This is a genomic window from Actinomadura violacea (assembly GCF_017573465.1).
In the GTDB taxonomy this organism is placed as follows: domain Bacteria; phylum Actinomycetota; class Actinomycetes; order Streptosporangiales; family Streptosporangiaceae; genus Spirillospora; species Spirillospora violacea.
In genome coordinates this window covers 167,671-277,739 of the sequence record NZ_JAGEPF010000015.1, presented here as the reverse complement: position 1 = coordinate 277,739, position 110,069 = coordinate 167,671, and the positions used below count along the sequence as shown (strand labels likewise).

At 75.1% G+C, this 110,069-nt stretch carries 114 protein-coding genes, 1 tRNA gene, 2 pseudogenes and 1 riboswitch (2 of these 118 only partly in view); of the genes and pseudogenes, 53 read left to right on the top strand and 64 right to left on the bottom strand.

Translation table 11 applies throughout. The features are described from left to right. Positions 1-412, top strand: the 3' portion of a protein-coding gene (locus J4709_RS25360; protein ID WP_208244282.1) for a hemerythrin domain-containing protein. It extends 305 nt beyond the left edge of the window; 412 of the gene's 717 nt are visible here — the last part of the coding sequence; its start codon lies off the left edge, out of view; it ends in the stop codon at positions 410-412. Between the two features lie 19 nt (positions 413-431). On the opposite strand, the gene J4709_RS25355 is transcribed toward J4709_RS25360, so the two are convergent. The 8 genes from J4709_RS25355 to J4709_RS25320 all read right to left on the bottom strand — a co-directional run bounded on the left by J4709_RS25355 (position 432) and on the right by J4709_RS25320 (position 6,272). Beyond that, on the bottom strand, positions 432-1,637 hold the full coding sequence (locus tag J4709_RS25355) for a glycoside hydrolase family 183 protein (RefSeq protein ID WP_208244281.1): 1,206 nt from the start codon (positions 1,635-1,637) through the stop codon (positions 432-434). Between the two features lie 117 nt (positions 1,638-1,754). Then, positions 1,755-3,572, bottom strand: a complete 1,818-nt coding sequence (locus J4709_RS25350) for a complex I subunit 5 family protein (protein ID WP_208244280.1) — start codon at positions 3,570-3,572, stop codon at positions 1,755-1,757. Further along, a complete protein-coding gene (locus tag J4709_RS25345; protein WP_208244279.1) occupies positions 3,569-3,916 on the bottom strand; it encodes a sodium:proton antiporter in 348 nt (115 codons plus the stop codon). The genes J4709_RS25350 and J4709_RS25345 overlap by 4 nt, the downstream gene beginning before the upstream one ends. Next, the gene (locus J4709_RS25340) at positions 3,913-4,605 is read right to left on the bottom strand and encodes an MnhB domain-containing protein (protein WP_208244278.1); all 693 of its coding nucleotides are present in this window, start codon (positions 4,603-4,605) and stop codon (positions 3,913-3,915) included. Before J4709_RS25340 ends, J4709_RS25345 begins: the two co-directional genes overlap by 4 nt. Next, on the bottom strand, positions 4,602-4,982 hold the full coding sequence (locus J4709_RS25335) for a Na(+)/H(+) antiporter subunit B (protein WP_307801535.1): 381 nt from the start codon (positions 4,980-4,982) through the stop codon (positions 4,602-4,604). Before J4709_RS25335 ends, J4709_RS25340 begins: the two co-directional genes overlap by 4 nt. After that, the gene (locus tag J4709_RS54895; RefSeq protein ID WP_208244277.1) at positions 4,979-5,323 is read right to left on the bottom strand and encodes a monovalent cation/H(+) antiporter subunit G; all 345 of its coding nucleotides are present in this window, start codon (positions 5,321-5,323) and stop codon (positions 4,979-4,981) included. Before J4709_RS54895 ends, J4709_RS25335 begins: the two co-directional genes overlap by 4 nt. Positions 5,324-5,355: 32 nt before the next feature. After that, positions 5,356-5,607, bottom strand: coding sequence for a monovalent cation/H+ antiporter complex subunit F (locus tag J4709_RS25325; RefSeq protein ID WP_173092737.1), 252 nt, complete (start codon positions 5,605-5,607; stop codon positions 5,356-5,358). Next, positions 5,604-6,272 carry a hypothetical protein gene (locus J4709_RS25320; RefSeq protein ID WP_208244276.1) on the bottom strand — a complete coding sequence of 223 codons (669 nt, stop codon included), beginning with the start codon at positions 6,270-6,272 and terminating at the stop codon, positions 5,604-5,606. The genes J4709_RS25325 and J4709_RS25320 overlap by 4 nt, the downstream gene beginning before the upstream one ends. Positions 6,273-6,469: 197 nt before the next feature. Between J4709_RS25320 and J4709_RS25315 the strand changes: the two genes are divergently transcribed. The 10 genes from J4709_RS25315 to J4709_RS55730 all read left to right on the top strand — a co-directional run bounded on the left by J4709_RS25315 (position 6,470) and on the right by J4709_RS55730 (position 11,829). Then, positions 6,470-7,426 (top strand): TIGR03557 family F420-dependent LLM class oxidoreductase, encoded by a 957-nt coding sequence (locus J4709_RS25315; RefSeq protein WP_208244275.1) that lies wholly within the window; start codon positions 6,470-6,472, stop codon positions 7,424-7,426. A gap of 44 nt (positions 7,427-7,470) precedes the next feature. Continuing rightward, on the top strand, positions 7,471-7,827 hold the full coding sequence (locus J4709_RS25310; RefSeq protein ID WP_208244274.1) for a hypothetical protein: 357 nt from the start codon (positions 7,471-7,473) through the stop codon (positions 7,825-7,827). A gap of 211 nt (positions 7,828-8,038) precedes the next feature. Then, positions 8,039-8,485: a gas vesicle protein GvpJ gene (gvpJ, locus tag J4709_RS25305; protein WP_173092731.1), complete on the top strand. Its 447-nt coding sequence runs from the start codon at positions 8,039-8,041 to the stop codon at positions 8,483-8,485. Further along, positions 8,482-9,258 carry a GvpL/GvpF family gas vesicle protein gene (locus J4709_RS25300; RefSeq protein WP_208244273.1) on the top strand — a complete coding sequence of 259 codons (777 nt, stop codon included), beginning with the start codon at positions 8,482-8,484 and terminating at the stop codon, positions 9,256-9,258. The genes gvpJ and J4709_RS25300 overlap by 4 nt, the downstream gene beginning before the upstream one ends. After that, complete coding sequence (locus tag J4709_RS25295; RefSeq protein ID WP_208244272.1) at positions 9,258-9,497, top strand: gas vesicle protein GvpG; 240 nt, start codon at positions 9,258-9,260, stop codon at positions 9,495-9,497. Before J4709_RS25300 ends, J4709_RS25295 begins: the two co-directional genes overlap by 1 nt. Before the next feature lie 28 nt (positions 9,498-9,525). Beyond that, entirely contained in the window at positions 9,526-9,786 is a 261-nt protein-coding gene (gvpO, locus tag J4709_RS25290; RefSeq protein WP_151543836.1) for a gas vesicle protein GvpO, read from the top strand. Positions 9,787-9,837: 51 nt separating this feature from the next. Further along, complete coding sequence (locus J4709_RS25285; protein WP_208244325.1) at positions 9,838-10,233, top strand: gas vesicle protein; 396 nt, start codon at positions 9,838-9,840, stop codon at positions 10,231-10,233. Continuing rightward, positions 10,230-11,090, top strand: coding sequence for a GvpL/GvpF family gas vesicle protein (locus J4709_RS25280; protein ID WP_208244271.1), 861 nt, complete (start codon positions 10,230-10,232; stop codon positions 11,088-11,090). Before J4709_RS25285 ends, J4709_RS25280 begins: the two co-directional genes overlap by 4 nt. Further along, positions 11,087-11,308 carry a gas vesicle protein gene (locus J4709_RS25275; protein ID WP_307801533.1) on the top strand — a complete coding sequence of 74 codons (222 nt, stop codon included), beginning with the start codon at positions 11,087-11,089 and terminating at the stop codon, positions 11,306-11,308. Before J4709_RS25280 ends, J4709_RS25275 begins: the two co-directional genes overlap by 4 nt. Continuing rightward, positions 11,305-11,829, top strand: a complete 525-nt coding sequence (locus J4709_RS55730) for a gas vesicle protein K (RefSeq protein ID WP_307801532.1) — start codon at positions 11,305-11,307, stop codon at positions 11,827-11,829. Before J4709_RS25275 ends, J4709_RS55730 begins: the two co-directional genes overlap by 4 nt. Before the next feature lie 24 nt (positions 11,830-11,853). Here J4709_RS55730 and J4709_RS25265 read toward each other — a convergent pair whose 3' ends face one another. After that, positions 11,854-12,729 (bottom strand): methyltransferase domain-containing protein, encoded by an 876-nt coding sequence (locus J4709_RS25265; protein WP_208244270.1) that lies wholly within the window; start codon positions 12,727-12,729, stop codon positions 11,854-11,856. A 28-nt stretch (positions 12,730-12,757) separates the two neighbouring features. Between J4709_RS25265 and pdxR the strand changes: the two genes are divergently transcribed. Further along, positions 12,758-14,308, top strand: a complete 1,551-nt coding sequence (pdxR, locus tag J4709_RS25260) for a MocR-like pyridoxine biosynthesis transcription factor PdxR (protein ID WP_208244269.1) — start codon at positions 12,758-12,760, stop codon at positions 14,306-14,308. 41 nt (positions 14,309-14,349) lie between these two features. Here pdxR and cydC read toward each other — a convergent pair whose 3' ends face one another. From cydC to J4709_RS25240, 4 genes are read right to left on the bottom strand one after another with little or no spacing between them, the layout of a single operon-like run. Then, positions 14,350-16,068: a thiol reductant ABC exporter subunit CydC gene (cydC, locus tag J4709_RS25255; RefSeq protein ID WP_208244323.1), complete on the bottom strand. Its 1,719-nt coding sequence runs from the start codon at positions 16,066-16,068 to the stop codon at positions 14,350-14,352. A gap of 5 nt (positions 16,069-16,073) precedes the next feature. Continuing rightward, a complete protein-coding gene (gene cydD / locus J4709_RS25250) occupies positions 16,074-17,714 on the bottom strand; it encodes a thiol reductant ABC exporter subunit CydD (protein ID WP_307801530.1) in 1,641 nt (546 codons plus the stop codon). Positions 17,715-17,718: 4 nt separating this feature from the next. Further along, positions 17,719-18,462 carry a cytochrome d ubiquinol oxidase subunit II gene (locus tag J4709_RS25245; RefSeq protein WP_232384004.1) on the bottom strand — a complete coding sequence of 248 codons (744 nt, stop codon included), beginning with the start codon at positions 18,460-18,462 and terminating at the stop codon, positions 17,719-17,721. Positions 18,463-18,499: 37 nt separating this feature from the next. Continuing rightward, positions 18,500-19,687 carry a cytochrome ubiquinol oxidase subunit I gene (locus tag J4709_RS25240; protein WP_372442148.1) on the bottom strand — a complete coding sequence of 396 codons (1,188 nt, stop codon included), beginning with the start codon at positions 19,685-19,687 and terminating at the stop codon, positions 18,500-18,502. Positions 19,688-20,008: 321 nt separating this feature from the next. Between J4709_RS25240 and J4709_RS25235 the strand changes: the two genes are divergently transcribed. Next, positions 20,009-20,563 carry a cysteine hydrolase family protein gene (locus tag J4709_RS25235; RefSeq protein ID WP_208244267.1) on the top strand — a complete coding sequence of 185 codons (555 nt, stop codon included), beginning with the start codon at positions 20,009-20,011 and terminating at the stop codon, positions 20,561-20,563. Positions 20,564-20,630: 67 nt separating this feature from the next. Here the strand turns inward: J4709_RS25235 and J4709_RS56195 are convergent. Both J4709_RS56195 and J4709_RS25225 read right to left on the bottom strand, forming a co-directional pair. Then, positions 20,631-20,936 (bottom strand): annotated as a pseudogene (locus tag J4709_RS56195) (FBP domain-containing protein); the annotation flags it as partial. 136 nt (positions 20,937-21,072) lie between these two features. Further along, on the bottom strand, positions 21,073-21,588 hold the full coding sequence (locus tag J4709_RS25225; protein WP_208244266.1) for a GNAT family N-acetyltransferase: 516 nt from the start codon (positions 21,586-21,588) through the stop codon (positions 21,073-21,075). Between the two features lie 259 nt (positions 21,589-21,847). On the opposite strand from J4709_RS25225, the gene J4709_RS25220 reads away from it, so the two are divergent. Continuing rightward, positions 21,848-22,180, top strand: coding sequence for a YnfA family protein (locus tag J4709_RS25220; protein WP_208244265.1), 333 nt, complete (start codon positions 21,848-21,850; stop codon positions 22,178-22,180). A gap of 17 nt (positions 22,181-22,197) precedes the next feature. Here J4709_RS25220 and J4709_RS25215 read toward each other — a convergent pair whose 3' ends face one another. After that, on the bottom strand, positions 22,198-22,905 hold the full coding sequence (locus J4709_RS25215; protein ID WP_307801528.1) for a DUF72 domain-containing protein: 708 nt from the start codon (positions 22,903-22,905) through the stop codon (positions 22,198-22,200). A 112-nt stretch (positions 22,906-23,017) separates the two neighbouring features. Between J4709_RS25215 and J4709_RS25210 the strand changes: the two genes are divergently transcribed. Continuing rightward, positions 23,018-24,046: a tyrosine-type recombinase/integrase gene (locus tag J4709_RS25210; RefSeq protein WP_307801526.1), complete on the top strand. Its 1,029-nt coding sequence runs from the start codon at positions 23,018-23,020 to the stop codon at positions 24,044-24,046. 24 nt (positions 24,047-24,070) lie between these two features. On the opposite strand, the gene J4709_RS25205 is transcribed toward J4709_RS25210, so the two are convergent. Next, complete coding sequence (locus tag J4709_RS25205; protein ID WP_208244263.1) at positions 24,071-24,706, bottom strand: HAD family hydrolase; 636 nt, start codon at positions 24,704-24,706, stop codon at positions 24,071-24,073. A 134-nt stretch (positions 24,707-24,840) separates the two neighbouring features. Here J4709_RS25205 and J4709_RS25200 point away from each other — a divergent pair, with 134 nt between their 5' ends. The 4 genes from J4709_RS25200 (at position 24,841) to J4709_RS25185 (ending at position 28,511) form a co-directional block, all read left to right on the top strand. Continuing rightward, positions 24,841-25,506: a DedA family protein gene (locus J4709_RS25200; RefSeq protein ID WP_208244262.1), complete on the top strand. Its 666-nt coding sequence runs from the start codon at positions 24,841-24,843 to the stop codon at positions 25,504-25,506. 176 nt (positions 25,507-25,682) lie between these two features. Then, positions 25,683-26,510: a phosphatase PAP2 family protein gene (locus J4709_RS25195; protein ID WP_208244261.1), complete on the top strand. Its 828-nt coding sequence runs from the start codon at positions 25,683-25,685 to the stop codon at positions 26,508-26,510. 199 nt (positions 26,511-26,709) lie between these two features. Continuing rightward, positions 26,710-27,687 carry an ABC transporter ATP-binding protein gene (locus J4709_RS25190; protein ID WP_208244260.1) on the top strand — a complete coding sequence of 326 codons (978 nt, stop codon included), beginning with the start codon at positions 26,710-26,712 and terminating at the stop codon, positions 27,685-27,687. Further along, positions 27,687-28,511: an ABC transporter permease gene (locus J4709_RS25185; protein WP_208244259.1), complete on the top strand. Its 825-nt coding sequence runs from the start codon at positions 27,687-27,689 to the stop codon at positions 28,509-28,511. The genes J4709_RS25190 and J4709_RS25185 overlap by 1 nt, the downstream gene beginning before the upstream one ends. 82 nt (positions 28,512-28,593) lie before the next feature. Here the strand turns inward: J4709_RS25185 and J4709_RS25180 are convergent, their stop codons facing one another. Together J4709_RS25180 and J4709_RS54890 are read right to left on the bottom strand one after the other, a co-directional pair. Then, entirely contained in the window at positions 28,594-29,256 is a 663-nt protein-coding gene (locus J4709_RS25180) for a response regulator (protein WP_208244258.1), read from the bottom strand. Continuing rightward, a complete protein-coding gene (locus J4709_RS54890; RefSeq protein WP_208244257.1) occupies positions 29,253-31,046 on the bottom strand; it encodes a histidine kinase in 1,794 nt (597 codons plus the stop codon). The genes J4709_RS25180 and J4709_RS54890 overlap by 4 nt, the downstream gene beginning before the upstream one ends. A 70-nt stretch (positions 31,047-31,116) precedes the next feature. On the opposite strand from J4709_RS54890, the gene J4709_RS54885 reads away from it, so the two are divergent. The 4 genes from J4709_RS54885 (at position 31,117) to J4709_RS25155 (ending at position 34,703) form a co-directional block, all read left to right on the top strand. Continuing rightward, positions 31,117-32,553: a sensor histidine kinase gene (locus tag J4709_RS54885; protein ID WP_307801525.1), complete on the top strand. Its 1,437-nt coding sequence runs from the start codon at positions 31,117-31,119 to the stop codon at positions 32,551-32,553. Then, positions 32,550-33,215, top strand: a complete 666-nt coding sequence (locus J4709_RS25165; protein WP_173092688.1) for a response regulator — start codon at positions 32,550-32,552, stop codon at positions 33,213-33,215. The genes J4709_RS54885 and J4709_RS25165 overlap by 4 nt, the downstream gene beginning before the upstream one ends. Positions 33,216-33,282: 67 nt before the next feature. Then, positions 33,283-33,930: an RNA polymerase sigma factor gene (locus J4709_RS25160; protein ID WP_307801524.1), complete on the top strand. Its 648-nt coding sequence runs from the start codon at positions 33,283-33,285 to the stop codon at positions 33,928-33,930. Beyond that, positions 33,927-34,703, top strand: a complete 777-nt coding sequence (locus tag J4709_RS25155) for a methylated-DNA--[protein]-cysteine S-methyltransferase (RefSeq protein ID WP_208244256.1) — start codon at positions 33,927-33,929, stop codon at positions 34,701-34,703. Before J4709_RS25160 ends, J4709_RS25155 begins: the two co-directional genes overlap by 4 nt. Before the next feature lie 62 nt (positions 34,704-34,765). Here J4709_RS25155 and J4709_RS25150 read toward each other — a convergent pair whose 3' ends face one another. Further along, positions 34,766-35,593: a DMT family transporter gene (locus J4709_RS25150; protein WP_208244255.1), complete on the bottom strand. Its 828-nt coding sequence runs from the start codon at positions 35,591-35,593 to the stop codon at positions 34,766-34,768. A gap of 241 nt (positions 35,594-35,834) precedes the next feature. Here J4709_RS25150 and J4709_RS25145 point away from each other — a divergent pair, with 241 nt between their 5' ends. The 3 genes from J4709_RS25145 (at position 35,835) to J4709_RS25135 (ending at position 37,883) form a co-directional block, all read left to right on the top strand. Further along, the gene (locus J4709_RS25145) at positions 35,835-36,428 is read left to right on the top strand and encodes a CGNR zinc finger domain-containing protein (protein ID WP_208244254.1); all 594 of its coding nucleotides are present in this window, start codon (positions 35,835-35,837) and stop codon (positions 36,426-36,428) included. A 76-nt stretch (positions 36,429-36,504) separates the two neighbouring features. After that, positions 36,505-37,563 carry an NAD-dependent epimerase/dehydratase family protein gene (locus J4709_RS54880; protein ID WP_208244253.1) on the top strand — a complete coding sequence of 353 codons (1,059 nt, stop codon included), beginning with the start codon at positions 36,505-36,507 and terminating at the stop codon, positions 37,561-37,563. A gap of 68 nt (positions 37,564-37,631) precedes the next feature. After that, positions 37,632-37,883, top strand: a complete 252-nt coding sequence (locus tag J4709_RS25135; protein WP_208244252.1) for a hypothetical protein — start codon at positions 37,632-37,634, stop codon at positions 37,881-37,883. Between the two features lie 73 nt (positions 37,884-37,956). On the opposite strand, the gene J4709_RS25130 is transcribed toward J4709_RS25135, so the two are convergent. Then, a complete protein-coding gene (locus J4709_RS25130; protein ID WP_307801522.1) occupies positions 37,957-38,730 on the bottom strand; it encodes a sulfite exporter TauE/SafE family protein in 774 nt (257 codons plus the stop codon). 72 nt (positions 38,731-38,802) lie between these two features. After that, positions 38,803-39,597, bottom strand: coding sequence for a GntR family transcriptional regulator (locus tag J4709_RS54875; RefSeq protein WP_208244251.1), 795 nt, complete (start codon positions 39,595-39,597; stop codon positions 38,803-38,805). Between the two features lie 295 nt (positions 39,598-39,892). On the opposite strand from J4709_RS54875, the gene J4709_RS25120 reads away from it, so the two are divergent. Then, positions 39,893-41,020, top strand: a complete 1,128-nt coding sequence (locus J4709_RS25120; RefSeq protein ID WP_208244250.1) for a helix-turn-helix transcriptional regulator — start codon at positions 39,893-39,895, stop codon at positions 41,018-41,020. Positions 41,021-41,032: 12 nt separating this feature from the next. Here J4709_RS25120 and J4709_RS25115 read toward each other — a convergent pair whose 3' ends face one another. The 4 genes from J4709_RS25115 to J4709_RS25100 all read right to left on the bottom strand — a co-directional run bounded on the left by J4709_RS25115 (position 41,033) and on the right by J4709_RS25100 (position 44,732). Next, positions 41,033-41,605: a CGNR zinc finger domain-containing protein gene (locus J4709_RS25115; protein ID WP_208244249.1), complete on the bottom strand. Its 573-nt coding sequence runs from the start codon at positions 41,603-41,605 to the stop codon at positions 41,033-41,035. Positions 41,606-41,715: 110 nt separating this feature from the next. Continuing rightward, positions 41,716-42,324 (bottom strand): ATP-binding protein, encoded by a 609-nt coding sequence (locus J4709_RS25110; protein ID WP_208244248.1) that lies wholly within the window; start codon positions 42,322-42,324, stop codon positions 41,716-41,718. Positions 42,325-42,861: 537 nt separating this feature from the next. Next, positions 42,862-43,065: a DUF3040 domain-containing protein gene (locus tag J4709_RS25105; RefSeq protein ID WP_208244247.1), complete on the bottom strand. Its 204-nt coding sequence runs from the start codon at positions 43,063-43,065 to the stop codon at positions 42,862-42,864. A gap of 56 nt (positions 43,066-43,121) precedes the next feature. Then, a complete protein-coding gene (locus J4709_RS25100; RefSeq protein WP_208244246.1) occupies positions 43,122-44,732 on the bottom strand; it encodes a glycoside hydrolase family 10-like protein in 1,611 nt (536 codons plus the stop codon). A gap of 178 nt (positions 44,733-44,910) precedes the next feature. Between J4709_RS25100 and J4709_RS25095 the strand changes: the two genes are divergently transcribed. Then, positions 44,911-45,954, top strand: a complete 1,044-nt coding sequence (locus J4709_RS25095) for an Rv2578c family radical SAM protein (protein ID WP_208244245.1) — start codon at positions 44,911-44,913, stop codon at positions 45,952-45,954. 21 nt (positions 45,955-45,975) lie between these two features. Here the strand turns inward: J4709_RS25095 and J4709_RS25090 are convergent, their stop codons facing one another. Both J4709_RS25090 and J4709_RS25085 read right to left on the bottom strand, forming a co-directional pair. Beyond that, entirely contained in the window at positions 45,976-46,566 is a 591-nt protein-coding gene (locus J4709_RS25090) for an HAD family hydrolase (protein ID WP_208244244.1), read from the bottom strand. Between the two features lie 25 nt (positions 46,567-46,591). Beyond that, the gene (locus J4709_RS25085) at positions 46,592-47,662 is read right to left on the bottom strand and encodes an ArsR/SmtB family transcription factor (protein WP_208244243.1); all 1,071 of its coding nucleotides are present in this window, start codon (positions 47,660-47,662) and stop codon (positions 46,592-46,594) included. 57 nt (positions 47,663-47,719) lie between these two features. Here J4709_RS25085 and J4709_RS25080 point away from each other — a divergent pair, with 57 nt between their 5' ends. After that, entirely contained in the window at positions 47,720-49,033 is a 1,314-nt protein-coding gene (locus J4709_RS25080; protein WP_208244242.1) for an MFS transporter, read from the top strand. A 24-nt stretch (positions 49,034-49,057) separates the two neighbouring features. Here the strand turns inward: J4709_RS25080 and J4709_RS25075 are convergent, their stop codons facing one another. Continuing rightward, the gene (locus tag J4709_RS25075; RefSeq protein ID WP_208244241.1) at positions 49,058-49,822 is read right to left on the bottom strand and encodes an NAD(P)H-dependent oxidoreductase; all 765 of its coding nucleotides are present in this window, start codon (positions 49,820-49,822) and stop codon (positions 49,058-49,060) included. A 110-nt stretch (positions 49,823-49,932) separates the two neighbouring features. Here J4709_RS25075 and J4709_RS25070 point away from each other — a divergent pair, with 110 nt between their 5' ends. Next, positions 49,933-50,961: a GlxA family transcriptional regulator gene (locus J4709_RS25070; protein ID WP_208244240.1), complete on the top strand. Its 1,029-nt coding sequence runs from the start codon at positions 49,933-49,935 to the stop codon at positions 50,959-50,961. Between the two features lie 40 nt (positions 50,962-51,001). Here the strand turns inward: J4709_RS25070 and J4709_RS25065 are convergent, their stop codons facing one another. The 3 genes from J4709_RS25065 to J4709_RS25055 all read right to left on the bottom strand — a co-directional run bounded on the left by J4709_RS25065 (position 51,002) and on the right by J4709_RS25055 (position 53,523). Further along, on the bottom strand, positions 51,002-51,985 hold the full coding sequence (locus J4709_RS25065; RefSeq protein WP_208244239.1) for a S1C family serine protease: 984 nt from the start codon (positions 51,983-51,985) through the stop codon (positions 51,002-51,004). Positions 51,986-52,084: 99 nt separating this feature from the next. Next, complete coding sequence (locus tag J4709_RS25060; RefSeq protein WP_208244238.1) at positions 52,085-52,615, bottom strand: GNAT family N-acetyltransferase; 531 nt, start codon at positions 52,613-52,615, stop codon at positions 52,085-52,087. 74 nt (positions 52,616-52,689) lie between these two features. Beyond that, a complete protein-coding gene (locus J4709_RS25055; protein WP_208244237.1) occupies positions 52,690-53,523 on the bottom strand; it encodes an SDR family NAD(P)-dependent oxidoreductase in 834 nt (277 codons plus the stop codon). Between the two features lie 88 nt (positions 53,524-53,611). Between J4709_RS25055 and J4709_RS25050 the strand changes: the two genes are divergently transcribed. The 4 genes from J4709_RS25050 to J4709_RS25035 all read left to right on the top strand — a co-directional run bounded on the left by J4709_RS25050 (position 53,612) and on the right by J4709_RS25035 (position 57,528). Next, positions 53,612-54,367: a spermidine synthase family protein gene (locus J4709_RS25050; RefSeq protein ID WP_208244236.1), complete on the top strand. Its 756-nt coding sequence runs from the start codon at positions 53,612-53,614 to the stop codon at positions 54,365-54,367. Between the two features lie 73 nt (positions 54,368-54,440). Further along, positions 54,441-55,040 carry a biotin transporter BioY gene (locus J4709_RS25045; RefSeq protein ID WP_208244235.1) on the top strand — a complete coding sequence of 200 codons (600 nt, stop codon included), beginning with the start codon at positions 54,441-54,443 and terminating at the stop codon, positions 55,038-55,040. 207 nt (positions 55,041-55,247) lie between these two features. Further along, positions 55,248-56,483, top strand: a complete 1,236-nt coding sequence (locus J4709_RS25040) for an isochorismate synthase (RefSeq protein ID WP_307801520.1) — start codon at positions 55,248-55,250, stop codon at positions 56,481-56,483. Positions 56,484-56,514: 31 nt separating this feature from the next. After that, positions 56,515-57,528, top strand: a complete 1,014-nt coding sequence (locus J4709_RS25035; protein ID WP_208244233.1) for a helix-turn-helix transcriptional regulator — start codon at positions 56,515-56,517, stop codon at positions 57,526-57,528. A gap of 15 nt (positions 57,529-57,543) precedes the next feature. On the opposite strand, the gene J4709_RS25030 is transcribed toward J4709_RS25035, so the two are convergent. After that, positions 57,544-58,359, bottom strand: coding sequence for an Fpg/Nei family DNA glycosylase (locus J4709_RS25030; RefSeq protein ID WP_208244232.1), 816 nt, complete (start codon positions 58,357-58,359; stop codon positions 57,544-57,546). 53 nt (positions 58,360-58,412) lie between these two features. Then, positions 58,413-59,435 (bottom strand): fatty acid desaturase family protein, encoded by a 1,023-nt coding sequence (locus tag J4709_RS25025; RefSeq protein ID WP_232384002.1) that lies wholly within the window; start codon positions 59,433-59,435, stop codon positions 58,413-58,415. Between the two features lie 241 nt (positions 59,436-59,676). Between J4709_RS25025 and J4709_RS25020 the strand changes: the two genes are divergently transcribed. After that, positions 59,677-60,483 (top strand): tyrosine-protein phosphatase, encoded by an 807-nt coding sequence (locus tag J4709_RS25020; RefSeq protein ID WP_208244230.1) that lies wholly within the window; start codon positions 59,677-59,679, stop codon positions 60,481-60,483. Between the two features lie 89 nt (positions 60,484-60,572). Further along, entirely contained in the window at positions 60,573-61,292 is a 720-nt protein-coding gene (locus tag J4709_RS25015) for a diguanylate cyclase (protein WP_208244229.1), read from the top strand. A 140-nt stretch (positions 61,293-61,432) separates the two neighbouring features. Here J4709_RS25015 and menD read toward each other — a convergent pair whose 3' ends face one another. The 3 genes from menD to J4709_RS25000 form a co-directional block, all read right to left on the bottom strand. After that, positions 61,433-63,100, bottom strand: a complete 1,668-nt coding sequence (gene menD, locus J4709_RS25010) for a 2-succinyl-5-enolpyruvyl-6-hydroxy-3-cyclohexene-1-carboxylic-acid synthase (protein WP_208244228.1) — start codon at positions 63,098-63,100, stop codon at positions 61,433-61,435. Beyond that, complete coding sequence (locus J4709_RS25005; protein WP_232384050.1) at positions 63,097-64,035, bottom strand: o-succinylbenzoate synthase; 939 nt, start codon at positions 64,033-64,035, stop codon at positions 63,097-63,099. The genes menD and J4709_RS25005 overlap by 4 nt, the downstream gene beginning before the upstream one ends. 79 nt (positions 64,036-64,114) lie before the next feature. Beyond that, a complete protein-coding gene (locus J4709_RS25000) occupies positions 64,115-65,014 on the bottom strand; it encodes a 1,4-dihydroxy-2-naphthoyl-CoA synthase (RefSeq protein ID WP_208244226.1) in 900 nt (299 codons plus the stop codon). Between the two features lie 101 nt (positions 65,015-65,115). Here J4709_RS25000 and J4709_RS24995 point away from each other — a divergent pair, with 101 nt between their 5' ends. From J4709_RS24995 to J4709_RS24985, 3 genes are all read left to right on the top strand, one after another. Next, positions 65,116-66,273, top strand: a complete 1,158-nt coding sequence (locus tag J4709_RS24995) for an AMP-binding protein (RefSeq protein ID WP_208244225.1) — start codon at positions 65,116-65,118, stop codon at positions 66,271-66,273. Positions 66,274-66,337: 64 nt separating this feature from the next. Then, on the top strand, positions 66,338-67,345 hold the full coding sequence (locus tag J4709_RS24990; RefSeq protein WP_208244224.1) for a cation diffusion facilitator family transporter: 1,008 nt from the start codon (positions 66,338-66,340) through the stop codon (positions 67,343-67,345). Positions 67,346-67,600: 255 nt separating this feature from the next. Continuing rightward, positions 67,601-68,956, top strand: coding sequence for an RNA polymerase sigma factor (locus J4709_RS24985; RefSeq protein WP_208244223.1), 1,356 nt, complete (start codon positions 67,601-67,603; stop codon positions 68,954-68,956). 81 nt (positions 68,957-69,037) lie between these two features. Here J4709_RS24985 and J4709_RS24980 read toward each other — a convergent pair whose 3' ends face one another. From J4709_RS24980 to J4709_RS24970, 3 genes are all read right to left on the bottom strand, one after another. Beyond that, positions 69,038-70,228, bottom strand: a complete 1,191-nt coding sequence (locus J4709_RS24980; RefSeq protein ID WP_307801518.1) for an esterase-like activity of phytase family protein — start codon at positions 70,226-70,228, stop codon at positions 69,038-69,040. A 114-nt stretch (positions 70,229-70,342) separates the two neighbouring features. Further along, entirely contained in the window at positions 70,343-71,245 is a 903-nt protein-coding gene (locus tag J4709_RS24975; protein ID WP_208244222.1) for an ABC transporter permease, read from the bottom strand. Position 71,246: 1 nt separating this feature from the next. Beyond that, positions 71,247-72,230, bottom strand: a complete 984-nt coding sequence (locus J4709_RS24970; protein WP_208244221.1) for an ATP-binding cassette domain-containing protein — start codon at positions 72,228-72,230, stop codon at positions 71,247-71,249. A 115-nt stretch (positions 72,231-72,345) separates the two neighbouring features. On the opposite strand from J4709_RS24970, the gene J4709_RS24965 reads away from it, so the two are divergent. Next, positions 72,346-72,936, top strand: coding sequence for a MarR family winged helix-turn-helix transcriptional regulator (locus J4709_RS24965; protein ID WP_307801517.1), 591 nt, complete (start codon positions 72,346-72,348; stop codon positions 72,934-72,936). On the opposite strand, the gene J4709_RS24960 is transcribed toward J4709_RS24965, so the two are convergent. From J4709_RS24960 to J4709_RS24945, 4 genes are all read right to left on the bottom strand, one after another. Continuing rightward, positions 72,888-73,640 carry a sirohydrochlorin chelatase gene (locus tag J4709_RS24960; RefSeq protein WP_208244220.1) on the bottom strand — a complete coding sequence of 251 codons (753 nt, stop codon included), beginning with the start codon at positions 73,638-73,640 and terminating at the stop codon, positions 72,888-72,890. The genes J4709_RS24965 and J4709_RS24960 overlap by 49 nt on opposite strands. Beyond that, positions 73,633-74,823, bottom strand: coding sequence for a uroporphyrinogen-III synthase (locus J4709_RS24955; protein ID WP_208244219.1), 1,191 nt, complete (start codon positions 74,821-74,823; stop codon positions 73,633-73,635). The genes J4709_RS24960 and J4709_RS24955 overlap by 8 nt, the downstream gene beginning before the upstream one ends. After that, positions 74,807-75,202 (bottom strand): nitrite reductase small subunit NirD, encoded by a 396-nt coding sequence (gene nirD / locus J4709_RS24950; RefSeq protein ID WP_208244218.1) that lies wholly within the window; start codon positions 75,200-75,202, stop codon positions 74,807-74,809. The genes J4709_RS24955 and nirD overlap by 17 nt, the downstream gene beginning before the upstream one ends. Positions 75,203-75,409: 207 nt before the next feature. After that, positions 75,410-77,503, bottom strand: coding sequence for a molybdopterin oxidoreductase family protein (locus J4709_RS24945; RefSeq protein ID WP_208244217.1), 2,094 nt, complete (start codon positions 77,501-77,503; stop codon positions 75,410-75,412). Positions 77,504-77,794: 291 nt separating this feature from the next. Here J4709_RS24945 and J4709_RS24940 point away from each other — a divergent pair, with 291 nt between their 5' ends. Then, the gene (locus J4709_RS24940) at positions 77,795-78,298 is read left to right on the top strand and encodes an NUDIX domain-containing protein (RefSeq protein ID WP_208244216.1); all 504 of its coding nucleotides are present in this window, start codon (positions 77,795-77,797) and stop codon (positions 78,296-78,298) included. Positions 78,299-78,412: 114 nt separating this feature from the next. Here J4709_RS24940 and J4709_RS24935 read toward each other — a convergent pair whose 3' ends face one another. Beyond that, entirely contained in the window at positions 78,413-78,661 is a 249-nt protein-coding gene (locus tag J4709_RS24935) for a metallothionein (protein ID WP_173092611.1), read from the bottom strand. 201 nt (positions 78,662-78,862) lie between these two features. Here J4709_RS24935 and J4709_RS24930 point away from each other — a divergent pair, with 201 nt between their 5' ends. After that, positions 78,863-80,236, top strand: a complete 1,374-nt coding sequence (locus J4709_RS24930; protein WP_232384001.1) for a nitrate/nitrite transporter — start codon at positions 78,863-78,865, stop codon at positions 80,234-80,236. Here the strand turns inward: J4709_RS24930 and J4709_RS24925 are convergent. Then, a complete protein-coding gene (locus J4709_RS24925) occupies positions 80,184-80,912 on the bottom strand; it encodes a maleylpyruvate isomerase N-terminal domain-containing protein (RefSeq protein WP_208244215.1) in 729 nt (242 codons plus the stop codon). The two genes, J4709_RS24930 and J4709_RS24925, sit on opposite strands and share 53 nt — an antisense overlap. 190 nt (positions 80,913-81,102) lie before the next feature. Next, a complete protein-coding gene (locus J4709_RS24920; RefSeq protein ID WP_208244214.1) occupies positions 81,103-81,519 on the bottom strand; it encodes a plectin in 417 nt (138 codons plus the stop codon). 215 nt (positions 81,520-81,734) lie between these two features. On the opposite strand from J4709_RS24920, the pseudogene J4709_RS56380 reads away from it, so the two are divergent. The 4 genes and pseudogenes from J4709_RS56380 to J4709_RS24905 form a co-directional block, all read left to right on the top strand. Next, positions 81,735-82,193 (top strand): annotated as a pseudogene (locus J4709_RS56380) (DUF7873 family protein); the annotation flags it as partial. 67 nt (positions 82,194-82,260) lie between these two features. After that, entirely contained in the window at positions 82,261-82,467 is a 207-nt protein-coding gene (locus tag J4709_RS56375) for a DUF7873 family protein (protein ID WP_443608529.1), read from the top strand. A 42-nt stretch (positions 82,468-82,509) separates the two neighbouring features. Continuing rightward, positions 82,510-82,606 (top strand) — tRNA-OTHER (locus J4709_RS24910). Positions 82,607-82,945: 339 nt separating this feature from the next. Continuing rightward, positions 82,946-83,518: a TetR/AcrR family transcriptional regulator gene (locus J4709_RS24905; protein WP_208244213.1), complete on the top strand. Its 573-nt coding sequence runs from the start codon at positions 82,946-82,948 to the stop codon at positions 83,516-83,518. A 6-nt stretch (positions 83,519-83,524) separates the two neighbouring features. Here the strand turns inward: J4709_RS24905 and J4709_RS24900 are convergent, their stop codons facing one another. Genes J4709_RS24900 through J4709_RS24890 form a run of 3 tightly spaced genes read right to left on the bottom strand, consistent with a single transcriptional unit; the run spans position 83,525 to position 86,288 of the window. Further along, positions 83,525-84,166, bottom strand: coding sequence for a LutC/YkgG family protein (locus J4709_RS24900; RefSeq protein ID WP_208244212.1), 642 nt, complete (start codon positions 84,164-84,166; stop codon positions 83,525-83,527). Then, positions 84,163-85,563, bottom strand: coding sequence for a lactate utilization protein B (locus J4709_RS24895; protein WP_208244211.1), 1,401 nt, complete (start codon positions 85,561-85,563; stop codon positions 84,163-84,165). The genes J4709_RS24900 and J4709_RS24895 overlap by 4 nt, the downstream gene beginning before the upstream one ends. After that, the gene (locus tag J4709_RS24890) at positions 85,560-86,288 is read right to left on the bottom strand and encodes a (Fe-S)-binding protein (protein ID WP_208244210.1); all 729 of its coding nucleotides are present in this window, start codon (positions 86,286-86,288) and stop codon (positions 85,560-85,562) included. The genes J4709_RS24895 and J4709_RS24890 overlap by 4 nt, the downstream gene beginning before the upstream one ends. Positions 86,289-86,653: 365 nt before the next feature. Here J4709_RS24890 and J4709_RS24885 point away from each other — a divergent pair, with 365 nt between their 5' ends. Further along, positions 86,654-86,857 (top strand): DUF5999 family protein, encoded by a 204-nt coding sequence (locus J4709_RS24885; RefSeq protein ID WP_208244209.1) that lies wholly within the window; start codon positions 86,654-86,656, stop codon positions 86,855-86,857. 116 nt (positions 86,858-86,973) lie between these two features. Here J4709_RS24885 and J4709_RS24880 read toward each other — a convergent pair whose 3' ends face one another. After that, complete coding sequence (locus J4709_RS24880; RefSeq protein ID WP_208244208.1) at positions 86,974-87,588, bottom strand: alpha/beta hydrolase family protein; 615 nt, start codon at positions 87,586-87,588, stop codon at positions 86,974-86,976. Positions 87,589-87,643: 55 nt separating this feature from the next. Between J4709_RS24880 and J4709_RS24875 the strand changes: the two genes are divergently transcribed. Next, the gene (locus J4709_RS24875) at positions 87,644-88,069 is read left to right on the top strand and encodes a PPOX class F420-dependent oxidoreductase (RefSeq protein ID WP_208244207.1); all 426 of its coding nucleotides are present in this window, start codon (positions 87,644-87,646) and stop codon (positions 88,067-88,069) included. A 2-nt stretch (positions 88,070-88,071) separates the two neighbouring features. Here the strand turns inward: J4709_RS24875 and J4709_RS24870 are convergent, their stop codons facing one another. Together J4709_RS24870 and gcvP are read right to left on the bottom strand one after the other, a co-directional pair. Beyond that, positions 88,072-89,190, bottom strand: coding sequence for a tetratricopeptide repeat protein (locus tag J4709_RS24870; RefSeq protein ID WP_208244206.1), 1,119 nt, complete (start codon positions 89,188-89,190; stop codon positions 88,072-88,074). Between the two features lie 337 nt (positions 89,191-89,527). Beyond that, the gene (gene gcvP / locus J4709_RS24865; protein ID WP_208244205.1) at positions 89,528-92,404 is read right to left on the bottom strand and encodes an aminomethyl-transferring glycine dehydrogenase; all 2,877 of its coding nucleotides are present in this window, start codon (positions 92,402-92,404) and stop codon (positions 89,528-89,530) included. Positions 92,405-92,576: 172 nt separating this feature from the next. After that, positions 92,577-92,671: riboswitch (glycine riboswitch) on the bottom strand. 295 nt (positions 92,672-92,966) lie between these two features. Here gcvP and J4709_RS55725 point away from each other — a divergent pair. Next, positions 92,967-95,432, top strand: coding sequence for a lysylphosphatidylglycerol synthase domain-containing protein (locus J4709_RS55725; RefSeq protein WP_307801514.1), 2,466 nt, complete (start codon positions 92,967-92,969; stop codon positions 95,430-95,432). Positions 95,433-95,474: 42 nt separating this feature from the next. Here J4709_RS55725 and J4709_RS24855 read toward each other — a convergent pair whose 3' ends face one another. The 8 genes from J4709_RS24855 to J4709_RS24820 form a co-directional block, all read right to left on the bottom strand. Beyond that, the gene (locus tag J4709_RS24855) at positions 95,475-96,080 is read right to left on the bottom strand and encodes a MerR family transcriptional regulator (protein WP_173092582.1); all 606 of its coding nucleotides are present in this window, start codon (positions 96,078-96,080) and stop codon (positions 95,475-95,477) included. Positions 96,081-96,489: 409 nt separating this feature from the next. Further along, positions 96,490-96,960: a bifunctional nuclease family protein gene (locus J4709_RS24850; RefSeq protein WP_151546279.1), complete on the bottom strand. Its 471-nt coding sequence runs from the start codon at positions 96,958-96,960 to the stop codon at positions 96,490-96,492. Between the two features lie 140 nt (positions 96,961-97,100). Next, positions 97,101-97,820, bottom strand: a complete 720-nt coding sequence (gene ftsR, locus J4709_RS24845) for a transcriptional regulator FtsR (protein WP_208244204.1) — start codon at positions 97,818-97,820, stop codon at positions 97,101-97,103. A gap of 53 nt (positions 97,821-97,873) precedes the next feature. After that, complete coding sequence (locus tag J4709_RS24840; RefSeq protein ID WP_208244203.1) at positions 97,874-98,407, bottom strand: FHA domain-containing protein; 534 nt, start codon at positions 98,405-98,407, stop codon at positions 97,874-97,876. 305 nt (positions 98,408-98,712) lie between these two features. Continuing rightward, on the bottom strand, positions 98,713-99,480 hold the full coding sequence (locus J4709_RS24835; RefSeq protein ID WP_208244202.1) for a DUF881 domain-containing protein: 768 nt from the start codon (positions 99,478-99,480) through the stop codon (positions 98,713-98,715). Beyond that, entirely contained in the window at positions 99,477-99,809 is a 333-nt protein-coding gene (locus tag J4709_RS24830) for a small basic family protein (RefSeq protein ID WP_173092574.1), read from the bottom strand. Before J4709_RS24830 ends, J4709_RS24835 begins: the two co-directional genes overlap by 4 nt. A gap of 60 nt (positions 99,810-99,869) precedes the next feature. After that, positions 99,870-100,766: a DUF881 domain-containing protein gene (locus J4709_RS24825; RefSeq protein WP_208244201.1), complete on the bottom strand. Its 897-nt coding sequence runs from the start codon at positions 100,764-100,766 to the stop codon at positions 99,870-99,872. Positions 100,767-100,823: 57 nt separating this feature from the next. Then, complete coding sequence (locus J4709_RS24820) at positions 100,824-101,468, bottom strand: LysE family translocator (protein WP_208244200.1); 645 nt, start codon at positions 101,466-101,468, stop codon at positions 100,824-100,826. A 75-nt stretch (positions 101,469-101,543) separates the two neighbouring features. Here J4709_RS24820 and J4709_RS24815 point away from each other — a divergent pair, with 75 nt between their 5' ends. The 3 genes from J4709_RS24815 to J4709_RS24805 all read left to right on the top strand — a co-directional run bounded on the left by J4709_RS24815 (position 101,544) and on the right by J4709_RS24805 (position 106,174). After that, a complete protein-coding gene (locus J4709_RS24815; RefSeq protein ID WP_208244199.1) occupies positions 101,544-102,884 on the top strand; it encodes an aminotransferase-like domain-containing protein in 1,341 nt (446 codons plus the stop codon). Positions 102,885-102,986: 102 nt separating this feature from the next. Then, a complete protein-coding gene (locus J4709_RS24810) occupies positions 102,987-104,648 on the top strand; it encodes an ABC transporter ATP-binding protein/permease (RefSeq protein WP_208244198.1) in 1,662 nt (553 codons plus the stop codon). A gap of 83 nt (positions 104,649-104,731) precedes the next feature. Then, the gene (locus J4709_RS24805) at positions 104,732-106,174 is read left to right on the top strand and encodes an aminotransferase class V-fold PLP-dependent enzyme (RefSeq protein WP_232383999.1); all 1,443 of its coding nucleotides are present in this window, start codon (positions 104,732-104,734) and stop codon (positions 106,172-106,174) included. A 17-nt stretch (positions 106,175-106,191) separates the two neighbouring features. Here J4709_RS24805 and J4709_RS24800 read toward each other — a convergent pair whose 3' ends face one another. Together J4709_RS24800 and clsA are read right to left on the bottom strand one after the other, a co-directional pair. Then, complete coding sequence (locus J4709_RS24800; RefSeq protein ID WP_208244196.1) at positions 106,192-108,690, bottom strand: mannose-1-phosphate guanyltransferase; 2,499 nt, start codon at positions 108,688-108,690, stop codon at positions 106,192-106,194. Beyond that, complete coding sequence (clsA, locus tag J4709_RS24795; protein WP_307801512.1) at positions 108,687-109,358, bottom strand: cardiolipin synthase ClsA; 672 nt, start codon at positions 109,356-109,358, stop codon at positions 108,687-108,689. Before clsA ends, J4709_RS24800 begins: the two co-directional genes overlap by 4 nt. Before the next feature lie 135 nt (positions 109,359-109,493). Here clsA and J4709_RS24790 point away from each other — a divergent pair, with 135 nt between their 5' ends. Continuing rightward, entirely contained in the window at positions 109,494-110,027 is a 534-nt protein-coding gene (locus J4709_RS24790) for an NUDIX hydrolase (protein WP_208244194.1), read from the top strand. Here J4709_RS24790 and J4709_RS24785 read toward each other — a convergent pair. Beyond that, a protein-coding gene (locus tag J4709_RS24785) for a sensor histidine kinase (protein ID WP_232384039.1) crosses the window boundary here: on the bottom strand, positions 110,014-110,069 show its 3' portion. 1,165 nt of this gene lie beyond the right edge of the window; only the last 56 of its 1,221 coding nucleotides appear in the window; its start codon lies off the right edge, out of view; the stop codon is at positions 110,014-110,016. The two genes, J4709_RS24790 and J4709_RS24785, sit on opposite strands and share 14 nt — an antisense overlap.

The window sequence follows — 110,069 nt, the reverse complement described above, 5'->3', positions numbered from 1 at the left end:
GGAGCTGGGGGTGGTGGCGGAGCTGCGTGCGGAGTACGTCGGGGTGGGGCCGCTGGTGGCGGTGCTGGACGCGGTGCTGGAGGACGGCGTCCGCGAGGAGGTCGTGTCGGCGGTGCGGGGGCTGCGGGCGGCGCTGGAGGTGCATCTGCGGCATGAGGAGGCGGGCGTGCTGGCGCTGGCGCGGCGGGTGCTGGGCCCGGCGGACTGGGCGGGGTTCGCGGGCGACGCGGTGGCGGCGTGCACGGCCGCCGGCGGCGGCAGGTGCGGTGAGGGGACGGTGCCGTGGATGGTGGACGGGATCGCGCCGCTGGAGCGCAGCCGGTTCCTGACGGCGCTGCCGCGCGAGGTGCGGGAGCTGAACCGGCTGCGGTGGGAGCCGCGCTACCGCAGGCGCCGCCTGTGGAGCGTCTGACGGCCTCCAGGGGACGGGGTCACCAGGGGACGGCGGCGACGCTGACGTGCCGGTCGGCGGGGTTGTAGTACGACATCAGCAGCGCGTCCGGGGTGCTGAGCTCGGGGTGGCCGATGAAGGCGCGGCATTGGTCGTTGCCGGTGCCGCCCGAGCAGGGGACGCTGCCGCCGCCGGCGGGTCGCCAGGGTCCTTGCGGGGCGGGGGCGCGCCACAGCCGGAACCCGCCGTGCAGGCCGAGCTGCTCGATGAGGACGAGACCTTTGCCGGCGGCGGTGTAGTCGGCGACATGGACGGCGGCGGGCGCGGCGCCGGGGGCGACGGTCTGGGCGCGGGACGCGTCGGGCGTCCACCCGCCGGGCGACCAGTACCGGTAGGCGGACGGGTCGCGCCAGGCGGCGGGGTCGGCGGGGACGCGGGCGAGGGTGACGCGGCCGGCGGCGCAGGCGCCGATGGTCCAGGTGTCGCACGTCGACCCGTACAGGTAGAGGTGACCGTCGCGCAGGACGGGGGAGCCGAGGGTCAGCTGGAACGGCAGGCCGCCGGGGACGGTGAACACGCGGGTCTGGCCCTGCGGGGTGCGGCTCGCGGGCCGGTAGGCGGCGATGCCGTAGCCCTGCGCGGCGATGGTGAGGCCGTGGACGCACACGTCGGTGTAGGTGAGCAGGACGGTCCCGTCGCGGTGGAGGGGGACGGCGCCGGAGATCCAGGAGGCGCTGTAGGCGGTGCCGGGGATGTGGCAGGGGGCGCCGCCGGGCAGTTGGAGGCCGGGCGGGGTGGCCAGCAGCGCCTGCGGCGGCCGGTCGGCGGGCGTGCCGGCCTGCGGGGTGCCGGGGGTGGGGAGTTCGGTGAGGTCGGTGGGGACGCGTGCGGGGGCGGCGGTGCCGGTGGCGGCGGTCGCGCCGAGCCACAGGCCGGGGTGGGCGCCCTTCCAGGTGGAGTCGCAGAACAGCCAGAGGCTGCGGTGGCCGGGCAGCGGGGCGCTGTAGCCGCAGTCGCGGTCGATGGTGTTGCCGGGCGCGGCGGTCTCGTAGCGCGACAGGACGCGGGCGGGTGGTGCGGCGCCGGGCGGGTGCGCGGGGCGCTGGTGCAGCAGGACGGCGACGATCGCGGCGGTGGTCAGCAGCGCCGCGGCGAGGAGCGCGGCGGGTGGCGCCAGGGCGCCGCGTCCGCGTCCGGGCTGTGCGGGCGGGGCCGCTGGTGCGGGGCGGGCCGTGCGGTGGTCCATGCGGCGGCGGCTCCTCTCCCCGTGCGGCGGTTTGCGGGTGTCAGGGTCGCGCGCCGGTGCGCGCGGCGGCAACCCGGCGGCTACTCGGCAGTGACTCGGTGTGGACGCGGGGCCGGGTCAGAAGCGGGCGGTGAGCAGGGCGAGGACGGCGACGCCGGCGGTGAGCCAGGCGGCGTAGTCGCCGATGTGGCCGGAGTGCAGGGCGTGCAGGCGCCCGGCGGCCGCCGCTGCGGCGCGCGCGAGGACCCCCTCGCCGCCGGTGCGTTCGGAGGCGCGGCGCCGCACCGCGTACACGGCGATCAGCGCGGCCAGCAGCACGGTGACCAGGAACCCGGCGACGCCGGAGGCGGTCCAGGGGTCGGCGGGGGTGGAGTGGGGGTGGGGGACGCGGCCGTCCAGCACGAGGCCGGCGTAGCCGTCGCGGTCGGTGAACATCGCGGCGGCGGCGCCGACGGGCCCGCCGGGGATCAGCCCGGCCAGCAGCGCGGCGATGAGCAGGGCGAGGCCGGGGGTGACCATCGTCCAGGGCAGTGTGCGCAGGGTGGGGCGGGTCTCGGGGTCCTCGTGGCCGCCCTCGCGGTGGTCCTGCCCGCCGTGGTCGCGTCCGTCGCGGGCGGGGTCCTCCTCGGCGGGGGTGCCGCGGAACACCCCGAGCCAGACGCGCAGGACGGCGCCGGCGGTGAGCGCGGACGCGACGACGGCCAGCGGGGTGAACCACCACCAGCCGAGTTCCTCGGCGGCGTGCTCGGTGACGGCGTGCCCGGCGAACAGCCCGGACGGCGGCAGCCCGGCCAGGCCGAGCGCGCCGAGCAGGAAGGTGGCGCCGGTGACGGGCATGCCGCGGCCGCGGCCGCGCAGTTCGTGCTCGTCGACGGTCTCGTGCCGGTTGAGCAGGGCGCCGGCGGCCAGGAACAGGGCGCCTTTCACGCCGGCGTGCCCGGCGAGGTAGTAGGCGGTGCCGGCGAGGGCGCCCGGTCCGTGGGCGGCGACGCCGACCAGCAGCAGCCCGACGTGGCTGATGGTGGAGTAGGCCAGCAGCCGTTTGATGTGGTGCTGCAGGACGCACATGACGGCGCCGAGCAGCGCGGCGGCGGCGCCGAGGACGGCGATGGCGCGCAGCGGGACGAGCCCGGCGAACGTCGCCCAGTAGGTGCGGGCGATGCCGTAGACGCCGAGCGGCACCATGATGCCGGAGAACAGCACGCAGACGGGGGTGGGGGCGACGGCGTGGGCGTCGGCGAGCCAGAAGTGGAAGGGGACGGCGGACGCCTTCACCAGGTAGCCGGTGCAGATCAGCACGAACGCGGCGGTGACCAGGGCGTCGCCGTGCCCGCCGCCGGTGCCGGCGAGGGCGCGTCCGGCGGTGGCGAGGCCGAGCTGCCCGGTGCGCGCGTACACCAGGGCGATGCCGGCGAGGGTGAGGTAGGCGCCGATCGACTGGATGATGCCGAAGTTGAGGGCGCCGTGGACGGTGGAGGGCTCCTCGGAGCGGTAGCCGGTGAGCGCGAACGCCACGACGCTCATCAGCTCGAAGAACACGAACGCGTCGAACAGGTCGCCGGTGTAGACGTAGGCGACCATCGCCGCCAGGAACAGCAGCATGAGGGTGTGGAAGATCGCCTGGATCTCGGTGAAGAACCGCCAGGAGAACAGCAGCGCGGCGAGGGTGAGCAGGGCGGTGATGAGGGCGAGGCCGGCGGCGAAGGGGTCGGCGACCAGGGGGATGCCGACGTCGGTGGCCGGTCCCCAGCCGCCGAGCCAGCTGACCTGCGCGTGGTGGGGGGCGCGGGTGAGGGTGAGGGCGGCCAGCGCGGCGACGGCGGCGACGGCCAGGACGGCGGCGACGTCGACGGCCAGGCGGGGCAGCCACCGTCCGGCGGTGGCCAGCAGCGCGGCGACCAGGACGGGGACGGCGACGGTGAGCTGCAGGATCACGATTCCAGCGACCTCAGCTCGTCGGGGTCGATGGTGCCGCGGCGTTTGGCGACCTGGACGGCCAGGGCGAGCAGCAGGGCGGTGACGGTGGCGCCGACGACGATGTCGGTGAGGGTCATGGCCTGCACGACGGGGTCGGTGACGGGGCGTCCGTGGGGCGGACGGTCGGAGAAGACGGGGGCGGTGGCGCCGTAGCGGTAGCCGATCGCCAGCAGCAGCACGTAGGTGCCGGACTGGGTGACCGACAGGCACACCACGGCGTGGATGAGGTCGCGGCTGGTGACGACGCCGTACAGGCCGGCGATGACGATCCAGCCGGCGGCCAGGTAGGGCAGGTGGCTCACGAGGTTCCCCCGGGTGGTTCGCGTACGAGCAGCGCCTGTTCGAAGAACTTGCCGATGAGCAGGACCAGCGCGCAGCCGACCTCGACGCCGACGGCGCCGTTGAGGGCGGGGACGGCGCCGGCGGCGGCCAGCGCCATCGCGACGAACACGCCGGCGGCGAGCGCCTCGGTGGACTCGAACACCGGGATGGGCCGCAGCCGCTGCAGGGCGGGGTAGTCGCCGGCGAGGTAGAGCAGGTGGACGGCGGTGCCGAGGATGACGCCGCCCTGGAATCCGCCGCCGGGCGACTGGGCGCCGTGCGCGATGATGTAGACGCCGATCAGCAGGGTGACGGGCAGCAGCAGGTACCCGACGATGCGCAGCGCGTCCGACACCTCGGCGGGGCCGTGCCGGTGCGCGGCGCCCTGGTCCTCGGCCTCCTTGCCGACGACGCGCAGCAGCACCACGGCGCCGATCGCCGACGCCATCAGGATCAGTTCCTCGCCGATGGTGTCGAAGGCGCGCTGGTCGAAGTTGACCGAGGAGATGGTGTTGGTGGTGGACTCGCGCAGGGCCTGGTGGACGGCGCGGTCGCCGTAGGGGTGCACGGCTCCGCCGAAGTGCGGCAGGTCCAGGGCGCCGGCGGTGAACAGGGCGGCGGCGCCGGCCGCGCCGGCGGCGAACAGCAGGGTGCGGGCGCGGGCCCTCATGAGGCGTCCTGCCCGGTCGCGCCCTGCCCCGCCCGGCCGCCCTTGCTGTCGCCGTCGGTGGTGTCGGTGGTGTCGTCGTCGGGGCGGTGGTCGTCCTCGCCGGTGTCGCCGCCCTTGCGGTAGCGGCGGGTGGCGTGCAGGGCCAGGACGACGATGAGCGGGACGACGACGGTGCCGACGCCGATCTGCGACATGGCGACGTCGGGGGCCTGCAGCACCAGGAACAGCACGCCGAGGACCATCCCGTAGCCGGACAGGACGATGGCCTGGCGGGCGGGGTTGCGGGTCAGCACGACCGCGGTCGCCATCAGGACGGTGAGGGCGAGCGCGGTGAGGACGAGCGCGTCGGCGAGGGCGCCGGAGAACGGGTCGCTCACGGCGCCTCCGTTTCGGGCGGGCCGCCCTCCCGGCCGCCAGGGTTGTCCGCTGCGTCTGCTTTGTCGGGGGTGGTGCGGGCGACGGCCTGCCCGGCGGTGACGACGGTGGCGGGGCCGGTCGCGGCGAGCAGCACCCCGATCACGGCGATCTTGACGACGTCGTGCCAGGACGACCAGGGCCGCAGCGCCAGGCCGGCCAGCAGCAGCGGCGCGCCGAGCGCGGTGACGGGCGCGACGGCGTGCAGGCGGCCGGCGGCGCCGGAGGTGGCGGCCAGCCGCAGCCCGGCCAGGACGCAGACGGCGGTGCCGGCCCAGGTGAGGGTGTCGGCGAGCAGGCTCATCGCGGTGGGGTCCCCTTCACGGCTTCTCCTGTTCACAGGGTCCGGCTGAAGAACCGGGCGAACACCAGCGCGCCGGCGAACGACAGCAGGGCCAGGACGAGGGCGACGTCGAGGTAGGCGGGCCGCCCGTAGGCGGAGGTGAGCAGCACCAGCACGAGGGTGACCAGCGGGCCGGTGACGATGAGGCCGGCGAGCCGGTCGACGGGGCGGCCGCGCAGGGTGGTCAGCAGCGCGGGCAGCACGGCGGCGGCCAGCAGCACCAGGGCGGGGACGGCCAGGCTCATCGCGCCTCCCGGACCAGGCCGGTGTCGCGCAGCCGCCGCTCGAACGCCGACGGGGCGCGGCCGAGGCGGTGGACGTGCAGCAGGCCGCGCTCGGGGTCGACGCCGCCGACGAAGGTGGCGGGGGAGGTCGACACCAGCAGGGTCGCGGTGCCGCGGTTGGCGGCGCCGGGCGCGACGGCCAGCGGCGTCCAGGTCCCGCCGGAGGCGCCGAGGACGGCGACGCGGGCGCTGTCGGCGACGATCTGGGCGGGCAGCCGCGCCAGCGGCGGCAGCAGCCGGGCGGGCGGGACGGGCCGCGCGCCGGGGGCGAGGTCGGCGGCGGGGCGGCGGGTCCCGGCGGGGTCGTGGGCGGTGCCGGTGGTGAACAGGGCGCGGCGCCCGGCGGTCGCGGCGGCGGCGCCGAACGCGGCGACGACGGCGCCGACGGTGATCTCGATGATGTCGATCGTGGAGATCAGCGCCAGGTAAAGCGCGAACAGGGCGGCCCACCAGGCGAGCGGCTCGGCGGCGCGGCGGGCGGGCCCGCTGCGCATCAGCGGGACGGTGCGCGCGGCGTGCGGTCCGGCCGGCGGCAGCCCGAGCGGCCCGTCGGGCGGTCCGGCCGGTGGTTCGGCCGGTGGTTCGCCGGCCGGTTCCTCGGGCGGCTCGGGGGCGGGTGGCGTCATGCGTTCCGCATACCCGAGCGCACGGTTCCAACCGTGATCGTCGGCACCGGCGCACCGCGCCCGGGCTCCCGCGCCGCCCGGCCCGCGGCCGTCCGGGACCGGGCGGGGCGCGCGCCTGGGGATGTTTGCGTGCGCCCGGCGGGGTAGGCCGCGCTACGGACCGTCCGGCACGCGGCACCTGCGAGGGAGGGACGGAGATGACCAGGTTCGGGTACTTCCTGTCCAGCGAGGAGCACCTCCCCGGCGAGCTGGTGCGGCAGGCGCGGCTGGCCGAGCAGGCCGGGTTCGAGGCGCTGTGGATCTCCGACCACTTCCACCCGTGGCTGGACGTGCAGGGCCAGGCGTCGTTCGTGTGGTCGGTGGTCGGCGCGATCTCGCAGGTCACATCGCTGCCGATCGGGACCGCGGTGACGTGCCCGCTGGTGCGCACCCACCCGGCGATCGTCGCGCAGGCCGCGGCGACGTCCGCGCTGCTGACCGGCGGCCGGTTCACCCTCGGCGTCGGCACCGGCGAGTTCCTCAACGAGCACATCATCGACTCGCGGTGGCCGCCGGCGGCCGAGCGGCTGGACATGCTGGAGGAGGCCGTCGCGCTGATGCGGCGGCTGTTCACCGGCAAGCTCGTCACCCACCGCGGCGAGCACTACCGGCTCGACACCGCCCGGCTCTACTCCGTCCCCGACGAGCCCCCGCCCATCTACATGTCGGGGTTCGGGACCAAGGCGACGACGCTGGCGGGCCGGATCGCCGACGGGTTCATCTGCATGATGCCCGACGCGGACCTGGTGAAGGTGTTCCGCGACTCCGGCGGCGAGGGCAAGCGGGTACAGGGCGGGCTGAAGGCGTGCTGGGCGCCGGACGAGGCGCAGGCGCGGGCGACGGCGCTGCGGCTGTGGGCCAGCGACTACCTGCCGGGGGAGGCGAACCAGCTGCTGCCGCAGCCGCGGCAGTTCCGGCAGCTGGCGGAGCTGGTGACCGAGGACATGGTCGCCGAGCGGGTGCCGTGCGGCCCCGACCCCGAGGTGCACGCCCGGGCGCTGCGCGCCTACGCCGACGCCGGGTACCAGGACGTGTTCGTCACGCAGATCGGGCCCGAGCAGGACGGCTTCTTCGACTTCTACTCCCGCGAGGTGCTGCCGCGCGTGCGCGGCTGACGCCTTTCGCGGCCCCCGAGATCCCCCTGATGGAAGGAATGAGGATGAACACCCCCTCGGTGCCCGGCAAGGGCTCTGGACAGATGAGCAAGAACGCCGTGCGGGCCGGCACCGCCGCGACCGGCAAGGCGACCGACAAGGCGTCGGGTGCCGCGTCGGGTGCGGTGTCGGGCACGGCGTCCGGCGCGAAGTCGGCCGCCGGGACCGGCGCGGGCACGGCCCGCGCCGTCGGCGAAGGCGCCGGCCAGGTGGCCGGGCAGGTCGGCGGCCAGGTGGCGGCGCTGCCGGGCCGGGTCGCCGGGCTGGCGAAGCTGCTGACGCTGCGGCGGCTGCTGCGGGCGGCGCCGGTGGTCGCGGCCGCGGGCGCCGGCATCGTGATCGGCCGCCGCACCAAGCACTGACCCCGAGCACCGCGACCCCGAGCACCGGCCCGAGCGCCGACACCGTGCGCCCGGCCCTGCTCGCAGACGCCCCCGGGACCGTCCACCGCGACGGGCCCGGGGGCGTCGCATGCCGCTTGACCGGCGCCTGACCGAAACCGGAATGCCCGTTTAGACAGGTCGAGGCGGGTAGAGGGGTGCATGAACGTTTTCCCCCGGACAAGGAGATGACATGACTGGGCCGATCGCCCAGCAGACCTCGGGCACCAGCACCGTCCAACGCGGCGGTTCCGGCAGCAGCAGCCTCGCCGACGTCGTGGACCTGATCCTGGAGAAGGGTCTGGTCATCGACATCTACGCGCGGGTGTCGCTGGTCGGCATCGAGATCCTCACGGTGGACGTGCGGATCGTGGTGGCCAGCGTGGACACCTACCTGCGGTTCGCCAAGGCGGTGAACCGGCTCGACATCGCCCACGACGGCACCTCGCAGGGCCTGCCGCAGTTCGTGGAGGGCATGCAGGAGTCGGGCGCGAAGAAGAAGACCAGGGGCGCCCTTGAGGGCGCCGGCGAGCGGCTGAAGGAGACCTTCGGCGGCGGCTCGGACGACGACGAGGAAGAGGACGGGGACAAGCAGCCCGCGCGGCGCCGGTCGTCCCGCAAGAAGGAGGACGACGAATGACCTCCCCGAACGAACCCGGCGAGGACAGGACCCCCCAGTACGTGTACGGGGTCACGCGCACCGGCGCGTCCCTGCCCGACGGCGTCGCCGGCCTGGACGACCGGCCGGTGACGCTGGTCGAGGACGGCGGCCGCTGCGCCGCCGTCGTCAGCGACCTGCCCGCCGGGCGGCCGCTGGGCGAGCGCGCCGACCTGGTCGCGCACCAGCGGGTGCTGAACGCGATGCTGGACGCGGGCCTGGTGGTGCTGCCGTTCCGGTTCGGCGCCGCGCTGTCGGACCGCGCCGCCGTCCGCAAGGAGCTGCTGGAGGGCAACTCCGACCGGCTCGGCCAGGTCATCGACCAGCTCGAGGGCCGGGTGGAGCTGCGGCTGAAGGCCACCTACGTGCAGGAGACGATCCTGCGGGAGATCATGCGGGACGAGCCGGAGGTCGCCGAGCTGTCGCGGCGGCTGCGCGACGTCCCCGCCGACGTCGCCGACGCCGTCTACTACGACCAGGTCCGCCTCGGCGAGCTGATCGCGCAGGCGATGGACCGGCGCCGCGACCACGACGGCCAGGCGCTCCTGGACGCCGCCGCCCCCGCGGCCGAGGCGTTCGTGCGCAAGACCCCGGCCCGCGAGGAGGACGTCCTGGACGCCTCGTTCCTCGTGCGCGCCGAGCACCGCGAGGAGTTCGAGAACGCCGTCGAGCGGCTCGGCAAGGCGCACACCGACCGGGTCCGGCTGCGGCTGATCGGGCCGCTGCCGCCCTACGACTTCGTCCCGGAGGCGTGATGGGCCTGTTCACCGGCCTGGTGACGCTGCCGCTGGCGCCCGTGCGCGGCGTGGTGTGGCTGGCGGAGGTGCTCACCGAGCAGGCCGAGCAGGAGCTGTACGACCCGGGGCGGATCGCCGCGGAGATGCAGGAGATCGCCGACCAGGTCGCCGCGGGCGAGATCGGCGAGGACGAGGCCGCCGCCCGCGAGGAGGAACTGATCGCCCGCCTGCACGAGGGCCGCGCCCGCGGCCTGTAGCGGCGCGGCGCGTGAAGGGAGGCCAGTGATGATGTCGGCGTCGGAGGCCGCGAAACGGGCGGCCGAGCACGTGACCGCGATGACCGGGCGCGCCGCCGAGAGCGTCGTCGGGCTCGAGCGGGCCGGCGAGGACGGCTGGCGCGTGTGCGTGGAGGTGGTGGAGACCCACCGCATCCCCGACTCCGCCGACATCCTCGCCATCTACGACACCGAGGTCGACGCGGACGGCGAGCTGGTGTCCTACCGGCGCGTCCGCCGCTACCCGCGCGGCCGAGTGGAGAGGGACTGAGGACCATTGAGCGAGATCTCCTGGACCGGCTCGCGGGGGCCCGCCAAGTCGATGGCGGGGGAGCGGCAGTCGGCGAACCTGGCCGACCTGCTGGAGCGGATCCTGGACAAGGGCATCGTGATCGTCGGTGACGTCCGGGTGAACCTGCTGGACATCGAGCTGCTGACGATCAAACTGCGGCTGCTGGTGGCCTCGGTCGACCGCGCCCGGGAGATGGGCATCGACTGGTGGGAGCACGACCCGTCGCTGTCGTCCAAGGCCCGCACCGAGCAGTCCGGCCGCGACGGCGACGGGCGCGTGGAGGGCGGCGCCGACCGGGAGCTGCTGGAGGAGAACCGGCGGCTGCGCGAGCGGCTCGCCGCCCTGGAGGCCGGCGACACGTCCGGCGCGCCGGGGGCCGGTGACGGCGCGGGCGGCCGCGCCGAGCAGAAGGAGGGGGGATCATGACCGACCACCGCACCGCCGGCGACGCGCTCGCCGTGTACCTGTACGGGGTGGCGCGGGGCCTGGACCCCACCGCGCTGGACGGCGCCGCCGGCGTCGGCGGCGCACCCGTCCGCACCGTCCCGGCCGGAGAGCTGACCGCGCTGGTCAGCACCGTCCGGCTGGCGGAGTACGGCGAGGCGGCGCTGCGCGAGAACCTGGAGGACCTGGCGTGGCTGGAGGCGACCGCCCGCGCCCACCACGAGGTGGTGGACCGGGCGGCGCACGCCGCGCCGACCGCGCCGGTGCGGATCGCCACGATCTACCGCGACGACGCGCGGATCGCGCAGGTCCTCGCCGAGCAGGGCGACCGGTTCGCCCAGGCGCTGGACCGGGTGGCCGGCCGCGCCGAGTGGGGCGTCAAGGCCTACGCGCACCGCGAGGCCCTCGAACCCGCCGAGCCCGCCGAGCCGGCCGGGCCGGGGTCCGGGTCGGCGGGGGCGGGCACGGCGTACCTGCGGCGCCGCCAGGACGAGCGGCGCCGCCGCGCCGACGCGGGCCGCCGGGTGAGCGAGCGGGCCGGGGAGATCCACGACCGCCTCGCGGGCCTGGCGGTCGCCTCCCGCCACCATCCGCCGCAGGACCCGAAGCTGTCGGGCCGCGACGGGGTGCAGATCCTCAACGTCGCCTACCTGCTGGAGGACGGCGACGCGCCGGCGTTCGCCGACGCCGCGCGGGCGGCGGGGGAGCGGTACGCGGGCATCGAGGTGGAGGTGACGGGGCCGTGGCCGCCCTACTCCTTCATCGACACCGCCGACGTCGGCACCGCCGAGCCCGAGTCGGCACCGGCCGCGGCCGGTGCGGAGGGGGCGGTGCGGTGACGGCCGTCCTGGACAGCGGCCGCGACGCCCCGATGGAGCGGATCGCGCTGGTCGACCTGCTGGACCGGCTGCTGGCCGGCGGCGTGATGATCACCGGTGACCTGGTCATCTCCATCGCGGAGGTGGACCTGGTGCGGGTGTCGCTGCGCGCGCTGGTCACCTCGGTCGGCAACGAACTGCTGCGCGGCGACGAGCTGCTGCGCGAGGAGGAACTGTGAACCCCACGCCCCGCGACCCCTACACCGGCCCCGGCCCCGGCCCCCGTCCCGGCCCCGGTTACGGATACGGGCGCGGCGGGGAGCGCGCGCCGGTGTCGGGCGAGGTGTCGGTGCGCGATCCGGCGGCGGGCGACCCGCTCACCGACGACATCCTCGCCGGACGCACCGGCGGCGCATCCGCGGACGCCCCGGTCCGCGCCACCCGCGCGTCCGCGCACGCCGAGGCGCTGCGGGAGCGGTCGTCGCGCACGATGCAGCGGCTGCGCACCGACCCCGAGACCGTCGAGCGGGACCTGGTGAAACTGGTGCTGACGCTGGTGGAGCTGGTCCGGCAGCTGATGGAGCGGCAGGCGCTGCGCCGCGCGGAGGGCGGCGACCTCACCGACGAGCAGATCGAGCGGCTCGGGCTGGCGCTGATGCGGCTGGACGAGGCGATGACCCGGCTGAAGGACCACTTCGACCTGGAGGACGGCGACCTCAACCTCGACCTCGGGCCGCTGGGCCCCCTGCTGCCCGAGTGACCGCGCCGCCCTCGCCCACCGCCCTCACCCGCCGGGGTTGACGGCGGTGCCCTTGAAGAAGGTGTAGTGGAACGTGCCATCCTCGCCGGAGGTGCGGCGCAGGCCGGCGATGCCGCGGTCGAACTCCTCGCCGGTGGTGAGGCCGGCGGCGACCGCGTCGTCGCGGACGGCCTCGACCATCGCGGTGAAGGTGTTGCGGGTGAACCCCTCCACCAGCGCCGGGCGGGTCCGGTCGGCGTACACGGTGCGGGGCCGCACCGTGACCCGCCTGTACCCGGCGGCGGTCAGCAGGGGGTGCAGGCGCCGTCCGATGAGCGCGTCGCCGCCCGCCGCGGCCTGCAGCCGCACCTGGTGGCCGATCGCGGCGCGGGCGGCGGCGCTGTCGGGGTGGAAGAACGCCGATCCGTGGTCGCCCTCGATGACGGTGAGGGTCCCGCCGGGCCGCAGGACCCGCCGCAGCCCGGCGAGCGCGCCGGCCGGGTCGGCGAGGTGCTCCAGGACGAAGCAGACGAACACGTGGTCGAACGCGGCGTCGGGGAACGGCAGGTCGTGCAGGTCGGCACGCAGCCACCGGACCCGCGCGCGGGGGAACCGCGCCGCGACCCGCTCGCGCGCCTGCGCCAGCGACGCGGCGGACACGTCGACGGCGGTCAGCCGCACGCCGGGGGAGGAGCCCAGCAGGTGGACGGTCTGGGCGCCGACCCCGCAGCCCACCTCCAGCACGCGGGCGCCCGGCGGGTAGGCGGTGCCGCCCTGTCCCTCGGCGCCGCCTGGCCCGTCGGCGGGGCCGTGCAGCAGCGCGGCGAGGGTGTCGGCCTGATCACCGAGCCGCCGCGTCTCGTGCGGGGAGTATCCGTGGACGTAGCCGGGCGCCTGCCCGGGTGAGGTCGCTGTTTCCATACGCCCACCGTGGCGCCACAATGGCCCGATGCACAGGTCCAATGACGGCGAGCCCGACCAGTCCATAACCGGGCGGGGACCGGAAGCGGCCGGCCGGGCGGCGGGCGGGGCGGCGGGCGGGGCGGACTTCCTGCAGCTCGACGCCGCCGACGCGCCGCCCGGCGGCATGGCCGGCTGGCTCGCGCGGCGGCTGCGCGAGGCGATCGGCGACGGCCGTCTGCCCGTCGGCAGCCGGCTGCCCGCCACCCGCGTCCTGGCCGCGGACCTGCGGGTGTCGCGCGGCGTGGTCACCGACGCCTACCAGCGGCTCATCGACGACGGCCACGTCGCCGGCCGCGGCCGCGCCGGCACCATCGTCGTCGCCACACCCCTCACCGCCCCACCGCACCCGCCGGCCGGAACACCCGCCCCCGCATCAGCCGAGGGCAAGCCGGTGTTCCCCGAGCGGCCGGGCGCCGAGGTGTTCGACGCGCTGCGCGCCGCACCCGCCCGCATCGACCTGACACCCGGCGTCCCCGACCTGGCCGCGTTCCCGCGCACGGCGTGGCTGCGCGCCGAACGCCGCGTCCTGTCCGAACTCGCCGCACCGTCCTTCGGCTACGGCGACCCGCGCGGCACTCCCGCGCTGCGCACCGCCGTCGCCGGCTGGCTCGCCCGCAACCGCGGCATCCGCGCCGACCCCGCCGGCATCGTCATCGTCGCCGGCACCGCCCAGGCCCTCGGCCTGCTGTCGGAGGTGCTGCGCGGCGCCGATCCGGGCATCGACGCCGTCGCCGTCGAGGACCCCGGCTCCCTGGGCACCCGCCAGCACCTGAACCACCGGGGGATGCGCACCCCGCCCGTGCCCGTCGACGACCACGGCGTCCGCGTCGACGCGCTGCGCCGCACCGGCGCCCCCGCCGTCCTGCTCACCCCCGCCCACCAGTTCCCCGCCGGCACCGTCCTGCACGGCACCCGCCGCCGCGAGCTCATGGACTGGGCCGGCGACGGCGGCCTGGTCATCGAGGACGACTACGACGCCGAGCACCGCTACGACCGGCCGCCCGTCCCCGCGCTGCACGCCATGCTGCCCGACCGCGTCTTCTACGCCGGCAGCGTCTCCAAGCTGCTGGCGCCCGCGCTGCGGACCGGCTGGGTCATCGCCCCGCCCCGCCACCGCGACGCGCTCGTGGACGCCAAACGCTTCGCCGACCTCGGCAACGCCGCGCTGCCCCAGCTGGTGCTGGCCGACCTGATGGACTCGGGGGAGATGGAACGGCAGCTGCGGACGCTGCGCCGCCGCCACCGCGCCCGCCGCGACGCGATGATCGCCGCGATCCGGGCGCGGCTGCCCGGCGCGGTCGTGCACGGCGCCGCCGCCGGGCTGCACCTGCTCGTCACCTTCCCGGCGCGTCCCGGGCTGCGGGACGGCGACCTTGCGGCCGCCGCCCTCGAGCGCGGCGTGAAGACCCAGCCGCTGTCCTGGCATGCGCAGCGGCCCGCGCCGCCCGGCCTGGTCCTCGGCTACGCCGCCACCGCCCCCTCCGTCATCGACGACGGGATCACCGCGATCGCCGCCGCCCTGCGCGACCTCACCTGACCCCGCCCCCGGGCCGCGCCAGCCGTGCGGACGGTCGGGGGTCAGGCGGCGGCGAGGAGTTCGGCGTCCCACAGGTCCCGGTACGGGCCCGGCGCCGCCACCAGCTCCTCGTGCCGGCCGCGCTGCACCACCCGGCCGCGGTCCATCACCACCACCTCCTCCGCCGCGCCCAACGCCGCCAACCGATGCGTGACCAGCAGCAGCGTCCCGCCGCCCGGCGCCTCCAGCAGGTCCCGCACGACCGCGTCGGCCATCACCGGGTCCAGCGCCTCGGCCGGTTCGTCCAGCAGCAGCACCGGCGGGTCGGCCAGCAGCGCCCGCGCCAGCAGCAGCCGCTGCCGCTGCCCGCCCGACAACCCGTGCCCGCCGGTCCCGACCGCGGTGTCCCACCCGTCCGGCAGCGCCCGCACCACCTCCAGGAACCGCGCCCGCCGCGCCGCCGCCTCCAGCTCGCCGTCGCTCGCGTCCGGACGCGCCAGCAGCAGGTTCGCGCGCACCGACCCCGCGAACACGTGCGCGTCCTGCATCAGACCCCGCACCGCGCCCGGCACGTCCTCGGTGCCGTAGCGGGACGCGTCGCGCCCGCCGAGCAGAACCGCGCCCGCCGACGGCGCCACCTCACCCGCCACCGCCGCCAGCAGCGTGCTCTTGCCCGCGCCGCTGGCGCCCACCACCGCCACGCGCCGGCCCCGCTCCACCCGCAGATCCACACCGTCCAGCGCCGCCGGGCCGCGATCCGCCGAACCGCGGCCCGCTGCGGGGTAGGAGACGTGCACGCCCAGCAGCTCGACCGCCAGCGGCCCCGGCGGCACCGCCACCGGACGCGACGGGCGCGGCGCCGGGGGAGCGGCCAGCACCTCCTCCACGCGCCGCACCGCCGGCCGCACCTCCCGGAACCGCTGCGCAGCCCCCGCCAGCGGCAGCACCGACTCCACCGCCACCAGCGCCGACAACCCCGCCACCGCCGCACCCACCTGCCCCGCGCCGCCTCCCAGAGCCGCCCACGCGACCGCCGCCACCGTGCACCCCTGCACCGCCACACCCGCGCCCGCCACCAGCGCCGACACCCGCGCCGCCGCACTCTCGGCCCGCCGCAGCCCCGCCGCGGCCGTCCCGGCGGCCGCAGCGAACCGGCCGTCCGCACCGAACACCGCCAGATCCGCCGCGCCCTCCAGAACGTCCAACGCCCGCACCGCCAACTCCTCACGCCCCGCAGCGACCCGCGCCGCCGCACGGCCGGACGACCGCGCCGCCACCGCCGCCAGCACCGGCCCCGCCACCACCAGACCGGCCGCCAGCACCACCGCCGCCGCCGGTGCCACCAGCGCGCACACCACCACACCCACGACCCCGCACACCACCGCGGCGACCCCCGGCAGCACGCACCGCAGCAGCAGGTCCTGCACCGCCTCCACGTCCGACACCATCCGGGTCAACACCCCGCCGTCCCGCAGCCCGGCATCCGCCCGCCGCCGCGCCGCCAGCGCGTCGAACACCCGCCCCCGCAGCTCCGCCAGCGCCCGCAACGTCGCGTCATGCCCCGCCAGCCGTTCCACGTACCGCAGCGACCCCTTCGCCAGCGCCAGACCCCGCACCGCCACGATCGCCACCGACAGCACCGCCAGCTCCGGACGCTGCGACGCCCGCGCGATCAGCCACGCCGCCGTCGCCACCAGCCCCAGCCCGCACACCTCCGCCGCCACGCCCGCCAGCGCCGCCGCCACCAGCCGCGCCGCATGCGGACGCACCGCGCCCCACATCCCCTTCACGCCGCCCTCCCTTCCGCGCCGACACCCACCGGGGCGGGCTCGAGCAGCCGGCCGCCCTCCACCCGCACCACCCGGTCCGCCAGCGACAGCAACGCCGGACGATGCGCCACCACCAGCGCCGTCCGCCCCTCCAGCAGCCGCGCCGCACCCTGCACCAGCGCCTGCTCACTGGCCACGTCCAGCCGCGCCGTCGGCTCGTCCAGCAGCATCACCGGACCACCCGCCAGATACGCCCGCGCCACCGCCAGCCGCTGACGCTGCCCCGCCGACACCCCCGCACCGCCCTCGCCCAGCACCGTCGCATACCCCCGCGGCATCTCCGCGACGAACCCTTCGGCGACCGCCGCCCGCGCCGCCTCCACCACCCGCTCCATCCCCGCGCCCGGAACACCGAGCCGGATGTTGTCGGCGACCGACGCCGCGAACAGATGCGGACGCTGCGGCACCCACCCCAGACACCGCCGCCACGCCATCGGATCCAGCTCCGCCAAATCGACGCCGTCCACCAGCACCCGCCCCGACACCGGCACGACCAGACCCGCCACCACCAGCAGCAACGTCGACTTCCCCGCACCCGACGGCCCCGTCACCGCAACCCGCTCACCCGCCCCGACCCGCAACGACACCTCCTCCAGCGCCGCCCGCTCCGCACCCGGATACCGCACCGTCACCCGATCCAGCACGATCTCCGGCACACCCCCGCCCACCACGGCCCGGCCCCCGGACGGCGCCGCCGGCGCGTCCAGCACCGCGAACGCCTCCTCGGCCGCCGCGACCCCCTCCGCACTGGCATGGAACCGCGCCCCCAACGCCCGCAACGGCAGATACGCCTCCGGCGTCAGCACCAGCACCAGCAGCCCCGTCGACAACGCCATCCCACCCTCCAGCAGCCGCAACCCCACCGGCACCGCCACCACGGCCACCGACAACGCGCACACCAGCTCCAGCACCAGCGACGACAGGAACGCCACCCGCAGCGCCCCCGTCGTCGCCCGCCGATGCTCCTCCGCCAGCGCCCGCACCACCCCCGACTGATGCCCCGTCCGCCCGAACCCCCGCAACGTCGAAAGCCCCGCCACCACATCCCGGAAATGCCCGCCGAGCCGATGCAGCGACGCCCACTGCCGCCCCGTCAACGCCGCCGTCCGCAACCCCACCAGCGCACCGAACACCGGCACCAGCGGCAACGTCACCAGCACCACCACCGCCGACGCCCAGTCCGCCACCGCCAACCGCGCCACCACCAGCACCGGGACCACGCACGCCGCCAGCAACTGCGGCACATAACCGGTGAAGAACGGATCCACCGCGTCCAGCCCCCGCGTCAGCAACGTCACCCGCGCCCCCGCATCGGCCGCACCGCCTTCCAGCAGCGCCTCCCGCAGCCCCCGCTTCACCTCGGCCGCCGCACGCCCCGCCACCAGCGACGACACCCACGCCAGCACCGCCCGGCCCGCCACCGCCGCCACCAGCCACGGCAGCAACCCCGCGTCCAGGCCCGCCACCGCCCGCGCCAGCAGACCCGCCGCCACCACCAGCAGCACACCCTGCCCCGCCGCCAGCACACCCAGCCCCACCAGCACCGGACGGGGGACCAGCCGCAGCAGACGCCGCTCCACACCCTTCACCGCGACCACCGCCTCACAGATACGAGGGGGAGTCCACACGCCCCCAGAACGTCCGCCACACCAGCGCCTGCGATGCCGCCAGCAACGGCAGCAGCACCACCGCCGCCACCGCCGTCAACGACAACCCGCCGCCCTCCGCGACCACCTCCGACCACGGCAACCGCGACCCCGCCACCACCAACGCCACGACCAGCACCAACGCCGACACCCCGTACCGGCCACGGCCCCGCTCCGTCCGCGCCGCCAGCTCACCGGCCAGCCGCAGCCGCGCGAACCCCGCACCATGCCACGCGAACAGCACCACCAGCGGCAACCCCAGCACGCTTCCCGCGTTCAAACCCCCGCCGCCCAGCACCGACCCCAGCAGCGACGCCCACGCCAACCCCAGCGCCCAACTCCCCGCCACGACCGCGCCGTCGCACACCGACCGCCAGCCCGCCGCGTCCACCCGCCCCCGCAGCCACAGCCCCATGTCCCGCACGACCCACCCGACCAGCAGCACCACCGCCACCGGATACAGCTCCTCCAGCAGCCGGTGCTCCAACCCCGGGAACGCCCCCGCCACCAGACCCGCCGACGCCACCAGCCACACCTCGTTCCCGAGGAAGAACGGCGCGAACGAGGCGATCACCACCCGCCGCTCCCGCTGGTCCCGCCCCAGCCACGGCAGCAGCATCCCCACCCCGATATCGGCACCCGCCAGCACCAGATACCCGCCGGCGAACACCGCCAGCAGCACGACCGCCAGAGACTCCATCACACGCACTCCCTCACACCGTCACCGGAACCGAGAATCAGAACGACGCCGACACCGCCGGCGCGGACGGAGCCACCGGGGGAGCGGCCCCCAGCGCCGCCCCGTCCGGCCCCCGCCGCGCGAACCGCGCCAGCAGCCACGCGTTCACCGCCACCAGCACCGCGAACAGCGCCGTGAACACCCCGAACGACACCGCGATCGTCCCCGACCCCACCCCGGGCGACAGCGCGTCCCGCGTCTTCAGCACCCCGTACACCATCCACGGCTGCCGCCCCACCTCGCGGAACACCCAGCCCGCCAGCATCGCCACATAGGGGAGCGGCACCGCGCAGACCATCACCACGTGGAACACCCGGCCCCGCACCAGCCACCGGCCCCACCACACCTTCACCAGCGCCACCACCGCCAGCAGCAGCATCAGCGACCACAGCCCCTCCATGACCGCCTCACCGACACCCGCCATCCCCGGCGGCATGTAGTCGTCCGGCCCGAACCGCGCCGTGAACCGCGCCACCGCCGCCGCCGCGTCCCCGCCACCGGTCTTCGTCGGCTGCAGGTACTGGTACTGCATCCCCCCGACGATCACCACCGGCATCACCGACGCGATCACCGTCACCAGCCCGATCCGCATCGACCGCCGGAAGAACTCCACCTCCGCCGTTCGGCGCAGCAGGTGATAACCGCTCACCCCCGCCATGAAGAACCCCGCCGTCAAAAGCCCCCCGAACAGCACATGACCGAACGCCAGCACCGCCGTCGGATTCCCCAGCAGCGCCCCCGCATCCGTCAGCCGCGCCGCACCGTCCCGCATCTCGTAACCCACCGGACGCTGCAACCAGCCATTGGCCACCAGCACGAAATACGCCGACAGGTAAGCCGTCAGCGTCACCACCCAGATCAGCGCCAGATGCACCCACCGGTTCAGCCGATCCCACCCGAAGATCCACAACCCCAGGAACGTCGACTCGACGAAGAACGCCCCGATCGTCTCCAGCGCGAGCGGCGCCCCGAACACCCCTCCCGTCATCCGCGACATCCCCGCCCAGTTCAACCCGAACTGGAACTCCATCACCAGCCCCGTGACGATCCCCACCGCGTAATTCACCACGTACAACTGACCCCAGAAACGCGTCATCCGCGCATGCACCGCACTGCCCGACAACGTCGCCCGCGTCTGCATCAACGCCACCAGCGTCGCCAACCCGAGCGTCAACGCGACGAACAGGAAATGCGAACCGGCCGTCAACGCGAACTGCATCCGCGCCAGCACCAACGGGTCCATCAGCACAACCCCCACGAAGGATCGACGGAAACCACGACACGATCCTCGGCCCCCGCACCCCCGCCGCGAATCCTGCGCAAGCCCGGAACCGCACTGCGCCTTTCGCGTACCGGCCCCCCGCCCCCTACACCCCGGGATGTACAACACCGCCCCGCCTACTCCCACCGGAGAAGACCACCCCGCCCCATCGCCGCGGCGAGCGTCCTACTGTCGGCACCGCCCGATACCGTTCACGCCGAACACCCGCACCAGGGGAGCGCCACCATGACCACGCTGCCGGACCGCCCCAACACCGCCCTGCTCGTCATCGACATCCAGAACGGCGTCATGGCCGACGCCCACCAGCGCGACACCGTCATCGCCAACATCGCCGCCCTCGTCGACAAAGCCCGCACCCAAGACGCCCCCGTCATTTGGGTCCAGCACTCCGACGAACACCTCACCAAAGGCAGCGACGCCTGGCAGTACGTACCGGAACTGGCGCGCCACGAAACCGAACCGCTCCTGCACAAGACCTACGGCGACGCCTTCGAGGACACCGACCTGGAAGGCGTCCTCGCCGCGGCCGCGATCGGGCGACTCATCGTCACCGGCGCCGAGACCGACGCGTGCATCCGCTCCACGATCCACAGCGCGTTCACCCGCGGCTACGACGTGACCCTCGTCGGTGACGCCCACACCACCCAGGACCAGAGCGCGTGGGGCGCGCCGCCTCCCGAGCAGGTCATCGCCCACACCAACCTCTACTGGAGCGACCACCGGGCGCCCGGCCGCACCGCCGCCGTCACCGACGCCGAGAGCATCGCCTTCACAAGCTGAACCCAGGCCGATCCAGGGGGAGTGGCGGCTCGGCCTCCGCACCACGGTGACCGGACGCAGGTGATGGTCAACCCGGGGGAGCGGGACGTGGGCAGGGCCCCTCAGGTGGTGTTGCCTGCTTGCCGGCCTCGCCGCCGCGTCGCGCGCTCATCAACGCGACATCGCCGCCGGTGTGCACGGTCTGGCAGAACGAGCACAGGCTGGCCGAGTTGAACTCGCGCGCCTTGCCGGGCGCGGACGCGAATCGCAGCGCGATCCCGGTGAGCCGTTCGCCCGTCTCGGCGACCAGGTACGCGCAGTCGGGCGCGTTGGGGTCTCGCCAGTCGAGGAAGTCGAGCTCGTCCCAGGGCGACTGCGGGAACTCCTTGGGGAGGGCCGCGGCACGGGCAACGGGTTATCGGGCCCGCGAGGGCGGTCGATGACCCCTACTTAACATAATGCTCATTATCGACCATCTGCAGGAGCTGGGACGAAAGGGGCGTCGGACGGCAGAACGGCGTGTGCGTGGGTCACTGCGGGCGCACCGCGATCCAGAAACGGTCCCCGCCGCGGCGCCGACCGTCCGGCACGCCGCCGTTGGCCTGGATGACGCGGCGCGACGGCTCGTTGCCGGCCGCGCACGTCAGCAGGACGCGCTCCAGGCCGAGCCGCCGGCATTCGGCGATCCCTTCGGCGAGCATCGCCGTCGCATGGCCCTGGCGGCGCCACGGCGTGACGACGTGGTAGCCGATGTGCCCGCCGGCTTCGGCGAGTTCGGGTGTCAGCCGATGCCGGATGATCAAGGTGCCGACATAGTGCTCGCCGGACACGTACCAGAACGTGCTGCACGGCACGCCCCATCGGCGCCTGACTGCTCCGACGCGTGCGACGAAGGCGTCGAAGTCCCTGGCGGCGTCGTCGAGCGTCCGCGACCAGTCGTCGGTCGCGCCCTCGGCGAGACGGTCGGCTCGCTCGCCCGCGAGGAACGAGGCGCGCACCACCACCGTCGGCCGGACGAGTCGAGGCGGTCGGTCGAGTTCGGGCATATGCCGTCATCCTCCTCCCCGACTCGAGCCCGTGGAAGGCGCCCCGCTCCCCGGCCATGGCTGTGCAGGAAGACACCAGATGATCAAGGTCGCAGCCCGCGCTCGCCGTCGGTGGACGGGGCCTGCCGTGGGGCTTGCAGTGAGATGTCCCTTTCAGATCTCAAACCAGACAGAATCCAGCTTCTGTCTGGTTTGCGTTATTTATCCCTTTATAGGCGATTCGATGGCGGCCGTGTGCGTGGTCTCTAAGGTGATCGGCATGACCGTGCTGCGCTCGATCGCTCTGTTCCTGCTGGCCGCGCTCGCCGAGATCGGCGGCGCGTGGCTGGTGTGGCAGGGCTGGCGGGAGCATCGCGGGCCGCTCTGGATCGCGGCGGGCGTGGCCGCCCTCGGAGCGTACGGGTTCGTGGCGACGTTGCAGCCCTCCCCCGACTTCGGCCGGATCCTGGCCGCGTACGGCGGTGTGTTCGTCGCGGGATCGCTGGCGTGGGGCGTGGTCGTCGACGGGTTCCGGCCGGACCGGTGGGACCTCGCCGGCGCGCTGGTCTGCCTGGCCGGCGTCGCGTTGATCATGTATGCGCCGCGCTCGTGACGTGGCGTGACGTGGTGTCAGGCGGCGATGAGGTCGGTGAAGCGCAGGGCGTTGCGGACGGCCGCTCCCCCGGGGTCGTTGTTGAAGTAGACGTAGGCGTCGTCGGCGCCGTCCAGGCGGTCGGCCCAGGCGTGCAGCGTGTCGTCGTCGTAGTGGGGCCAGGGATTGGCGGGGCCTTCGTGGAAGCGCAGGTAGAGCCAGCCGGTGGTGCGCCATAGGGGTGTGAGGGCCTGGCCGAGGCGGTCGGCCCAGCAGAGGGCGGCGCCGTGGTGTTCCAGGACGCGGCGGACGTCGGCGGTCCACCAGGTGGGGTGGCGTGGTTCGACGGCGACGCGGACGCCGTCGGGGAATCGGCGCAGGCAGGCGTCGAGGCGGTCGGGTGCGGCCTGCAGGGTGGGCGGGAGCTGCAGTAGGACGGGGCCGAGTTTGCCGCCGAGGCCGGCGGCGGCGTTCATGAGGCGGGCGACGGGTTCTGCGGGGTCGTTGAGGCGTTTCATGTGGGTGAGGTAGCGGCTGGCTTTGACGGCCATGACGAAGCCGGGCGGGGTGTTGTCTCGCCAGGCTTCGAAGGTGCCGCGTTTGGGGAGCCGGTAGAAGGCGTTGTTGTTCTCGACCGTGGTGAAGACTTCGCTGTAGCGCTGCAGCCAGGCGCGTTGCGGGAGGCCGGTCGGGTAGAGGACGTCGCGCCAGTCGGTGTACTGCCAGCCGGATGTGCCGATGAGCACGGGCCGCTCCTCTCCCCCGGGTGTCGGGTGCGGTGGTCCTACCCGGCTGGGGGCGGTTTTGTCGGTGGCGGGTTGTAGCGTGCGGCGGGTGCGTCCTGCCGATCTTGAGCGTGTGACCGTGGCCGAGGCCGTGGACCGTTATGCGGAGATGGTCCGGGCGAAGTGTTCGACGGGTGCGTTGGCGCCGGCGTCGGCGGAGTTGTACGCGCGGGACGTGGTGACGTTCGCGGAGCTGGCGGGTGCGGATCGGGTGCTGGACGATCTGACGGGCGGGGACGTCGATGAGGTGCTGCTGGCGTTCGCTCGCAAGCCGGACGGGCGGCGTCGTGCGGGGCCGGGGCCGGGGGCGGGGCCGGGTGGTGGGGCGTTGCAGAGCGCGTCGTCGCAGGCGCGGTTCCGGCGGTCGCTGTCGGCGTTCTTCAAGTACGCGGTGGTGGCGGGGTGGGTGCAGCTGGATCCGATGGTGGCGGTGACGGTGCGGCCGAAGCATCGGGGCGGGTTGCGGGCGGAGCGGCGGGCTTTGACGGTGGAGCAGGCGGAGGGGTTGCTGGGGGCGGCGCGGGAGATGGCGGACGCGGGTCCGGCGCCGCGGCGGCGGGTGGATCAGCGGACGGAGTTGCGGGACGGGTTGATCGTGTTGCTGCTGGCGGCGGTGGGGCCGCGGGTGTCGGAGTTGACGCGGGCGAATGCGGAGGACTTCTTCGTCAACGGGGGGATGCGGTATTGGCGGATTTTCGGGAAGGGCGGGCGGACGCGGGATGTGCCGCTTCCTCGTCCGGTGGTGGAGGTGCTGGACGCGTATGTGGCGGAGGGGCGGGTGCTGCTGGATCGGGGGGTGGAGTCGCGGGCGTTGCTGTTGTCGTGGCGGGGGCGGCGGTTGGCGCGGGGTGATGTGCAGGCGGTGATCGATCGGGTGCTGGAGGGGGTGGAGCCGGGGCGGCGGCGGAGTGTGACGCCGCATGGGCTGCGGCATACGACGGCGACGCATCTGCTGGCGGCGGCGACGGACATGGATGCGGTGCGGCGGGTGCTGGGGCATTCGGATCTGTCGACGTTGGGGCGGTACCGGGATGAGCTGCCGGGTGAGTTGGAGGCGGCGATGCGGGTGCATCCGCTGTTGGGGCCGGTGGAGCGGGGGTGATCGGCCTCTCCCCCGGCCCGGTGGTCATAGGAGGGTGCGGGCGAGGGTGTAGGCGGCGGTGAGGTCGGTGCCGCGGTAGTCGAGGGCGGCGATGCCGGCGAGGTGGTGGTCGGCGTTGACGGCGATGGTGTTGGTGAGGTGGCGGAAGAGGGGTGCGTCGGACATGGAGTCGCCGTAGGCCAGGCATTGGTCGGTGGTGAGGTCGTGGTGGGTGCGGAGTTCTTCGGCGATGCGGACTTTGTCGTCGGGGGTGAGGATGCCGGTGGTGTCGAGGGGTGCGGTGGTGAACGGGAGTGGGGGGAACCGGGAGGCGATGACGTGGTCGAAGCCGAGGTCGAGGAGGTGGCGGGCGAAGAAGTCGGGCGACATGGTGATGACGGCGGAGTGTTCGCCGCGTGCGCGGATGTCGGCGCAGACGTCGGGGATGCCGGTGAGCCAGGGGCTCGCGGTGTAGGCGGCGGTGACGTGGTCGGGGGTGAGGTGGTGCCAGAGGCGGTGGATCTCGGTGGAGAAGGCGCGGGTGTCGAGGGTGCCGGCGGCGAAACGGGCTTCGAGGGCGTGGAGTTCGGTGAGGGTGCCGAGGTGGCGTGCGAGTTGGAGGTTGGCGGTGGTGCCGGTGAGGAGGGTGCCGTCCATGTCGAAGATGTGCAGGTGTGTCACGTGATGTGAGTTTGCTGGAGGACGGGGGTGGTGCGCGAACCGGTTTCGTTGCGGCGGTGGGTGCCGAAGGGCGGGGTCGGTGGGTGTCTTTCGGGGGGTTCGCCGGCGGTGCGGGTTTCCTAGCGTCGGGTGGCATGGATGCGATCTTGGATTTCCTGGGCTCGGCGGTGTCGTCGCCGTGGTTCTGCCTGGCGCTGTTCGCGGTGGCGCTGCTGGACGGGTTCTTCCCGGTGGTGCCGAGCGAGAGCATGGTGATCACGGGCGGGGTGTACGCGGCGTCGGGTTCGCCGGATCTGGCGCTGGTGGTGGTGTCGGCGGCGGCGGGCGCGTTCGCCGGTGATCATGTGGCGTATCTGCTGGGGCGGGGGCCGGGCGGGCGGTTGCTGCGGCGGGCGCGGCCGGGGACGCGCCGGCATGGGGCGCTGGTGCGGGCGGCGGGCGCGCTGGCGGAGCGCGGCGGGCTGGTGCTGGTGGTGGCGCGGTACGTGCCGGGCGGGCGGACGGCGGTGACGGTGACGATGGGCGCCGTGGGTTTCCCGTTGCGGCGGTTCTCGCTGTTCGCGGGGGTGGCGGCGGTGTCGTGGGGGCTGTACGGCGGGCTGCTGGGTTATGTGGGCGGTGCGGCGTTCGAGGAGGACCCGGTGAAGGGCGTGGCGGTGGGCCTGGGGCTGGCGTTGTCGGTGACGGGTGCGGTGGAGGGGGTGCGCTGGGTGCGGGGCCGCCGGCGGGGGCGCGGGGGCGCCGCGGTGGAGGCGGGCGGGGTGGAGGCGGGCGGGGTCGTCCGTGCGGAGGGGCGGTAGGGCTGTCTTTGGTAGGGGGTGCGGGGCCGACTTCCGGGTGATGCGCGGTGTTTGTGGCGCGGGCGATCGTGTGGACGTGCCAAGCTCTACGGGATGGTGAACGTGGGGTGAACTTCGGCGGTCGGTCCGGTGCCGGTTCGGGGTGCCGGGCGGTCGTCTGGATGGTGAGGGAGAGCATGCAGGCGCCAGATTTCAGCGTCCAGCTGTACCGGGATGTGACCGAGTGGGCGTGGGGTACGCCGTCGTGGGTGCATTCGGTGGCGGACGTGGGGACCAACGCGGGGCTGCTGTTGTTCGCGGTGCTGTTCGTCGCGGGCTGGTGGCGGGCGCGGGGCCTGGACGCGCGGGCGATGGGGCTGGCGTTGTCGGCGCCGTTCGCGATGGTGGCGGCGTATCTGGTGAGCGAGGTGTCGAAGGACTTCCTGCAGGAGGAGCGGCCGTGCCGGGCGGTGTCGGGGGCGGTGCACATCGCGTCGTGTCCGCCGCCCGGGGACTGGTCGTTCCCGAGCAACCACGCGACGATCGCCGCGGCGTCGGCGGCGGCGCTGGTGGTGGTGTGGCGGGCCCTGGCTCCGCTGGTGCTGCCGCTGGCGGCGCTGATGGCGTTCTCGCGGGTGTTCGTGGGCGTGCATTACCCGCATGACGTGGCGGCGGGGTTCTGCGTGGGCGTGCTGGTCGCTCCGGTGGTGGCGCTGGTGCTGGTGCGGGCGGCCGAGCCGCTGGTGGATTTCATGCGGGGTTTCTCGGTGGGGTCGGTGCTGCTCGGGGTGCGTCCGGTGCCTGCGGTGGCGGGTGCGGGGCACGGTGGCAGGCACGGCGGCGGGCTTGGTGTCGGCGGGCGTGGTGGCCGGCCGGTGCCGGCGGCCGCGGCGGGTGCGACGCGGGTGGACGATGCGGCGGTGACGATGCCGGACGTGATGGGCGGTGTGCGGGGTGTCGGCGGTCCCGGCGGTCCCGGCGGTCCGGGTGGTGCGGTGGGGCGGCATCACAGGCCGGGTTCGTAGCGTCTGCGGGTGTGGGCGGGCCGTTCCGGTGGTGGCACCGGGGCGGCCCGTTGCGTTGTCCGGGCGGTGCTGGCGAAGGCGGTGCCGGTTCCCTGCCGAAAGTAGGGGTCGCGGGGTGGCGTTCGGGCACTGTGGGGCCGCTCCCCCGCCGCCTAGGTTCTGGCTTTGTCGGGATGCCGGAGCCGGAAGGGGCGATGTGGTGATCACTTTGCGCGGGTTGACGAAGCGATACGGGGACAGGACGGCGGTGGACGGCCTGTCGCTGGAGGTGGCGGCCGGGAAGGTGACGGGCTTCCTGGGGCCGAACGGGGCGGGCAAGTCCACGACGATGCGGATGGTGGTGGGGCTGGACCGTCCGAGCGCGGGGGCGGCGCTGGTGGGCGGCCGCCGGTATGCCGAGTTCCGGCATCCGCTACGTGAGGTGGGGGCGCTGCTGGACGCGAAGGCGGTGCATCCGGGGCGGTCGGCGCGGCGGCATCTGCTGGCGATGGCGCGCAGCAACGGGATCGCGGCGGGCCGGGTGGAGGAGGTGCTCGGGCTGGTGGGTCTGGAGGAGGTGGCCGGGAAGCGGGCGGGGTCGTTCTCGCTGGGGATGGGGCAGCGGCTGGGGATCGCGGGTGCGCTGCTCGGGGATCCGGGGGTGCTGCTGTTCGACGAGCCGGTGAACGGGCTGGATCCGGACGGGGTGCTGTGGGTGCGGGGGCTGATGCGGTCGCTGGCGGCGGAGGGCCGGACGGTGTTCGTGTCGTCGCATCTGATGAGCGAGATGCAGCTGACGGCGGACCGGCTGGTGGTGATCGGCAAGGGCCGGTTGATCGCGGACGCGCCGGTGGCGGAGGTGATCGCGTCGAGTTCGCGGAACGCGGTGCGGGTGCGCAGCCCGCGGGCCGCGGAGCTGGCGGCGCGCCTGGAGGCGGCTCACGGTGCGGTGGTCCACGGCGGGCCGGCCGATGGCGGGCCGGCTGATGGTGCGGCGGGGCGCGGGGGCGTCGAGGCGGTGCGGGTGTCGGCGGAGGAGCTGGTGGTGACGGGCCTGCCGGTGGATCGGGTCGGGTGGGCGGCGTTCGAGGCGCGGGTTCCGTTGCTGGAGCTGCGCGAGGAGAGGGCATCGCTGGAGGAGGCGTACATGGAGCTGACGGGGACGAGCGTGGAGTACGGCGCGGGGGTGCGGGCGTGATGGCGGCGACGGTGCGGGCGCGGTCGGGCCGGGACGGCCGGGACGGCGGGGCCGAGCGGACGGGCGGCGGGATGCCGGGGGCGGTCGCGGCGGAGTGGACGAAGCTGTGGTCGCTGCGGTCGACGTGGTGGGGCCTTGCGTCGGCGGTCGTGCTGATGGGGCTGATGTGCCTGGTCCTGGCGTCGTCGACGGTGTCGAACAACACCAATGAGGTGGCGTCGGACGATCAGGGGGTGGTGTCGGTGAGCGGGGTCGCGATCTCGGCGCTGGACATGGTCCAGTTCGTGGTGGTGGCGGTCGCGATCCTGGTGATCACCGGTGAGTACGCGACGGGCGGGATCCGGTCGACGTTGCAGTGGGTGCCGCGGCGCGGGCGGATGCTGATGGCCAAGGCGGTGGTGCTGGCCGCGGTGACGCTGCCCGCGGGGGTGGTGCTGGGTGTGGTCGGGACGGCGGTGGCCGGTCCGGTGCTGGGTGAGTGGGGCCGGTTCCGGGCGGTGGTGTTCGTCGACGACGCGCTGCAGGCCGGGGTGTACCTGGCGCTGGTGTCGGTGCTGGTGCTGGGGCTCGGGGCGATGCTGCGGAGCACGGCGGGGACGCTGACGACGGCGTTCCTGTTCCTGCTGGTGGTGCCGATGCTGCTGGTGAACGCCGGTTCGAGCGTGGGGCGCCGGGCGGCGGACGTGCTGCCGAGCGGTGCGGGGCGGCATTTCATGAGCGGGGACGGCCCGTATCCGGCGGGTGTCGGTGCGGTGATCCTGGCGGCGTGGGCGGTGGCGGCGTTGTGGGGCGGTGTGCTGGTGCTGCGCCGCCGGGACGCCTGACCCGTCCTGGTATGCGGCCAGGGGGCCGTCGCACCGAAGTCGGGTGCGGCGGCCCCCTGGCCGTGCCGGGTGCAGGGGTGTGTCAGGGGGTGGTGTCGTGGACGAGTCCGGCTTCGTGGGCGAGGACGGCGGCCTGGACGCGGTTGCGGACGTCCAGGCGGGTGAGGATGGCGCTGACGTAGGCCTTGACGGTGCCCTCGACGACGTGGAGGCGGTCGGCGATCTCGGCGTTGGACAGGCCGGCGCCGAGCAGGGCGAGGACCTGCCGTTCGCGGGGGGTGAGTCCTTCGGTGCGGCGGCGGGCGGCGGCGCCGGCGGCCATGCGGCCTCCGGACAGCTCGGTGATGACGCGGTGGGCGACCTTGGGCGACAGGAACGCGGCGCCGGCGGCGACGGCGCGGACGCCGGCGATGAGCTCGTGGGGGTCGCCGGACTTGAGCAGGAAACCGCTGGCGCCGCCGGTGAGGGCGCGGGCGATGTACTCGTCCTCGCCGAAGGTGGTGAGCATCGCGACGGCGGTGGCGGGGGCGGCGCGGCGCAGCTCGTCGGCGGCGGTGAGGCCGTCCATGCGGGGCATGCGGATGTCCAGGAGGGCGACGTCGGGGTGGTGGGCGAGGGCGAGGTCGACGGCCTCGCGGCCGTCGCCGGCCTCGGCGACGACGTCGATGCCGGGGTCGGCGGACAGGATGGCGCGGACTCCCGCGCGGATCATGGCCTCGTCGTCGGCGAGCAGGACGCGGATCACTCGGTGCCTTTCGTGGCGGGGTCGGCGGTGCTGTAGGTGTTCTTGGCGGTGAGGCGGCCGTCGGTGAAGCACAGCCGGTACAGGTGGCCGGTGCCGAGCAGGTCGGCGGTGGGGCGGTAGTAGCGGCAGTGGGCGCCGGGCGGTTCGGGGACGCGGGCGCGGACGGTGCCGGCCTCGGTGGCCTGGACGGGCGGCAGGAGGGGTTCGACGTGCTCGCGGGTGTCGCCGACGCGCAGGGCGGCGTAGTCGGCGGCGGGCAGGACGGAGTTGAGGGTGGCGTAGGTGTAGTAGCCGAGGATGACGGCGACGAGGGCGGCGATGAGCGCGGCGGGGACGGCGATGGCGGTGATGAGGCCGCGGCGGACCTGGCGGCGTTCGCGTTCCAGGTGCCGGGCGGACTCGGAGGGGCCGTCGGGGGCGTCCAGGGGGCGGGGGCCGGGCGGCGGGGTCTCGGGCAGGACGGCGCGGACGGTGAAGCCGCCGCCGGGGGCGGGTGCGGCGTGCAGGGTGCCGCCGGCGAGGCGGGCGCGTTCGGTGAGTCCGGTGAGTCCGTGGCCGCCGCCGGGCGGCAGGAGGGCGGGGCCTGCGGGCGGGGCGTCGTTGGCGACGGTGACGACGACCGCGGGCGCCGCGCCGGGCTCGGGGCCGGGGCCGGGGCCGGTGTCGTGGCGGGTGAGGGTAACGGTGATGGGGGCGCCGGGGGCGTGCTTGGCGGCGTTGGTGATGGCCTCCTGCACGATGCGGTGCGCGGCGAGCGCGATCATCGGCGGGAGGGCGCCGGGGGCGGGGCCGGCGGTGGTGTCCAGGTGGACGGGGACGCCGGAGGCGCGGGCGCGTTCGACGAGGTCGTGGACGCTCTCGTGGACGGGCCGGGCGGCGGTGTCGGGCCCGGCGGGGGGCGGGGTCTCCCCCGCGGCGGCGCGGCGGGCGGTGTCGTCGCGCAGGATCCCGATGATCTCGCGGAGCTGCTCGGTGGCGTCGGCGGCGCCGGCGCGCAGGTCGGCGGCGGCGGCGCGGTGCCGGTCCTGCAGGCCGGGGGCGACCTGCAGGGCGCCGGCGCGCACGGCGATGAGGGCCAGGGCGTGGCCGAGGGAGTCGTGCATGTCCTGGGCGATGCGGGCGCGTTCGCGCAGGCGTTCGCGTTCGGCGGTGATGCGCTGCTCGCGTTCGAGGCGTTCGGCGCGTTCCCAGCCGGCGTGCAGGAGTTCGCGGTGCTGCTTCCAGTAGCGGCCGACGAGCCAGGGCAGCACGCCGAGCAGCACCAGCCAGATCGTCAGGGGGAACCAGGTGGTGACGTCGATGCCGCGGGCGATGTTGAGCAGGGTGCCGGCGGCGAACACGGCGGTGAAGACCCACAGTACGGGGCGGGCGCGGCGCGTCCGCATGCCGGTCAGGTAGGACATGACGGGCATCGCGAAGGCGAAGTTGCCGTGCACCGCGATGAGGGCGATGGCGGTGAGCAGCGCGGCGGTCGGGCGGGTCCGCGACAGCGCGACGGCGGCGGCCAGGACGCCGAGCGCGGCGATCCGCAGCCACCAGGACGGGGCGGCGGGCGCGACCGGGGAGGCCAGGTCGAACGCGGCGGGCGCCGCCAGGACCGCCCACAGCGCGGTGTCCTTGGCCAGCAGGGACCGGGGCCGGTGCAGCACGGCGCGGGCGTCGGCGCGGACGGCTCGGGTCACCGTGCGTGCCGCGGCATGGACGGCGGGCGTGCGGGTGCCGGGGCGGGCGTGCGGCGCCGTGTCCCGCTCCCCCGGTCGCTGCGGGACGGTGGTGGCCGGGTCGTTCACCCGGCCCACGGTACAAGCCGGTGATCTGCGGTGATACTGCCGAAAGTCAGGGGCCGCTACGGTGGGGCGGGTGAGCGTGCCTTCGCCGCGTCGCGGGCGTCCCGCCCCGCCGAGCCCGCCGCCGAGCCCGCCGCCGAGCCCGTGGTCGCGGCCGTGGTCGGCGCGGTCCCGGGAGGAGTGGGGCCGCCGGTGGGGGCGCGGCCGGGCCGGCGAGGTGGTACCGGCGGTGGCGGCGCTGGTGGTCACGGTGGTGATGAGCGCGGTCGCGGTCAAGCCCGGGGACCGTTCGCTGTGGCCGGGCGGGCTGGCGCTGATCGCGGTGACGACGCTGGCGCTGGTGTGGCGGCGCCGGCATCCGGTGGCGCTGCTGGTGGTGGCGACCGTGGTGCCGCCGCTGTACTACCCGCTGGGGTATCCGGACGGGCCGATCGCGTTCGTGTTCCTGGTGGCGCTGTTCAACGCCGCGGTGGAGTGCCGGCTCGCGGTGTCGCTGGGCGCGGTGATCGTGGTGAACGCGGGGTTCCTGACCACCTCGGCGGTGCGGGGCGGGGACGGCGGCGATCCGGACGCGGTGGCGGATCCGCGGGGTGTGGCGTCGCTGTCGCTGGCGCTGCTGGTGACGATCGGGATCGGGCAGTACGTGCGGGGGCGGCGGATCCGGCTCGAGGAGGCCGAGCGGCGCGCCGCCGAGGCCGAGCGGGGCCGGGAGGAGGAGGCGCTGCGGCGGGAGGCGCAGGAGCGGCTGCGGATCGCGCGGGAGCTGCACGACGTGCTGGCGCACCAGATCTCGCTGATCAACGTGCAGGCGGGTGCGGCGCTGCACCGGCGCGACGATCCGGCGCGGGCGTACTCGGCGCTGGAGGCGATCAAGGCGGCGAGCCGGCAGACGCTGCGGGAGCTGCGCGGGGTGCTGGGGGTGCTGCGGCAGGTCGACGGGCCGGGCGGGGCGGGGCCGGTGGAGCCGGTTCCGTCGCTGGCGCGGGTCGGTGAGCTGCTGGAGCGGACGCGGGCCGCGGGGCTGCGGGTGCGGCGCGCCGGCGACCTCGCCGACACCGGCGGCGGTGAGGGTGAGGGCGGTGAGGGTGAGGGCGGTGAGGGTGAGGGCGGCGGGGTGCTGGCGGCGGTGCCGGCGCCGGTGGGGCTGGCGGGGTACCGGATCGTGCAGGAGGCGCTGACCAACGTCGTCCGGCATGCGGGGGCGGGGTCGGTGACGGTGGAGGTGCGGTGCACGGCGGACGCGGTGATCGTTCAGATCGACGATGATGGTGCGGGCCCGCCGCGGGACCCGGACGGGCCCGGCGGGCGGTCGCGGGGTAACGGGCTGCGCGGCATGCGGGAGCGGGCGGCGGCGGTCGGCGGGGAGCTGGCCGCGGGCCCGCGGCCGGGCGGCGGGTTCCGGGTGCGGGCGCGGCTGCCGCTGGACGCCTCGTCCGGTGGCGGGCGGGAACGCGACGAGGGAGCGGGAGAACAGGTGGCGGACGGCGAGCCGATGCGGGAGGACACGTGATCCGGGTGGCGCTGGCCGACGACCAGACCCTCGTGCGGGCGGGGTTCCGGTCGATTCTGGAGGGCGAGGACGACATCGAGATCGTCGCCGAGGCCGGGGACGGTGAGCGGGCGGTGCGGGTCGCGCGGGAGCTGCGTCCCGACGTGGTGCTGATGGACGTGCGGATGCCGGTGCTGGACGGGCTGGAGGCGACCCGGCGGATCGTCACCGATCCGGCGCTGGACGGCGTCAAGGTGGTGATCTTGACGACGTTCGACCTGGACGACTACGTGTACGGGGCGATCAAGGCGGGGGCGAGCGGGTTCCTGGTGAAGGACACCGAGCCGCCGGAGCTGATCCACGGGGTGCGGGTGGTGGCGCGGGGTGACGCGCTGCTGGCGCCGGCGGTGACGCGGCGGCTGATCGCCGAGTTCGCCTCCCGGATCACCGCGCCGCCGCCCGCGGTGGAGCTGGACGCGCTGACGGCGCGGGAGCGGGAGGTGCTGGAGCTGGTCGCGCAGGGGCTGTCGAACGAGGAGATCGCGGGGCGGCTGGTGCTGTCGCCGGCGACCGCGAAGACGCACGTCAGCCGTATCCTGGCCAAGCTCGGGGCGCGGGACCGGGCGCAGCTGGTGGTGCTGGCCTACGAGTCGGGGATGATCCGTCCCGGCTGGCTCGGCTGACCCCGCCGCCCCCGGGGGCCCGGGCCGGGGGTGCAACGGGAGGGGCGGCGGCGGTGTTGAAGGGGATGTGACGGTTACCGACGAGGTTACGACCCGGCCCGGCGCTCCGCCGCCCGCCGCCGGGGACGGCGGGCAGGCCGGTGGGGGCGATGCGGCGGCCGTGCGGGTCGTCGCGGCGCTGTCCGGCGACCTGGACGGCGGGTTCGCCGTGCTGTACGAGGCGTACCGGGGGCCGGTGTTCTCCACCGCGCTGCGGTTGTGCGGGCGGTGGGCGGAGGCCGAGGACCTGTCCGCCGAGGCGTTCCTGCGCGCCTACCGGGCGCTGTGCGGGTACGGGCCGGAGCGGATCGCCGAGTTGCGGCCGCGGGCGTGGCTGCTGACGATCCTGGCGAACGTGTGGCGCAACGGGCTGCGGACGGCGGCGCGCAAGCCGCCGCCGGGGCCGCTGGAGGACGCGCCGGACCCGCCCGACCCGGCGGAGGGCGTGGAGGACGCGGCGGCGCGGCACGAGACCGGCCGAGAGCTGGCGGGGCTGCTGGCGGCGCTGCCGGACGCGCAGCGCGCCGCGGTGGTGCTGCGGCACGTCACCGACCTGCCGGTGGCGGAGATCGCGGAGGTGCTGGGGGTGCCGGAGGGCACGGTGAAGTCGCACGTCTCGCGCGGGCTGGCGCGGTTGCGCCGCCTGCATGACCAGGGAGAGGGAGGCATCCGATGAGCAGCACCGATCCTGCGGCCGACGCGCTGCTTGCGGGGCTGGCCGGGCTCGGCGCCGACGCGCCGCCCGCGCTGCTGGACCGGATCGCCGCGCGGCGCGTCGAGGTGGAGGGGCCGCTGGAGCATCTGCGGGTGGCGTTCACCGACCGCGGTGTGGCGTTCGTGCGGGCCGGGCTGGACGAGGCGGAGTTCGCGTCCGCGTTCCGGGAGCGGTTCGCGCGGCCGCTGCTGCCGGCGGCGCGTCCGCCGGCCGGGCTGGTGCCGGCGCTGCGGACCGGGCGGCTCGGTGATCTGCCGCTGGACCTGCGGGGTCTCAGCGGGTTCGAGGCGGCGGTGCTGCGGGCCGCGGCGACGATCCCGCGCGGGCAGGTCCGCCCGTACGCGTGGGTGGCGCGGCGGGCGGGGCGTCCGAAGGCGGTGCGGGCGGTCGGGTCGGCGCTGGGCCGCAACCCGGTGCCGCTGCTGATCCCGTGCCATCGGGTGACGCGGTCGGACGGGTCGCTGGGCGAGTACGTGTTCGGGGCGGCGGCCAAGGAGCGGCTGCTGCGCGCCGAGGACGTCGACGTGGACGAGGTCACCGACATGGCGCGGCGGGGGGTGCGGCTGGTCGGCAGCGACACCACGGGGATCGTGTGCTTCCCGACCTGCGCGGACGCCCGCCGGATCGCGCCTTCGCACCGGCGCGGGTTCCGGGATCTGGCCGCCGCGGCCGCCGCCGGGTACCGGCCGTGCCTGCACTGCCGCCCGGACGGCCCCGGCCCGTCCGCCGCCTGACCGCCTGACCGTCCGTGCGTCCGGCCGGGCGGGCTGGGTGCCCGGCCGCGGGGGCGGGGGGTTCAGCGGCGGCCGGCGAGCAGGACGCCGGCGCCGCCGAGGACCAGCCCGGCGGCGGCGAGCGGGTCGAGGGCCTGCCCGATCGTCGCCCATGCCAGCACCGCGGTGACCGACGGGGTGAGGAAGAACAGCGCAGCGACGGTGGAGGCCGGGGAGCGGCGCAGCATGGTGTTCAGCAGCAGGAACACCCCGATGGAGTTCACCAGCACCATCCAGGTGAGCGAGGCGCCGAATGCGCCCCAGTGCGCGACGTGGGGCGTTTCGGTGAGCAGTGACAGGGCGCCCAGCGGCGGCGCGGCGACCAGGAACTGCACGGCGGTGCCGGTCCGCACGTCCATGTCGGGGATGTGGCGCTTCTGGTAGAGGGTGCCGAGGCTGAGGCCGAGGAGCCCGACCAGGGCCAGCAGCACGCCGAGGGGCGAGAACGCGATGCGGTCGGCGACGGCGAGCACGACGCCGGCGGCGCCGAGCCCGAATCCGGCCCACTGGCGCCGGGTGACGCGCTCCCCCAGGACCCGTGCCGCCAGCAGCGCGATCACCACGGGGTTCAGGCCCTGGACGAGGGCGACGACGCCCGCGGGCAGGCCCATCGCCAGCGCGCTGTAGAGGGCGCCGAACTGGACGGCCTGGATCAGCAGTCCCGACACCGCCAGGTGCGCCAGGGTGCGGCCGCGGGGCCAGGGCGCGCGGACGGCGATGGCGTAGCCGGCCAGCAGCAGCCCGGCGGCGCCGAACCGCGCGAAGATCAGCAGGAGCGGCGGGGCGGCGTCCACGCCGATCGCGCCGGCGATGAACGCGCTGCTCCACAGCAGGACGAACACCGCCGGCATCGCCGCTCCCCCGAGCCCGCCACCGGCACCGGTCCTGGCGGCGGGCCGCTCCCCCGGTGCGTCCGGCTTCGCGGCGGTCCCTGATGCCCTCGCCTGGGACGCCGCCTGGGCCGGCGCCTGGGCCGGCGGTGTGGCCGGGGTGTGCTGGGCGACCATGAGACACCTCCACAAGTAACCGGTTATGACGGTTACTCATCCTGAGCCGCCTCCCGTAACCTGTCAAGCCGGTTATTGTGGGGGGATGGAGTTCACCTTCGTCTCCGGCGACCTGGCCCTCGACCTCGCCGGCACCGTCCAGCACCGCCGCGACGACCGCCGCGACCTGCTCACCTCCCCCGGCGACCTGGCCCGCTGGAGCGCCGCCGCCGGGCTGCTCACCGACCCGCCCGAGATGAGCGCCGGCGACCTCGCCGCCGCCGTCGCCCTGCGCGAGGCGATCTACCGCTGCGCCACCGCCGTCCTGCACGGCGCGCCCCTCGCCGCCGCCGACCGCGGCCTGATCAACCTGCGCGCCGCCGCCGCGCCGCCCGTCCCCCGCCTCACCGCCGGCGGCGCCGTGCACCGCGACGGCGACGCCGCCGCCGTGCTCGCCGCCGCCGCCCGCGCCGCCGTCGACCTGCTCGCCGCCGCGGCCGCACCCGGCGGCGACGACACCGACGGCGCCGACGGCACAGGGCGCGGCGTCCTCAAGCAGTGCCAGGCCGACCCCTGCACCCGCCTCTACCTGGACACCTCCCGCCGCCGCACCCGCCGCTGGTGCGACATGCGCCAATGCGGCAACCGCGCCAAGGCCGCCGCGTTCCGCGCCCGCCGCACCCCCGGCCGCGACGGCTGACCCGCGGCGCGCGTGTAGAGCGGCGCATGGCGGGAATGGGGCCGTCCACCTGCAGGGACGACTGAGGGGGAACACCATGCGGGTCGTGGTCACCGGCGCCACCGGCAACATCGGCACCAGCACCGTCGAGGCGCTCACCGCCGATCCCCGCGCCACCTCCGTCCTCGGCCTGTCGCGCCGCGGCCCCGGCGGCCGCGCCGAACGCGACGACGGCACCGAATGGGCCGAGGCCGACGTCACCGACACCGACCTGGTCCCGCTGCTGCATGGCGCCGACGCCGTGATCCACCTGGCGTGGCTGTTCCAGCCCACCCACCGGCCCGCCGTCACCTGGGACGCCAACGTCGTCGGCACCACCCGCGTCCTGGACGCCGTCGCCGAAGCCGGCGTGCCCGCCCTGGTCGTGGCGTCCTCCGTCGGCGCCTACTCCCCCGGCCCCAAGGACCGCGCCGTCGAGGAGTCCTGGCCCACCCACGGCTGGCCCGGCGCCGCCTACAGCCGCGAGAAGGCCTACGTCGAACGGCTCCTGGACGTCTTCGAGGCCCGCAACACCGGCACCCGCGTCGTGCGGATCCGCCCCGGGTTCGTGTTCGAACGCCAGAGCGCCGCCCAGCAGCGCCGCCTGTTCGCCGGGCCGCTGGTGCCGGGACGGCTGATCCGGCCCGGCCGCGTCCCCGTCGTCCCCGACCTGCCCGGCCTGCGCTTCCAGGCGCTGCACTCCGCCGACGCCGGGCGGGCGTTCGCGCTCGCCGCGCTCGGCGACGCCCGCGGCGCCTTCAACATCGCCGCCGACCCCGTCATCGACCCCGACGTGCTCGCGGACCTGCTCGGCGCCCGCACCGTCCGGCTGCCCGCCCGCGGCGTGCGCGCCGCGCTCGCCGCCGCGTGGAACCTGCACCTGGTCCCCGCCTCGCCCGGCCTGTTCGATCTGGCGCTGCAAGTGCCGATCATGGACACCGCGCGGGCCCGCGCCGAACTCGGCTGGACGCCCCGCCGCACCGCCCGCGAGGCGATGGCCGACTTCCTGGAGGGGCTGCGCACCGGCGCCGGACGCGACACCCCGCCGCTGGCGCCCGGCGCCGGCGGCCCCGCCCGCGCCCGCGAGTTCGCCACCGGCGCCGGCCACAAGCCCTGACCCGCCCGCCCCGCGCCCCGCCCCCGCCCGTCCCGCGTCCGCCGAACACCCACAGGAGGTCACACCCGATGCCGACGATCACACCGGACCACCTGCACGAACTGCTGGCCTCCGCCGACCGCGACGCCGCGCTCGTCGTCGTCGGCGGGCACGCCGCCGTCGTCCCGTCCACGCCCGCCGGACGCGGCGAACCCGAGGACGCCATGGTGATCACCACCCGGGACGCCGTCATCGCCGAACTCGACACCGGCGCCAACGACGAGCAGCTCGAACGCCTCGCCCAGCGCCTGGACACCGCCCTGGACAGCCTCGGCGGCTGACACCCGCCCCCGTCCGGCGCCGTGACCGGATCGTCCCGGGCCGCGGCGCGACCCCGGCCTGCCCGGCGGCGCGTCAGCCGTGCAGCGCCAGATACGGCGCCAGGGCGAACAGGCTGACGACCAGCGAGCCCGTCAGGGCGCCCGCCGGCACCGCCCGCGCGATCACCCAGCCCAGCAGCACCCCCGCCAGCTCGGGCACCCCGGTCAGCGCCGCCAGCGGCCAGTCCACCGCCCCCGCCGCCACGTACCCCAGCGTCCCCACGGTCGCGATCACCACCGACTGCGCCTGCGCCGCCGCCAGCGCCGACAGCACCGGCACCCCGAGCACGACCAGCAGCGGCACGCTCAGCATCGGCCCGCCGATCCCGAACACCCCGCTCGCCACCGCGACCGCGAACCCGACCGCCGCCACCACCGGCGTCCCCGGCAACCGCCCGCCGCCCGGTTCCGCCGCCGCGGGACGGGCCGCGCGGCGCCACACCAGCGCCCCGACCAGCGCCACGAACACCCCCAGCAGGATCCCGAACACCCGTCCCGACACCACGCTGTTGACCAGCACGCCCAGCGGCGTGCCCGCGACCGCCGCGGCCGCCAGCGCCCCCGCGATCCGCCGCGTGCCGCGCTCGCGCAGCTGCCCCGACCGGGTGTAGGCGGCGGTCGCCAGCGCCCCGGTCGCGACGTGCGTGACGATCGCCGTGCCCGCCACCTGCGCCGGCGACATGCCCGTCAGCGCGAACAGCCCGACCGTCACCAGCACCCCGCCCGGCCCGACCGCCGTGATCCCCACCCCGGCGACCAGCCCGAACAGCACCAGACCCGCCAGCACCGGCATCCCGAGACCGCCCACGGCCCCTCCTCTCTCCACGCACCCGGCAACGACGACCACCGCGGCGGCCCGCCCGCGGGCGGGCCGCCGCGGTCAGGCGCCCGGCGGCGCCGGCGAGCGCCACAGGGTGGCGCGCAGCGTCAGCCGGTCCGCGCGGATGTGCACCGCCTCGCTGTCGACCGGCCGCCCGTCGGCCAGATGCGCCAGCCGGTCGATCGCGAAGATCGCCGAACCCGCCGGGACGCCGAGCGGCGCCGCCGTCGCCGGCGCGGCCGCCACCGCGTGCACCTGCACCTCCGCCCGGCCGAGCGGCTGCCCGGCGACCTCCTCGATCAGCCCGAACAGGTCCCGCTCGGCCAGCTCCCGGCCGAGGCCCGGGCGGCGCAGCAGGCCCTCGCCGATGTCGCCCGGCAGGTAGGTGGTGTCCAGTGACAGCGGCTCGTCCTCCAGCCGCCGCAGCCGCTCCACCCGGACCGCGCCGGCGCCCGGCGCCAGCCCGAGCCGTGCCGCCACCGCCGGCGGCGGCACCGGGACCCGGCCGATCTCGCGGACCTCGTTGGTGACCGTGCCGTGCCCGGTCAGCGCCTCCGCCAGCCCCGCCAGCCGGTCCAGCCCGTGCCCGTGCTTGGCCGCCACCACCGTGGTGCCGACCCCGCGCCGCCGCGTGATCAGGCCCTCCGCGCGCAGCAGCGCCAGCGCCTCCCGGACGGCGTTGCGGGACGCGCCGAGCCGCTCGCCGAGCTCCCGCTCGTCGGGGAGCGTCCCGCCGGGGAACGCGCCGCCGGTGATCTGCTGGCGCAGCACGTCGGCGGCCTGCCGGGCCCGCTCGGCCCGCGGCCGCGACGACACCCACCCGCTGCTCTGCTCCCGCGGCGACGTCCCGCCCATGCCCCTCCCTCGCGCTCGTGCGCGCCGCCCGCGCGGCGGCCCACCCCTCGTCCAGGATGCCGGACGAAGATTACGCCACTGTTACGCCACCCTGTTTGACCTGCATTAACGCCTCACCTGCGGGCGCACGACGGGCCCCGGGGTGTTCCGCCGGCCCAGGCCCCCGAACCGGCCGTGAACAACGTCGGCCCCCCATGGCCCGCGGCCGGGCGGGGCGGCGGGATCGGCTGTGTCGTGGGGGTTACAGGCGGGTTCGCGGCCGCATATTGTCGGCGGCCGGGGTGACGATGGGCGTGTGGAGCATGTCGATCGGGTGGACCGGCTGCTGGCGCTGGTCGCGGAGCTGCGCGCCGCCGCACCGGTGCCGCTGGAGCCGCGGGAGCTGGCCGCGCGGCTGGAGGTCGGCGAGCGGACGGTCCGCCGCGACCTGGAGCTGCTGACGCACGGCGGGCTGCAGGTCCGGCAGCCGGGCCGCCGCGGGTACGTGCTGGAGGAGCCGGCGGAGCCGGAGCCGTTGAGCGAGGTCGCGTCGCTGATGGGCCCGGTCCGCGACACCCTCGCCGAGGCGGTGCGGCGGCGCCGGGTCGTCCGGCTCGCCTACACCGATCAGGCGGGGGCGCGCAGTTTCCGGGACGTGGAGGCGCACGGGCTGGTCACCGCCCCCTACGGGGAGTACCTGGTGGGGTGGTGCCTGATGCGGGACGGGCCGCGGATGTTCCGGCTGGACCGGGTGGGCGCGGCGGTGCTGTCGGGGCGCGGCGCGGACGTGCGGGACCTGGACGGGCTGCTGGCGGCGCTGCGGGTGCCGATGCCGCGTCCGGCGCCCGGCGCGCGGCGGCGGAGCCCGGTGGGGGCGGCGCGGGCGCGGGCGTGGACGCTGGACCGGCTGGAGTTCGTGCGGGGGCGGCTGCGGGACGCGGCCGCCGAGGTCCGCGGCGGTGGTGAGGGCGCGGCGGCGCTGCGGGGCGTGCTGGGGCATCTGGCGGAGTGGACGCGCTGGCAGCTGGCGGCGGTCCGGGCGGCGGCGACGGGCGAGGACCCGGTGCTGGAGGGGCGGCGTCCGGCGTTCCCGCCGGTGTTCGACCGGGAGCTGCCCTACGACGCGCGGGAGCGGATGATCCAGGACGCGATGGCGCTGCGCTCGCTGGGGGATCTGGCGCGGGATCTGAACCAGGTGCTGGAGGCGGCGGCGCACTGGGCGGCCGACTGCGACGACGCCCTGTGGGAGGGGGAGCTGCCCGATCCGCGCCCGTACGGGGGGCCGGGCCCGCCGCGCCCGTTGGCGGATCTGCTGGCGGGGTGGCGGGGGCCGCTGGCGCACATCGAGTGGCATCTGGACCGGCTGGCCGACGAGCCGCCGCGGCCGCCGGACGGCGCTGAGGAGGAGGTGCGGGTGGTGGACCGCTGCCCGCTGCAGGCGTGACCTTCGGCCGGGTCAGTGGCGGGCGTGCGGGGCGTCCTTCTTGGCGCGGTTGCCGCAGGCGCTCATCGAGCACCAGCGGCGCGTCCCGGGGCGGGAGGTGTCCAGGAACAGGGCGCCGCATCCGTCGCCGGCGCATGCGCGGACGCGCGCCAGGGCGGTGGAGGCGACCAGGTCGAGGGCGTCGCGGGCCAGGACGGCGAGGGCCGCGGCGACGGGTTCGGCGGCGTGGTGGCGCAGCCGTCCGGCGGCGTCGAGGGCGGGGACGGGCACGGGGCGGGCGGCGGCGGAGTTCACCCGGTCGCGGGACGCGGCGTCGCAGGCGGCGGGGCCGCCGCCGTCGCGGGCGGCGGTGACGAGCCGGTGGATCGCCTCGCGCAGGACGCGCGCGGCCAGCAGGTCGGCGGCGTCGGCGCGTCCGGCGTCCTCGGCGCGGTCGTAGGGGCCGCACCGGTGGATCCAGGCGTCGAGGGCGGCGGGGTCGGTGAGCTCCTCGACGGCCCGGGCGGCGCCGCGGTGCCGCAGGGTCCCGGTGAAGTCCAGGCAGGGCCGCCCGGCGCCCCGGCGGACGGGGGCGGAGGGGGTCATGGTCGCCGAGGATAGCCGCGAACCGGTTCGGCCGGTACGCGCCTGCGAACCGCCGCCGGTCCCGGCCCGCCGCCGGTCCCGGCCCGCCACCGCCCTGGCGGGGGCCGGGTTCAGTTGCGGGCCGGGGCGGCGCCGGCGGTGACGGGCGTGTTCGCGGTGGGGCGGTGGCCGCCGGGTTGGTGCAGGTCGCGGGTGAACCAGACGGTCTTGCCGGCGGGGTGGGGGCGGGCGCCGAATCCGGTGGCGAGCGCGGTGACCAGCAGCAGGCCTCGGCCGGCCTCGGCCCAGTCCAGGACGGGCGGCGCGGGCCGCGCGGGGCCGGGCGCGGCGGGGTCGGTGTCGCCGACCTCGCCGGTGAGGCGGCCGCCGTCCAGGCGCAGCCCGAGGCGGACGGGTCCGGTGCCGTGCACGACCGCGTTGGTGACCAGTTCGTCCACGATCAGCACGATGTCGGCGACGTCGCCGGGGTCGGTGACGTGCCAGGCGTCGAGGGTCCGCGCGGTGAGGGCGCGTGCGCGGGCGGCGCTGCGCGGTTCGGCGGGCAGTTCCCAGGACGCGGCGGGGCGCGCGCCGCGCGGGTCCTCGGGCGCGCGGTGCCGCTCCCCCGCCGCGGCGGCCTCCCCTCGCCCGTGTTCGGTGGCCGGTGCGGCGGTGGGCCCGCCGGCGGCCGGATCGATGACGTCGGTGCCTGTCTCGGTGCCGTGCCCCTCGGGTGCCACTTTCCCCGTCTCCTCGCCGTGGGCGGTGTGCGCGGGCCGGTGGCGCCGCCGGGTGTTCCCCGTCCCGGTGGCTGGTTCCGGTGGTGCCCGCGTCGGTCCATCTTCAGGGACGCATCGGGCGCGGGGGCGGTGCACGGGCGCAGGGAACCCTCACCCGCGGGTGAGGTGATGGTGGACACGCGGACGGCCCCGGTGGAATGAGCAGGGTCCGGTTGCCGTTATGGTGGGTGGCGTCGGTGTGGCATGTGTCCCCCGGGCTCTACACAACGCCTTCGGGGAATACCGCCGGTCCGTACGGTCCGGGCTGGAACCTCGTTGTGCCTTTCGCCGTGAGGCGACCACCACACCGGCCTAAGCGCCGAGGCCCCGGCGAGATCTATTCTCGCCGGGGCCTCGGCGTTCGCCGTCTCAGGGGCCCGGTGCGGGGCCCGCGGTCGGTGCGGTCGTGTTCAAGCCCGCGTTGTGCTCAAGGGTGTGCGTTCGGTGGTGGTGCGCGGCGGTGGGGTGGAGGGCGGCCGGGGCGGGTGGTGGGGCGGGTCACTGCAGCAGGGCGGCGGCGATCGCGGCTCCGATGGCCGCCAGCACGACGACGGCGGCGATCGCGGTCGCGGTGATCAGGCGGGCGCGGCGGCCGCGGGGGGTGCCGAGCCGTGCGAGGCGGCCGGCCAGCCGCGGGTCGTCCTCGCTCAGGCGGACCTCGATCTGGGTGAGGATCCGCTGTTCCTCCATCGACAGCGCCATGCTCAATACCTCCGGGGGGCGGGCAGTGCTGTGTTCTTCCCCACGGAGCATGATCATTATCCTTCGGCGGCGGTAACCGTTGAGCCGCGTGCGGGAGCGCTCTCGTGGTGGAGGCGGTCCAGGGCGGTGACGTAGTAGGTGTAGGCGCGGCCGGGCTTGGCGGAGGGGTCGATGACGCCGCCGCCGCGGACGTCGCCGATCAGCCGGGCGCCGCCCAGGGGCGCGCACGCGGCGGTCTTGCCGTCGGCCCGGTACACCGCGTAGGAGGCGGCGCCCTGGGAGGGGCGCCACTGCACCTTGATGCCCTTGCCGTCGGGGGCGGCCTTGGTGTCCTGGACGGGCGGCGGGGCGTGCCCGCCGCGGCCGGCGACGGCGGGCGGGATCGCGGGGCGGGAGTAGTGGTCGTCGCGGATGCGGGCGGCGAACCCGCGGCGGTTGCCGGCGATGTCGGCGGCGCTGAAGAACACGTCGCCGCGGACCTGCGGGTACTTGCGGTTGAGGGTGAGGTGCCGCGACAGCTCGGCGGGCTTCTTCCAGGGGCCGGGTTCGCCGACGCGGTAGCCGGCCTGCCCGATGGTCAGCTGCACGCCGGTGCCCTTGACCTGGTCGGCCCACCAGGCGACGAGCTTGGCGTAGTCGGCGCGGGCGTCGCCGATCGGCCAGTACAGCTGGGGGGTGACGTAGTCCAGCCAGCCCTTCTTGATCCAGCCGCGGGTGTCGGCGTAGATGTCGTCGTAGCTCTGCAGGGCGCTGGTGGGCGACCCGTTCGGGTCGCTGCTCTTGTTGCGCCACACCCCGAACGGGCTGATGCCGAACCGGACCCAGGGTTTGGCCTGGTGGATCTGCTGGGAGAGGGTCTGGACGAGGGTGTCGACGTTGCGGCGCCGCCAGTTCGCCTTGGACAGGCCCTTGCCGTAGGCCTTGTAGGCGGCGGAGTCGGGGAAGTCGCCGTCCTCGGGGTAGGGGTAGAAGTAATCGTCGAAGTGGACGGCGTCGATGTCGTACTTGTGGACGACGTCCAGGACGGCCTTGGTCGCCAGGTCGCGGACCTGCGGCAGGCCCGGGTCGTACCACAGGCCGCCGCCGTACTTGCGGACCCAGTCGGGGTGGCGGCGGGCGGGGCTGCTCGCGGCGAGTTTCTTCAGGTCGTCCTGGCGGCTGACGCGGTAGGGGTTGAACCAGGCGTGGAACTCCAGGTTCCGCGCGTGCGCCTGCTCGACCATGAAGTTCAGGACGTCGTAGCCGGGGTTCTTGCCCTGGGTGCCGGTGAGCCACTGCGACCACGGCTCGTACGGGGAGGGGTAGAACGCGTCGGAGTCGGGGCGGATCTGCACGAACACCGCGTTCATGTTCATCGCCTTGGCGGTGTCGAGCAGCCGGGTGAACTGCTTCTTCTGCTTGGCGGCGGACTCGCCGGGCTCGGCGGGCCAGTCGGTGTTGCCGACGGTGGCGATCCACATGCCGCGGACCTGCCGGGCGGGGCCGTCGCCGTCGGGCGCGGCGACCTTGGGGCATTCGGGTCTGGCGCCGGCGGTGACGGGCCCGGCGCGGTCGCCGTCGTCGCCGCCGCCGAAGGCGGGCACGCCGCAGCCCGCCGTGCCCGTCATCGCACCGGCCGCCAGCACCGCCGCCGTCGCCCGGATCCGCGTCCCCGTTCGCCATGCCATAGCGAGCCATTGTTACGCATCCGTTGCGGTGGTACGGACGTAACGATGATGTCCGTGTGATGCCTCACCCTCCCGCCCCGTCCCGTTTCGCCGCCCGCCCGCACCCGTTGCGATCTTCGAACACGCGTTCCATACTGGCGGCGCAGCAGATCGTTCACATGTTCGAAAGGGGGCGGGTGTGCGCTGGGATCACCTGCGGCTTTCCGAAGACGACGGCGGCGGCGACGGGACCGGCGGCGCGGCCGTGCCGCTGATCGAGCGGGGGGTTGCGCGCACGTTCGACACGCCGGAGTTCCGCGGGATGACCTTCTACGAGGTGCGCGCCCGATCGGTGGTCAACGCGGTGCCGAAGGCGTCGCGGATGCCGTTCCGCTGGACGATCAACCCCTACCGTGGCTGCACCCACGCCTGCGTGTACTGCTTCGCCCGCAAGACCCACGAGTACCTGGAGATGGACGCGGGCGCGGACTTCGACTCGCGGATCGTGGTGAAGGTGAACGCCGCCGAGCGGGTCCGGGCGGAGCTGGCGGCGCCGCGGTGGCGCGGCGAGCACATCGCGATGGGCACCAACGTCGACTGCTACCAGCGCGCCGAGGGCCGCTACCGGCTGATGCCGGGGATCCTCGCGGCGCTGCGCGACGCGGCGAACCCGTTCTCGATCCTGACCAAGGGGTCGCTGATCCTGCGGGACCTGCCGCTGCTGCAGGAGGCGGCCGAGCGCACCCGGGTGAGCGCGGCGGTGTCGGTCGGGTCGGTGGACGCGGGGCTGTGGCGGCTGGTGGAGCCGGGCACCCCGTCGCCGCGCAAGCGGCTGGAGGTGTGCGCGCGGCTGAACGAGGCGGGGATCGGCTGCTCGGTGCTGATGGGCCCGGTGATCCCCTACCTGTCGGACTCGCCGGCGCAGCTGGAGGCGGCGGTGCGGCAGGCCGCCGAGGCGGGCGCGACGTCGGTGTCGGCGATCACGCTGCATCTGCGGCCCGGCGCCCGCGAATGGTTCATGGCCTGGCTGCGCGAGCACCATCCGCGGCTGGTCGTCCCGTACGCGCGGCTGTACGGGTCCGGCGCGTACGCGCCGCAGGAGTACCAGCGGCGGATCTCGGCGCGGGTGCGGGACCTCGCGGACCGGTACGGGGTGGGCGCGGGGCGCCGCGGCCCGTCGGCGCACCGCCGCCTCCCCGCTCCCCCGGCGGCGCCGGCCGCGGAGCAGCTGTCGCTGCTGTGACGCCGCCGGGCCGCGGTGCGGTCAGAGGGCGAGGTCGGCGCGGAGGCGGTCGGCGCCGGTGAACAGGAACGCGCGCAGGCCGGCGGCGCGGGCGGCCTCGACGTTGGCGGGGCGGTCGTCGACGAAGGTGAGGTCGCCGGGCGCGGCGCCGAGGTGGCCGGCGACGTGCGCGTAGATGGCGGGGTCGGGTTTGGCCAGGCGCAGGTCGGCGGAGAAGAACCGGTGGCGGAACAGCCCGGCGAACGGCGCGGCCTCGATATGGCGGGCCATCTCCAGCGGCGCGTTGGACAGCAGCGCCAGGGGGACGCGGCGCGCGTCCAGGTCCCGCAGGATCTGCAGGGTGCCCTCGTCCAGGTGGGACCACATCTCCAGGTCGAGGCGGACCAGGACCTCCAGCAGGGCGGGGGTGGCGGCGCGGCCGAGGCGCCCGCACAGCTCGCCCCAGTATCCGGCGGCGTCGACGGTGCCGAGGTCGTAGGCGGCGCGGCCGTCCCAGTAGGCGTCCCAGAACGCGGCGGGGTCGCCGCCGACGGTGCCGGCGATGCGGGCGACGGCGTCCTCGGGCGGTGCGTGGCACACGACCTCGCCGTAGTCGACGACGACCCATTCCATTGACGCCCCCTGACTCCTTGTGCGATCAACCATGTTTCCAACGTACATCACGTTCGTTCGAACACGAAGACGGTTCGTCGTCGTGGGGGTGGGGGCCGGTGAGGCGGTCGCCGAGGGGGCTGCGCCGGTACAGCATGTGGCGGCCGTCGCGGGCGCGGGCGACGAGCCCGGCGGCGTGCAGGATCTTCAGGTGCTGGGACACGGCGCTGGGGGTGACGGCCAGCCGGCGGGCGATCTCCACGGTCGGCAGCGGTTCGCCGAGCATGCCCAGCAGCCGGGCGCGCGGCGCGCCGAGCAGCGCCGCCAGCGCTCCCCCGCCACCGCCACCGTCACCGCCGCCGTCGTCCGCCGCGGCGGGTGCGGGGCGCCACAGGGTGGCGACGCCGCGGCTCGGATACACCAGCAGCGGGGCTTCGTCGGCGCTGACGGGCGGGGCGGGTTTGTGCGCGAACACCGAGGGGACCAGCAGCAGCCCGCGGCCGGCGGCGTGCACGGTGTGCCGGCCGATCATCTGGTCGATGTGCAGGACGCCGCCGTCCCAGCGCAGGTTGGGGTGCATGCCGGCGAACAGCGCGCGGGCGCCGCCGGTGGCCAGGCGGCGGGCGCGGTAGGTCATGTCGGCTTCCAGCACGAGGCGGATCTGCGGCCAGTGCGGGCGGACGGCGGTCCGCCAGTAGCGGCGCAGCTCGTCGCAGATCGCGTCGTTGAGGCGGGCGACGCGGGCGTCGTCGCCGTCGGCGGGGTCGGCGAGCGCGGCGGGCGGGGGGCCGGGGGCGTGGACGGCGAGCAGGTCGCGGCGGACCCGGGCGGGCGGTGCGGCGCGGGCGGCGGCGAGCTCGTCGTCGAAGCCGGGCGCGAACACCTCGGGCCGGGGGGTGAGGTGGTCGGGGATGGCGTGCCGGTCGCCGACCAGCGCCATCAGCAGCGCGGTGTCGACGCCGGCGAGGCGCGACAGTGCGTCGCGCCGCCACGGCAGCTGCAGCGCGTAGCGGCCGGGGTCGCGCAGGACGCGCAGGCTCTCCATCGTCTCGCCGAGGGGCGACAGCGCGAAGCGGGTGTCGGCGAGGTCCTCGACGCCGAGCACGAACCGGATCATTAAGCGCCACGCTACATCGTTTCCGGTGGGGCGGGGCGCCGCGGTCGACTCGTCGCCATGACGACGAGCACGGCGGACGGGACGGCGACGAGCACGACGGCGCCCACGGCATCGGCGGGTGCGGCGGGGCGCGGGGTGATCGCGCTGCTGGCGGTGGCGTGCGGGGTCGCGGTCGGGAACGTGTACTTCCCGCAGGCGGCGGCTCCGGCGGTCGCGGCGGGCCTGGGCGTGGGCGCGGGGACGGCGGCCGGGGTGGTGTCGGCCGCGCAGTTCGGTTACGCGGCGGGGATCTTCCTGCTGGTGCCGCTGGGCGACCGGGTGCCGCACCGGCGGCTGATCGTGGCGCTGCTGGCGGTGACGGCGGCGGCGCTGGCGGTGGCGGGCGCGGCGCCGGACGCGGGGGTGCTGCTGGCCGCGAGCGCCGCGGCGGGCGCGGCGACGGTGGTCGCGCCGGTGATCGGCCCGATGGCGGCGGGCCTGGTGCCCGCGGACCGGCGGGGCCTGGTCAGCGGGGTGATGCTGAGCGGGTCGCTCGGCGGGATGCTGCTGTCGCGGTCGCTGGGCGGCCCGCTCGCGCAGTGGCTGGGGTGGCGGTCGCCGTACCTGGTCGCGGCGGCGCTGGCGCTGGTGCTGGCGGTGGTGCTGTGGCGGGCGCTGCCGGTGACCGCGCCGCCGTCCGGCCACCCCTACCGGCGGCTGCTGCTGGAGCCGCTGGCGTTGCTGCGGCAGGAGCCGCTGCTGCGGCGGTCCTGCTTCTACCAGGCGGCGGTGTTCGGGGCGTTCTCGGCGGTGTGGACGGGGGTGGCGCTGCTGCTCAGCGGCCCCCGCTACGAGCTGGGCGCGCCGGCGGTGGGGGCGCTGGCGCTGGTGAACGCCGCGACGATGCTGTGCACGCCGGTCGCGGGGCGGGCGGCGGACCGGCGGGGCCCGGACGCGGTGAACCTGTGGGCGATGATCGGGGTGCTGGTGTCGGCGGGGGTGCTGGCGGTGGGGTGCGCGGGCGGCGCGCCGGGCCTGGTGGCGCTCGCGGCGGGGTCGCTGCTGCTGGACGTGGCGATGCAGTCGGGGATGGTCGCCAACCAGGTCCGCAACTACGCGCTGCGCGCGGACGCCCGCAGCCGGGTGAACACCGCCTACATGACGTGCGGGTATCTCGGCGGTGCGGCGGGGTCCTGGCTGGCGGCGCGGGTGTACGGGGGCCTGGGGTGGGCGGGGGTGTGCGCGCTGGCGGGGACGCTCGCGGCGTCGGCGCTGGCGCGGCACATGGCGGCGATGCGCCGCCACCGCCGCCGCGGCGGACCCGCCCGGCCCGCCGCCGATGCCACCGACGCCGCCGATGTCACGGTGGACGCGGCGGGCGCCGGGGCGTGAAGCGTGCGGCGGGGGCGGGCGGGGTCAGGTGCGGTGGACGGCGAGGTCAGTGCGTCCGGGGGCCAGGTCGGCGCGCAGCACCAGGTCGTCGTCGTAGCCGCCGCCGTGTTCGGGCCGGTACGGGATGGGGGCGGCGGCGGGCAGGGCGGTGAGGCGGTCGTCGAGGCGGGCGGCGGCGTCGGCGCGCTCGGCGGGCCCGGCGCGGTCGGCGCCGGTGATCACCAGGGGCGGCAGGACGTCCATGCCGCTGTAGAACAGGGTGCCGTGCAGCAGGGGGAACAGGACGTCCTCGGCGTCGCCGTGGACGCCGCGGGGGCCGAGGCCGGTGGCGCGGGCGCCGGCGGTGGTGACCACGAGGGCGCGGTGCCCGGCCAGGCCGCCGTCGCCGTAGCGGCGGGCGCGGCCCTGCTGGTCGTGGACGCCGAAGGCGTAGCCCTGGACGAACACGCGGTCGAACCAGCCTTTGAGGATGGCGGGCATCCCGTGCCACCACAGCGGGAACTGCAGGATCAGCGTGTCGGCCCAGTCGAGCTTGGCGTGCTCGGCGCGGATGTCGGGGGCGAGCGCGCCGGTGGCGCGGGCGTGCTCGGTCGCGGGCCCGAGGCGCAGGGGTTCGCCGGGGTCGTGGGCGACGTCGCCGGGCCCGGCGACGGGGTTCCAGCGCATCGCGTACAGGTCGGAGTGGCGGACGCGGTGGCCGTGGCGCCGCAGGGTGGCGGTGCCGTGGTCGCGCAGGGCGCCGTTGAGGGAGCGCGGTTCGGGGTGGGCGAACACCCACAGCACGTTCATCGCGGATGCTTCCTTTCGTGTGGTCGGTGCCGGTTTCCGGTGTTCGATGCTGCCGGGGGTGCGGGCCGCCGGCGAGTGGCCGGTGAGCCATCATGTGCAAGGATCGGGCCATGAGCGTGAGTGCGGGCGGACGGCACCGGGTGGCGGTGCTGGTGCGCGACGGTGTGCTGCCGATGGAGCTGGGGCTGGTGCACCAGCTGTTCGGGCGGGCCCGGTCGGCCGCGGGCACCCCCCTGTACGAGGTGGTGTCGTGCGGGGTCGCGGCGGGTAAGGTGCGCACCGACGCCGATTTCGAGGTGCACGTCCCCGCGGGGCTGGCGGCGCTGCGGGACGCGGCGACGGTGGTGGTGCCGGCGTCGCACGAACTGGACGAGCGGTGCCCGGGCGCGGGCCCGGTGCCGGCGGCGCTGGTCGCAGCGCACCGGCGGGGCGCGCGGGTCGCCTCGATCTGCACGGGCGCGTTCGTGCTGGCCGCGGCGGGCCTGCTGGAGGGGCGGCGGGCGACGACGCACTGGCTGTCGGCGGACCGGTTCACCGCGATGTTCCCCTCGGTCGCCCTGGACCCGGCGGTGCTGTACGCCGACGAGGGCGACGTGCTGACCTCGGCGGGCGAGGCGGCCGGCATCGACCTGTGCCTGCACATGATCCGCCGCGACCACGGCGCGGCGGTCGCGGGGGACGTGGCGCGCCGCACCGTGGTGCCGCCGCACCGCGAGGGCGGGCAGGCGCAGTTCATCGCGCGTCCGGTGGCGGCGCCGCGGGAGGCGACGACGGGCCCGGCGCGGGCGTGGGCGCTGGAGCGGCTGCACGAGCCGCTGACGCTGGCGGAGCTGGCGGCGCGGGCGTCGATGAGCGTGCGGACGTTCACGCGCCGGTTCCGGCAGGAGGCGGGGGTGTCGCCGGCGGTGTGGCTGGCGCGGCAGCGGGTGGAGCGGGCGCGGCAGCTGCTGGAGGAGACCGACCTGCCGGTGGAGCGGGTGGCGGAGCGGTCGGGGTTCGGGACGGCGGCGTCGCTGCGGGCGCATCTGCAGGCGGCGGTGGGGGTGTCGCCGTCGGCGTACCGGGCGACGTTCCGCGGCCCGCAGGACGGCCCGCAGGACGGCCCGCAGGAGGGCGTGCGGGCGGGCGCGGCCCGCTGACCCGGCCGCCCCCGCCCGCACCCGCCCGCGCCGGGGCCGGTCAGGCGGGTTCGGTGTCGGTGAGCTCGGCGGGTTCGGCGATGACGTCGACCATCGCGCCGTTGCGCAGGACGGTGATCGGCAGCGGCCGGCCGATGGCGCCCTCGAACATCAGCCGCTGCAGCGACTGGGCGTGCGACACCGGCTGCCCGCCGGCGGTGAGGACCAGGTCGCCGCGGCGCAGCCCGGCGCGGTCGGCGGGCCCGCCGGGGACGACCTCGGCGACGCGCAGCGCCTCGTCCTGCCCGGTGCGGGCGCGCAGCGCGGGCGGGACGGGGACGGGCGCGGCGACCAGGCCGAGGTAGGCGCGGCGGACGCGGCCGTCGCGCATCAGCGCGGCGATGATGCGGCGGGTGGTGGCGTTGATGGGGACGGCGAGGCCGAGCCCGGCGCCCGCGACGGCGGTGTTGATCCCGACGACGCGGCCGCGGGAGTCGGCGAGGGCGCCGCCGGAGTTGCCGGGGTTGAGGGCGGCGTCGGTCTGGATGACGTCCTCGATGACGCGGGCGGCGCCGCCGCTGCGGGCGGGCAGGGACCGGCCGAGCGCCGACACCACCCCGGCGGTGACCGACCCGGCCAGGCCGAGGGGGTTGCCGACGGCGACGACGAGCTGCCCGACGACCAGGCGGTCACTGTCGCCGAGCGTCACCGGGCCGGGGGCGGCACCGTCGGCGCGGACGACGGCGAGGTCGGACAGCGGGTCGGTGCCGACGACGGTGAACTCGGCGGTGGACCCGTCGGCGAACGCGGCCTGCCCGCCGGCGGCGGCGCCGACGACGTGGGCGTTGGTGAGCAGGAACCCGTCGCCGGTGAACGCGACGGCGGATCCGGCGCCCTCGCCGCGCCGGTGCCGGACGCGCAGCGCGGCGACGCGGGGGGTGAGGTCGCGGGCGACGGCGGACACGGTGGCGGAGTAGGCGTCCAGGGCGTCGGATTCGGCGTCGGCGGGCCGCTCGGCGGGGCGGGGGTCGGGGGACGGGGACATCGCGTCACCTCCAGATGATTACAACATTACCGCGCAACATCCGAAAGCGGCGATGTGTTCCCCCGCCCGGCCCCGCGGGCGGTGCGGTCTCCGGGCCCGTCAGGGGGCGTCGTCGCCGAGGAGATCGGACCGCAGGACGCTGTACAGCACCTCGTCGCGGTACCGGCCGTCGCGGAACCCGAAGCCGCGCATCACGCCCTCGCGGGTGAAGCCCGCCTTCTCCAGGGCGCGCTGCTCGGCGAGGTTGCCGACCTCGGTCTCGGCCTGGATCCGGTGGGCGGTGGTGTGCGCGAACAGGTAGTCCACCAGCAGCCGCTGCGCCCGCGACCCGGCGCCGCGGCCCCGCGCCTCGGGCAGCAGCGCGATCCCGATGCTCCAGCACCACAGCGACCCGGCGGTGGGGACGCGGCGGTACGACACGATCCCGAGCAGGCCGTCGCCGTGCGCGATGGCGAGGGTGCCGGTGTCCTCCCCCAGCATCCCGTCCTGCTCGAAGCGGCGCCGGAACCGCCGCGGGTCGCTCCACCCCGCCCACAGGAACCGCCCGCACAGCCCGGGGTCGGTGCGCAGCCGCTCGATGACCGGCAGGTCCGCCTCGGCGACCGGCCGCAACTCCACATGATCGTCCACGGTCGCCACCGTAGGACGCGCCGCACCCGCCCCGCGACCCCCTTTCGAGGCGCCCGGCCGGCGCGGGGCGGGGGTCAGCGCAGGGTGGACAGGCCGCCGTCGACGTGCACGACCTGCCCGGTGACGTAGGCGGCGCGGTGCGACAGCAGGAACACCACCACGTCGGCGACCTCCCACGCGGTGCCCTGGCGGTGCATCGGGATCAGCGCGGCGGCCCGGTCGCGGGAGGTGTTCCCGCCGGAGGCGTCGCGGCCCATCACCGTGTCGATGAGGCCCGGCGCGACCACGTTGGCGCGCACGCCGCGCCCGGCGCCCTCGGCGGCGATGTGCCGGACCAGGCCCGCCTTGGACGCGTCGTAGGACGGCGACCGCGACCCCGGCTTGGTCCCGGCCAGCGACCCGATGAACACCATCGCGGCGCCGGCGTCCAGCGCGGGCAGCGCCGCCTTCCCGACCAGGAACGGCGCGCGCAGGTTCACCTGCATGACGCGGTCCCAGTCGGCCAGGCCGGTGCCGGCCAGCCCGTAGCCGATGCCGATGCCGGGGTTGAACACCACTCCGTCCAGGCCGCCGAGCTTCTCGGCCGCGCGCATGACGACGCGGTCGCAGGACTCGGGGTCGGTGACGTCGGCGATGACGACGTGCGCCCGGCCGCCCTCGGCGGCGATCATGCCGGCGGTCGCGCCGGCGGCGGCCTCGTCGACGTCGGCGCAGGCGACCTGCGCGCCCTCGCGGGCGGCGGTGACGGCGATCGCGCGGCCGTTGCCGACGGGCGCGGCGGGGTCGTCGCTGGGCCGGGTGCCGGCGCCGACGACCAGGATGCGGCGGCCGGGCAGCAGCGGGCCGCCGGCGGACGCGGGCGGCGCGGAGGGGTGCGGCGCGGGGGGACGCGGTGAGGGGTCGGGCATGCCCGGCACCGTAGCCGACCGGCCCCTGCCCCGCCCAGCCCCTCGCGCGGGCCCGGGCGCCCGGTGCGGGTGGCTAGGGTCGGGGGCCATGGACGTGATCGGGGAGGGCCGGGCGGAGCCGGTCGTGGTGGAGCGCGCCGAGGGCGTCGGCGGGGAGCTGGTGCTGCGCCGCGCGGGCGCCGACTACGAGATCATCAGCAACGGGGTGTTCCTGATGGACACCCGCAACGGCGAGTCCGAGCGGCTGCTGGTCCGCGCCGCCGTCGACGCCGTCCTGCGCGGCGACGGCGCCGGCGGTGCGCCGGTGCGGGTGCTGATCGGGGGGCTCGGCGTCGGGTTCTCCCTGGCCGAGGCGCTGGCCCACCCCGCCGTCGGGCACGTGACGGTGGTGGAGCGGGAACCGGCGGTGGTCGGCTGGCACGCCGGGCCGCTGCGCCCGTGGTCGCGCGGCGGCCTGGACGACCCGCGCGTCGCCCTCGTCCGCGCCGACCTGCTCGACGTCATCGCCGCACCGGGGCCCGGAGCGGCGGACGCGGCTGACGCGGCGGGATTCGACGCGGTGTGCCTGGACATCGACAACGGACCGCACTGGACCGTCACCCCCGGCAACGCCCGCCTGTACGGCCCGGACGGGCTGGATCTGCTCGCCGGGCGCCTCACCCCGCGCGGCGTGCTGGCGGTGTGGAGCGCGGGCGACGCGCCCGGCTTCCAGGAGCTGCTGGCGTCCCGGTTCGCGCAGGTGGAGGAGCTGCCGGTGCCGGTGCCGCGCGGTGAACCCGACGTGGTGTACCTGGCCCGCCGCCCGCGCCCGGCGGCCGCCGGCCGGCCGGGTCGGGGCGCTTGAACGGACCGCGCGCACTGTTCCGGATGACCCGTTCGCTAGGTTTCGGCTGACAACACCTTTAATGGGAGGTTCAGTGGCCACTGCTCACGCCGCCCGGCGGGGCCCCGCCGTCCTCGGCGACCTGCTGCCCGGTTCCCTCGCCCGCGACGCCGCGCTCGTCGCCGGCGCGGCCGCGTTCGTCGGCGTCGCGGCCCAGATCGCGGTGCCGCTGCCCGGCACCCCCGTGCCGGTCACCGGCCAGACCTTCGCCGTGCTGCTCGCCGGCGCCGCCCTCGGCTTCGGACGCGCCGGCCTCGGCATGATCGTCTACCTGCTGGCGGGCATGGCGGGCGTCCCCTGGTTCACCGACGGCGCCTCCGGCGCCGGCTTCCCGACGTTCGGCTACGTGCTCGGCTTCGTCGCCGCCGCGGCCGCCGTCGGCCGCCTCGCCGAGCGCGGCGGCGACCGCACCCCGCTGCGGACCGTCGCGACGATGCTGACCGGCACCGCCATCATGTACGCGGCGGGCGTCCCGTACCTGATGGCGTCCCTGCACGTCGGCCTCGGCAAGGCGCTGCACCTCGGCGTGACGCCGTTCCTGGCCGGCGACGCGCTGAAGGTCGCGCTCGCCGCGGCGCTGCTCCCGGCGGCATGGAAGCTGACGGGCCGCCTCACCGGCCGCCGCACCCCCTGACACCGCAGCCCGCCCCCTGCGTCCCCGCCCCCGTGCCACCGCCGCACGGGGGCGGGCGCATAGCAGCCCGCCCAGGCCCGGGACGCATGGGAGCGGACGGAGCGGGCATGTGCCGTCGAAGACCGCGCCGCGATGTGGCGCACACCTCACCGGACGCCGCCGCCCCGCCTGTTTGAACAGGTTCAATTCTGCCGTACAGTGGCTTGCGTGAAGCTCGCCGTGACAGCACCGGACCGCCTCGTCGTCCGCACCGCCGAGGTCGCCGACCCCGGCGACCTCGTCTCGAGACTTCCGCACCCCGCCGCCCTGGCCTGGATCCGCCACGGCGAAGGCATCGTCGGCTGGGGCGAAGCCGCCCGCATCACCCTGCCCGGCGGCGACGACCGCTTCAGCACCGCCACCGCGCTCCTGCGCGAACTGTTCGGCGCCGCCGACATCGACGACCCCGTCGCCCTCCCCGGCACCGGCCCCGTCGCCTTCGGCGGATTCGCCTTCGACCCCACCTCCCCCGACTCCGTCCTCATCGTCCCCCGCCGCGTCCTCGGCCGCCGCAACGGACGCGCCTGGCTCACCACCATCGGCGACGACGCCGACCCCCTCTCCCTCGTCCACCGCCCCCAGCCCCCCACCGGCCTCACCTGGGGCGACGGCGCCCTCACCGCACACGCCTGGGGCCAGGCCGTCGCCGCCGCCGTCCAGCGCATCCGCGGCGGCGCCCTCGGCAAGGTCGTCCTCGCCCGCGACCTCACCGCCACCGCCGACGGCCCCATCGACGCCCGCGTCCTGCTGCGCCGCCTCGCCGACCGCTTCCCCGGCTGCTACACCTTCTCCTGCGCCGGCCTCGTCGGCGCCACCCCCGAACTGCTCATCCGCCGCACCGGCGGCGACATCGAATCCCTCGTCCTCGCCGGCACCACCGCCCGCGGCGACACCCCCGCCGCCGACCACGACCGCGCCACCCGCCTGTTCGCCTCCGCCAAGGACCGCGAAGAGCACCGCTACGCCGCCGACATGGTCCGCGACGCCCTCGCCCCCCTCTGCAACGACCTGCACGTCCCCGCCGAACCCGAACTGCTCACCCTCCCCAACCTGCACCACCTCGCCTCCCCCCTGCGCGGCCGCCTCACCGCCGACCGCTCCGTCCTCGACGTCGTCGCCGCCCTGCACCCCACCCCCGCCGTCTGCGGCACCCCCACCGCCACCGCCATGGACCTCATCCGCGAACTCGAAGGCATGGACCGCGGCCGCTACGCCGGCCCCGTCGGCTGGATCGACGCCCGCGGCGACGGCGAATGGGGCATCGCCCTGCGCTGCGCCCAGCTCGACGGCACCCGCGCCCGCCTCTTCGCCGGCTGCGGCATCGTCGCCGACTCCGACCCCGCCGCCGAACTCGCCGAAGCCGCCACCAAGTTCCGCGCCATGCAGTACGCCCTGCAGGGCTGAACCACCCTCCCCGCCACGCCACACTGGTCCCGTGCGCGCGTCCCGCCTGCTGTCCCTCCTCCTGCTGCTGCAGACCCGCGGCCGCATGACCGCCCGCGACCTCGCCGACGAACTCGAAGTCTCCGTCCGCACCGTCTACCGCGACGTCGAATCACTGTCGGCCGCAGGCGTCCCCGTCTACGCCGACCGCGGCCCCGACGGCGGATACCGCCTCCTGGAGGGCTACCGCACCCGCCTCACCGGACTCACCACCGGCGAAGCCGAATCCCTCTTCCTGTCCGGCATGCCCGGCCCCGCCTCCCAGCTCGGCCTCGGCGACGTCGCCGCCGCCGCCGAACTCAAACTCATGGCCGCCCTCCCACCCGACCTGCGCACCCGCGCCGCACGCATCCGCGAACGCTTCCACCTCGACGCCCCCGGCTGGTTCCGCGCCCCCGACGACGTCCCCCACCTGCAGGCCGTCGCCGACGCCGTCTGGAACCAGCAGCGCATCCGCGTCCTGTACAGCCGCTGGGCACGACCCCAGCAGGTCGAACGCGTCCTGGAACCCATCGGCGTCGTCCTCAAGGCCGGCACCTGGTACCTCATCGCCCACCACCCCGACCCCGGCGCACCGGCAGAGACCGCACCCGCACCGGACGCGGCGCCCCGCACCTACCGCGTCTCCAAGATCCTCACCCTGCAGCCGCTCCCCCAGCGGTTCGAACGCCCACCCGGCTTCGACCTCGCCGCCTACTGGGACGCCTACGCCGCCCGCTTCGAAGCCGACTCCTACCGCGACCAAGCCACCGTCCGCCTCTCCCCCGCCGGCCTCGAACGCGCCCCCATACTCCTGCCGCCCGTCATGGCACGCGCCCTCCACGACAACGCCGAACCACCCGACCCCACCGGCTGGACCCCCGTCACCCTCCCCGTCGAATCACTCCGCCACGCCCACGTCGAATTCCTCAAACTCGGCGCCGACGTCGAAGTCCTCGCCCCACCCCGGCTGCGCGACATGATGACCGGCACCGCACGCGCCCTCGCCGCCCACTACCTGCACTGACACACCCGCGCCCGCTCACACCTCCCGCGGCTGGCACCCCGGACACCAGAACAGATTCCGCGCCGCCAGCTCCGCCGCCGCCACCGCCGTCCCGCACACCAGGCACGCCGACCCCGCACGCCGGTACACGTACACCTCACCACCATGATCGTCCACCCGCGGCGGACGCCCCATCGCCTCCGGCGTGTGCTCCGGACGCACCGTGTCGATCCGCCCCGACCGCACCCCCTCCGCCATCAGCACCACCAGATCCGCCCACACCGCCGACCACCGCTCCCGCGACAGCGCCCGCCCCGGCAGCATCGGATCGATCCCCTGCCGGAACAGCACCTCCGCCCGGTAGATGTTCCCCGGCCCCGCGATCACCGACTGGTCCATCAGCAGCGCCGCGATACTCGTCCGGCTCCGCGAGATCCGCGCCCACGCCCGTTCCGGGTCCGCGTCCGCCCGCAACGGATCCGGCCCCAGCCGGTCCCGCAGCAGCTTCACCCCGCCCGGCTCCAGCAGCTCGCACGCGTTCGGGCCCCGCAGATCCGCGTACCCGCCCGCACCCGCCAGCCGCAACCGCACCGCCCCCTGCGGCTCGGGCACCGGCAGCCCACCGAACCGCCACGTCCCATAGATCCCCAGATGGACGTGCAGGACGCGGTCGTCGTCGAACTCCAGCAGCAGATGCTTGCCGTGCGCGTCCGCCGCGGCCAGCACACGGCCGTCGATCTCGGCCGCACCCGCCGCGAACCGGCCCTGCGGGCTCCCGGCGGCGACGGGACGGCCGCCGAACACCCGCTGGTGCTCGGCGGCCAGACGATGGAGGGTATGTCCTTCGGGCATGACGCCCGCAATCCTACGGTCACCCCGGCCCCAAGGTCACCGCAACGGCGCGGTCACCGCAGCGACGCACCCACCGCCCGCATGTGCCCCAGCGCCTGCCGGTACGACTCCACCAGCCCCGTCTCGGTGAACGGCAGCCCCACCGCCGCGCAGTGCGCCCGCACCAGCGGCTGCACCCGCCGCAGGCTGCACCGCGGGATCCCCGGGAACAGGTGGTGCTCGATCTGGTAGTTCAACCCGCCCATCAGCCAGTCCACCACCGCACCGCCCCGCACGTTCCGCGACGTCAGCACCTGCCGCCGCAGATGCCCCCACCGCTCACCCGGCTCCGGCATCGCCATCCCCTTGTGGTTCGGCGCGAACACCGACCCCAGATGCACACCGAACAGCGCATGGTGCAGCGCCATGAACACGACCGCCTTCACCGGCGACAGGAACGTGAACGCCAGCGACAGGTACACCACCGCGTGCAGCGCCAGCAGACCGCCCTCCACCAGCTGGTCCCGCCGCGACCTCCCCCGCAGGTACAGCACGCTGCCCACCTTCAGGTTCAGCCCCTCCAGCGTCAGCAACGGGAAGAACAACCCCGCCTGATGCCGCGCCACCCACCGCAGCAACCCCCGCTGCCGCGACGCCTGCCCCTCCGTCCACGCCAGAACACCCTCCCCCACGTCCGGGTCCTTGCCGACATGGTTCGGATTGGCGTGGTGCCGGTTGTGCTTGTCGGTCCACCAGCCCTGCCCCATCCCCAGCAGCAGGTTCCCCAGCACCAGCCCCAGCCACCGGTTCACCCGCGCCGACCGCGCGATCTGACGGTGCCCCGCGTCATGCCCCAGGAACCCCGTCCGCGCCGACAGCACCGCCAGCGGAACCCCCAGCAGCACCGCCCACCAGCTCGCCCCCGCCCACGCCACCGCCCCCCACACCGCCGCCGTCGCCGCCAGGTTCAACCCGATCGCCCGCGCGTAGTAGCCGGGACGCCGGTCCAGCAGCCCGCTCGCGCGGACCTGCCGCGCCAGCGGAGCGAAATCACTGCCGGCCGCCCGTGCGGGCGGGGCGTCGAGGGTCGCGGTCATCGGGGCCTCCATCGGATCGTCGCGTTGCCTGACCCGAAGCTACGGAGACGATCACCGAGCGGTCGCCACGCTGCGGAGCCAACCCCGCCCTGGCTCCCAGGTCCCGGTACCCCCCACCCGCCATCGCCCCCGCGGACCACACCGCCGCCGCCCCGCGACGACCCCGGACGGACCCGCAACGCCCACCGACCCGGACCCTGCATCAAAGACGGAACATCACGTCCATATAGGGTCAGAAGCCATGAGCGAACCGACGCGGTGGATCGACCTTGACGGAGCCGTCAACGCCCGAGACCTCGGCGGGCTCCCCACCGCCGACGGAGGCGCCACCCGGCGCGGCCGCGTCCTGCGCTCCGACAACCTCCAGGACCTCACCGTCGCCGACGTCCGCGTCCTCATCGACGAGTACCACCTCAAGAACGTCATCGACCTGCGCAGCGACGCCGAGGTCCGCCTCGAAGGCCCCGGCCCCCTCGTCCGCGTCCCCTCCGTCACCCTCCACCAGCTCTCGCTGTTCCCCGAAGGCGGCCGCCGCACCGACGTCACCGCCGACACCCCCGACCGCGCCGACGTCGTCAAGGCCCTCCCCTGGCAGGGCCGCGACGCCGAGGGCACCGAACTCGACCGCTCCACCGGCCACTACCTCGGCTACCTGCGCGACCGCGGCGACAACATCGCCGCCGCCCTGCGCGTCATGACCCGCACCGACGGCTCCTCCCTCGTCCACTGCGCCGCCGGAAAGGACCGCACCGGCGTCGTCTGCGCCCTCGCCCTCGACCTCGCCGGCGTCACCCGCGAGGCGATCGTCGCCGACTACGCCATGACCGGCGAACGCATCGACGCCGTCCTCGGACGCCTGCGCGCCAGCGACACCTACGCCGCCGACCTGGACTCCCGCCCCGCCGACAGCCACCTCCCCCACGCCGCCATCATGGAGAAGCTCCTCGCCCGCATCGACGAGGAGTTCGGCGGCACCGAAGGCTGGCTCACCGGCCACGGCTGGACCACCGAGGATACCGACGCCCTCCGCGAGCGCCTCCTCGGCTGACCGGCCCCGCCACGTGTTCGAGCGCACGTGTACGGCCACGCCTCACGGGTAGCGCCGGGGAACACCGACACCACCCGGAGGCCACGCCGATGAAGCCGAAGCCGCGCTCACCGCACCTCGCCGCCCTGCGCGCGCTCGCCGACCCCACCGTCCGCCCGCGCGACCTCCGCCGCACCCTGGGCGTCGAGCCCGCCACCCGGCGCTGGCTCATCGGCGGCGTGCTGCCGCTCTGGCTCGCCGCCGGCCTCGCCGACTGGCAGCGCCACCGCAGGACCTGCATCGAGACCACCGCCGGCGCCCGCGAATCCATGATCCACGCGCTGATGATGACCGAGGCCGGCGTGCCCGTGGCGCTCGGCCTGTTCTGCGAGGTCAACCCCGGCGTGCTGGCCACCTGCGCCGGCGCGCTCGCCGTCCACGGCGCCACCGCGTACTGGGACGTCAGCTACGCCGAGGAGCGCCGCCGCGTCACCCCGCTCGAACAGCACATCCACAGCCTCCTGGAAGTCGTCCCGCTCATGGCCACCGGCTTCCTGACCGTCCTGTACTGGGACCAAGCGCGCGCTCTCACCGGCAAGGACGGCTGGCCCGACTTCCGGGTCCGCCTCAAGCGCCGCGACCCGCTGTCCCGCAGGACCCGCATCGCGCTGCTGACCGCGATGGGCCTGTTCGGCGCGCTGCCCTACGCCGAGGAGATGATCCGCTGCCTACGTGCCCGCCCCACCTTCGAACCGCAGCCGGCCGCCGAGCCCGCGCCCACGCCGACGTTGTCCATCCCGGCAGACCCGGAGCACGCCACCGCCGAGTGATCTCCGCGAGACTCCTCGGCGTGGCGGAGGGGTTTGTCATTGCAGCGCATGATTATGCTTCCCGCCCAGTGCCTTTACATTGTAAGTTGAAGATTGAAACATTAGAGGGCGGTGCCTGCGGGCGCCGCCCTCTCCAGGTCTCAGGCGAACAGGTCGCGGACGGCGGCGTGCGCCGCCTTGCGCATCTCCGCGTGCAGCACCGCGTTCCCCTCGCGGTCCGTGCGGGCCTCCACGATCCGCAGCCCCTCCCCCGCCATTACCTTCGGCAGGTCCGCGGCCGCCCCCAGCCGCCGGTACGGGACGCCGTGCGCCGCCGCCACCGCTTCCAGGTCCACATGGTGCGGCGTGCCGAAGACCCGCTCGAACGGGCCGGCCAGCGCCGCCTGCGGGAGCAGCGAGAAGATCCCGCCGCCCTGGTTGTTCACCACGATGATCGCCAGGTCCGGGCGCCGGTCATGCGGCCCGATGATCAGCCCGTTCTGGTCGTGCAGGAACGCCAGGTCGCCGAGCAGCGCGTAGGACCGGCCGCTGTGCGCCAGCGCCGCCCCGATCGCCGTGGAGATCAGCCCGTCGATCCCGCTGGCGCCCCGGCTCGCCATGATCCGGATGCCCCGCCGCGGCCGCATCACCTGGTCCAGGTCGCGGATCGGCATGCTCGCCGCCGTGAACAGCAGCGACCCGCCCGGCATCGCCGCGACCAGGTCCCGCGCGAGCCGCGGCTCGCTGACCTCGGGGACGCCGTCCAGCACGGCGTCGACCGCCGCCGCGGCCGCCAGGTCCGCCGACCGCCACGACTTCAGCCACGCGTCGTCGCCCGACACCACCGGAATCTCGATCTCAGGCGCCACCTGCGTCGCCGACCGCACCGGGTCCGGCCAGTGCGCGAGGTCCGGGGCCAGCACGATGTGCTCCTCGGCGCGGCGCAGCAGCGACAGCAGCGGACGCGACAGCCCCGGCTTGCCCAGCGTCACCACCACCTCGGGACGGTGCCGCTCCACGAACTCCGGAATCCCCAGCAGGAAGTGATGCGAGGTCAGCGCGTGGTCGCCGTAGCGGGCGTTGCCGTTCGGCTCCGACAGCACCGGCCAGCCCGCCATCGACGCCGCCGCCACGTACCGCTTGACGTTGACCGCGCCGTCGCCGACCACCAGCACGCCGCGCCGCGTCGGCGGGACGTGCAGCACCGAGCCGGGCGTCGCCGCCCGCACCTTCGTCCACGCGCCGGTCGCGTCGCCGTCCAGCGGCTCGCACCACGACTCATCGCCGTCGGGGATCAGCGGCTCGCGGAACGCCGCGTTCAGGTGCACCGGACCCGGCACCGGCGCCTGCGCCAGCCCCCACGCCCGGCTCACCAGCGACCGCCAGTACGCCACCATCCCCGGACGGTTCTCCGGCACGCCGACCTCGGTGCTCCACCGCGCCGCCGTCCCGTACAGCTTCACCTGGTCGATCGTCTGGTTCGCGCCGGTGTCGCGCAGCTCCGGCGGACGGTCCGCGGTGATCACGATCAGCGGGACCGCCGACTCGTGCGCCTCCACCACCGCCGGGTGGAAGTTCGCCGCCGCCGTCCCCGACGTGCACACCAGCGCCACCGGACGCCCGGACCGCTTGGCCATCCCGAGGCCCAGGAACGACGCCGACCGCTCGTCGATCCGCACGTGCAGCCGGACCCGGCCGGCCTCCTCCGCGGCGTGCAGAGCCAGCGCCAGCGGCGCCGACCGCGACCCCGGGGCCAGCACCGCGTCGGTCATGCCGCACCGCAGCAGCTCGTCGACCAGGACGGTCGCCAGCGCGGTCGCCGGGTTCATCTGCCCACCTCGACCATCGGCGGGCCCGGCAGGAACGCCTGCGCGCCGGCCGCGCGGCGCCGCCACGCCTCCTCCAGGTCGGGCGGCGCGGCGAACTTCAGCAGCGCCTGCTCGTCCAGCACCGGCCGGCGCACCTCGATCTCACCGCCGGACTCGCGCAGCGGATCGCGCACGACGTCGCCCTCCATCAGCGACAGCGTCCCGAGCCCGCACGCGTAGGGCAGGTCCGGCAGCGCGGCGGCCAGCGCCACCCCCGCCGCCAGCCCCACCGACGTCTCCACGGCGCTCGACACCACCACCGGCAGCCCGCACGCCTCCGCGACCTCCAGCGCCGCCCGCACACCGCCGAGCGGCTGCACCTTCAGCACCGCGACGTCCGCGGCGCCCGCCGCCCGGACCTTCAGCGGGTCCTCGGCGCGGCGGATCGACTCGTCCGCGGCGATCGGGACGTCCACCATCCGCCGCACCCGCGCCAGCTCCTCCAGCGTCGCGCACGGCTGCTCGGCGTACTCCAGCTCCCACCGGTCCAGCGACCGGATCATGCGGGCGGCGTGGTCGACGTCCCAGCCGCCGTTGACGTCGATGCGGACCCGGCCGTCCGGCCCGATGGCGTCGCGGACGGCCTCGACCCGCGCGAAGTCGTCGGCGTCGTCCTGGCCGCGCTCGGCGACCTTCACCTTCGCGGTCCGGCAGCCGGACGCCTTGGTCATCTCGAACGCCCGGTCGGGGCCGACCGCCGGGATCGTCACGTTCACCGGGATCCGGTCGCGGACCGGGGCGGGAAAGCCCTCGTGCGCGGCCTCCCGCGCCGCCGCCAGCCAGCGGGCGCACTCGGCCGGCCCGTAGTCGGCGAACGGCGAGAACTCGCCCCATCCGGCGGGGCCCTGGAACAGGACGCCCTCCCGGCGCGTCACACCGCGGAACCGCGTCCGCATCGGGATGGCGAAGACCCGCACCCGCTGACCCCCTGACCTGCCTATCGAATCACGGTATTCCGGACCACACCGTGAGCATTTAGTAGTACCACGGGTGGCGCGACCAGTCGGGGTCGCGCTTCTCCAGGAACGCGTCGCGGCCCTCGGCGGCCTCGTCGGTGCCGTAGGCCAGCCGCGTCGCCTCCCCGGCGAACACCTGCTGCCCCACCAGCCCGTCGTCGATCAGGTTGAACGCGAACTTCAGCATCCGCTGCGCCGTCGGGCTCTTCCCATTGATCTTGCGGGCCCACTCCAGCGCCGTCGCCTCCAGCTCGGCGTGCGGGACGACCGCGTTCACCATGCCCATCCGGTGCGCGGCCTCGGCATCGTAGGTGTCGCCGAGGAAGAAGATCTCCCGCGCGAACTTCTGGCCGACCTGCCGCGCCAGGTACGCCGACCCGAACCCGCCGTCGAAGCTCGCCACGTCCGCGTCGGTCTGCTTGAACCGGGCGTGCTCGCGGCTGGCGAGGGTGAGGTCGCACACCACGTGCAGGCTGTGCCCGCCGCCCGCGGCCCACCCCGGCACCACGCAGATCACGACCTTGCCCATCATCCGGATCAGCCGCTGCACCTCCAGGATGTGCAGCCGCCCCGCCCGCGCCGGGTCGATGGTGTCGGAGGTCTCGCCCTCGGCGTACTTGTAGCCGTCCTTGCCGCGGATGCGCTGGTCGCCGCCGGAGCAGAACGCCCACCCGGCGTCCTTGGGCGACGGCCCGTTCCCGGTCAGCAGCACGCACCCGACGTCGGACGACATCCGCGCGTGGTCCAGCGCCCGGTACAGCTCGTCGACCGTGTGGGGGCGGAACGCGTTGCGGACCTCCGGCCTGTCGAACGCGATCCGGACGGTGCCCTGGTCCACGGCCCGGTGGTAGGTGATGTCGGTGAAGCCGAAGCCCTCGACCTCTTTCCAGGCGTCCGCGTCGAACAGCTCCGAGACCATGTGTTCCTCTCCCGTCGGGGCCCGCGTCGATCCGGGTCGCCCCCATTCAACCGCCCCGCGGTTTGAACGCGTTCAGCGGGGTCGCCTACCCTGATGAGATCATGGATCGCCGCCTCCACGCCGTCGTGCTGCCGCCCGGGCCCCGCCTGTTCCGGGCGCTCGCCGACGCCCTCGACGGCGGACCCGCCGTCTGCCCCCTCTCCCCCGACCTGCCCGCGCCCGCGCTGGCGGCCCTGCTCGACGCGCTCGCCCCCGACGCCGTCGAGACCGAGGACGGGCTCACCCCCCACCGCACCGCCGGCGAGCACGCCCCGCCCGCCGACGGCACCGCCGTGCTGATCGCCACGTCCGGCTCCACCGGCGCCCCCAAGTTCGTCGAGCTGACGGCCGGCGCGCTGCGCCACTCCGCCGCAGGCACCCTCGCCCGCATCGAGGCCGCGCCCGGCGACCGCTGGCTGTGCTGCCTGCCCACCAGCCACATCGCGGGCCTGCAGGTCCTCGTCCGGTCCCTGCTCGCCGGCACCGACCCGATCATCGCGCCCCGCTTCGACACCGCCGCCGTCACCGCCGCGGGACCCGTCCACATCTCCCTCGTCCCCACCCAGCTGCGCCGCCTCCTGGACGCCGGCGCCGACCTGTCCGGGCTCGGCGCGATCGTCCTCGGCGGCGCCGCCGCCGCGCCCGGCCTGCTCGCCGAGGCCCGCGACCGCGGCGGCCGCGTCTTCACCACCTACGGGATGAGCGAGACCTGCGGCGGCTGCGTCTACGACGGCACCCCCCTGGACGGCATGCGCGCCGAGCTCGGCGCCGACGGCCGGATCCGGCTCGCCGGCCCGTCGCTGTTCACCGGCTACCGGCTGCGCCCCGACCAGACCGCCGCGGTCCGCGACGGCGAATGGTTCGTCACCCAGGACCTCGGCGCCCTGGAGGACGGCCGGCTCCGCGTCCGCGGCCGGATCGACGATGTGATCAACACCGGCGGGGAGAAGGTCGTCGCCGGCGAGGTCGCCACCGCGCTGTCGCACCACCCCAAGGTCCGCGACGTCGTCGTGGTGGGACGCCCCGACCCCGAATGGGGCGAACGGGTCACCGCCGTCGTCGTGCCCGCCGCCGACCCGCCCGCCCTGCCCGAACTGCGCGCCTTCGTCCGCGAGACGATGCCCGCCGCCGCCGCGCCCCGCGAGCTGGAACTGGTCGAGGCGATCCCGCTGCTGGCCTCCGGCAAGCCCGACCGCGCCTGGCTGCGCACCGCGCGGTGACACCCGTACCGCCCGGGGCGGGCGGGGCGCATGGCACGGCGGCGATCGGGGGAGGACGACCGGCATGGGCGGACAGCGCGAGGAGCCGGAGAACGAGAGCGGCCTGACCGTCCTGCTGGCGTTCCTCGCCAACCTGGGCATCGCCATCGCCAAGATCGTCGCGGCGCTGGTCACCGGGTCGGCGTCGATGGCCGCCGAGGCCGCGCACTCGATCGCCGACACCTTCAACGAGATCCTGCTCATGGTGGGGTTGCGCCGCAGCGGCCGGCCCGCCGACCGGCGGCACCCGTTCGGCTACGGCAAGGAGCGCTACATCTGGACGCTGCTCGTCGCCGTCGCGATCTTCGGCATGGGCGCGCTGTTCTCCTACTACCAGGGCTTCCAGACCCTCTTCGGGTCCCGGTCGGGCGCGGAGACCGACCCGCTGATCGGCTACATCGTCCTCGCGGTCGCGTTCGTGCTGGAGGGGACGTCCTGGCAGCAGGCCCTGCGGCAGACCCGCGCCGCGGCCCGCGAGGAGTCGCTGCCGTTCCTCGCCTACATCCGCCGCACCGACGAGCCCACCGCGATCAGCGTCCTGCTGGAGGACTCCGCCGCCCTGGTCGGCCTGCTCCTGGCGTTCGGCGGGCTCGGCCTGCACCAGGCCACCGGCTCGCCGGTCTGGGACGGCATCGGGTCGGTTCTCATCGGCGTGCTGCTCACCGTCGTCGCGGTGATCCTCGGCCGCATCAACCTGAACCTGCTGATCGGCAACCAGGCCGATCCGCGGATCGTCGACGACGTCCGCGCCCGGCTGTACGCCGCGCCCGAGGTGGAATGGGTCGTCGATATCATCACGATGACGGTCGGCGCCGACCGCGTGCTGGTCTGCGCCCGCCTGGACTTCCGGGACGCGCTCACCTCCGGCGACGTCGAGCGCGCCTGCGTCCGGATGGCGCGCGAGCTGCGCGACGCCCACGAGGAGATCGACGAGGTGTTCCTCGAACCGGTCCCCCGCGACGATCCCGAGCTGCGCAAACGCGTGATCGCGCGGTACGGCCGGACGCTGCGGCCGGAGAACCGGGGAGGCTAGTGGCGTTGCTCACAGTGCAACGGCCCGGCGCCTTTACGAAGTAAGGTCAGATTTCGGCCGGTCGGACCGCATGGAACGCCCCGCACCGGGCATCATCGGCCACCGGATCGTCCCCCTTGCGATCCCTCTGAGGAGCGCCGATCCGGCCCGGCCGGGAACAACGGGGCCGCCGTGCGACGTTCCCCTCTATGCGTGCGCCCGCAGCGAACGACAATCCGCGCCGCATCCACACACCGAAGGGAGAGGGGTGTCCCCATGCCGCGAAGCGCTATCGAGACCCCGCTCACGGAGTCGGCGAGCCCCGCACTCGACGACCTCCTGAAGCGCGGCCGCGCCCAAGGGCGCCTCTCGCTCGACGAGGTGAGAGGCGCCTTCGAGACCGCCGGCCTCAGCCCCGCGCAGGGCCGCTCGATCCTGCGCGAGCTGTCGGAGGCCGGGATCAGCCTGGCCGGGGAGCCCGACACCGTCCGCAAGATGGCCGCGGCCGCCGACCACGACGGCGGCGACACCGCCCAGGCCACCCCCGGCGCCGCGGGCAAGAAGGGCGCCGCGCGCAAGAGCACCGGCAAGACCGCCGGCGGCCGGACCCGCCGGACGGCCAAGGCCGCCGCCAAGACCGGCGACGCCGACGTCCCCGAAGAGGGTTTCGAGGTCACCGAGGTCGAGGCCGCCGACTCCCCCGCCGACCTGGACGACCAGTCCACCACCATGGGCGACTCGGTCCACACCTACCTCAAGGCGATCGGCCGCCGTCAGCTGCTCACCGCCGAGCAGGAGGTCGACCTCGCCAAGCGCATCGAGGCCGGACTGTACGCCGAGCACAAGCTGGAGACCGAGAAGCTCACCCCGCGGCAGCGCGCCGACCTGGAGTGGGTCGCCGCCGACGGGCGCCGCGCCAAGGCCCACATGCTCGAGGCCAACCTCCGGCTCGTGGTGTCGGTCGCCAAGAAGTACTCCGACCGCGGCCTGTCGCTGCTGGACGTCGTCCAGGAGGGCAACCTCGGGCTGATCCGCGCCGTGGAGAAGTTCGACTACTCCAAGGGCTACAAGTTCTCCACCTACGCGATGTGGTGGATCCGGCAGGCGATCCAGCGCGGCTTCGCCGACTCGGCCCGCACCATCCGGCTGCCCGTGCACGTGCTGGAGATGCTGAGCAAGCTCAGCCGGGTCGAGCGCGACATGCACCAGCGGCTCGGCCGCGAGCCCACCCCCGAGGAACTGGCCGTCGAGCTGGACAAGAGCCCCGAGCAGGTCCGCGAGCTGCTGCGCACCAGCCGCCAGCCGATCAGCCTGGACTCCACCATCGGCGAGGACGGCGAGACCCGCATCGGCGACCTCATCGAGGACACCGACAGCCCCGAGGCGTCCGAGCTCGTCGACCGGCAGCTGATGGCCGACCAGCTGCGCCGCACCCTCGACATCCTGTCGCCCCGCGAGGCCAAGATCATGGCGATGCGGTTCGGGCTGTACGACGGGACGCCGCGCACCCTCGACGAGATCGGCAAGGCCCTCGGCCTGACCCGCGAGCGGATCCGGCAGCTGGAGAAGGAGTCGCTGTCCAAGCTGCGGCACCCCAGCAACGCCCGCCCGCTGCTGGACTTCGCCGTCTGACGAGGCCCGCGCACGACGAAACGGCGCCCGCCGGATCCATCGACGGATCCGGCGGGCGCCGCCGTGCTTCCGGGTCCGGGCTCAGCGGCCCCGGACGGCGAACGCCAGGAACTCGGTGACCTCCTGGGCGTCGAAGTTGTCGTCGGAGCAGATCACGAGCGTCCGCTCCCCCGACTTCAGCCGCGGGCCCCAGCCCATGCCCTCCAGGTTCTGCGCCGGGGAGGCGTACCGGCCGAGGTCGGCGACCAGGTGCTTGCGGACCGGACGGTACTTGCCGCCCTTCGCCAGGCTGTCGCGCGCCAGCACGTTCGTCGCACCGCGGGTGTCGAACTCGTACAGCCTGATCTTGTAGCCGACGCCCTGCAGCCACGACCGCTCCAGCGCCAGGTAGCGGTGGTCGTCGATCGCCAGGATCTCCGACACGCCGCTGTCGGCGACACCGCCCGGCGGGACGGGCGCGGCCGGCAGCCGGTCCACCTGGTAGGCGTACTGCGCCCGGACCCTCCCGTGCCTGGTCCACATCGTCAGCCGGGTGGCGGCGCCGTGCCGCACCGTCGGCAGCGGGCCGTCCTCGTAGCGCGGGCCCTCGATCATCCCGGCGATGGTGTGCGGCGCGATCGCCAGCGCCTCCATGCCGAAGTTGCGGCGCGGCCCGTGGTGGCCGGTGGTGAGCCGCAGGTCCTTCGGCAGCGGCAGCAGGCCGTGGTACCTGCCGTCGCGGCCCGCCCACTGGACGGTCAGCGGCGCGAGCGGCACCTGATGGGTCTCGTCGGGCCGGTCGCCCTCGTTGCCCCACAGCACCCGGTGGCGGCGCGGGTCGTAGCGGATCGACTCGGGGTCGACCGAGCGGGGCTTGCCGAACCCGGGGTAGGGCTTGCCGTCCGGGCCGGTCATGGTGTGCACGCCGGTGATCTTCACGCCGTCGAAGCGGCCCGTCCGGCGGTCGATGTCGACGCGGCCGGTGTAGAAGCGGGCCGGGTCGTACCGCCACCGGTCGTCGGAGATCATGTACCAGTCGCCGGTGCGCGGGTCGCGGTCGAGGCCCGACAGGCCGCCGACGGTCGTGCCCTGGAACCTCATCAGGTGCGGCAGCCGCTTCTCCCCCAGGAACCGCGCGATCCGCAGCCCCCCGTGCGGGCCGGCGGGCGCGGCGGCGCCGCCCGTCCGCTCCGCGGCCCGCGCCGGGGCCCGCACGACCGCCGGAACCGCCACCGCAGCGAGGACGGCGGCCGTCGCCGCCGTCCCCCGCACCATCGTCCGATGCCCGTTCACCTGTCCACCGTCACTTTCCGCGTCCGACCGAACTCGCTTCGTAGCGGGCTCAGTATGGTGCATCACGCACCGTGACGGCAGGGTTTCCGGTGGTGTTCCGTACGGGGCCCCCGGTCAGTCGGAGTGGCGGAACTCGATGATCGCGATGCCCATCAGGCCGACTCCCATGCCGAGCACGATGAGGATCTCCAGCCAGACCGGGACGACCCACCCGTTCCAGGTGACGCCCGGGTCGAAGGTGCGCCGCAGCGCCGGCGTGAGGTCCAGGTGGGAGAAGACCGCCTGGCGCAGCGGGTCGACCGCGTAGGTGAGCGGGTTGAACCGGGTCAGCACCGTCAGCCACGCCGGCAGCCCGTTCAGCGGGTACAGCGCGCCGGACAGGAACATCATCGGCATCATCGCCATCTGCATGAGGCCGAAGAACGACTGCATCTGCTTGATCCGCGCGGCCATCATCACGCCGAACCCGGTCAGCGCGAACGCCCCCAGGAACATCAACCCCAGCAGCTCCAGGATCAGGACGGGGTCGTAGGGCACCCCGGCGAGCCCGGCCAGCGCGACGATCACCGCGCCCTGCAGCGTCGCCACCAGCGCGCCGCCGATGCACTTGCCGATCACGATCGAGCTGCGGCTGACCGGCGCGACGAGCATCTCGCGCAGGAACCCGAACTCGCGGTCCCACACGATCGACCCGGCGGAGAACATCGCGGTGAACATCACCGACATCGCGCACACGCCGGGGAAGATGAACGTCTTCAGGTCGATGTTCCCGTGCGCACCGCCGCTGGCCATCAGGTTCGACAGGCCGGTGCCCATCACCAGCAGCCACAGCACCGGCTGCACCAGCCCCGACACCATCCGCAGCTTGTCGCGCCAGAACCGGATCAGCTCGCGGTGCAGGACGATCTTCACCGCGCGCACGTCCTGGCGCAGCCCCGGCTCGGGCACCCGGACCCGCACCACGTCGGCGACCGGCACCGCGGCCCCGGGCGAGCCCGCCCGCGTCGAACTCGTCATCTCATCTCCTCGCCGCGCGCATCGCCATGCGCATCCTGTCGGTGGAGCCGGCCTCGGCATCGCGGATCGTCGAGCCGGTGAACGACATGAAGACGTCGTCCAGGGACGGCCGGGACACGCTCACCGACCGGATCGGGACGTCCAGCTCGGCGAACAGCCGCGGCACGAACGCCTCGCCGGAGGCCACCGAGAAGGCGACGGCGCCCTCCGACATGCCGGCCTCCAGCCCGAACCGGTCCCGGAGCGCGGCGATCGCGGCCTCGTCGTCGGCGGTCTGGATGCGGACCCGGTCCTCGCCGACGCCCGCCTTGAGCGCCTCGGGGGTGTCCAGCGCGACGATCCGCCCCGAGTCCATGATCGCGATGCGGTCGCAGAACTCGGCCTCGTCCATGTAGTGGGTGGTCATGAAGATGGTGATCTCTTCGGCGTCCTTGAGCTGCCGGATGTAGTCCCAGATGGACGAGCGGGTCTGCGGGTCCAGCCCGACGGTCGGCTCGTCCAGGAACAGCACCCGCGGCGAGTGCAGCAGGCCGCGCGCGATCTCCAGCCGGCGCTTCATGCCGCCGGAGTAGGTCTGCACCAGGTCCGCGCGCCGGTCCCAGAGCCCGACCATCTCCAGCACCTGCCGGATGCGGTCGGCGGTCACGTTGCGCGGCACGCCGTACAGCTCGGCGTGGAAGCGCAGGTTCTGCTCGCCGGACAGGTAGCCGTCGAGCGTCGGGTCCTGGAAGACCAGGCCGATGTTGCGGCGCACGCTGTCGCGCTCGGCCACCACGTCGTAGCCGGCGACCCGGGCGGTGCCGGCGGTCGGCTTCAGCAGCGTGCAGAGCATGTTGATCGTGGTGGACTTGCCGGCGCCGTTCGGGCCGAGGAATCCGAAGATCTCTCCCGGGGCCACGGTGAGGCCGATGCCCCGGACGGCCTCCACCTCGCCGAATTTCCTGATCAGGCCGTCGACCTCGACGGCGGGTCCCCCGCCGGGCATGGGGCCTCCCCTCCGATGGAGATGTGCCCATATTTTGGGCTTTCCAACGGTAGGAGTAGCCTATCTCTCACGTCAAGAGAGATAGGACATTCCAAGCGATCTCGAGGAGCGGGACGTGAAGGACCAGGACGACCCGATGTACGACTCGCCGACCTACCTGATGTACGAGACGGTCCGCCTCGTCCGGCGCACCGGGGCGCGGATGTTCCCAGGTCAGCCCCGGATGCCGCACCTGCTCGTGCTGTGGTGCGTGGCGCGGTCGGGGCCGCTGTCGCAGCGCGACGTCGCCGAGCGGCTGCGGATGGACGCCGGCGACCTGGTCGGGATCGTGGACGCGCTGGAGGAGGGCGGCCACGTCCGCCGCCGCCGCGACCCCGCGGACCGGCGGCGCTACGCGCTGGAGGCCACCGAGGACGGCCGCGCGTTCCTCGAGGAGGGCCTGCTCGCGCGCCGCCGCCTCAACGAGGTCCTGTTCGAGCCGCTGTCACCCGAGGAGCGGCGGTTGCTCCGCGAGATGCTGCTGCGCGTCCTCGCCCACCACGACGACCGGTTCACCGACCTCGCCCCCGACGACGACGCACCCCGCTACGAAGGGCCGGCGCCGCGCGAACGGGTCGTCACCCCGCAGGTCGAGGCGGAGGCCCGGCGGCAGGCGCATCAGGAGACGGACGCGGGTTCCGCGATGCGCGACCGCGCCTCGTCGTAGCGGCGCAGGACCAGCCGGGCGGCCGCGTCGTGCGCGCCGATCGGCGCGGTCACCGCGTCGGCGCCGCACGCCCGCATCCGGTCCAGGAAGCGGCCGGGTGCCAGCAGGTACGACGCGACGAGCACGCGCCCGGCGCCGCGCCGGCGCTGCTCCGCGACCACCTCGTCCAGCGCGGGACCGTCCGCGGCGACGAACCCGTACGGGACGGGCCGCCGCAGCCGGCGCGCCAGCAGCCGCGCCGCCGTCCGCACGTCCGCGGCGCCGGCCGGGTCGGCGGAGCCCGCCGCGCCCAGGACGACGGTGTCCTGCGGGCGCGGCGGGCCCCCGTTTCCGCGCCGGACGGACGGCATCGCGCCGAGTCGTCCGGCCAGCGCGTCGGCGAGCAGCGCGTCCGGGCCCAGTGGCCGCGCCGTCACCGCGCCGGACGGCAGCCGCCCGGCGCGCTCTGGGATGTCGATCAGGGCGTGGTAGCCGCGCCCCAGCAGCAGCGGCACGACGACCGCGGGCCCGTCCAGCGCGGCGGCGGCCTCCTCCACCGACGGGGAGACCAGCTCCCCGTACGCCTCCGCCACGCGCAGCGAGGGCCGCAGGGCCCGGACCCGCGCCAGCAGCTCCCGCGCGGTGACGGGACCCGCGGGGTCTCGGGTGCCGTGCGCGACGGCCAGCAGCGCGGGCGGCCGGGACGCGGCGGACCGGTCAGCCACCGGCGCCCGCCGCGAGCCGGTCCACCAGGCGCGGGTCGCACGCCAGCCGGTAGCCGCGCTTGACGACCGTCTCGATGATCCCGGGACGGCCGAGCCCGCGCCGCAGCCGCGCCACCGCCATCTCCACCGCGTGCTCGTCGGCCTGCGGCCGCGCGTCCCGCGACCACGGGGAGCCGCCGACGACCAGCCGGCTCGGCAGCACGCCGCACAGCTCCGCGCGCGACACCACGTGCCCGGGCCGCCGCGCCAGCGCCCGCAGGATCGCCATCGGCGCCGGCGCGATCGGCCGCAGCTGCCCGTCCAGCACCACGGCGTGCCCGCGCAGTTCCAGCGAGGCCCCGCGCACCGACAGCAGCCGCGCGCGGCGCCGCGGCAGGTCCGCCGCCAGCGCCCGCACGAGCGCCCCGAGCCTCGCGCGTTCCGGCTGGACGGTCGGCACGCCGCGCTCGGTCAGCGGCCGCGCGGTGACCGGGCCCACGCACGCCGCGACCACCTGGGTGCGCAGCGCCTCCAGCAGCGCGTCCTCCAGGTCGTCCTCGGCCGCCACGGCGAGCGTCGCGGCGACCGCGGGCGTGCTGGTGAAGGTGATCGCGTCGACCGTGCCGGCGACGGCCTGCCCGACGAGCCGCCGCAGCGGCGTGACGTCCTCGGCGCGCGCCCACCGGTACACCGGGACCTCGATCACCTCGGCGCCGGCCGCGCGCAGCGCGTCCGTCAGCTCCGGCTGCCGCTCCCCGTAGAGCTGGACCGCCACCCGCGCGCCCGCCAGGTCCTTCTCCAGCAGGTGCGCGACCACCTCGGCGGAGGCCTCCGACTCCGGCGACCAGCGCTCCTGCAGCCCGGCCGAGCGGATCGCGCCGCACGCCTTCGGGCCCCGCGCCACGATGGCGGCGTCGCCGAGCGCCGCGATGAGGGCGTCGCGCAGCCCCCACCCGTCCGCCGTCTCCAGCCACGCCCGGAACCCGATCCCGGTCGTGACGACGAGGTGGTCCAGCGGCCGGGCCAGGCACGCCCGCGTCGCCTCCAGCAGCCCGGCGTCGTCGGCGAGCGGGACGAGGCGGATCGCGGGGGCGAGCACCACCCGCGCGCCGCGCCGCTCCAGCAGCGTCGCGAGCTCCTCGTGGCGGCGGGCCGCGGTCACCCCGACGGCGAACCCGGCCAGCGGCTCACTGTCGGCGGTCATCGGTGAGCGCCACCTCCACGCGGTCGCCGCCGGCGGCGCGGCGGACCGGGAAGGTCGGCACGGCCACCCGCGGGTCGTCGAGGCAGACCCCGGTGCGCAGGTCGAACACCTGCTTGTACATGGGCGAGGCGACCGTCGGGACGCCGTCGCGGGTGCCGAGGATGCCCCGTGACAGCACGTACGCGCCGCTGAACGGGTCGAGGTTCGACAGCGCGAACAGGGTCCCGTCGAACGCCCGGAACACCGCGACCTGCGTGCCGTCCAGCATCGCGCAGGCGCCGCGCTCGGGGATCAGGTCGGCGTAGCGGCAGATGTCGAACCAGCGGGCCGCGGCTCCGGCGGGACGCCTTGTGATCGTCGCTTCGGATGTGATGCTCATCGGACGGCAACCTCCAGGCGATTCGCGTGCGGGGACTTCGACGGCGCAGTGGGAGCGGCGGCGGACGCACCCGGCCCGCCGCCTTGACGTTGTAAGGTTCGCGCGGTGGCCGGTCGCGCCGGTCCGTCCCCGATGTTCATGGAACGAGTCTGCGCAGGGGCCGTTTCACGGTTGGGTCTCCTTTGTCACCGCCGTGTTAAAAGGCGCTCACGCCGAGATCCGGACGGCGCACACCTTGAACTCCGGCATCCGCGAGACGGGGTCCAGGGCGGTGCCGGTGAGCAGGTTCGCGCGCCCCTCCCCCGCCCAGTGGAACGGCATGAACACGGTGTCGCGGCGGATCGCGTCCGTCACCCGCGCCGCCGCTATCGCCGCGCCCCGGCGGCTCTCCACCTTCACGTCCTGGCCGTCCTGGACGCCGAGCCGCTCGGCGAGATCGGGATGCAACTCCACGAACGGGCCCGGCGCCACGTCGGCCAGCGCCCGCACTCGGCGGGTCTGCGCGCCCGACTGGTACTGCGCGAGGACGCGGCCGGTCGTCAGGTACAGCGGGTACTCGGCGTCGACGTCCTCGGCGGCGCCGCGGTGCTCGACCGGGACGAACCGGGCACGCCCGTCCGGCGTGGGGAAGCGGTCCAGGTAGGGGCGCGGCGTGCCGGGGTGGTCCTCGGACGGGCAGGGCCAGAACACCCCGCCCTCGGCCTCGATCCGCCCGTAGGTGATGCCGGAGTAGTCGGCGGTGCCGCCGGCGCTCGCGCGGCGCAGCTCGCCGAACACCCGCTCGGGGTCGGTGCTCCACTCCCCCGGCGCGCCGAGCCGCCCGGCCAGCGCGGCGATGATCTCCAGGTCGGTGCGGACGCCGTCCGGCGCGCGGACCGCCCGGCGGCGGCGCAGCACCCGGCCCTCCAGGTTCGTCATCGTGCCGGACTCCTCCGCCCACTGCGCCGTCGGCAGCACCACGTCGGCGAGCCGCGCGGTCTCCGACGGCACGAAGTCGGCGACGACCAGCAGGTCGAGGGCGCCCAGCCGCTCCTCGACCGACGCGGCGCGCGGCGCCGACACGACCGGGTTCGACCCGAACAGCAGCAGCGCCTTCGGGCCGTCCGGCGTGCCGAGCGCCGACAGCAGTTCGTACGCCGACCGGCCCGGGCCCGGCAGCGCGTCCGGCTCCACGCCCCACACGGCCGCGACGTGCGCGCGCGCCGCCGGGTCGTCGATCTTCCGGTAGCCGGGGAGCTGGTCGGCCTTCTGCCCGTGCTCGCGGCCGCCCTGCCCGTTGCCCTGCCCGGTCAGGCAGCCGTACCCGGACCCGGGACGGCCCGGCAGCCCGAGCGCGAGCGCCAGGTTGATGAACGCGGAGACCATGTCGGTGCCGCGGGCGTGCTGCTCGGAGCCGCGCGCGGTCAGCACGTGGGCGCGGTCCGCGCCGGCCAGCAGCCGGACGGCCTCGCGCATCTTCGGCAGCGGGACGCCGGTGATGCGCTCCACCCGGTCCGGCCAGTACGCGTTCGCGACCGTCCGGACGGCGTCGAACCCGCTCGTCCGCGCCGCGATGTAGTCCTCGTCGGCGAGGCCCTCGGCGAGCGCCAGGTGCAGCAGGCCGTTGGCGAGCGCGATGTCGGTGCCGGCCGCGGGCTGAAGGTGCAGGTCCGCCTGCCGGGCCGTCGCGGTGCGGCGCGGGTCCACGACGATGAGCGCGCCGCCGCCGTCGCGCATGTCGGCCAGGTGCCGCATGAACGGCGGCATCGTCTCGGCCGGGTTGCCGCCCGCGAGGAGGACGGCGCCGGACGCGGCCAGGTCGGTGACCGGGCCGGGCAGCCCGCGGTCCATGCCGAACGCCCGGCCGGACGCGGCGGCGGCCGACGACATGCAGAACCGCCCGTTGTAGTCGATCTGCGAGGTGCGCAGCGCGACCCGGGCGAACTTGCCGAGCTGGTAGGCCTTCTCGTTGGTGAGCCCGCCGCCGCCGAACACCGCGACGGCGTCCGGACCGTACCCGGCCGTCAGGCGCCCGATCCCGGTGACGATCCGGTCCAGCGCCTCGTCCCAGGTGCACGGCTCCAGCGGCGCGTCGCGGGTGCGGCGCATCAGCGGAGTCGTCAGGCGGTCCGGGACGGTGAGCAGCTCCGCGGCGGTCCAGCCCTTCTGGCAGAGCCCGCCGCGGTTCGCGGGCACGTCGTCGCGCGGCGCCACCCGCACCGGCGCGCCGTCCGCGGGTACGTCGGACGCGGACGCGCCGCCGTCGAGGGTCATCCCGCACTGCAGGGCGCAGTACGGGCAGTGCGTAGGAGTCCCGGTCATGACGGGAAGACTCCGGCGGCGCCGTTTCGCCGCCGCGTCCCGCGTGTGACCCGCGCGTTAAATGCGGTTCACCCGGCGCGTCCGGCAAGGTCAGCCCCGGCGCCGGCGGCGCGGGCGGCAAGGATTGACGATCGCGTGTCAAGCGTTGTCGGCGATTGTCAGGGTCCATTCGTCACCGGCCGGCCGGATACCGAACCGGATTCGCGGCGGCCCGGCGATCTCGCGGAGGATGCGGTTTCCGGCCCGCCGCGACGAGGATCACACAACGGTCATCCGGCCTAATCTCGGTACATGCCCGACCTTGCTTACTACGCCTCGCTGCCGCGCTCCCGCGGCGCCGCGGCGGCCCTGCTCCTGGACGACCTCGGGCGGGTCCTGCTGGTCAAGCCCACCTACAGCGAGGGCTGGTTCCTGCCCGGCGGGGTCATCGAGACCGACGAGTCCCCGCTCGCGGCGTGCGTGCGCGAATGCCGCGAGGAGCTCGGATTCGTCCCCCGCCTGGACGGCCTGGTCTGCGTCGACTGGGGCTCGCCCCGCGACGACGGCGTCGACTCGGTCAACGTGTTCGTCTTCGGCGGCACCGTCACCGGCGCCGAGATCGCCGCGATCCGGCTGCCGCCCGACGAGCTGTCCGACCACGTCCTGGTCGCGCCGGAGAAGGTGCCCGAGCTGTCGCCCGCGCACGTGTCGCGCCGGATGGAGCCGAGCCTGCGCGCCCTCGCCGACGGCCGCCCGGTCTACCTGGAGGACGGCCGCGAGCCCGCGTTCGGCGCCGCCCGCCGCGCCGCGGACTGAGCCCCGGCGGCCGAACCGGCTCGGCCGCGACCGCCGGACCCCTGCCTGGACACCGGACCGGACACCGCGACCGGCCGCCACATCGCGACCGGCCCGCGCGCTCGGGCGCCGCGCCTACACCGGCGCGGCGTCCTGGATGAGCCGCGCGCGCTCCGGATCGGCGGCGCGGGCGCAGTGGGCGCCGCAGTAGAACCGCCCGCCCACCTCGACGCCGTGCCCGAGGATCCGGCACTCGCAGTGCTCGCAGATCGGCGCCATCCGGGTGATCGCGCACTCGAACGAGTCGAAGGTGTGCACGTCCCCCTGCGCGTGCACCTCGAACGCCATCGCGTAGTCGTTCCCGCAGACCTCGCAGGTCGCCATAGGTCCTGTTCTCCCTCCCCCGCCGCGCCGCGATCACGACCTACCCCGGCGGGGCGGCGGCCACGCGCGCCCGCTCCCATCTCACACCTCGCACGCGCACGCTGTGCAGTGGAGTTATCACCGCCGCATTGCGGGCCACACAAGCGCGAAACGCCCGGCTCCTAGCGTCGTGCCGCGTCAGCGACCCCAAGGAGACAGCCGATGACCGTCACGACCGAAGCGGCGCCGCGCACGCGCCGCCCCTCGCTGAAAGGCCGCTGGATCGAGGACTGGCGGCCCGAGGAGCCGGAGTTCTGGGCCGCGTCCGGGGCCCGCACCGCCCGCCGCAACCTCGCGTTCTCGATCTTCTCCGAGCACATCGGGTTCTCGGTCTGGACGCTGTGGTCGGTGCTCGTGCTGTTCCTCGGCCCCGCCTACGGCATCGACCCGGCCGGCAAGTTCATGCTCACCACCGTCCCGGCGGCCATCGGAGCCGTGCTGCGGATCCCCTACACCTTCGCCGTCGCCCGGTTCGGCGGCCGCAACTGGACCATCGTCAGCGCCTCCCTGCTGCTCGTCCCCGCGGTGCTCGCCGCGTTCCTCATCAAGCCCGGCGTCTCGTACTCCACCCTGCTGGTCCTGGCGGCCGTCGCGGGCGTCGGCGGCGGCAACTTCGCCTCCTCGATGGCGAACATCAACGCCTTCTACCCGCAGCGCCTCAAGGGCTGGGCCCTCGGCATCAACGCCGGCGGCGGCAACGTCGGCGTCGCCGTCGTCCAGCTCGTCGGCCTGGCGGTGCTCGCCACCGCCGGCAAGGGCCACCCGGGCCTCGTCGCCGGCATCTACATCCCGTTCATCGTGCTCGCCGCGCTCGGCGCGGCGCTGTTCATGGACAACCTGTCGCAGGTCCGCAACGAGAAGCGGGCGATGCGCGACGTCTGCAAGGACGGCCACACCTGGATCATGTCGCTGCTCTACATCGGCACGTTCGGGTCGTTCATCGGGTTCGGGTTCGCCTTCGGGCAGGTACTGCAGGTCCAGTTCAAGGCCGACTTCGACACCCCGATCAAGGCCGCGTACCTGACCTTCCTCGGGCCCCTGCTCGGCTCGCTGATCCGGCCCGTCGGCGGATGGCTCGCGGACCGGACGGGCGGGGCGAGGGTCACGTTCTGGAACTTCGTCGCGATGGCGGTCTCGGCGGGGATCGTCCTCACCGCGTCGCGCGAGAAGTCGCTCGCGCTGTTCGTCACCGGGTTCATCCTGCTGTTCGCGTTCAGCGGCCTCGGCAACGGCTCCACCTACAAGATGATCCCGGCGATCTTCCGGGCGAAGGCGCAGCTCGGCGTCGCCAACGGCGGCGACCCGGTGGCCGCCGAGCACGAGGCCCGGCGGCTCGCCGGTGCGCTCATCGGCATCGCCGGCGCGATCGGAGCGTTCGGCGGCGTACTGGTCAACATCGCCTTCCGGCAGTCGTTCCTGACCTCCGGGACCGGGGACGGCGCGTACATCGCGTTCATCGCCTACTACGCCGCCTGCTGCCTCCTCACCTGGACGGTCTACCTGCGGACCCACCCGAGGAAGCCGGCGGGCGTCTGACGGCCTGGCGCCCCGCCCGCTGCCGCCCGCCGCGCGGCCGGCCGGGCCCCTCGCCGGGGTCCGGCCACCGCGGCGACCGGCCCGAGGACCGCAGCACCGACTCCCACGCGTCCCCCGACGCCAGCGGCAGGTGCGGCACCCCCCAGTGCCACGCCGACACCAGCAGGTCGGGGTCGCGCGGCCGGTAGTCGGCGCCGATCGAGCGGGCCATGTCCCAGGCGTGCAGGTGCCACTCCACGCACGCGGCGCCCGCGTGGTCGCCGACGGTGTACTTGGTGCCCCGGTAGATCAGATGGGTGCGGTCCCACATGTCGGGCATCAGGTCGGCGTAGGCGCCGGCCGACACCGAGAACGCCGTGATCCGCTCCGGGCCCGGCTCCGGCGGCAGCACCGCCAGCTCCGTCGCGTTCTGCCGCGCCTGCTGCCGGATCAGCACCGCCGACGCCGCGTCCTGCGCGAACAGCTTGGCCAGCCGGCTGTCCGGCGCGTCCTGCAGGTACTCCAGGAAGTTCTCCGCCACGCACCGCAGGTGCCCGGCCAGGTCGATCAGCTGCCAGTCGGCGCACGGCGTCGGCACGTCCCAGTCCTCGACCGCCGACGCCAGCTCACGGATCGCCCGCGTCCCGTCCTCGTAGGACTCGAGTACGCGGCACCGGTCCGGCGGCGTGCGCTCCACGTGACTTCCCCCCGCGTTCAGGGCACCAGCGCCCTCCCCGCCGGAGCGCGTCCCGCGCCGCCGCGCGCGGCGGCGGTGCGGAGCGGGCCGCCCCGGCGTTCCCCGAGAGGGCAGACTCTCAGAGTTCGGTGGCCGGTGCCACTCGGTGGTGCTGTGTCGTCCCACGTGGCGGCACGTGGGACGGGCGCGCTCAGACGGCCGCGGCGGGACGCGTCCGGAAGCTCAGCCGGTGCGCCTCGCGCGCGGTGCGCAGCCGGTCGACCTCGTCGGTCCACGGCCGCACGGACGGGCGCGCCTTGGCCTTGCGGCGCGCGATCTCCGCGGCGCGGCGCGCCTTGGCGTCCTGCGCGTCCGACACGTAGGTCTTCGGGCCCATCGCGATCCGCTCGGACGCCTCCGCCGCGGCGAGCACCTCCGTCATCGCCTCGTCGAAGGCGATGGTCAGCTCGTGCAGCTCCGGCTCGGGCACGTCCGCGCCCTGGGCGTCGCGCAGCGCGCGCTCGGCCTCGCCCGCGGCCGCGAGGCGCGCGTCGTAGCCGGCGGCCAGCCGCTCGTCGGCGTCGTACTGCTCCGCGACGTCCTTGCCCACCCGGCGGATCAGCGGCATGGCGATACTCCCTCAAGCTCACGATCTTCATCGTCCGATCGAGGCCCAGCGTACGCGCGCCGTCCCCCGGCTGTGACGCCGGACACCGAACTCGCGCCCTTTACACAGTAAGGTCACTCTGAGCGCCCAACGGCGCGCCACCCGGTAATCAGGATGCGCGAAAGATCGCCGATCAGTACCGTTTCCGGCGGAAACCACGGGAGGCGGGACGGACCATGCCGAAGCTCAACCAGATCATCGCGGTCGAGAAGGGCGCCAAGAGCCGCGCGCAGCGCGAGATCGCCGAGATCGGCCAGCGGCTGCAGAAGACCGCGCTGCTGTCCGGCATCTCCCGCACCTACCAGCCGCTCGACGACGACGGCGAGTCCCTGCCGCCCGAGTCCACCCGCGTGCAGGTGACGGCGGAGGGGACGCTGAAGGAGGTCGCGGCGGCGCTCACCCGGCTCTTCGACATCACCGCCACCAAGGACTGGGCGAACCGCGACGCCCGCGCCGACGTCGTCGTCGACGGCCGCACCGTCCTGGAGCAGGTCCCCGTCGCGCACCTGCTGTTCCTGGAGAAGCAGCTCACCGAGCTGGCCGGGCTCGTCGACCGGCTCCCGGTGCTCGACACCGCCGAGGCGTGGACGTTCGACGAGTCCGCCGACGTGTGGCGCACCGAGCCGGTCCGGACGACCCGCACCAAGAAGATCCCGCGGGCCCACGTCCTGTACGAGGCGACCACCGAGCACCCCCGCCCAGGTGGAGACCTACACCGAGGACGTCATCGTCGGCACCTGGACCCGGACCGCGTTCTCCGGCGCCCTGCCGGCGCGCCGGGTGAACGAGCTGCGCGAGCGCGTCGCCAAGCTGCAGGCCGCGATCAAGTTCGCCCGCGAGGAGGCCAACGGCGCGGAAGTGACCGACCGGAAGGTGGGCGAGGCCGTCTTCGGCTACCTTTTCGCCTGAACCCCCCGCGGTGACGCGGGCCGCACAACTGAAGACTCCCCCGCTGGAGCGCGGGGGTCCGGGCGCGAGCCCGGAAGCTGAGAATGAAGTTCAGCTTGATCGCGTGGCGTCAGCGGAGGTTCGAATCCTCCCCGGAGCACTCGGGCCCCGGTAGCTCAGCCAGGTAGAGCGGCCCATGAATCTCAAGCTCTCGCTCCAGTCTCAGCATCTCCGCCCATCACCGGTGGGCGGGGGACGGCGAAGGTCGCCGAGGTGCCAGTTCGAATCTGGTCCGCCGCTCTCGTGCGGCGGTGGTTCAAAGGGAGAACACGGCGAACTGAACCTGACCGTCCCCCGGAATCGCACCGGTGTGCGCATCAGGGCGGAACCATCCAGGGCCCCGGGACTCGGGCAAGTCCCGGGGCCCGCCGCCGTCCCGGCACGGCGGCGCGCGGCCGGCTCCCCGATCATGTCGGCGGGCCGCCGTACGCTTGCCCCCATGGTCAGGCAGCCCAGCATCAACGCCCAGAACCGCGCGCCGCTGTCGATCGAGCGGATCACCGAGGCGGCCCTGCAGATCGTCGACGGCCAGGGACTCGGCCGCCTCACCATGCGCCGCCTCGGCGACGCGCTGGAGGTCGAGGCGATGGCGATCTACCACCACCTCCCGCGCGGCAAGGAGCAGCTCCTCGACGGCCTCGTCGCGCACGTCGCGGCGGCCCCCGCCGACACCGGGGCGGCGGACGCCGCGTCCTGGCGGGGCGTCCTGCGCTCGTGGGCCGGCGACTACCGCGGCCGCCTGCTGGCGCACGCGGGCGTGCTCCCCCTCGTCGTCACCCGCCGCAACCCCGCCGCGCTCACCGCGACCGTCACGTCCCTGCGGGAGGTGATGCGGCAGGGCGGCGTGCGCGAGGAGCCCGCGGCCGTCGCCGCGCACACCCTGCTCGGGTACGTGATCGGGCACGCGGCGCTGGAGGTCCGCGGGACGGCGGAGGACGGCGCCGACCGCGCCGTCGACTGGGACGCCCGCTTCACCGTCGGCCTGGACCTGGTCCTCACCGGCGCCGGGTAGCCGGGGTCAGTCCTCGACGACCAGCACCTCGAGATGCCGGGGGCCGTGCACGCCCTCCGCACCCGCCGGGGCCGCCGCGCCCGCGCCGTGTGCGGCGGACGGGCCGCTGATCCAGGTGAGGGGACGGGACGGGTCGAGCCGCTCCAGCGCCTCCGGGACCGTCCCGACGATCTGCTCGGCCTGCACGACGCACAGGTGGTAGGCGGGCAGCAGGGTGAGCGCGCGCCTGCCCTGCGTCGGGCCCCCGTCCAGCACGACGGTCCCGGTCCGGGCGATCGCGACGGCGCAGCCGGTGACGACGCCGTCCGCGGCCGCGAGGGCGTCCACGTCGATCACCGGGCGGTCGGCCATCGCCCGCACCCCGTCCAGCTCCGCGAGCCAGCCGAACGGCAGGTCCGCGGGGACGACGATCTGCTTGGCCTCGCGGCCCCACAGCGCGGCGGCGACCGCGGTGGCCAGCTCGTCCGCGCCGACGTGCCGCACCGCCGCCCGGTTCTCCGCGACGCGCTCGCCGAACAGCGCCGGGACGTCCGCCGCGTCCGTGCCGGCGAGCCGGCGCGCGTACCCGCGCGGCACCGCCGGGTGCGTGCCGCGCGCCCCGCCGAGCGCGTCCCGTACCCGCCGCAGCACCTCGTCCCGGGAGCTCACCGGCGCCTCCCCGACCACCAGGCGCGGAACGTCGCCGGCGGCGGCGCGGGCAGGTCGCGGGCGTCGGTCCACTTGCCGAGCAGGCCGGGCAGCCGGCGGATCCGGCCGCCGCGCGACATCAGCCGCGCCCAGCGGGTGCCGCGGCGCAGCGCCGCCTCGTACCGGCGCGGGTCCGACATCGTCCAGGCCAGGCCGCGCATCAGCACCAGCTCCGGGGTCGGGACGGGCCGGTGCCGGCGCGACTCGACGACCCGGCCGCGCAGGTGGACCAGCACCTCCGGGATGTCGATCTTCACCGGGCAGACGTCGGCGCACGCGCCGCACAGCGTCGACGCGAACGGCAGCGACGCCTCGGCGGCCCGCTCGACCCCGCGCAGCTGCGGGGTGAGGATCGCGCCGATCGGCCCCGCGCGGACCGGCCCGTAGGGGGCCGGCCCCGTCCGCTCGTAGACGGGGCAGACGTCCAGGCAGGCCGAGCAGCCGATGCAGCGCAGCGCGGCGCGGCCGACCTCGTCGGCGAGGGCCTTCGTGCGGCCGTTGTCGAGCAGCACGAGATGGAACTCGCGGGGCCCGTCGCCGGGCGTGACGCCCGTCCACGACGACACGTACGGCGTCATCGGCGCGCCGGACGACGAGTGCGGCAGCAACTGGAGCAGCACCTCCAGGTCCGCCCAGGTGGGCACCACCTTCTCGATGCCGGCGACGGAGATCAGCGTGTCCGGCAGCGTCAGGCACATCCGGCCGTTGCCCTCCGACTCCAGCAGCACCAGCGTGCCGGTCTCCGCCACCAGGAAGTTCGCGCCGGTGACGGCCACGCGCGCGCCGAGGAACCGCTCGCGCAGGCGCAGCCGCGCCGCCTCGGCGAGCACGGCGGGATCGTCGGACGGGCCGCCGGCGCGGTCTCTGTAGGACGCCTGCCCGTCCTCGCCGGGCTGTGCGAGGAGCTCGCCGAGCCCGGTCTCGCGGACCGCGACGCCCGCGCGCGCCAGCGCCCCGGCCAGGCCGATCTCCCGGGTGACCGCCGACGTCGACTTGACGACCTCGGCGGCGCCGGACGCCCGCACCAGGCCGGTGACGATCCGGCGCGCCTCGGCGGCGCCGGCCGCCCAGTGCACGGTGCCGCCCGCCTCGGTGACGGCCCGTTCGAGTTCCTCCAGGTGGGCGTCGAGGTTGAGCAGCGCCTCGTCCTTGATCGCGCGGCCGGCCTCGCGCAGGTCCTCCCAGTCGGCGGGCTCAGGAAACGCCGAGCGCCGCTCCCGGGCGGCCGCGGCGGCGCCGCGCAAGCCGCTGCGCAGGGCGGTGTCGGCGAGCGCGACCCGCGCGGCGGCGGCGAACTTCGGCGGCGCCGCGACCGGGCCCGGCGCCCCGGACGCCGGCGGGGGCGGTGCGGCGGTCACGCCGGCCCCGTCGCGGCCAGGATCTCGGCCAGGTGCACCACCCGGACGCCGGCGCGCAGCCGCGACAGCGCGCCGCCGATGTGCGCCAGGCAGCCGTTGTCGACCGCGCACAGCACGTCCGCGCCGGTGCCGCGGACGTGCCCGACCTTGTCGGCCGCCATCGCGACCGACACGTCGGCGTTCTTCACCGCGAACGCGCCGCCGAACCCGCAGCACTCGTCCGCCGCCGGCAGCTCCACCAGGTCGATGCCCTTCACCGCGCGCAGCAGCCGCAGCGGCCGGTCGCCGATGCCGAGGGCCCGCGCGGACTGGCAGGACGGGTGGTAGGTGACGCGGTGCGGGAAGAAGGCGCCGACGTCCGTCACGCCCAGCACGTCCACCAGGAACTCGGTCAGCTCGTAGACGGCGAGGTCCTCGGCGGCCCGGGCCAGCGCCGTGTCGCGGGCCGCCCGCGCGATCCGCGGGTAGGCGTCGCGGACCGCGGCGGCGCACGACGCGGACGGCGCCACGATCGCCTCGGCGCCCTCGAACGCGGCGGTGAACGCGCGCGCCAGGCCCGCCGCCTCGCGGTGGTAGCCGGTCGTCCAGTGCATCTGCCCGCAGCAGGTCTGGCCGGGCGGGTAGGCGACGTCGTGGCCGAGCCGCTCCAGCAGCGCCGTCACGGCCCTGCCGGTCGCGGGGAACAACGCGTCGTCGAAGCAAGCGACGAACAGCGCGACGCGCATACCGGCCTCACCCCCCACGCCTCGCAAAGCCCGGTCCCCCGTGGGACATCGTAGGGCGCCCGGAGGCCGCGTCCGGGGGAAACGATCGCACCCGCCGACCGGAACCGGGCGGCCGGGTAAGGCGGATCGAACCGACGGCAACGTTTCCCCGCCCGACGGCGTGTTGTTCGGCGTCCGTTATCGCGCGTGAGGGACGCTATGCCTGGCACCTCGGAGTGAGGCGGGTCACAGATCACCGGTCCTCCGGTACCAAAGGACAACCGTCCCAACGGACTATGGCCGGGCCGCGCGAACCGTTCCACACTGGGGTGCGTCATAAGGGAAAGCACCACGACCGACCTGTAGTTGAGACCGGAGGCACGCCGATGTGCCCGCACCAGCCGCCCTGTCCCTCGCACAACGCACCCGACCGCGACGCCGCCAGGACGCTCGCCACTCACCCCGAGCAGGGGTGGAGCCTGCTGTGCAACGGTGTCGTGCTCTTCGAGGACACCGGTGAGCTGCTGCCCGACGGAGCAGTCATCGCACCGCACCGGCCGACGGACCTGAAGGCGCCGTCCGCCGCGTGAGGAGTCTCCAACGGGGGACTAGTTCGAACGGGTGATCATCCTCGGGGGCACGCCCGCCCTACCACGCCCTCTGGGCCCGCTCCGGGCCCAGGGGCGTACTGCCGTCCGGGCCCGCGTCAGCCGCGGGCCCGCGCCGGCGCCGCCACCCAGCGGCGCAGCCACGGCCCCACCGCCCGGCCCACCCCGTCCGGGTCCTTGTTGAGGTCGTGCCGCTCCCCCGGCAGCACCGTGACGTGCGCCGCGTCCGCCGCGTCCGGCACCCCGAACGGGTCGCGGTCCCCGTTGACGACCAGCACCTCGACGCCCGCGCCGCGCAGCTCCTCCACCCGGGTCTTCTCCGGCTTGCCCGGCGGATGCAGCGGGAACGCCAGCGCGATCACCCCCGCCGCGCCGGCGGCGGTCGCGGTCCGGCACGCGACCCGCGCGCCGTTGCTGCGTCCGCCCTGGACGAGCGGGACGTCCCCGAACCGCTCCCGCAAGACCCCGACGACCTCCAGCCACGCCTCGTCCTGCTTGACCGCCGAGCCGGGCGCGCGGCGCCCGGCGAGCCGGAACGGCTGCATGACCCGCGCGACCGCGCCGCCCAGGCCGAGCGCGGCGTCCCGGACCGCCAGCAGGTCCGGCGCGTCCACTCCCCCGTTCGACCCGTGCGTCAGCACCAGCAGGAACGCCGGGCGGTCCGGCCCGTCCAGGGTCGCCTCCGCGGGCCCGTGCGCGGTCTGGATGTGCATGACGCCACGGTACCGGCCCGGCACGGCCGGTGACCGTGTGGGGCACACTGGGCGGATGGAGATCATGACCGACAGCGAATGGCGCGCCTTCGTCATGGAGGGCACCCGCACCGGCAAGGCCGGCGTCACCCGCAAGGACGGCACGCCGCACGTCACGCCCATCTGGTTCGTCCTGGACGGCGACGACCTGCTGTTCACGACCTACCACGAGAGCATCAAGGCGCGCGTCCTCGGCCGCGACCCCCGCCTGTCGGTGTGCGTCGACGACCAGACGCCGCCGTACTCGTACGTGATGATCCAGGCCGAGGCCCGGCTCACCGAGGACCTCGACGAGCTGCGCAGGTGGGCGACCGTCATCGGCTCCCGCTACATGGGCGCCGACCGCGGCGAGGAGTTCGGCGAGCGCAACGCCGTGCCCGGCGAGTACCTCGTCCGCGCCCGCATCACCAAGGTGGTCGCGCAGCGCGACATCTCGGACTGAGGTCAGGCGCCCGCCGGGTCAGGCGGCGGCACCGCCGGTCCGCCCGTCGCCAGCCGCAGCCGCTCGGCGAAGCTCTCGTGCAGCAGCGGGCCCCACGGGTACCCGTCCGGCACCCGGACGGCGTCGCCGATCGCCTCACCGGCCCGCTCCTGCTCGCCCGCCTGCCGACGGACGGCCAGCAGCGCGTACATGTGGTCGAGCGCGCCGAACGCCTCGCCGGCGAGCGCGGGCAGCGTCCCGTCGGTCACGGCCTGCTCGACGACCGGCTCCCACCACAGGTCGGCGGGGTCGGCGTCCTCGTCGCCGAAGTCGCGGCGCAGCCGGGCCCGCACCTGCCCGGCGACGCCCGGGTCGGCGAGCCCGCGCCGCCACACCTCGCCCGCCTCCGGGCCGCGCCCGCGCAGCGGCAGCGTGCGCGCCAGCAGCTCCGTCGCGAGCGGCCCGACCTCCGGGTCGGCGGGCTCGGCCGGGTCGCCGAGCGCCGCGCCGAACGCGCCGACCGCCTGGTCGAGGTAGGAGATGCCGAGCGCGACGGCGAGCCGCGCGTAGGCGTACGGGGCGCCGTCCTGGTCGATCAGCCTGAGCCCCGCGGCCAGCACCCGCTGCGCGCGGGCGGGCTCGCCGCGCTCCAGCAGCCGCTGCGCGAGATCGTGCGCGGCGGGCGGCCCGTACTCGGCGTCGCCCGTCCCGACGACCGCCTCCCAGTGCCCGCGCGCCCCCTCGAAGTCGCCGGCGTCGTCGGCGAGCCGCGCGAGGGCGAGGTGGGCGGGCGGCAGGTACGCCGGGTTGCCGAAGTCGACGACGACGCGCCACGCGGGCGCCGCCTCCTCGTGCTCGCCGGCCCGCTCATGGGTGAGCGCCAGGTGGTACGCGGCGCGCGGACCGTACTCGGGGTCGCCGGTGGAGATGGCGGCCCGGTCGGCCTCGCGGGCCGCCTCGACGTCCCCGCCGTCGTCCAGCACGACCGCGAGGCCGAGCGCCGCCTGCGCCCGGCACGGGGTGTCGCCGAGGGCGAGCACCCGCTCGAACAGCAGCGCGGCCTCGCGGGCCGCGCCGTTCTCCGCGAGGCTCCGCGCCTCCTCGCACAACAGGGCCGGATCGTCGGCCGCGGACTCGCTCATCGGTGTTCTGCCCTCTGGGGGTCGGGGTCCGCCCAGAGCCTAGCGACCGGATACCGCCCCGTCCCGGCCGACACTCGAAAACGCCCGCCAAGATCGCAGCCCCCACGGCCCCCGGTCCCCCGCGCCGCCTGAACCCCCGTCCAGAAGCGCCGGTTGAACATCGGTCCGGAAGACCGGACCTCAGCCACCGGCCACGGGCAGGCACGCGGAGCGAGCCCTGCGAGCGCAGCGGGCCTGCCCGACGACGGACGAGGCGTTTCACGCGGAGCGCCAGCGGAGCGTGAAACGCCTCGTCCGTCGCAACGGGGGTTCCAGGGGGTCGCCCCCCTGGAAAAACTCAGTCCTCAAACGCCTCCGGCGGGGGGCAGGAGCAGACGAGGTTGCGGTCGCCGTAGGCCTGGTCGATGCGGCGGACCGGGGGCCAGTACTTGTTCTCGCGCAGCGCGGGGACGGGGTAGGCGGCCTCGTCGCGGGTGTAGGCGTGCTTCCAGTCGTCGGAGATGAGGGACGCGGCGGTGTGCGGGGCGTTCTTGAGGGGGTTGTCCTCGCGGTCGTAGCCGCCGTCGGCGACGCGCTGGATCTCCCGGCGGATCTCGATCATGGCGTCGCAGAACCGGTCGAGCTCGGCGAGGTCCTCGGACTCGGTGGGCTCGATCATCAGGGTGCCGGCGACGGGGAAGGAGAGCGTCGGGGCGTGGAAGCCGTAGTCGATGAGGCGCTTGGCGACGTCCTCGGCGGTGATCCCGGTCTCCTTGGTGATCTTGCGGAGGTCGGCGATGCACTCGTGCGCGACGAGGCCGTTGCGGCCGGTGTAGAGGATCGGGTAGTGCGGGCCGAGGCGGGCGGCGAGGTAGTTGGCGCCGATGATGGCGCCCTCGGTGGCGGCGCGCAGGCCGTCCGGGCCCATCATCGCGATGTACGCCCAGGAGATCGGCAGGATGCCCGCCGAGCCCCACGGCGCGGCGGAGATCGGGCCGACGCCGGTCCCGGCGGGGCCGGCCTCCTCGCGCAGCGGGTGGTTCGGCAGGAACGGGGCGAGGTGCTCGCGGACGCCGATGGGGCCGACGCCGGGGCCGCCGCCGCCGTGCGGGATGCAGAACGTCTTGTGCAGGTTGAGGTGCGAGACGTCGGAGCCGAACTCGCCGGGGCGGGCGAGGCCGACGAGGGCGTTGAGGTTGGCGCCGTCGACGTAGACCTGGCCGCCGGCCTCGTGCACGGCCGCGCAGACGTCGGTGATCGACTCCTCGAACACGCCGTGCGTGGACGGGTAGGTCACCATGATCGCGGAGAGCCGGTCGCCGTGCTCGCCGATCTTGGCGTGCAGGTCGTCGAGGTCGACGTTGCCGCCCTCGTCGCACTTGACGACGACGACGCGCATCCCGGCCATGACGGCGCTGGCGGCGTTGGTGCCGTGCGCGGACGACGGGATGAGGCACACGTCGCGGTGCTCGTCGCCGCGGGAGGCGTGGTAGCCGCGGATGGCGAGCAGCCCGGCCAGCTCGCCCTGGGATCCGGCGTTGGGCTGGACGGACACCTTGGCGTACCCGGTGATCTCGGCGAGTGCGTCCTCCAGTTCGCCGATCAGCTCGACGTACCCGGCGGCCTGGTCGATCGGCGCGAACGGGTGGAGGTTCGCGAACTCCGGCCAGGTGATCGGCTCCATCTCGGCGGTGGCGTTCAGCTTCATCGTGCAGGAGCCGAGCGGGATCATCGAGCGGTCGAGCGCGATGTCCTTGTCCTGGAGCCGGCGCAGGTAGCGCAGCATCGCGGTCTCGGAGCGGTGCGCGTGGAAGACCGGGTGGGTCAGGTAGGGGCTCTCGCGGCGCAGCGCGTCCGGGATCGCCTCCTCGGCGGCGGCGACCTCGGCGGGCGCGCCGAACGCCTCCAGGACGGCGGTGACGTGCTGGGGCAGCGTCGTCTCGTCGCAGGCGACGGCGACGCGGTCGGCGCCGTCCGGCCGCAGGTTGATGCCGCGCTCGCGGGCGGCCTCGACGACCTCGGCGGCCCGGCCCGGGACCTTCGCCAGGACGGTGTCGAAGAAGGCGCCGTGCACCACCTCGACGCCGCCGGCGCGCAGCCCCGCGGCGATCTCGGCGGCGCGGCGGTGCGTCCGCTGGGCGATGGCGGCGAGTCCCTCGGGCCCGTGGTAGACGGCGTACATGCTCGCCATCACGGCGAGGAGGACCTGCGCGGTGCAGATGTTGCTGGTGGCCTTCTCGCGGCGGATGTGCTGCTCGCGGGTCTGCAGGGCGAGGCGGTAGGCGGTGGCGCCGTCGGCGTCGACGGACACGCCGACGAGGCGTCCGGGCAGCTGCCGCTGGATGCCCTCGCCGACCGCCATGTAGCCGGCGTGCGGGCCGCCGAACCCGTACGGGACGCCGAAGCGCTGCGCCGAGCCCACGGCGATGTCGGCGCCGGACTCGCCCGGCGGCCGCAGCAGGGTCAGGGCGAGCAGGTCGGCGGCGACGACGACCTTGGCACCGCGCTCGTGCGCCTGCGCGGCGATCGGCTCCAGGTCGCGGACGGCCCCGGACGCGCCGGGGTACTGCAGCAGGACGCCGAAGAAGTCGCCGTCGGGCAGCCCGCCGGACAGGTCCGCGGTGACGACCTCGATGCCGAGCGGGACCGCCCGGGTCCGCACGACCTCGATCGTCTGCGGCAGCGCGTCGGCGTCGACCAGGAACGTGCCCGGCTCCTTGCGCTTGGAGACGCGGTGCGCGAGCGCCATCGCCTCGGCGGCGGCGGTGCCCTCGTCCAGCATGGAGGCGTTGGCGACCGGCAGGCCCGTCAGGTCGGACACGGCCGTCTGGAAGTTCAGCAGCGCCTCGAGGCGGCCCTGCGAGATCTCCGGCTGGTACGGGGTGTAGGCGGTGTACCAGCCCGGGTTCTCCAGGACGTTGCGCAGGATCACGCCCGGCGTGGTCGTCCCGTGGTAGCCGAGGCCGATCATCGAGGTGAGGACGGTGTTGCGCGAGGCGAGCTCGCGCAGCCGGTCCAGCGCGGCGGTCTCGCTCAGCGCGGGCGGCAGCTCCAGCGGCCGGGAGGTGCGGATCGCGGCCGGGACGGCCTCGTCGATGAGCGCCTCGGCGCCGGAGTAGCCGATGGCGGCCAGCATCCGGGCGCGCTCGTCCGGGGACGGGCCGACGTGCCGGTCGGCGAACGTGGAACGGGGGTGCTGCGGCGAGGCCACGGGGGCGAAGAACTGGGCGGTCATGGAGAGCCTCCTGGCTGCTGCGGTCGCTCAGGGCCGCCGCCGGCAACGGGCCGGCGGCCGGTCTCCCCCTCTGTCATCGGCACCTGAGAGCTTCCCCCGCAGCGCGGGATTTCCCCTTCGGTGAGCCGCCCCTCCCCGGTCAGGGGGATCGGCGCCTGCTTTCCAGAGGTGCCTCGTCCGCGCGGTCCTTTTGCCTGAGAGGTTCCGGGGAGGTTGCCCCTTCGGCGCCCCACGCTGGCAGCATGGGGTCTCTCCCGCGCAGGGTCGACGGCATGTCCGGAACAAACCCTACCCAACCCGCGCACCGGCGATCGCCGCGCGCCCCCGCGGACCGCGACATCGGCGGCGTGTAACCGGGGTGGTGGACGGTCCGGGCATGTACCGGCAAGTACGATGTGCACAGCTCACCGGGGCGGACGGGCCGCGGGCCGTGCGCGGCCGCCGGGCGGGCCGGGCGCGGCGCCGCCCGCGGGCCGGCCGGATCGGAGGCCGCCGTTCGACGGCGCGGCCCCGGCCCTGGGACGCTGATCACGATGGCGGACGGGCAGGGCGGCGGTAGGGCGTGACACAGACCCACGGCGGGGCGTCGGTGCGCCCGGCGACGGGCGCCACCGCCGGCGTCCCCGTGGACGAGCCCGCGCAGCCCGACCGGATCCGCCGCTCGAGCGACGCGATCAGGTTCGGGGTCTCCTGCGCCGGGCTGGCCGTGGTGATGCTGCTGGTGTCGATCGCCCAGCAGACCACGCACGGGCTGCAGACCGACATCGCGCAGGGCACCGCGCACGCGCCGCGGCTGCTGCTGTCGCTGGCGACGCTCGCCTCCAGCTTCGGGGTGCTGACCGTGCCGATCGCGTTCGCGATCGAGCGGCTGTTCCGCAAGGACGGCATGCGGGTCGCGATCGCGCTGCTCGCCGCCGTGATCGCGTTCGGGATCACCGTCGGGCTGGACGACTGGGTGACCAGCGCGGCGCCCGGCGGGGTGCTGGACTCGCTGATCTGGGGCGGCACCCGGACCGCGCCGGTGCACACCGACATCGCCCCGGTGATCGCGTTCGTCACGGCCGTCGGGATGGCGGGCCGGACCCGCTGGCAGGCGGTGACCTGGACGCTGATCGGGCTGGCCGCGCTGACCGGCCTCACCGCGTCGTACGCGTCCGTCGCCGCGCTCGCCGCGACCTACCTGCTCGGCCGCGCGATCGGGCACGGCACCCTCTACGCGGTCGGCACGCCCAACCCGCGGCCGACCGGGACGACCGTGGTCAACACGCTCGAGCGGCTCGGGCTGTGCCCGCGCCGCGCCGCCCGCCTCGACGATCCCGGCGACGCCGGCGCGGACCGCCGCTACGGCGTCGTCCTCGACCGCGCCGACCCGGAGTGCCGCACGCCGGGCGAGCGGCGGCCCGGCCGCTGGGACCTGGAGGTGCGGGTCCTCGACCGCGACCAGCAGACCGCCGGGCTGCTGTACCGGATGTGGCGGACGCTGCGGCTGAGCCGCACCACCACCGGCCGGGCACTGCGCCCGCTGCGCCGCTCCCTGGAGCTGGAGTCGCTGATGGCGTACGCGGTGGACGCGGCGGGCGCACGCACCCCCCGGCTGGTCGGGACGTCGGAGGTCGGCACGGAGGCGGCGCTGCTGGCCTACGAGCACGTGCCCGGCCGCCGGCTCGGGGACGTCCCGGACGACGAGGTCACCGACACGCTCCTCGGCGACGTGTGGCGGCAGTTCCGGCGGCTGCAGGAGGGCCGTCTCGCGCACCGGCGGCTGGAGGAGGACGCGATCCTCGTCGGCGACGACGGCCGCGCCTACCTCACCGACATGCGGTCCGGCGAGATCGCCGCCGGCGACCTGGCGCTGCGACTGGACCTCGCGCAGCTACTCACCACCGTCGCGCTGCGCGCCGGCCCCGAGCGCGCCGTGCGGACCGCGGCGTCCGCGCTGGGCGAGGACGCGCTGCCCGCGGCGGTGCCGCTGCTGCAGCGGGTGGCGCTGTCGCGGGCGACGCGGACGGCGCTGCGCCGCGACCGGGAGCTGCTCACCCGGATCCGGGAGCAGATCGTCGCGCTGAAGCCGGAGACCGAGGCGGCGCCGGTCCGGCTGGAGCGCTTCCGGCCCCGGACGATCTTCAGCATCGTCGGCCTGTCGGTCGCCGGGTACATCGTGCTCCCGCAGATCGCCAGCCTGGACTTCGCCCACCTGCTGTCGACGGCGACCTGGCACTGGGTGCTCATCGCGCTCGCCGCGTCCGCCGCGACCTATCTCGCGGCGGCGTACATGCTCCTCGGGTTCGTCCCGGAGCGGCTGCCGGTGGGGCGGACCGTGCTGGTGCAGGTCGCGGCGTCGTTCGTGCAGCTGGTCGCGCCGGCCGCGGTCGGCGGCGTCGCGATCAACACCCGCTTCCTGCAGCGCTCGGGCATCCGCTCGGGCCTGGCGGTCGCCAGCGTCGGCGCGTCCCAGCTGGTCGGCCTCGTGGTGCACGTGCTGCTGCTGGCGCTGTTCGGGTTCCTCACCGGCTCCACCCACAACGCCACCAAGGACCTCGCGCCGTCCCGCACGATCATGATCGTGGTGCTGGCGCTGGGGCTGGTCGCCGGCGCGGCGCTGACGATCCCGCGGGTGCGGCGGTTCGCCGCGTCCCGGGTGCGGTCGATGTTCTCCGGCGTGGTGCCGCGGCTCGTGGACGTGCTGCAGTCGCCGCGCAAGCTCGCCACCGGCCTCGGCGGGACGGTGGGGCTGACCGCGGCGTACGTGCTGTGCCTGGACGCCTCGATCCGCGCGTTCGGCGGGTCGCTGCACTGGACGGCGGTCGTGGTGGTGTTCCTGACCGCCAACGCGGTCGGCTCCGCGGTGCCGACGCCGGGCGGGCTCGGCGCCGTCGAGGGCGCGCTGACGCTGGCGCTGACGATCTCGGGGCTGACCGCGGAGGCGGCGACGTCGGCGGTGCTGCTGTACCGCCTGCTGACGCTGTGGCTGCCGGTCCTGCCCGGCTGGGCGGCGTTCGCCTATCTCCAGCGCAAGGATGCGATCTGAGGGATCGGGGGACGGAGTTCTTCGCGGGGGCTCGCGGGGGGCTCAGCCGGTGCGGCGGGCGCGCCGCCGGTTCGCCAGCTCATCGTGGGGGTGTTCGAGAGGGTCCGGGTCGTCGGTGGCGGCCCGTTCGGCCGGCAGTTCCGCCAGGCTCCCCTCCACCTCCTGCCACACCCGTCCGAGCGCGATGCCGAACACGCCCTGCCCGCCCTGCAGCAGATCCACGACCTCGTCGGCGGAGGTGCACTCGTACACGCTCACCCCGTCGCTCATCAGGGTGATCTGCGCCAGGTCCTGGACGCCGCGGTCGCGCAGGTGCGTCACCGCCGTGCGGATCTGCTGCAGCGACACCCCGGTGTCCAGCAGCCGCTTCACCACCTTCAGGACGAGGATGTCGCGGAAGCTGTAGAGCCGCTGGCTGCCCGACCCGTGCGCCGCGCGGACGCTCGGCTCCACCAGCTTCGTGCGCGCCCAGTAGTCGAGCTGCCGGTAGGTGATCCCCGCCGCCGCGCACGCCGTCGGACCGCGGTAGCCGACGTCCTCGGGCGGCGCCGACACCTGCGTGTCGAAGAGCAGGCCCTGCTCTCCGGCGCGTCGTGACGCCATGTGCCTGTCGGGGGTCGCCTTGCCCTCGCCGCTGCTCACCGCCACGCGGACCTCCGGCTTCTATCAGCCCGTGGCGCTTCGTCAAGGGGGTTTGACGAATTACACCACGGGTGTTCCACCAGCACGGTAGGTGCCGGTCAGGGTGTGGTCAACGTTCACCGTCGGCGCGTCGCATGCCCGGATGAACCGGCTTCACGTGGGCAAACTGCGCACCTTTGCCGCCAACGCACTCCTACCCCGATGGTCGCCCCTCGGAAACTGCCAGGTCCAGGGCAATGCAAGACCAATCGCGGCACGGCATGAACTTACACCCCGAAGTGACATACCCCACTCCGCCCCTCAAGTTCGGCCCGCACCGCCCCATCACACAGCGTAACCGACGCTCGCCCGACCATGCGGAACGGCGCGGCGGAGCCGCCGAGAAGAGCCCCGAGAAGGGCCCCCGGACGCGGCGTCAGCCGGCGCGGCCGAAGTCCTCCGGGGAGATCGTGTCGAGGAACTCGCGGAACTTCTCCACCTCGTCCTCCTGCTCGTCGGGGATGGCCACGCCGGCCTCCTCGAGGACGTCCTCGCTGGCGAAGATCGTCGCGCCGGTGCGCAGCGCGAGCGCGATGGAGTCCGAGGGGCGGGCGCTCACCTCGACGCCGTTGGAGAAGACCAGGTCCGCGAAGAAGATGCCCTCGCGCAGGTCGGTGATGTTCACGGTGCGGAGCTGGACGCTCAGCGCATCGAGCACGTCCCGGAACAGGTCGTGGGTGAGGGGGCGGGCGGGCAGCACGCCCTGCTGGGCGAAGGCGATCGCGGTCGCTTCGACCGCCCCGATCCAGATGGGCAGGTAGCGCTCGCCCTCCGTCTCCTTCAACAGGACGATGGGCTGATTGGAGGGCATCTCGACCCGGACGCCGACGACCTCCATCTGCTTCACTGCGGCTCCCTGCTGGTCGACGCTGTCTCGATCACCACGTGCACCGGTCGGATCCTCGACGAACCCTGCCCCAACGTACACCCAGGCTCGGACAGGGTGGCGCGGCGGCGGTGCGGCAAATGCCGCCGCGGACCGTGCGATCAGGGGTCGAGGCTTTCGCGAAGTCCCGCCGACAGCAGGGCGGCGTGCAGCCGGACCGACAGCGCGGCGATGTCGCGGGCGGTCTCGGCGGCCTGCTCGTGCGCGCCCGGGCTGCGGCGCCGCAGCTGCGGGGCGACCATCTGCTCGATCAGCCCGGCCTGCCGGTCGGCGGCGGCCTTGGCGGCGCGCAGGTGGCGGACCTCGAAGCCGTGCTCGCCGAGCGCCGCGGCGGCGCGCGCCACGGTGAGGGCCTCGCCGTCGTAGTGGCCGCCGTTGCGCCGGACGAGGCCGTACTCCTCCAGGTCGCCGAGGAGGTCCTCGCCGATCCCGGCGCCGTCCAGGAGCTGGCGGCGGGTCAGCCGGACGGCCGGGTCGGGCGCGTCCGCGCCGGCCGCGACCAGGGTGCGGGGGCGGCGGGGCGGCCCGTCGGGACGGGCGCCGAGCGGCGGGACGGCCTCGCCGCGGTCGCGGGCCTCCAGGTGCTGCCTGATCACGCGCAGCGGCATGTAGTGGTCGCGCTGCGCGGTGAGCACGAACCGGAGCCGCTCCACGTCCGCCTGGCCGAACTTGCGGTACCCGGCGGGGGTGCGCTCCGGTTCCACGAGCCCCTCGGTCTCCAGGAACCGGATCTTGGAGATGGTGATGTCGGGGAACTCGGTCCTGAGCAGCCCGAGGACGTCCCCGATCGTCATCGGGGACCGGGCCGGCTGCGCGTTCAAGGGCCCTCCCATCGTCGCCGAGACCCCGTGCTCCCCCGCCGCTCCGGTCCTCGTCAGGCGTGCGCCGGGTTGGTCAGGAAGACCAGCCGGAACTTGCCGATCTGGACCTCGTCGCCGCCGGACAGGCCGGCCTGGTCGATCCGCTGCCGGTTGACGTAGGTGCCGTTCAGGCTGCCCACGTCGCGGACGGAGAACGTGCCGCCGTGCCGGGCGAACTCGGCGTGCCGGCGGGAGACGGTGACGTCGTCCAGGAAGATGTCGCTCTCCGGGTGCCGGCCCGCGGACGTGCGGTCCTTGTCGAGCAGGAAGCGGCTCCCGGCGTTCGGGCCCCGCTTGACGACCAGCAGCGCGGTCCCGGGCGGGAGCGCCTCCATGGCGGTCTGGTCCGGGCCCGGCTGCTCGCCCTCGTCCTGGCCGGTGTCCAGCGCCTCGAACCCGCCGATGGAGATCGTGGAGGTCGACTCGCCGGGCGACTCCCGGTAGATCGGCGGCTGGGCGCCCCGCGTCAGCGGGGTGCCGCAGTTCGAACAGAAGCGGGCATCATCCGGGTTGGCGTGACCGCACTGCGTGCAGTAGACGCTCGGCATAGATCGGCTCGGCCTCCTACCATCGGCGCGCCGCCCGCGGACGCCCCGCTGCCGCGGGGGCCGCCTGCGCCACGCGCATCCTTCACCCAACCCACGCCGGGGACCCGCCCCCGACCACGGTCCTGCTCACCGCCCGCGCTCGCGACGGTCGCCGCAACTTACGCGGGTATTGCCCGAGGGGTCAACCGGAACGGTGAACCGACCGCACCACGGTACCTTCGCCGATGATCGCCGGTCTACGCCGCCGCGCGGACGGCGCGGATCGCGACGTCCCGGACGGCTGTTCACCGCTCCCCCCGTTCCCTCTACGGAGACCGTACCGCGCTCACGGTCACTTTCGCGCGCGGGGTGATCGAGACGGCGGCGCCGGCGGCCCGCAGCGTGCGCACCACGCCGCCCGGGATGTTGAGCGCCGTGGTCATCGTGTGCGGGTCGCCGATGGCCAGGAACGTGTACGGGGGCCGCAGCGGGCGCCCGTCCGCGCGGACGCCGCCGGCCGCGTCGAGGAAGTAGGTGTCGACGCCGGCGCGGACTCCATTGACCTGGACGACCTCGGCGCCGGCGTCGCGCAGCTCCTCCAGGGCGTCCAGCAGGCCGCCGGCGCGGACGCCGCCGCGCGGGTCCTGGACGACGAGCTGGATGCCGGGCCCTTCGGCGGGGAGCGTGCCCGCCAGCAGCCCGTAGGTGGTGGCGCGCCTGCGGGCCTCCTCGAGCGCGGCGCCGCCCTGGGCGTCGCGCTGCAGTTCGGCCTTGGTCTGCTCGAGGTCGCGGATGTCGCCGCGGAGCCGTTCGGACCGCTGGCCCAGATCGGCCAGGATGCCGACCAGCTCGTCCTGCCGGGCGGTGGCGAACGTGGTGTCGCGCTTGGTGGAGCGGACCTGCACGGCGACGGCGAAGCCCACCAGGAGGCACAGCAGGCCGCCGATGAGCTGCCCCAAGCTCGCCCTGGGCCGCAGCAGCGCCATCACCCCGGTGAGGGGTGCGGGCGGCGGGCTCGCGGGCTCAGCGGGCCGCTCAGCCCCCTGCGGCTCCTCCCGCTCCACCGGCTCCTGCCGCTCCTGGTCGCCCGTCATGCGCCGAACAGCTTCCGGCGGATGCCCGCGGCGTTGGAGAAGATCCGGATCCCGAGGACGACCACGACGCCGGTGGACAGCTGGGAGCCGACGCCCAGCTCGTCGCCGAGGAAGACGATCAGCGCCGCGATGACGGTGTTGCTGAGGAAGGACACGACGAACACCTTCTCGTCGAAGATCCCCTCCAGCCGGGCCCGGACGCCGCCGAACATGGCGTCGAGCGCCGCGACGATGGCGATGGGCAGGTAGGGCTGGAGCCACAGCGGGACGTCGGGGTGCAGGAGCAGGCCCAGCACCACGCCGATCACCAGCCCGATCAGCGCGATCATGCCCCGTCCGTCCCTTCGCTCGCCGCGGCGCCGGCGGCCGCCGCTCCCGTGCTCACCGCGTCACCTGCCGGCTCCGGGGGCGGGCGCGGCGTACCGCAGCCGGAGCGCGCCCGCCGCGGGCAGCCGCGCGCCGGACGTCCGGCGCGTGCCGTACCGCATGTGGTAGCGCTCCTGGAGGGCCCGCAGCCTGCGGTCGGCGGCGGAGCCGGTGAACGCGTCGTGCAGGCGGTCCGGGTCGCCGAGCGCCGTCACCTCGTACGGGCCGGTCAGCGGGCGGTAGTCGACCAGGATCGCCTCCCCCGCGGTGCGGATCGCGGTGACCGGCGTGAGCCGCCGCCCGTTGATCCCGATGGCGGTGGCGCCCGCCGCCCAGAGCCCGTTGACCAGCGCCTGGAGGTCCTGATCATAGACCCGGCCGCCGGAGTCGCCGCCGTCCTCGCCGCGGCCTTCCGCGGGCGCGTCGTCCACGGTGACGACGAGGCCGGGGCCGGCGGCGGGCTCCGCGGCCGCGGCGGCGGCCTGCGCGGCGAGGTCGCGCCTGGCCCGGCGGCCTTCGGCACTGCGTTCCAAGGCACCGGCCCGCTCGCGGCCGGTGTCGGCGCGCAGCCGGTCGAGGCGGCGCTGCAGGGCGTCGGTCTCGCCGGTGCGGGCGTGGATCTGGTCGATGAGCCGGGCGCGCTCCTTGGCGGCGACGGGCTCGCTGCGGCGCACCTGGACGCCGGCGACCGCGAGGAGGACGCCGGCGGCGGCCAGCACCGCGAGCACCCCGGCCCCGCTCAGCCGCCCGCCGCGCCGGCGGGTCCCGCCAGACGCGGCGCGCCGCGCCGCGGCCTCGGCGTAGCCGGGGTCGAGCAGCTTGCCGGCGAACAGGTCCGAGAGCAGGGACATGGAGGCGTCGGGCCGGCGCCATCCGGCCGCCCGTTCCGCCTCGTCCGGGCCCCGCCGTCGAGCGATCACCGCACCATGATGTCAAGGCCCGCCAAATCGGGCCGGTCACGCCGCTCCGGGCGGCCGCTAGGCGACGGCGGCGCGGGTGCGGTCCAGGCCGATGTGGACGGCGAGGGCGGCGAGCACGGTGCCCATCAGGTAGCGCTGGACGCGCTGCCAGGCAGGGCGGCGGGCGAGGAACGCGGCGATGCTCCCGGCGCCGAGGACGATCAGGCCGTTCACGGTGATCGCGACGGTGATCTGGGTGAGGCCGAGCAGCAGGCTCTGCACGGCGACGTGGCCGCGGGAGGGGTCGACGAACTGCGGCAGGAGCGACACGTAGAGGATCGCGATCTTCGGGTTGAGCAGGTTGGTGACCAGGCCCATGGCGAACAGCCGGCGCGGCGGGTCGGCGGGGAGTTCTCTCGGAGCGAACACGGCGGCCCCGCCGGGCCGGACGGCCTGCCAGGCCAGCCAGAGCAGGTAGCCGGCGCCGGCGAGCTTCAGCGCCGCGTACACGGGCGGGACGAGCCGGAAGACGGTGGTGATCCCGGCGGTGGCGGCCACCACGTAGAGGACGAAGCCGAGCGCGACGCCGCCGAGCGAGACCAGGCCCGCGCGGCGGCCCTGGGTCACCGACCGCGACACCAGGTAGATCATGTTCGGCCCGGGGGTGAGGACGAGCCCGAGCGCGACGAGCGCGATGGCCGCCAGGGCGGCTGGGGAGATCATTGCACCGATGCTAGGCGCCGGTTTGAATCGGTGCAATAATAAGATTGAACTCGGTGCAATCCTGGGGGCAGCCGTATGGACGACTACCGGCGGGTGGCCGACGCGGTCGCCGCCGACATCGCCGCCGGGCGGCTGCGGCCGGGCGACCGGCTGCCGCCCCAGCGCGCGTTCGCGCGGCGCCGCGGCATCGCCGCCTCGACGGCCGCGCGCGTCTACCGCGAGCTCGGCCGGCGCGGCCTGGTGGTCGGCGAGGTCGGACGCGGCACGTTCGTGCTCGCGGCGGACCGGCGGGCGGCCCCCGCGCTGGCCGAGCCGGCGGACGCCCGCGTCGACCTGGAGCTGAACTACCCGGTCGTGCCCGAGCAGGCGCCGCTGCTGGCCACCGGGCTGGACCGCCTGATGCGCCCGGACGTGCTGGACGCGGCGCTCGCGCCCGCCGGCGTCGCGGGCACCCCGGCGGCGCGCGAGGCCGCGGCGGCGCTCCTCGCCGCCGACGGCCGGACGCCCGCGCCGGAGGAGGTGCTCTTCGCCGGGAACGGGCGGCAGGCGATCGCCGCGTCCGTGGCCGCCCTGGTCCCGGCAGGCGGGCGGCTCGCGGTCGAGGCGCTCACCTACCCGGTGATCAAGGGGATCGCGGCGCGGCTCGGCGTCACGCCGGTCGCCGTTCCGGTGGACGGGCAGGGGATGATCCCGGACGCGCTCGCCGACGCGCACCGCGCCGCGCCGCTCGGCGGCGTCTACCTCCAGCCCACGCTGCACAACCCGTACGGGACGACGATGCCGCCGGCGCGGCGCGCCGAGCTGGGCGGGCTGCTCGAACGGCTCGGGCTGTGCGCGGTCGAGGACCGGATCTGGGCGTTCCTGCGCGAGGACGGCCCGCCGCCGCTGGCCTCGTCCGCGCCGGACCACACGATCCTCGTCGACAGCCTGTCCAAGCGGCTGGCGCCCGGGCTGAGCGTGGGGTTCGCCGCCGTCCCGCGGCGGCTGGCGGGCCGGGTCGCCGCGGCGCTGCGCTCGGGCGCGTGGGGGCCCGCCGGGTTCGCCTTGGAGGCGGCGGCCGGGTGGATCGCCGACGGGACGGTCGAGGCGATCGTGAAGGCGAAGAGGGAGGACGCCGCGTCCCGGCAGCGGATCGCGGCGGAGCGGCTGGCGGGCGCGGCGGTCTCGTCCGATCCCGGTTCGTACTTCTGCTGGTGGGACCTGCCCGCGCCGTGGCGCGCGGAGACGTTCGTGGCGGCGGCGGCCCGGCGCGGCATCGCGGTCACGCCCGCCGCCGCGTTCGTGGTGGGCGGCGCCGCCGCGCCGCGGGCGGTGCGGTTCGGCCTGGCGTCGCCGCCGGAGGACGTCCTCGCGCGGGCTCTGGACGTGCTGGCGGAGATCGCGGGCGGCACCCCCGACGACGTCTCCGTCGACTGACCCGGCGGCCCGAACGGGAGATCCGCCTCTGGACTCGGGCCGCGCCGTCGTCCATGTTCTTGTGGGGGCGGGCGGGCCCTCCGGAGCGGATGGGGGCGTGGCGTGATCGAGGTGCGCGGGGTCGGGCAGCGGGTGGACGGCGGGCGCCGCACCCTGCGGGACGTGTCGCTGACGATCGGGGCCGGGGAGCTCGTGGCGATCATCGGCGGCAGCGGCGCGGGCAAGACGACGCTGCTGGACGCGATCGCCGGCGTGCGGCCGCCCGCCGAGGGCGAGGTGCGCCACACGGGCGGCGGCGGGCCGCTCGGGTACGTGCCGCAGGACGACATCGTCCACAAGGATCTGCCGCTGCGGCGCACCCTGCGGTACGCGGCGGGCCTGCGGCTGCCCGCCGGCACGCCGCCGGAGGACGCCGACAAGGCCGTGGACGAGGTGCTGGACGCCCTGGCCCTCACCGAGCTGGCCGGGCAGCGCGTCGGGCGGCTGAGCGGCGGCGAGCGCAAGCGGGCCAGCATCGCGGTCGAGCTGCTGACCCGGCCGCGGGTGTTCTTCCTCGACGAGCCGACGTCCGGCCTGGACCCGGCCACGGCCGCCGACCTGATGCGGCTGCTGCGCGGCCTCGCCGACGCGGGGACGACCGTGGTCATGACGACGCACCACCCGCCGGACGTCGCGGTGTGCGACCGGGTGGCGGTGCTGGCGCCGGACGGGCGGCTGGCGTTCCACGGCCCGCCGGAGGAGGCGCTGGAGGAGTTCGGGGCGGCCACGGTCGACGACGTCTACCTGCGGCTCGCCGGCGCCGCGCCGTCCGACTGGGGGAACCGGTTTCGCCGTCCCGGCGGCGAGGGGGCGGCGGCGGGACCGGGCGTAGGCGCGCTGCGGCAGTGGGCGCTGCTGACCCGCCGCAACCTCGACCTGCTCACCGGCAACCGGCTGACGCTCGCCGTGCTGGCGGGGTCGCCGGTGATGGTGCTGGCGATGTTCGCGGTGCTGTTCCGGCCGGGCGCGTTCGCGCCGGAGTCGCCGAGCCCGAGCGCGACCGTGATGATCCTGTTCTGGATCGCGTTCGGCGGGTTCTTCTTCGGGCTGACGTACGGGCTCCTGCAGATCTGCACCGAGCTGCCCGTCCTGCGCCGCGAGCGGCTCACCGGGCTGCGGGTCGGCCCGTACGTGCTGGCGAAGGCGGCCGTCCTGCTGCCGCTGCTGGCGGCGGTGGACGCGCTCATGCTCGGCGTGCTGCGCGGGCTCGACCGGCTGCCGGCGATGGGCTGGCGGACGTACGGGGAGCTGTTCGCCACGCTGCTGCTGTGCTCGGTGGCCGCGCTGGCGCTCGGGCTGCTGGTGTCGGCGGCGGTGACCGACCCGGCGCAGGCGACGATGGCGCTGCCGATGCTGTGCTTCCCGCAGGTGCTGTTCGTCGGCGCGATCCTGCCCGTCCCGGTGATGGCGGCGCCGGGCCGGTGGCTGAGCTACGCGATGTCGAACCGGTGGGCGTTCGAGGGGCTCGGGCACAGCCTGGGCGTCGACCGGCTGTGGGCGTCGGGCCGGTCGCCGCTGGGGCCGCCGCTGCTGGCGTCCTACGGCGGGACGTTCTCGCGGGCCGTGGGCGCCGACTGGGCGGTCCTCGCCGGGTTCGCGGCGCTCTTCCTCGCGGGGACGGCGGCGGTCCTCGCCCGCCGCACGCGGCCGGCCCGGCGGGCACGGCAGGACGCCCCGTCCCGCGGGGCCGCGCCGGCCCCGCCAAACTCAGGCATCTCGTCCTGAAAAGGTCACAACATCCCCTTGCATCACGTTCTCCGATTTTGGACCGTTCTTAGAGGAGGATGCGGCTTTGTACGCGGGGGTGCATGATGTCCGCTTCAACCGACGGCTGGGCGGCGGGGGCGACGCCCGGCACCGACGCCGAGTACGCCTCGACGAGCCGGCTGGACGACCTGCGGGCGGCCGAGTACCGCCATCTCGACGCCGGAGGCCGGACCTACCTCGACTACACGGGCTCGGGTGTGGCCGCCGAGGCGCAGATCCGCGCGCACGCCAGGCGGCTCACCGGGCGCTGCTACGGCAACCCGCACTCGGAGAACCCGACGTCCAGGGCGTCCACCGAGCTGGTCGAGCGGACCCGCGCCGCCGTCCTCGGCTTCTTCAACGCCTCCCCCGACGAGTACGCGGTGGTCTTCACGCCGAACGCGACCGGCGCGTGCCGGCTCGTCGGCGAGGCCTACCCGTTCGGGCGCGGGTCCCGGCTCGTGCTGACCGGCGACAACCACAACTCGGTCAACGGGATCCGCGAGTTCGCGCGGGCGCGCGGCGCGCAGGTGGTCAACCTGCCCGTCCGGGGAACCGAGCTGCGGGTCCCCGGCGGCGACGTGCGCGACGCGCTCGCCCGCCGCCGCGGGCTGCTCGTCTACCCCGCGCAGAGCAACTTCACCGGCGTCCAGCACCCGCTCGAATGGATCGACCTCGCGCACGCGCACGGGTACGACGTCCTGCTGGACGCGGCCGCGTTCGTCCCCGCGAACCGGCTGGACCTCGGCCGGGTGCGGCCCGACTTCGTCCCGGTGAGCTGGTACAAGATGTTCGGCTACCCGACCGGCGTCGGCGCGCTGGTCGCCCGCCGCGCCGCGCTCGCCCGGCTGCGCCGCCCCTGGTTCGCGGGCGGCACGATCCAGGCGGTCAGCGCGCTCGGCGGCTGGCACGTCCTCGCCGGCGACGAGACGGCGTTCGAGGACGGCACCCTGAACTTCCTGTCGATCCCGGACGTCGAGTTCGGCGTCCGGTGGATCGAGGACATCGGCATCGACCTGATCCACCGCCGGGTCGCCCGCCTCACCTCATGGCTGCTGCACCGGCTGACCGGCCTGCGGCACGGCGCGGGCTCCCCCATGATCCGCGTGTACGGCCCCGACGGCACAGACCGGCGCGGCGGCACCGTCGCGTTCAACGTCCTGGACCGGCACGGCCGGATCGTGGACGAGCGGATCGTCGCCCGCGACACCGCCGCCGGCGGGATCTCCGTCCGCACCGGCTGCTTCTGCAACCCGGGCGCCGGCGAGGGCGCGTTCGGCATCTCCGAGCGGGCGCTGCGCGACCGGCGGACGCTGCGCGGCGGCATGCGCACCCTCGACGAGTACCTCGACCTGCTGCACCTGCCGAGCGGCGGCGCCGTCCGCGCCTCGCTCGGCCTGGTCTCCAACGTCGCCGACGTGGAGCGCCTCGCCGCGTTCCTGGAGGAGGCCTACGGCGACCGGGAGCCCGACGCCCGGGGCCTCAAGCCCCGCGAACGCTGCTGAGGCCCCGCGCCGCCCGGCTACGAGCCCGCCCGCTCCACCACGAGGGCCCACTCCTCGAGCAGCTCCTGCGCGGCGTCGGCGTCCGGGCCCTCGGCCCACAGGTGGGTGACGGCCTCCGCCGGGTCGGGCAGGACGAGCACCCAGCCGCCGTCGTCCTCCACCACGCGGACGCCGTCGGTGGTGTCGAGGGTGCGGCTCCCGGCGGCCTCCACGACGTGCCGCATCACGCTCCCCTTCGCCGCCCACGGCGTCGGCACGGACCGGCGCAGCAGGTGCGCGACCGGGATCCGCCGGTCGATCTGCGACAGCGTCAGCCGCGTCCGCGCAACGAGCCCGACCAGCCGGACGAACGCCGCGATGCCGTCCACGGTCCCGCTGAACTCCGGCATCAGGAACCCGCCCCGGCCGTCGCCCGCGAAGACCACGTCGGGGCGCGCGGCGGCCTTGGTGAGCACGTCCTGCGAGGTGGACGTCCACTCGACCTGGACACCGTGGAACCGGCAGACCTGCTCGGCCACCCGCGTCGTCGTCACCGGCAGCGCGACCCGGCCGCCGCGCCGCTCCGCCGCGACCAGGTCCAGCATCACCAGCAGCGCCCGGTCGTCGGCGACCAGCTCGCCGTTCTCGTCCACCAGCGAGATCCGCTCGCCGACCGGGTCGAACCGGACGCCGAACGCGGCCCGCGACGACGACACCAGCGCGCCGAGCCGCTCCAGGTCGCGCATCCGCTCGGGCAGCGTCTCGGTCGGGTTCGCCTCGTCCAGCGCGTTGTTGCGGGTCAGCACCTCGACCCCGACCCGGCCGAGCAGGCTCGGCAGCACCAGCGACGCGACGCCGCCCGCGCAGTCCAGCACGATCTTCAGCCCGGCCTCGCGGACTCCGCTGATGTCGATGCGGTCCAGCAGGTCGCGGGTGTAGGTCTCCACCACGCGTGGCGGGTAGGTCAGCTCGGCGATCTCCCCGGGGAACGCCCGCCGGTACTCCTGCCGGCCGAACACGCGCTCCAGCTTGCGCTGCGCGGCCTGCGACAGGTCCGCGCCGTCCGGGTCGAGGAAGATGATGTCGACGCCCTGCGTCTCGCCGTACGTCGTGCGGATGTAGATGCCGCCCGCGCAGTCCTCACGGCCCGTCTCGAACCGGGCGACGGTCAGCGGCGTCGCCTCCAGGTCCTGCACGTTGATCGCGCTGGCGGTCAGCGCGCTGATCACCGCGCGCTTGAGCGTCCGGGCGGCGCGCGAGACGTCCCGGCCGGTGACGACCGTGGTGCCCTTCTTCAGCGTGGTCGCGTACGCGCTGGCCAGCCGCACCGCCAGCTCCGGGGTGATCTCCACGTTGACCAGCCCGGACACCCCGCGCGGCCCGAACAGGTTGCGCTGCCCGCGCGACTCCCAGATCACGCTGGTGTTGACGACCGCGCCCGCCTCGATCGTCTTGAACGGGTACACCTTCACGCCGCTGGAGACGTACGCCTCCGCCTCGATGACGCACTCGTCCCCGACGATCGCGCCCTCCTCGACGCGGGCGCCCGCCATGATGTCGGTGTTCTTGCCGACGACGCAGCCGCGCAGGTTCGTCGACGGCGCGACGAACACGTTGTCGTGGACGATCGCGCGGTGCAGGAACGCGCCCTCCTTCACCACGACGTTGCTGCCGAGCACGGTGTACTCGCGCAGCTCGACGCCGGCCTCGACCTTCGCGTAGTCGCCGATGTAGAGCGGGCCCTTCAGCACGGCCTCCGCGTCCACCTCGGCGCCCTCGGCGACCCACACGCCCGGCGACATCTCGAACCCGTCCAGCTCGATGCCGACCTGCCCGGACAGCATGTCGGCCTGCGCCTTCAGGTAGCTCTCGTGGGTGCCGACGTCCTCCCAGTAGCAGTCCGCCACGTACCCGTACAGCGGCGCGCCCTCCGCCAGCAGCTTGGGGAACACGTCGCCGGACCAGTCGACGACCTCGCCCGCCGCGACGTGGTCGAGCACCTCGGGCTCCATCACGTAGATGCCGGTGTTGACGGTGTCGGAGAACACCTGCCCCCACGTCGGCTTCTCCAGGAACCGCTGGATGCGGCCCTCGTCGTCCACGATGATGATCCCGAACTCCAGCGGGTTCGGGACGCGCTTGAGGCCGATGGTGACGAGGGCGCCGTTGCGCTCGTGGAAGCGCACCATGTCGGTCAGGTCGATGTCGGTCAGCGCGTCGCCGGAGATCACCAGGAACCGGTCGTCGCGCAGCGCCGCCTCGGCGTTCTTCACGCTGCCCGCGGTGCCGAGCGGCACCTCCTCGGTCGCGTAGCTCAGCGACATGCCGAGCTCCTCGCCGTCGCCGAAGTAGTTGCGGATCAGCGCCGCCAGGAACTGCACCGTGACGACGGTCTCGCTGAACCCGTGCTTCTTCAGCAGCCGCAGCACGTGCTCCATGATCGGCCGGTTGACGAGCGGCAGCAGCGGCTTGGGCTGGTTGGCGGTCATCGGACGCAGCCGCGTCCCCTCGCCACCCGCCATCACGACGGCCTTCATCGGGGGGTCTCAGCTCCCTTCTGCTCGCCGGCCGGGGGCCGCGCGCCCGGACCGGGCGCGCCGTCGGGTGGCGCGCCGCGGCCGGCCAGCACCAGTTGCCGCGTCTGCGCCCAGTACAGGACGGCCGCCCACCAGTACAGCGCCGTCCCCCAGATGGCGAAGGACCACCCGATCACCTTCGCCGCGGTGCCCGCCGCCCCGTCATGGTCTCCCAGGAGCAGCAGCGGGAAGGCGTACAGCAGGCACATCGTGCCCGCCTTGCCGATGAAATGCACGGGAAGCGCGCCGCCGTAGCCGAGCCGCCGCACGATCGGCGCGATCGGCACGATCGCCACCTCGCGCGCGACGAGCGCGATCAGCAGCCACAGCGGGATGATGTCGCGGACGGTCAGGCCGACGAGCGTCGCGAAGATGTACAGCCGGTCGGCGGCCGGGTCCAGCAGCATGCCGAGCTTGCTGGTCTGGTTCAGCGCGCGCGCGAGCTTGCCGTCCAGCCAGTCCGACAGGCCGGCGAACACCAGCAGCCCGAGCGCCCACCAGTCCTGCTCGACCAGCACCAGCCACAGGAAGAACGGGACCCCGACGAGCCGCGCCATGCTGAGCAGGTTCGGCACCGTGAAGATCCGGTCCCGCGCCGCCTCCGGCGCCCTGCCGGCCTCAGTGCTCACCGCTGCGCTCCCCTCCCTGACAGCGCCCTCCGGGCGGTGGCCCTGGGGTCCGGGGCCCGCCCCCGGAGGTCGGCGCCGTCCCCTTGATCCTGACCCTACCGGTAAGGCTTTGAAAGCCCCCGATAGCGTCCGGCCATGCGATGGACGGTGCACGGCGAGAGATCGATCTACGACAGCCCCTGGTTGGACGTGCGGCTGGCCGACGTCGAACTGCCGGACGGGCGGCGCTTCGACCACCATCTCGTGCGGGTGCGGCCCGCCGCCGGGGTGGCGGCGGTGGACGGCGCCGGCCGCGTACTGCTGATCTGGCGGCACCGCTTCATCACCGACGCGTGGGGGTGGGAACTTCCTGGCGGCCGGGTCGAGGAGGGCGAGGACCCGGCGGAGTCCGCGGCGCGCGAACTGGTCGAGGAGACCGGCTACCGGCCCGGGCCGCTGGAACACGTGCTGGCGGTGCGCCCGTCCCCCGGCCTGCACGATGGGATACATCACATCTACCGGGCGGACGGCGCCGAGCGGGTCGGCGAGCCCACCGATGTCGAGGCCGAGCGGATCGAGTGGGTGCCGCTGGCGTCGGTGCCGGAACTGGCGGCGCGCGGCGAGATCCTGTCCGGCTCGTCGCTGTCGGGCCTGCTCTTCCTGTACGCCCGGTCGGTCAGCGGGGACTGACCGGCTCCCTGCCCGGCGGCGCGTCCGGCGGGACGTCGGGCG

Excerpts from the sequence above, each read along its gene's own strand:
- J4709_RS24905 (WP_208244213.1), top strand. The coding sequence starts at position 82,946 with ATGGTCAGGCAGCCCAGCATCAACGCCCAGAACCGCGCGCCGCTGTCG.
- J4709_RS25285 (WP_208244325.1), top strand. The coding sequence starts at position 9,838 with ATGGCGGGGGAGCGGCAGTCGGCGAACCTGGCCGACCTGCTGGAGCGG.
- J4709_RS25355 (WP_208244281.1), bottom strand. The coding sequence starts at position 1,637 with ATGGACCACCGCACGGCCCGCCCCGCACCAGCGGCCCCGCCCGCACAG.
- J4709_RS24800 (WP_208244196.1), bottom strand. The coding sequence starts at position 108,690 with ATGAAGGCCGTCGTGATGGCGGGTGGCGAGGGGACGCGGCTGCGTCCG.
- J4709_RS24985 (WP_208244223.1), top strand. The coding sequence starts at position 67,601 with ATGCCGCGAAGCGCTATCGAGACCCCGCTCACGGAGTCGGCGAGCCCC.
- J4709_RS25055 (WP_208244237.1), bottom strand. The coding sequence starts at position 53,523 with ATGCCCGACCCCTCACCGCGTCCCCCCGCGCCGCACCCCTCCGCGCCG.
- J4709_RS25195 (WP_208244261.1), top strand. The coding sequence starts at position 25,683 with ATGCAGGCGCCAGATTTCAGCGTCCAGCTGTACCGGGATGTGACCGAG.
- J4709_RS25105 (WP_208244247.1), bottom strand. The coding sequence starts at position 43,065 with ATGGCGCTGTCGATGGAGGAACAGCGGATCCTCACCCAGATCGAGGTC.
- J4709_RS25145 (WP_208244254.1), top strand. The coding sequence starts at position 35,835 with ATGGAGTTCACCTTCGTCTCCGGCGACCTGGCCCTCGACCTCGCCGGC.
- J4709_RS25005 (WP_232384050.1), bottom strand. The coding sequence starts at position 64,035 with ATGCGGACGCGGTTCCGCGGTGTGACGCGCCGGGAGGGCGTCCTGTTC.
- J4709_RS25000 (WP_208244226.1), bottom strand. The coding sequence starts at position 65,014 with ATGGTCTCGGAGCTGTTCGACGCGGACGCCTGGAAAGAGGTCGAGGGC.
- J4709_RS24880 (WP_208244208.1), bottom strand. The coding sequence starts at position 87,588 with ATGCACATCCAGACCGCGCACGGGCCCGCGGAGGCGACCCTGGACGGG.
- nirD (WP_208244218.1), bottom strand. The coding sequence starts at position 75,202 with ATGAGCATCACATCCGAAGCGACGATCACAAGGCGTCCCGCCGGAGCC.
- J4709_RS25020 (WP_208244230.1), top strand. The coding sequence starts at position 59,677 with ATGAGCGAACCGACGCGGTGGATCGACCTTGACGGAGCCGTCAACGCC.
- gcvP (WP_208244205.1), bottom strand. The coding sequence starts at position 92,404 with ATGACCGCCCAGTTCTTCGCCCCCGTGGCCTCGCCGCAGCACCCCCGT.
- J4709_RS25220 (WP_208244265.1), top strand. The coding sequence starts at position 21,848 with ATGACCGTGCTGCGCTCGATCGCTCTGTTCCTGCTGGCCGCGCTCGCC.
- J4709_RS25300 (WP_208244273.1), top strand. The coding sequence starts at position 8,482 with ATGACCTCCCCGAACGAACCCGGCGAGGACAGGACCCCCCAGTACGTG.
- J4709_RS25325 (WP_173092737.1), bottom strand. The coding sequence starts at position 5,607 with ATGAGCCTGGCCGTCCCCGCCCTGGTGCTGCTGGCCGCCGCCGTGCTG.
- J4709_RS25115 (WP_208244249.1), bottom strand. The coding sequence starts at position 41,605 with ATGACCCCCTCCGCCCCCGTCCGCCGGGGCGCCGGGCGGCCCTGCCTG.
- J4709_RS25070 (WP_208244240.1), top strand. The coding sequence starts at position 49,933 with ATGAGCGTGAGTGCGGGCGGACGGCACCGGGTGGCGGTGCTGGTGCGC.
- J4709_RS24870 (WP_208244206.1), bottom strand. The coding sequence starts at position 89,190 with ATGAGCGAGTCCGCGGCCGACGATCCGGCCCTGTTGTGCGAGGAGGCG.
- J4709_RS25245 (WP_232384004.1), bottom strand. The coding sequence starts at position 18,462 with ATGGAGTCTCTGGCGGTCGTGCTGCTGGCGGTGTTCGCCGGCGGGTAT.
- gvpJ (WP_173092731.1), top strand. The coding sequence starts at position 8,039 with ATGACTGGGCCGATCGCCCAGCAGACCTCGGGCACCAGCACCGTCCAA.
- J4709_RS25050 (WP_208244236.1), top strand. The coding sequence starts at position 53,612 with ATGGACGTGATCGGGGAGGGCCGGGCGGAGCCGGTCGTGGTGGAGCGC.
- J4709_RS24940 (WP_208244216.1), top strand. The coding sequence starts at position 77,795 with ATGCCCGACCTTGCTTACTACGCCTCGCTGCCGCGCTCCCGCGGCGCC.
- J4709_RS25080 (WP_208244242.1), top strand. The coding sequence starts at position 47,720 with ATGACGACGAGCACGGCGGACGGGACGGCGACGAGCACGACGGCGCCC.
- J4709_RS25200 (WP_208244262.1), top strand. The coding sequence starts at position 24,841 with ATGGATGCGATCTTGGATTTCCTGGGCTCGGCGGTGTCGTCGCCGTGG.
- J4709_RS24840 (WP_208244203.1), bottom strand. The coding sequence starts at position 98,407 with ATGCCGAGCGTCTACTGCACGCAGTGCGGTCACGCCAACCCGGATGAT.
- J4709_RS24945 (WP_208244217.1), bottom strand. The coding sequence starts at position 77,503 with ATGACCGGGACTCCTACGCACTGCCCGTACTGCGCCCTGCAGTGCGGG.
- J4709_RS54875 (WP_208244251.1), bottom strand. The coding sequence starts at position 39,597 with ATGGGCGGGACGTCGCCGCGGGAGCAGAGCAGCGGGTGGGTGTCGTCG.
- J4709_RS25265 (WP_208244270.1), bottom strand. The coding sequence starts at position 12,729 with ATGGAAACAGCGACCTCACCCGGGCAGGCGCCCGGCTACGTCCACGGA.
- J4709_RS24935 (WP_173092611.1), bottom strand. The coding sequence starts at position 78,661 with ATGGCGACCTGCGAGGTCTGCGGGAACGACTACGCGATGGCGTTCGAG.
- J4709_RS25295 (WP_208244272.1), top strand. The coding sequence starts at position 9,258 with ATGGGCCTGTTCACCGGCCTGGTGACGCTGCCGCTGGCGCCCGTGCGC.
- J4709_RS24930 (WP_232384001.1), top strand. The coding sequence starts at position 78,863 with ATGACCGTCACGACCGAAGCGGCGCCGCGCACGCGCCGCCCCTCGCTG.
- J4709_RS25030 (WP_208244232.1), bottom strand. The coding sequence starts at position 58,359 with ATGCCCGAAGGACATACCCTCCATCGTCTGGCCGCCGAGCACCAGCGG.
- J4709_RS24805 (WP_232383999.1), top strand. The coding sequence starts at position 104,732 with ATGATGTCCGCTTCAACCGACGGCTGGGCGGCGGGGGCGACGCCCGGC.
- J4709_RS25340 (WP_208244278.1), bottom strand. The coding sequence starts at position 4,605 with ATGAGGGCCCGCGCCCGCACCCTGCTGTTCGCCGCCGGCGCGGCCGGC.
- J4709_RS25320 (WP_208244276.1), bottom strand. The coding sequence starts at position 6,272 with ATGACGCCACCCGCCCCCGAGCCGCCCGAGGAACCGGCCGGCGAACCA.
- J4709_RS24815 (WP_208244199.1), top strand. The coding sequence starts at position 101,544 with ATGGACGACTACCGGCGGGTGGCCGACGCGGTCGCCGCCGACATCGCC.
- J4709_RS24830 (WP_173092574.1), bottom strand. The coding sequence starts at position 99,809 with ATGATCGCGCTGATCGGGCTGGTGATCGGCGTGGTGCTGGGCCTGCTC.
- J4709_RS24820 (WP_208244200.1), bottom strand. The coding sequence starts at position 101,468 with ATGATCTCCCCAGCCGCCCTGGCGGCCATCGCGCTCGTCGCGCTCGGG.
- J4709_RS24975 (WP_208244222.1), bottom strand. The coding sequence starts at position 71,245 with ATGACGAGTTCGACGCGGGCGGGCTCGCCCGGGGCCGCGGTGCCGGTC.
- menD (WP_208244228.1), bottom strand. The coding sequence starts at position 63,100 with ATGAACCCGGCGACCGCGCTGGCGACCGTCCTGGTCGACGAGCTGCTG.
- J4709_RS25065 (WP_208244239.1), bottom strand. The coding sequence starts at position 51,985 with ATGTCCCCGTCCCCCGACCCCCGCCCCGCCGAGCGGCCCGCCGACGCC.
- J4709_RS24990 (WP_208244224.1), top strand. The coding sequence starts at position 66,338 with ATGGGCGGACAGCGCGAGGAGCCGGAGAACGAGAGCGGCCTGACCGTC.
- J4709_RS25280 (WP_208244271.1), top strand. The coding sequence starts at position 10,230 with ATGACCGACCACCGCACCGCCGGCGACGCGCTCGCCGTGTACCTGTAC.
- J4709_RS24920 (WP_208244214.1), bottom strand. The coding sequence starts at position 81,519 with ATGCCGCTGATCCGCCGGGTGGGCAAGGACGTCGCGGAGCAGTACGAC.
- J4709_RS25235 (WP_208244267.1), top strand. The coding sequence starts at position 20,009 with ATGACCACGCTGCCGGACCGCCCCAACACCGCCCTGCTCGTCATCGAC.
- gvpO (WP_151543836.1), top strand. The coding sequence starts at position 9,526 with ATGATGTCGGCGTCGGAGGCCGCGAAACGGGCGGCCGAGCACGTGACC.
- J4709_RS24890 (WP_208244210.1), bottom strand. The coding sequence starts at position 86,288 with ATGCGCGTCGCGCTGTTCGTCGCTTGCTTCGACGACGCGTTGTTCCCC.
- J4709_RS25315 (WP_208244275.1), top strand. The coding sequence starts at position 6,470 with ATGACCAGGTTCGGGTACTTCCTGTCCAGCGAGGAGCACCTCCCCGGC.
- J4709_RS25135 (WP_208244252.1), top strand. The coding sequence starts at position 37,632 with ATGCCGACGATCACACCGGACCACCTGCACGAACTGCTGGCCTCCGCC.
- J4709_RS54880 (WP_208244253.1), top strand. The coding sequence starts at position 36,505 with ATGCGGGTCGTGGTCACCGGCGCCACCGGCAACATCGGCACCAGCACC.
- cydC (WP_208244323.1), bottom strand. The coding sequence starts at position 16,068 with ATGTGGGGCGCGGTGCGTCCGCATGCGGCGCGGCTGGTGGCGGCGGCG.
- J4709_RS24955 (WP_208244219.1), bottom strand. The coding sequence starts at position 74,823 with ATGACCGCCGACAGTGAGCCGCTGGCCGGGTTCGCCGTCGGGGTGACC.
- J4709_RS25090 (WP_208244244.1), bottom strand. The coding sequence starts at position 46,566 with ATGGAATGGGTCGTCGTCGACTACGGCGAGGTCGTGTGCCACGCACCG.
- J4709_RS24995 (WP_208244225.1), top strand. The coding sequence starts at position 65,116 with ATGGATCGCCGCCTCCACGCCGTCGTGCTGCCGCCCGGGCCCCGCCTG.
- J4709_RS25085 (WP_208244243.1), bottom strand. The coding sequence starts at position 47,662 with ATGATCCGGTTCGTGCTCGGCGTCGAGGACCTCGCCGACACCCGCTTC.
- J4709_RS24875 (WP_208244207.1), top strand. The coding sequence starts at position 87,644 with ATGGAGATCATGACCGACAGCGAATGGCGCGCCTTCGTCATGGAGGGC.
- J4709_RS54895 (WP_208244277.1), bottom strand. The coding sequence starts at position 5,323 with ATGAGCCTGCTCGCCGACACCCTCACCTGGGCCGGCACCGCCGTCTGC.
- J4709_RS25225 (WP_208244266.1), bottom strand. The coding sequence starts at position 21,588 with ATGCCCGAACTCGACCGACCGCCTCGACTCGTCCGGCCGACGGTGGTG.
- J4709_RS25100 (WP_208244246.1), bottom strand. The coding sequence starts at position 44,732 with ATGGCATGGCGAACGGGGACGCGGATCCGGGCGACGGCGGCGGTGCTG.
- J4709_RS24970 (WP_208244221.1), bottom strand. The coding sequence starts at position 72,230 with ATGCCCGGCGGGGGACCCGCCGTCGAGGTCGACGGCCTGATCAGGAAA.
- J4709_RS25075 (WP_208244241.1), bottom strand. The coding sequence starts at position 49,822 with ATGAACGTGCTGTGGGTGTTCGCCCACCCCGAACCGCGCTCCCTCAAC.
- J4709_RS25150 (WP_208244255.1), bottom strand. The coding sequence starts at position 35,593 with ATGCCGGCGGTGTTCGTCCTGCTGTGGAGCAGCGCGTTCATCGCCGGC.
- J4709_RS25015 (WP_208244229.1), top strand. The coding sequence starts at position 60,573 with ATGAAGCCGAAGCCGCGCTCACCGCACCTCGCCGCCCTGCGCGCGCTC.
- J4709_RS24790 (WP_208244194.1), top strand. The coding sequence starts at position 109,494 with ATGCGATGGACGGTGCACGGCGAGAGATCGATCTACGACAGCCCCTGG.
- J4709_RS25185 (WP_208244259.1), top strand. The coding sequence starts at position 27,687 with ATGGCGGCGACGGTGCGGGCGCGGTCGGGCCGGGACGGCCGGGACGGC.
- J4709_RS25025 (WP_232384002.1), bottom strand. The coding sequence starts at position 59,435 with ATGACCGCGACCCTCGACGCCCCGCCCGCACGGGCGGCCGGCAGTGAT.
- J4709_RS25155 (WP_208244256.1), top strand. The coding sequence starts at position 33,927 with ATGAGCAGCACCGATCCTGCGGCCGACGCGCTGCTTGCGGGGCTGGCC.
- J4709_RS24835 (WP_208244202.1), bottom strand. The coding sequence starts at position 99,480 with ATGACGGGCGACCAGGAGCGGCAGGAGCCGGTGGAGCGGGAGGAGCCG.
- pdxR (WP_208244269.1), top strand. The coding sequence starts at position 12,758 with ATGCACAGGTCCAATGACGGCGAGCCCGACCAGTCCATAACCGGGCGG.
- J4709_RS24885 (WP_208244209.1), top strand. The coding sequence starts at position 86,654 with ATGTGCCCGCACCAGCCGCCCTGTCCCTCGCACAACGCACCCGACCGC.
- J4709_RS25310 (WP_208244274.1), top strand. The coding sequence starts at position 7,471 with ATGAACACCCCCTCGGTGCCCGGCAAGGGCTCTGGACAGATGAGCAAG.